Source organism: Kribbella hippodromi (assembly GCF_039531045.1).
Classification (GTDB): Bacteria; Actinomycetota; Actinomycetes; order Propionibacteriales; family Kribbellaceae; genus Kribbella; species Kribbella hippodromi.
This window is the reverse complement of record NZ_BAAAPH010000017.1, coordinates 1-112,723: the sequence shown is the minus strand read 5'-3', so window position 1 is coordinate 112,723 and position 112,723 is coordinate 1. Positions and strand designations below refer to the sequence as shown.

The 112,723-nt window shown below is 67.6% G+C and carries 113 protein-coding genes; 50 read left to right on the top strand and 63 right to left on the bottom strand.

Features of this window, described 5'->3' with window-relative positions; all coding sequences use genetic code 11:
- Window positions 1-560: 560 nt before the first annotated feature.
- Genes ABD260_RS25065 through ABD260_RS25055 form a run of 3 tightly spaced genes read right to left on the bottom strand, consistent with a single transcriptional unit; the run spans window position 561 to window position 3,143 of the window.
- Window positions 561-1,409, bottom strand: coding sequence for an LOG family protein (locus tag ABD260_RS25065; RefSeq protein WP_344236961.1), 849 nt, complete (start codon window positions 1,407-1,409; stop codon window positions 561-563).
- 37 nt (window positions 1,410-1,446) lie between these two features.
- On the bottom strand, window positions 1,447-2,514 hold the full coding sequence (gene dapE, locus ABD260_RS25060; RefSeq protein WP_344236959.1) for a succinyl-diaminopimelate desuccinylase: 1,068 nt from the start codon (window positions 2,512-2,514) through the stop codon (window positions 1,447-1,449).
- Complete coding sequence (locus ABD260_RS25055) at window positions 2,511-3,143, bottom strand: CGNR zinc finger domain-containing protein (RefSeq protein ID WP_344236957.1); 633 nt, start codon at window positions 3,141-3,143, stop codon at window positions 2,511-2,513. The genes dapE and ABD260_RS25055 overlap by 4 nt, the downstream gene beginning before the upstream one ends.
- A 77-nt stretch (window positions 3,144-3,220) precedes the next feature.
- Here ABD260_RS25055 and ABD260_RS25050 point away from each other — a divergent pair, with 77 nt between their 5' ends.
- Complete coding sequence (locus tag ABD260_RS25050) at window positions 3,221-3,910, top strand: pyridoxine/pyridoxamine 5'-phosphate oxidase (protein ID WP_344236955.1); 690 nt, start codon at window positions 3,221-3,223, stop codon at window positions 3,908-3,910.
- A complete protein-coding gene (locus ABD260_RS25045) occupies window positions 3,901-4,548 on the top strand; it encodes a maleylpyruvate isomerase family mycothiol-dependent enzyme (protein WP_344236953.1) in 648 nt (215 codons plus the stop codon). The genes ABD260_RS25050 and ABD260_RS25045 overlap by 10 nt, the downstream gene beginning before the upstream one ends.
- 1 nt (window position 4,549) lies before the next feature.
- Here the strand turns inward: ABD260_RS25045 and ABD260_RS25040 are convergent, their stop codons facing one another.
- Genes ABD260_RS25040 through ABD260_RS25020 form a run of 5 tightly spaced genes read right to left on the bottom strand, consistent with a single transcriptional unit; the run spans window position 4,550 to window position 10,749 of the window.
- On the bottom strand, window positions 4,550-6,586 hold the full coding sequence (locus ABD260_RS25040) for a DUF4185 domain-containing protein (RefSeq protein WP_344236951.1): 2,037 nt from the start codon (window positions 6,584-6,586) through the stop codon (window positions 4,550-4,552).
- Window positions 6,587-6,589: 3 nt separating this feature from the next.
- Window positions 6,590-7,615 (bottom strand): glycoside hydrolase family 172 protein, encoded by a 1,026-nt coding sequence (locus ABD260_RS25035; RefSeq protein WP_344236949.1) that lies wholly within the window; start codon window positions 7,613-7,615, stop codon window positions 6,590-6,592.
- A 14-nt stretch (window positions 7,616-7,629) separates the two neighbouring features.
- Window positions 7,630-8,430 carry a carbohydrate ABC transporter permease gene (locus ABD260_RS25030; protein WP_344236947.1) on the bottom strand — a complete coding sequence of 267 codons (801 nt, stop codon included), beginning with the start codon at window positions 8,428-8,430 and terminating at the stop codon, window positions 7,630-7,632.
- Window positions 8,417-9,370: a carbohydrate ABC transporter permease gene (locus tag ABD260_RS25025; protein ID WP_344236945.1), complete on the bottom strand. Its 954-nt coding sequence runs from the start codon at window positions 9,368-9,370 to the stop codon at window positions 8,417-8,419. The genes ABD260_RS25030 and ABD260_RS25025 overlap by 14 nt, the downstream gene beginning before the upstream one ends.
- Window positions 9,370-10,749, bottom strand: a complete 1,380-nt coding sequence (locus ABD260_RS25020; protein WP_344236943.1) for an ABC transporter substrate-binding protein — start codon at window positions 10,747-10,749, stop codon at window positions 9,370-9,372. Before ABD260_RS25020 ends, ABD260_RS25025 begins: the two co-directional genes overlap by 1 nt.
- Window positions 10,750-10,993: 244 nt before the next feature.
- On the opposite strand from ABD260_RS25020, the gene ABD260_RS25015 reads away from it, so the two are divergent.
- The 3 genes from ABD260_RS25015 (at window position 10,994) to ABD260_RS25005 (ending at window position 13,838) form a co-directional block, all read left to right on the top strand.
- Complete coding sequence (locus ABD260_RS25015) at window positions 10,994-11,674, top strand: KpsF/GutQ family sugar-phosphate isomerase (protein WP_344236941.1); 681 nt, start codon at window positions 10,994-10,996, stop codon at window positions 11,672-11,674.
- 76 nt (window positions 11,675-11,750) lie between these two features.
- Window positions 11,751-12,770, top strand: coding sequence for a ribokinase (locus tag ABD260_RS25010; protein ID WP_344236939.1), 1,020 nt, complete (start codon window positions 11,751-11,753; stop codon window positions 12,768-12,770).
- A 69-nt stretch (window positions 12,771-12,839) separates the two neighbouring features.
- Window positions 12,840-13,838, top strand: a complete 999-nt coding sequence (locus ABD260_RS25005) for a LacI family DNA-binding transcriptional regulator (protein ID WP_344236937.1) — start codon at window positions 12,840-12,842, stop codon at window positions 13,836-13,838.
- 60 nt (window positions 13,839-13,898) lie between these two features.
- Here ABD260_RS25005 and ABD260_RS25000 read toward each other — a convergent pair whose 3' ends face one another.
- From ABD260_RS25000 to ABD260_RS24985, 4 genes are read right to left on the bottom strand one after another with little or no spacing between them, the layout of a single operon-like run.
- On the bottom strand, window positions 13,899-14,342 hold the full coding sequence (locus tag ABD260_RS25000; protein WP_344236935.1) for a hypothetical protein: 444 nt from the start codon (window positions 14,340-14,342) through the stop codon (window positions 13,899-13,901).
- A complete protein-coding gene (locus tag ABD260_RS24995) occupies window positions 14,339-17,017 on the bottom strand; it encodes a GH92 family glycosyl hydrolase (protein ID WP_344236933.1) in 2,679 nt (892 codons plus the stop codon). The genes ABD260_RS25000 and ABD260_RS24995 overlap by 4 nt, the downstream gene beginning before the upstream one ends.
- 17 nt (window positions 17,018-17,034) lie before the next feature.
- Window positions 17,035-17,781 (bottom strand): Rossmann-fold NAD(P)-binding domain-containing protein, encoded by a 747-nt coding sequence (locus ABD260_RS24990; protein ID WP_344236931.1) that lies wholly within the window; start codon window positions 17,779-17,781, stop codon window positions 17,035-17,037.
- Complete coding sequence (locus ABD260_RS24985) at window positions 17,778-18,698, bottom strand: phosphotransferase (protein WP_344236929.1); 921 nt, start codon at window positions 18,696-18,698, stop codon at window positions 17,778-17,780. Before ABD260_RS24985 ends, ABD260_RS24990 begins: the two co-directional genes overlap by 4 nt.
- 101 nt (window positions 18,699-18,799) lie before the next feature.
- Between ABD260_RS24985 and dapD the strand changes: the two genes are divergently transcribed.
- The gene (dapD, locus tag ABD260_RS24980) at window positions 18,800-19,738 is read left to right on the top strand and encodes a 2,3,4,5-tetrahydropyridine-2,6-dicarboxylate N-succinyltransferase (protein WP_344236927.1); all 939 of its coding nucleotides are present in this window, start codon (window positions 18,800-18,802) and stop codon (window positions 19,736-19,738) included.
- A gap of 146 nt (window positions 19,739-19,884) precedes the next feature.
- On the top strand, window positions 19,885-20,862 hold the full coding sequence (locus ABD260_RS24975; protein ID WP_344236925.1) for a VldE C-terminal domain-containing protein: 978 nt from the start codon (window positions 19,885-19,887) through the stop codon (window positions 20,860-20,862).
- A gap of 748 nt (window positions 20,863-21,610) precedes the next feature.
- Here the strand turns inward: ABD260_RS24975 and fdxA are convergent.
- A complete protein-coding gene (gene fdxA, locus ABD260_RS24970) occupies window positions 21,611-21,937 on the bottom strand; it encodes a ferredoxin (protein WP_012923087.1) in 327 nt (108 codons plus the stop codon).
- Window positions 21,938-22,056: 119 nt separating this feature from the next.
- Here fdxA and ABD260_RS24965 point away from each other — a divergent pair, with 119 nt between their 5' ends.
- Window positions 22,057-22,983 (top strand): GNAT family N-acetyltransferase, encoded by a 927-nt coding sequence (locus ABD260_RS24965; protein WP_344236923.1) that lies wholly within the window; start codon window positions 22,057-22,059, stop codon window positions 22,981-22,983.
- Here ABD260_RS24965 and ABD260_RS24960 read toward each other — a convergent pair.
- Complete coding sequence (locus ABD260_RS24960) at window positions 22,965-24,347, bottom strand: MFS transporter (RefSeq protein ID WP_344236921.1); 1,383 nt, start codon at window positions 24,345-24,347, stop codon at window positions 22,965-22,967. The genes ABD260_RS24965 and ABD260_RS24960 overlap by 19 nt on opposite strands.
- A gap of 54 nt (window positions 24,348-24,401) precedes the next feature.
- Here ABD260_RS24960 and ABD260_RS24955 point away from each other — a divergent pair, with 54 nt between their 5' ends.
- On the top strand, window positions 24,402-24,839 hold the full coding sequence (locus ABD260_RS24955) for a type II toxin-antitoxin system PemK/MazF family toxin (protein ID WP_344236919.1): 438 nt from the start codon (window positions 24,402-24,404) through the stop codon (window positions 24,837-24,839).
- Window positions 24,840-24,871: 32 nt separating this feature from the next.
- On the opposite strand, the gene ABD260_RS24950 is transcribed toward ABD260_RS24955, so the two are convergent.
- From ABD260_RS24950 to ABD260_RS24930, 5 genes are all read right to left on the bottom strand, one after another.
- Window positions 24,872-26,620 (bottom strand): VanW family protein, encoded by a 1,749-nt coding sequence (locus tag ABD260_RS24950; RefSeq protein ID WP_344236917.1) that lies wholly within the window; start codon window positions 26,618-26,620, stop codon window positions 24,872-24,874.
- Between the two features lie 105 nt (window positions 26,621-26,725).
- Window positions 26,726-27,250: a flavin reductase family protein gene (locus tag ABD260_RS24945; protein WP_344236915.1), complete on the bottom strand. Its 525-nt coding sequence runs from the start codon at window positions 27,248-27,250 to the stop codon at window positions 26,726-26,728.
- Between the two features lie 226 nt (window positions 27,251-27,476).
- Window positions 27,477-28,391 (bottom strand): N-acetyl-1-D-myo-inositol-2-amino-2-deoxy-alpha-D-glucopyranoside deacetylase, encoded by a 915-nt coding sequence (gene mshB, locus ABD260_RS24940; RefSeq protein ID WP_344236913.1) that lies wholly within the window; start codon window positions 28,389-28,391, stop codon window positions 27,477-27,479.
- A 102-nt stretch (window positions 28,392-28,493) separates the two neighbouring features.
- The gene (locus tag ABD260_RS24935) at window positions 28,494-28,790 is read right to left on the bottom strand and encodes a response regulator transcription factor (protein WP_344236911.1); all 297 of its coding nucleotides are present in this window, start codon (window positions 28,788-28,790) and stop codon (window positions 28,494-28,496) included.
- A gap of 140 nt (window positions 28,791-28,930) precedes the next feature.
- On the bottom strand, window positions 28,931-29,299 hold the full coding sequence (locus ABD260_RS24930; protein ID WP_344236909.1) for a (deoxy)nucleoside triphosphate pyrophosphohydrolase: 369 nt from the start codon (window positions 29,297-29,299) through the stop codon (window positions 28,931-28,933).
- 84 nt (window positions 29,300-29,383) lie between these two features.
- On the opposite strand from ABD260_RS24930, the gene ABD260_RS24925 reads away from it, so the two are divergent.
- The 9 genes from ABD260_RS24925 (at window position 29,384) to ABD260_RS24885 (ending at window position 38,911) form a co-directional block, all read left to right on the top strand.
- Window positions 29,384-30,010 carry a hypothetical protein gene (locus ABD260_RS24925; RefSeq protein WP_344236907.1) on the top strand — a complete coding sequence of 209 codons (627 nt, stop codon included), beginning with the start codon at window positions 29,384-29,386 and terminating at the stop codon, window positions 30,008-30,010.
- A gap of 108 nt (window positions 30,011-30,118) precedes the next feature.
- Window positions 30,119-30,421 (top strand): hypothetical protein, encoded by a 303-nt coding sequence (locus tag ABD260_RS24920; RefSeq protein ID WP_319037765.1) that lies wholly within the window; start codon window positions 30,119-30,121, stop codon window positions 30,419-30,421.
- Window positions 30,421-31,221 (top strand): hypothetical protein, encoded by an 801-nt coding sequence (locus ABD260_RS24915; protein WP_344236903.1) that lies wholly within the window; start codon window positions 30,421-30,423, stop codon window positions 31,219-31,221. Before ABD260_RS24920 ends, ABD260_RS24915 begins: the two co-directional genes overlap by 1 nt.
- 16 nt (window positions 31,222-31,237) lie before the next feature.
- Window positions 31,238-33,118 (top strand): fumarate reductase/succinate dehydrogenase flavoprotein subunit, encoded by a 1,881-nt coding sequence (locus ABD260_RS24910; protein WP_344236901.1) that lies wholly within the window; start codon window positions 31,238-31,240, stop codon window positions 33,116-33,118.
- The gene (locus ABD260_RS24905; protein ID WP_344236899.1) at window positions 33,115-33,867 is read left to right on the top strand and encodes a succinate dehydrogenase/fumarate reductase iron-sulfur subunit; all 753 of its coding nucleotides are present in this window, start codon (window positions 33,115-33,117) and stop codon (window positions 33,865-33,867) included. The genes ABD260_RS24910 and ABD260_RS24905 overlap by 4 nt, the downstream gene beginning before the upstream one ends.
- Window positions 33,868-34,053: 186 nt before the next feature.
- Window positions 34,054-36,033, top strand: coding sequence for an ABC1 kinase family protein (locus ABD260_RS24900; protein ID WP_344236897.1), 1,980 nt, complete (start codon window positions 34,054-34,056; stop codon window positions 36,031-36,033).
- 34 nt (window positions 36,034-36,067) lie between these two features.
- Window positions 36,068-37,468 (top strand): MFS transporter, encoded by a 1,401-nt coding sequence (locus ABD260_RS24895; protein ID WP_344236895.1) that lies wholly within the window; start codon window positions 36,068-36,070, stop codon window positions 37,466-37,468.
- Between the two features lie 9 nt (window positions 37,469-37,477).
- Window positions 37,478-37,765, top strand: coding sequence for a 4a-hydroxytetrahydrobiopterin dehydratase (locus ABD260_RS24890; protein ID WP_344236893.1), 288 nt, complete (start codon window positions 37,478-37,480; stop codon window positions 37,763-37,765).
- A gap of 75 nt (window positions 37,766-37,840) precedes the next feature.
- The gene (locus ABD260_RS24885) at window positions 37,841-38,911 is read left to right on the top strand and encodes a WD40/YVTN/BNR-like repeat-containing protein (protein ID WP_344236891.1); all 1,071 of its coding nucleotides are present in this window, start codon (window positions 37,841-37,843) and stop codon (window positions 38,909-38,911) included.
- 89 nt (window positions 38,912-39,000) lie between these two features.
- Here the strand turns inward: ABD260_RS24885 and ABD260_RS24880 are convergent, their stop codons facing one another.
- Entirely contained in the window at window positions 39,001-39,363 is a 363-nt protein-coding gene (locus ABD260_RS24880; protein WP_344236889.1) for a VOC family protein, read from the bottom strand.
- 26 nt (window positions 39,364-39,389) lie between these two features.
- Entirely contained in the window at window positions 39,390-40,469 is a 1,080-nt protein-coding gene (locus tag ABD260_RS24875) for an AraC family transcriptional regulator (RefSeq protein WP_344237123.1), read from the bottom strand.
- Window positions 40,470-40,881: 412 nt separating this feature from the next.
- On the opposite strand from ABD260_RS24875, the gene ABD260_RS24870 reads away from it, so the two are divergent.
- Window positions 40,882-41,706 (top strand): acyltransferase domain-containing protein, encoded by an 825-nt coding sequence (locus tag ABD260_RS24870; protein WP_344236887.1) that lies wholly within the window; start codon window positions 40,882-40,884, stop codon window positions 41,704-41,706.
- Between the two features lie 70 nt (window positions 41,707-41,776).
- Here the strand turns inward: ABD260_RS24870 and ABD260_RS24865 are convergent, their stop codons facing one another.
- The 4 genes from ABD260_RS24865 to ABD260_RS24850 form a co-directional block, all read right to left on the bottom strand.
- Complete coding sequence (locus tag ABD260_RS24865) at window positions 41,777-43,024, bottom strand: polysaccharide deacetylase family protein (protein WP_344236885.1); 1,248 nt, start codon at window positions 43,022-43,024, stop codon at window positions 41,777-41,779.
- A gap of 95 nt (window positions 43,025-43,119) precedes the next feature.
- Window positions 43,120-43,749 (bottom strand): DedA family protein, encoded by a 630-nt coding sequence (locus tag ABD260_RS24860; RefSeq protein WP_344236883.1) that lies wholly within the window; start codon window positions 43,747-43,749, stop codon window positions 43,120-43,122.
- A gap of 147 nt (window positions 43,750-43,896) precedes the next feature.
- On the bottom strand, window positions 43,897-45,138 hold the full coding sequence (locus tag ABD260_RS24855) for a cytochrome P450 family protein (RefSeq protein WP_344236881.1): 1,242 nt from the start codon (window positions 45,136-45,138) through the stop codon (window positions 43,897-43,899).
- Window positions 45,139-45,147: 9 nt separating this feature from the next.
- The gene (locus tag ABD260_RS24850) at window positions 45,148-47,979 is read right to left on the bottom strand and encodes a helix-turn-helix transcriptional regulator (protein WP_344236879.1); all 2,832 of its coding nucleotides are present in this window, start codon (window positions 47,977-47,979) and stop codon (window positions 45,148-45,150) included.
- 92 nt (window positions 47,980-48,071) lie between these two features.
- On the opposite strand from ABD260_RS24850, the gene ABD260_RS24845 reads away from it, so the two are divergent.
- Window positions 48,072-49,136 carry a class I SAM-dependent methyltransferase gene (locus tag ABD260_RS24845; RefSeq protein ID WP_344236877.1) on the top strand — a complete coding sequence of 355 codons (1,065 nt, stop codon included), beginning with the start codon at window positions 48,072-48,074 and terminating at the stop codon, window positions 49,134-49,136.
- Here the strand turns inward: ABD260_RS24845 and ABD260_RS24840 are convergent.
- The 8 genes from ABD260_RS24840 to ABD260_RS24805 form a co-directional block, all read right to left on the bottom strand.
- Window positions 49,133-49,924 (bottom strand): ABC transporter permease, encoded by a 792-nt coding sequence (locus ABD260_RS24840; RefSeq protein ID WP_344236875.1) that lies wholly within the window; start codon window positions 49,922-49,924, stop codon window positions 49,133-49,135. The two genes, ABD260_RS24845 and ABD260_RS24840, sit on opposite strands and share 4 nt — an antisense overlap.
- Window positions 49,908-50,723, bottom strand: coding sequence for a 2-aminoethylphosphonate ABC transporter permease subunit (locus tag ABD260_RS24835; protein WP_344236873.1), 816 nt, complete (start codon window positions 50,721-50,723; stop codon window positions 49,908-49,910). Before ABD260_RS24835 ends, ABD260_RS24840 begins: the two co-directional genes overlap by 17 nt.
- Window positions 50,723-51,760 (bottom strand): ABC transporter ATP-binding protein, encoded by a 1,038-nt coding sequence (locus ABD260_RS24830; RefSeq protein WP_344236871.1) that lies wholly within the window; start codon window positions 51,758-51,760, stop codon window positions 50,723-50,725. Before ABD260_RS24830 ends, ABD260_RS24835 begins: the two co-directional genes overlap by 1 nt.
- Complete coding sequence (locus tag ABD260_RS24825; protein WP_344236869.1) at window positions 51,757-52,782, bottom strand: 2-aminoethylphosphonate ABC transporter substrate-binding protein; 1,026 nt, start codon at window positions 52,780-52,782, stop codon at window positions 51,757-51,759. Before ABD260_RS24825 ends, ABD260_RS24830 begins: the two co-directional genes overlap by 4 nt.
- On the bottom strand, window positions 52,779-53,459 hold the full coding sequence (locus ABD260_RS24820; protein ID WP_344236867.1) for a phosphonatase-like hydrolase: 681 nt from the start codon (window positions 53,457-53,459) through the stop codon (window positions 52,779-52,781). Before ABD260_RS24820 ends, ABD260_RS24825 begins: the two co-directional genes overlap by 4 nt.
- Window positions 53,456-54,547, bottom strand: coding sequence for a TIGR03364 family FAD-dependent oxidoreductase (locus ABD260_RS24815; RefSeq protein ID WP_344236865.1), 1,092 nt, complete (start codon window positions 54,545-54,547; stop codon window positions 53,456-53,458). Before ABD260_RS24815 ends, ABD260_RS24820 begins: the two co-directional genes overlap by 4 nt.
- A 114-nt stretch (window positions 54,548-54,661) precedes the next feature.
- Window positions 54,662-55,372 carry a GntR family transcriptional regulator gene (locus tag ABD260_RS24810; RefSeq protein WP_344236863.1) on the bottom strand — a complete coding sequence of 237 codons (711 nt, stop codon included), beginning with the start codon at window positions 55,370-55,372 and terminating at the stop codon, window positions 54,662-54,664.
- A gap of 90 nt (window positions 55,373-55,462) precedes the next feature.
- Window positions 55,463-55,639, bottom strand: coding sequence for a DUF5302 domain-containing protein (locus tag ABD260_RS24805; protein WP_184841532.1), 177 nt, complete (start codon window positions 55,637-55,639; stop codon window positions 55,463-55,465).
- 159 nt (window positions 55,640-55,798) lie between these two features.
- Between ABD260_RS24805 and ABD260_RS24800 the strand changes: the two genes are divergently transcribed.
- From ABD260_RS24800 to ABD260_RS24790, 3 genes are read left to right on the top strand one after another with little or no spacing between them, the layout of a single operon-like run.
- On the top strand, window positions 55,799-56,449 hold the full coding sequence (locus ABD260_RS24800) for a LysE family translocator (protein ID WP_344236860.1): 651 nt from the start codon (window positions 55,799-55,801) through the stop codon (window positions 56,447-56,449).
- Window positions 56,450-56,481: 32 nt separating this feature from the next.
- The gene (locus ABD260_RS24795) at window positions 56,482-57,156 is read left to right on the top strand and encodes a hypothetical protein (protein WP_344236858.1); all 675 of its coding nucleotides are present in this window, start codon (window positions 56,482-56,484) and stop codon (window positions 57,154-57,156) included.
- Window positions 57,157-57,176: 20 nt separating this feature from the next.
- Window positions 57,177-58,064 (top strand): aminoglycoside phosphotransferase family protein, encoded by an 888-nt coding sequence (locus ABD260_RS24790; protein ID WP_344236856.1) that lies wholly within the window; start codon window positions 57,177-57,179, stop codon window positions 58,062-58,064.
- A gap of 5 nt (window positions 58,065-58,069) precedes the next feature.
- On the opposite strand, the gene ABD260_RS24785 is transcribed toward ABD260_RS24790, so the two are convergent.
- The 4 genes from ABD260_RS24785 to ABD260_RS24770 all read right to left on the bottom strand — a co-directional run bounded on the left by ABD260_RS24785 (window position 58,070) and on the right by ABD260_RS24770 (window position 61,457).
- On the bottom strand, window positions 58,070-58,789 hold the full coding sequence (locus tag ABD260_RS24785; RefSeq protein ID WP_344236854.1) for a class I SAM-dependent methyltransferase: 720 nt from the start codon (window positions 58,787-58,789) through the stop codon (window positions 58,070-58,072).
- A gap of 159 nt (window positions 58,790-58,948) precedes the next feature.
- Window positions 58,949-59,734: an ABC-2 family transporter protein gene (locus ABD260_RS24780; protein ID WP_344236853.1), complete on the bottom strand. Its 786-nt coding sequence runs from the start codon at window positions 59,732-59,734 to the stop codon at window positions 58,949-58,951.
- On the bottom strand, window positions 59,731-60,486 hold the full coding sequence (locus ABD260_RS24775) for an ABC-2 family transporter protein (RefSeq protein WP_344236851.1): 756 nt from the start codon (window positions 60,484-60,486) through the stop codon (window positions 59,731-59,733). The genes ABD260_RS24780 and ABD260_RS24775 overlap by 4 nt, the downstream gene beginning before the upstream one ends.
- A complete protein-coding gene (locus tag ABD260_RS24770; protein ID WP_344236849.1) occupies window positions 60,483-61,457 on the bottom strand; it encodes an ABC transporter ATP-binding protein in 975 nt (324 codons plus the stop codon). The genes ABD260_RS24775 and ABD260_RS24770 overlap by 4 nt, the downstream gene beginning before the upstream one ends.
- Before the next feature lie 62 nt (window positions 61,458-61,519).
- Here ABD260_RS24770 and ABD260_RS24765 point away from each other — a divergent pair, with 62 nt between their 5' ends.
- The gene (locus ABD260_RS24765) at window positions 61,520-62,461 is read left to right on the top strand and encodes a helix-turn-helix transcriptional regulator (protein WP_344236847.1); all 942 of its coding nucleotides are present in this window, start codon (window positions 61,520-61,522) and stop codon (window positions 62,459-62,461) included.
- Between the two features lie 48 nt (window positions 62,462-62,509).
- Here the strand turns inward: ABD260_RS24765 and ABD260_RS24760 are convergent, their stop codons facing one another.
- Genes ABD260_RS24760 through ABD260_RS24750 form a run of 3 tightly spaced genes read right to left on the bottom strand, consistent with a single transcriptional unit; the run spans window position 62,510 to window position 63,658 of the window.
- Entirely contained in the window at window positions 62,510-62,965 is a 456-nt protein-coding gene (locus ABD260_RS24760) for a hypothetical protein (protein WP_344236846.1), read from the bottom strand.
- 1 nt (window position 62,966) lies between these two features.
- Window positions 62,967-63,242: a hypothetical protein gene (locus ABD260_RS24755; protein WP_344236845.1), complete on the bottom strand. Its 276-nt coding sequence runs from the start codon at window positions 63,240-63,242 to the stop codon at window positions 62,967-62,969.
- The gene (locus tag ABD260_RS24750; RefSeq protein WP_344236843.1) at window positions 63,239-63,658 is read right to left on the bottom strand and encodes a hypothetical protein; all 420 of its coding nucleotides are present in this window, start codon (window positions 63,656-63,658) and stop codon (window positions 63,239-63,241) included. The genes ABD260_RS24755 and ABD260_RS24750 overlap by 4 nt, the downstream gene beginning before the upstream one ends.
- Window positions 63,659-63,767: 109 nt before the next feature.
- Here ABD260_RS24750 and ABD260_RS24745 point away from each other — a divergent pair, with 109 nt between their 5' ends.
- From ABD260_RS24745 to ABD260_RS24735, 3 genes are read left to right on the top strand one after another with little or no spacing between them, the layout of a single operon-like run.
- Complete coding sequence (locus ABD260_RS24745; protein WP_344236841.1) at window positions 63,768-65,132, top strand: hypothetical protein; 1,365 nt, start codon at window positions 63,768-63,770, stop codon at window positions 65,130-65,132.
- Window positions 65,132-66,361 carry a hypothetical protein gene (locus tag ABD260_RS24740; protein WP_344236840.1) on the top strand — a complete coding sequence of 410 codons (1,230 nt, stop codon included), beginning with the start codon at window positions 65,132-65,134 and terminating at the stop codon, window positions 66,359-66,361. Before ABD260_RS24745 ends, ABD260_RS24740 begins: the two co-directional genes overlap by 1 nt.
- A gap of 3 nt (window positions 66,362-66,364) precedes the next feature.
- Window positions 66,365-69,223, top strand: coding sequence for a CHAT domain-containing protein (locus tag ABD260_RS24735; protein WP_344236839.1), 2,859 nt, complete (start codon window positions 66,365-66,367; stop codon window positions 69,221-69,223).
- Window positions 69,224-69,242: 19 nt separating this feature from the next.
- On the opposite strand, the gene ABD260_RS24730 is transcribed toward ABD260_RS24735, so the two are convergent.
- Together ABD260_RS24730 and ychF are read right to left on the bottom strand one after the other, a co-directional pair.
- Complete coding sequence (locus tag ABD260_RS24730; protein ID WP_344236837.1) at window positions 69,243-69,662, bottom strand: hypothetical protein; 420 nt, start codon at window positions 69,660-69,662, stop codon at window positions 69,243-69,245.
- Between the two features lie 99 nt (window positions 69,663-69,761).
- Entirely contained in the window at window positions 69,762-70,838 is a 1,077-nt protein-coding gene (gene ychF, locus ABD260_RS24725; protein ID WP_344236835.1) for a redox-regulated ATPase YchF, read from the bottom strand.
- On the opposite strand from ychF, the gene ABD260_RS24720 reads away from it, so the two are divergent.
- The 4 genes from ABD260_RS24720 (at window position 70,828) to ABD260_RS24705 (ending at window position 75,100) form a co-directional block, all read left to right on the top strand.
- Window positions 70,828-71,775, top strand: coding sequence for a DUF817 domain-containing protein (locus ABD260_RS24720; protein ID WP_344236833.1), 948 nt, complete (start codon window positions 70,828-70,830; stop codon window positions 71,773-71,775). The two genes, ychF and ABD260_RS24720, sit on opposite strands and share 11 nt — an antisense overlap.
- Window positions 71,776-71,847: 72 nt before the next feature.
- The gene (locus ABD260_RS24715; protein WP_344236831.1) at window positions 71,848-72,615 is read left to right on the top strand and encodes a polysaccharide deacetylase family protein; all 768 of its coding nucleotides are present in this window, start codon (window positions 71,848-71,850) and stop codon (window positions 72,613-72,615) included.
- A 46-nt stretch (window positions 72,616-72,661) separates the two neighbouring features.
- Complete coding sequence (locus tag ABD260_RS24710) at window positions 72,662-73,831, top strand: DNA recombination protein RmuC (protein WP_344236829.1); 1,170 nt, start codon at window positions 72,662-72,664, stop codon at window positions 73,829-73,831.
- Window positions 73,832-73,936: 105 nt separating this feature from the next.
- On the top strand, window positions 73,937-75,100 hold the full coding sequence (locus tag ABD260_RS24705) for a glycoside hydrolase family 64 protein (protein WP_344236827.1): 1,164 nt from the start codon (window positions 73,937-73,939) through the stop codon (window positions 75,098-75,100).
- Window positions 75,101-75,122: 22 nt separating this feature from the next.
- On the opposite strand, the gene ABD260_RS24700 is transcribed toward ABD260_RS24705, so the two are convergent.
- Window positions 75,123-75,737: an NAD(P)-dependent oxidoreductase gene (locus ABD260_RS24700; protein ID WP_344236826.1), complete on the bottom strand. Its 615-nt coding sequence runs from the start codon at window positions 75,735-75,737 to the stop codon at window positions 75,123-75,125.
- Window positions 75,738-75,834: 97 nt separating this feature from the next.
- Between ABD260_RS24700 and ABD260_RS24695 the strand changes: the two genes are divergently transcribed.
- The 3 genes from ABD260_RS24695 (at window position 75,835) to ABD260_RS24685 (ending at window position 77,459) form a co-directional block, all read left to right on the top strand.
- Complete coding sequence (locus ABD260_RS24695; protein ID WP_344236824.1) at window positions 75,835-76,197, top strand: winged helix-turn-helix transcriptional regulator; 363 nt, start codon at window positions 75,835-75,837, stop codon at window positions 76,195-76,197.
- Between the two features lie 101 nt (window positions 76,198-76,298).
- Window positions 76,299-76,817 carry a SigE family RNA polymerase sigma factor gene (locus ABD260_RS24690; RefSeq protein ID WP_344236822.1) on the top strand — a complete coding sequence of 173 codons (519 nt, stop codon included), beginning with the start codon at window positions 76,299-76,301 and terminating at the stop codon, window positions 76,815-76,817.
- 3 nt (window positions 76,818-76,820) lie between these two features.
- Entirely contained in the window at window positions 76,821-77,459 is a 639-nt protein-coding gene (locus tag ABD260_RS24685; protein WP_344236820.1) for a hypothetical protein, read from the top strand.
- Here ABD260_RS24685 and ABD260_RS24680 read toward each other — a convergent pair.
- On the bottom strand, window positions 77,452-78,540 hold the full coding sequence (locus tag ABD260_RS24680; protein ID WP_344236818.1) for a 4-hydroxy-3-methylbut-2-enyl diphosphate reductase: 1,089 nt from the start codon (window positions 78,538-78,540) through the stop codon (window positions 77,452-77,454). The two genes, ABD260_RS24685 and ABD260_RS24680, sit on opposite strands and share 8 nt — an antisense overlap.
- A gap of 200 nt (window positions 78,541-78,740) precedes the next feature.
- Between ABD260_RS24680 and xseA the strand changes: the two genes are divergently transcribed.
- Window positions 78,741-79,961 carry an exodeoxyribonuclease VII large subunit gene (gene xseA / locus ABD260_RS24675; RefSeq protein ID WP_344236816.1) on the top strand — a complete coding sequence of 407 codons (1,221 nt, stop codon included), beginning with the start codon at window positions 78,741-78,743 and terminating at the stop codon, window positions 79,959-79,961.
- Between the two features lie 17 nt (window positions 79,962-79,978).
- Window positions 79,979-80,173 (top strand): exodeoxyribonuclease VII small subunit, encoded by a 195-nt coding sequence (locus ABD260_RS24670; RefSeq protein WP_344237121.1) that lies wholly within the window; start codon window positions 79,979-79,981, stop codon window positions 80,171-80,173.
- Between the two features lie 77 nt (window positions 80,174-80,250).
- Here the strand turns inward: ABD260_RS24670 and ABD260_RS24665 are convergent, their stop codons facing one another.
- Entirely contained in the window at window positions 80,251-80,877 is a 627-nt protein-coding gene (locus ABD260_RS24665) for a TetR/AcrR family transcriptional regulator (RefSeq protein WP_344236814.1), read from the bottom strand.
- A gap of 42 nt (window positions 80,878-80,919) precedes the next feature.
- Here ABD260_RS24665 and ABD260_RS24660 point away from each other — a divergent pair, with 42 nt between their 5' ends.
- Window positions 80,920-81,519, top strand: coding sequence for a flavodoxin family protein (locus ABD260_RS24660; protein ID WP_344236812.1), 600 nt, complete (start codon window positions 80,920-80,922; stop codon window positions 81,517-81,519).
- On the top strand, window positions 81,519-81,839 hold the full coding sequence (locus ABD260_RS24655) for a DMT family transporter (RefSeq protein ID WP_344236810.1): 321 nt from the start codon (window positions 81,519-81,521) through the stop codon (window positions 81,837-81,839). The genes ABD260_RS24660 and ABD260_RS24655 overlap by 1 nt, the downstream gene beginning before the upstream one ends.
- Window positions 81,840-81,883: 44 nt before the next feature.
- Here ABD260_RS24655 and ABD260_RS24650 read toward each other — a convergent pair whose 3' ends face one another.
- Window positions 81,884-82,540: a nucleotidyltransferase family protein gene (locus ABD260_RS24650; protein ID WP_344236808.1), complete on the bottom strand. Its 657-nt coding sequence runs from the start codon at window positions 82,538-82,540 to the stop codon at window positions 81,884-81,886.
- A 225-nt stretch (window positions 82,541-82,765) separates the two neighbouring features.
- On the bottom strand, window positions 82,766-83,377 hold the full coding sequence (locus ABD260_RS24645) for a DUF4245 domain-containing protein (protein WP_344236806.1): 612 nt from the start codon (window positions 83,375-83,377) through the stop codon (window positions 82,766-82,768).
- 69 nt (window positions 83,378-83,446) lie between these two features.
- On the opposite strand from ABD260_RS24645, the gene glpX reads away from it, so the two are divergent.
- Genes glpX through ABD260_RS24630 form a run of 3 tightly spaced genes read left to right on the top strand, consistent with a single transcriptional unit; the run spans window position 83,447 to window position 85,888 of the window.
- Complete coding sequence (gene glpX, locus ABD260_RS24640) at window positions 83,447-84,478, top strand: class II fructose-bisphosphatase (protein WP_344236804.1); 1,032 nt, start codon at window positions 83,447-83,449, stop codon at window positions 84,476-84,478.
- A complete protein-coding gene (locus ABD260_RS24635) occupies window positions 84,475-85,416 on the top strand; it encodes a carbohydrate kinase family protein (RefSeq protein ID WP_344236802.1) in 942 nt (313 codons plus the stop codon). The genes glpX and ABD260_RS24635 overlap by 4 nt, the downstream gene beginning before the upstream one ends.
- A gap of 1 nt (window position 85,417) precedes the next feature.
- Window positions 85,418-85,888, top strand: a complete 471-nt coding sequence (locus ABD260_RS24630) for a hypothetical protein (RefSeq protein WP_344236800.1) — start codon at window positions 85,418-85,420, stop codon at window positions 85,886-85,888.
- Here ABD260_RS24630 and ABD260_RS24625 read toward each other — a convergent pair.
- Window positions 85,885-86,553, bottom strand: coding sequence for a FadR/GntR family transcriptional regulator (locus ABD260_RS24625; RefSeq protein ID WP_344236798.1), 669 nt, complete (start codon window positions 86,551-86,553; stop codon window positions 85,885-85,887). The genes ABD260_RS24630 and ABD260_RS24625 overlap by 4 nt on opposite strands.
- A 193-nt stretch (window positions 86,554-86,746) precedes the next feature.
- Here ABD260_RS24625 and ABD260_RS24620 point away from each other — a divergent pair, with 193 nt between their 5' ends.
- The 4 genes from ABD260_RS24620 to ABD260_RS24605 all read left to right on the top strand — a co-directional run bounded on the left by ABD260_RS24620 (window position 86,747) and on the right by ABD260_RS24605 (window position 90,319).
- On the top strand, window positions 86,747-88,075 hold the full coding sequence (locus tag ABD260_RS24620; protein WP_344236796.1) for a 2-isopropylmalate synthase: 1,329 nt from the start codon (window positions 86,747-86,749) through the stop codon (window positions 88,073-88,075).
- Complete coding sequence (locus ABD260_RS24615; RefSeq protein WP_344236794.1) at window positions 88,063-88,839, top strand: ABC transporter ATP-binding protein; 777 nt, start codon at window positions 88,063-88,065, stop codon at window positions 88,837-88,839. The genes ABD260_RS24620 and ABD260_RS24615 overlap by 13 nt, the downstream gene beginning before the upstream one ends.
- Window positions 88,840-89,330: 491 nt before the next feature.
- A complete protein-coding gene (locus tag ABD260_RS24610; RefSeq protein ID WP_344236792.1) occupies window positions 89,331-89,819 on the top strand; it encodes a hypothetical protein in 489 nt (162 codons plus the stop codon).
- Complete coding sequence (locus ABD260_RS24605) at window positions 89,819-90,319, top strand: hypothetical protein (RefSeq protein WP_344236790.1); 501 nt, start codon at window positions 89,819-89,821, stop codon at window positions 90,317-90,319. Before ABD260_RS24610 ends, ABD260_RS24605 begins: the two co-directional genes overlap by 1 nt.
- A 153-nt stretch (window positions 90,320-90,472) precedes the next feature.
- On the opposite strand, the gene ABD260_RS24600 is transcribed toward ABD260_RS24605, so the two are convergent.
- Window positions 90,473-91,192: a DUF1707 SHOCT-like domain-containing protein gene (locus tag ABD260_RS24600; RefSeq protein ID WP_344236788.1), complete on the bottom strand. Its 720-nt coding sequence runs from the start codon at window positions 91,190-91,192 to the stop codon at window positions 90,473-90,475.
- A gap of 125 nt (window positions 91,193-91,317) precedes the next feature.
- Between ABD260_RS24600 and ABD260_RS24595 the strand changes: the two genes are divergently transcribed.
- Entirely contained in the window at window positions 91,318-92,979 is a 1,662-nt protein-coding gene (locus ABD260_RS24595) for a fumarate hydratase (protein ID WP_344236786.1), read from the top strand.
- Between the two features lie 4 nt (window positions 92,980-92,983).
- Here the strand turns inward: ABD260_RS24595 and ABD260_RS24590 are convergent, their stop codons facing one another.
- From ABD260_RS24590 to ABD260_RS24555, 8 genes are all read right to left on the bottom strand, one after another.
- On the bottom strand, window positions 92,984-93,142 hold the full coding sequence (locus tag ABD260_RS24590; protein ID WP_184841447.1) for a hypothetical protein: 159 nt from the start codon (window positions 93,140-93,142) through the stop codon (window positions 92,984-92,986).
- 68 nt (window positions 93,143-93,210) lie between these two features.
- Entirely contained in the window at window positions 93,211-93,789 is a 579-nt protein-coding gene (locus tag ABD260_RS24585; RefSeq protein WP_344236781.1) for an adenylyl-sulfate kinase, read from the bottom strand.
- Window positions 93,789-94,457: a ribonuclease FAU-1 family protein gene (locus ABD260_RS24580; protein ID WP_344236780.1), complete on the bottom strand. Its 669-nt coding sequence runs from the start codon at window positions 94,455-94,457 to the stop codon at window positions 93,789-93,791. Before ABD260_RS24580 ends, ABD260_RS24585 begins: the two co-directional genes overlap by 1 nt.
- On the bottom strand, window positions 94,454-95,857 hold the full coding sequence (locus ABD260_RS24575; protein ID WP_344236778.1) for a class II fumarate hydratase: 1,404 nt from the start codon (window positions 95,855-95,857) through the stop codon (window positions 94,454-94,456). Before ABD260_RS24575 ends, ABD260_RS24580 begins: the two co-directional genes overlap by 4 nt.
- Window positions 95,858-95,962: 105 nt before the next feature.
- Window positions 95,963-96,604: a polyamine aminopropyltransferase gene (locus tag ABD260_RS24570; RefSeq protein WP_344236776.1), complete on the bottom strand. Its 642-nt coding sequence runs from the start codon at window positions 96,602-96,604 to the stop codon at window positions 95,963-95,965.
- Between the two features lie 7 nt (window positions 96,605-96,611).
- Window positions 96,612-97,313, bottom strand: coding sequence for an aggregation-promoting factor C-terminal-like domain-containing protein (locus tag ABD260_RS24565; RefSeq protein WP_344236774.1), 702 nt, complete (start codon window positions 97,311-97,313; stop codon window positions 96,612-96,614).
- Between the two features lie 172 nt (window positions 97,314-97,485).
- Window positions 97,486-98,820, bottom strand: coding sequence for an RNA 5'-3' helicase PhoH2 (phoH2, locus tag ABD260_RS24560; protein ID WP_344236772.1), 1,335 nt, complete (start codon window positions 98,818-98,820; stop codon window positions 97,486-97,488).
- A 1,433-nt stretch (window positions 98,821-100,253) separates the two neighbouring features.
- Window positions 100,254-101,033, bottom strand: coding sequence for an isoprenyl transferase (locus ABD260_RS24555; RefSeq protein WP_344236770.1), 780 nt, complete (start codon window positions 101,031-101,033; stop codon window positions 100,254-100,256).
- Between the two features lie 260 nt (window positions 101,034-101,293).
- Between ABD260_RS24555 and trhA the strand changes: the two genes are divergently transcribed.
- From trhA to ABD260_RS24540, 3 genes are all read left to right on the top strand, one after another.
- A complete protein-coding gene (trhA, locus tag ABD260_RS24550) occupies window positions 101,294-101,989 on the top strand; it encodes a PAQR family membrane homeostasis protein TrhA (protein WP_344236768.1) in 696 nt (231 codons plus the stop codon).
- A gap of 157 nt (window positions 101,990-102,146) precedes the next feature.
- Window positions 102,147-103,286 carry a phosphotransferase gene (locus tag ABD260_RS24545; RefSeq protein ID WP_344236766.1) on the top strand — a complete coding sequence of 380 codons (1,140 nt, stop codon included), beginning with the start codon at window positions 102,147-102,149 and terminating at the stop codon, window positions 103,284-103,286.
- A gap of 57 nt (window positions 103,287-103,343) precedes the next feature.
- A complete protein-coding gene (locus tag ABD260_RS24540; protein ID WP_344236764.1) occupies window positions 103,344-103,850 on the top strand; it encodes a hypothetical protein in 507 nt (168 codons plus the stop codon).
- Here ABD260_RS24540 and ABD260_RS24535 read toward each other — a convergent pair.
- The 6 genes from ABD260_RS24535 to mca form a co-directional block, all read right to left on the bottom strand.
- Window positions 103,847-105,253, bottom strand: a complete 1,407-nt coding sequence (locus ABD260_RS24535; protein ID WP_344236762.1) for a M28 family metallopeptidase — start codon at window positions 105,251-105,253, stop codon at window positions 103,847-103,849. The genes ABD260_RS24540 and ABD260_RS24535 overlap by 4 nt on opposite strands.
- Window positions 105,254-105,338: 85 nt before the next feature.
- Window positions 105,339-107,405, bottom strand: coding sequence for a M4 family metallopeptidase (locus ABD260_RS24530; protein WP_344236760.1), 2,067 nt, complete (start codon window positions 107,403-107,405; stop codon window positions 105,339-105,341).
- 225 nt (window positions 107,406-107,630) lie between these two features.
- A complete protein-coding gene (locus ABD260_RS24525; protein WP_344236758.1) occupies window positions 107,631-109,601 on the bottom strand; it encodes a thioredoxin domain-containing protein in 1,971 nt (656 codons plus the stop codon).
- Between the two features lie 16 nt (window positions 109,602-109,617).
- Complete coding sequence (locus ABD260_RS24520) at window positions 109,618-110,613, bottom strand: CopD family protein (protein ID WP_344236756.1); 996 nt, start codon at window positions 110,611-110,613, stop codon at window positions 109,618-109,620.
- Window positions 110,614-110,812: 199 nt separating this feature from the next.
- Entirely contained in the window at window positions 110,813-111,133 is a 321-nt protein-coding gene (locus ABD260_RS24515; RefSeq protein WP_344236754.1) for a hypothetical protein, read from the bottom strand.
- A 31-nt stretch (window positions 111,134-111,164) separates the two neighbouring features.
- The gene (gene mca / locus ABD260_RS24510; protein WP_344236752.1) at window positions 111,165-112,028 is read right to left on the bottom strand and encodes a mycothiol conjugate amidase Mca; all 864 of its coding nucleotides are present in this window, start codon (window positions 112,026-112,028) and stop codon (window positions 111,165-111,167) included.
- A gap of 59 nt (window positions 112,029-112,087) precedes the next feature.
- On the opposite strand from mca, the gene ABD260_RS24505 reads away from it, so the two are divergent.
- Window positions 112,088-112,537, top strand: coding sequence for a DUF4307 domain-containing protein (locus ABD260_RS24505; protein ID WP_344236750.1), 450 nt, complete (start codon window positions 112,088-112,090; stop codon window positions 112,535-112,537).
- Window positions 112,538-112,723 lie beyond the last annotated feature (186 nt).

Here is a 112,723-nt window from a genome sequence, read left to right as displayed (position 1 = left end):
CGACCACGATCAGCCCGAAGAACCACATCACGGGACCGATCGTGCCATGCCGCCCGAGTCACCCGCACCAACACCCGCACTTTGAGCCCCGGCCCGCAGGGTTTCAGTTCGCACGCCCCCGGGCTTCCACCACTCCCGCCCCTGAGACTCCGGCACCCGAAGCCGGTCTTCCCACCGCCCATCGCCGGGGTTCAGCCGACTTGGCGACAGTCCCCCCGAGGGTGCCCTGTGCTTTCGTCAACCGGTCACCGGGTGGCTGTTACCTGCCCCAAACCGGTTTGGGGCACGGGTGTGCGTGGACCGGGGAAGGTTGTACTCCTGGAATGAGCAGTCAGGCGCCCCAAACCGGTTTGGGGCGCAACGGCGGGTGCAGGTGACGAGCGTGGCGAGCGTGGCGATGGATGTGCCCCGCATCCCAGCATCTCGCCGGCTGACCGGTACCGAAGAACGGGTAGTGGTCCGGTCAGGGAGCGGTCGGGCGCGGGTTCCGTACGCTCGGCGTTCGGCGGAGGTGACCATGACTACCCGTCCTTCGGTACCCAAAGGCGCAGGTAGCTGGGTCAGCTGCCGTCGGAGCCCAGGGGGTGGGTGGGGGTGCTGGTGGAATCGATGGCGTCGGCGGCGGCTTCGGCGGCTTGTTCGGCGGCGGCGTCGGCCAGTTCGCCGGCCTTGACTATGTAGCTGATTGCCTCGTCGACGTCGTCGGTGACCACGAACATGTCCAGGTCGGCGGGTGAGATCTTCCCGTCGGCGAGCATGGTGGTCCGCAGCCAGTCGACCAGGCCGCCCCAGTACGCCGTCCCGAACAGCACCACCGGGAACGAGGTGACTTTGCGGGTCTGCGCCAGCGTGAGTGCCTCGAACAGCTCGTCGAGCGTGCCGAATCCGCCGGGCATCACCACGAAACCCTGGGCGTACTTGACGAACATCGTCTTCCGGGTGAAGAAGTACCGGAAGTTCATCCCGATGTCGACCCACTCGTTCATGCCGTTCTCGAACGGGAGCTCGATGCCGAGGCCGACCGAAACGCCACCGGCCTCCGAGGCGCCCTTGTTCGCCGCCTCCATCACGCCCGGTCCGCCGCCGGTGATCACCGCGTACCCGGCACCGACCAGTTTCCGGCCGAACTCCTCGGCGGCGGCGTACATCCGGTCGTCCAGCTTGGTCCGGGCCGAACCGAACACACTGATCGCGGCGCCGAGCTCGGCCAGCATGCCGAATCCCTCGATGAACTCCGACTGGATGCGCAGCACCCGCCACGGGTCGGTGTGCACCCAGTCCGACGGTCCGCGACTGTCCAGGAGCCGCTGCTCGGAGGTGGACTGCTGCACCTGCTTGCGCCGCATCAGGATGGGCCCGCGCTGCTGCTGGCCCACCGGACGGTCGGGGTGAATCGATGGTTCTGACATGCCCCCAGGTTATTCCGTGGGCCGAAGCAGAGCCCGCTCAGGCGCGGCTTGTCAACCAAGTCCTCAAGCGTTGTTCACACAGGGCTATCTCGGCTTCTGGGACGAACTCGTCTTGTTTGTGGGCGTACAACGGGTCGCCGGGGCCGTAGTTCACCGCGGGCACGCCGAGTAGCGTGAACCGGGCCACGTCGGTCCAGCCGAACTTCGGTTGGGGTTCGCCACCCACCACCCGCAGGAAGGCGGCCGCGGCCGGGCGCTCCAGGCCCGGCAGACCGCCCGGCGCGGAATCGGTAACCACCACATCGAATCCCTCGAACACAGACCGTAGGTGCGCCTCGGCCTCCGCCTCGGAGCGGTTCGGTGCGAAGCGGTAGTTGATCGTCACCGTGCACGCATCCGGTACGACGTTGCCGGCGATTCCGCCCGTGATCGCGACCGCGTTCAGCCCCTCGCGGTATTCGAGTCCGTCGATCGGTACGCGGCGCGGCTCGTACGCTCCGAGGCGGGCCAGTACTTCACCCGCGCCGTGGATCGCGTTCACACCCATCCAGGAGCGGGCCGAGTGTGCGCGCTCGCCGCGGGTGGTGACCTCGATCCGCATCGTGCCCTGGCAGCCGGCCTCGACCACCGCGTTCGACGGCTCCATCACGACCGCGAAGACGCCCTCGAGCAGTTCGGGGTTGGACCGGGTCAGCTTGAACAGACCGTTCCGCTCGGCCTCGATCTCCTCGCAGTCGTAGAAGACGTAGGTGATGTCCCGGTTCGGCTCGGCCAGCGTCGCGGCGAGCCGGAGCGCTACCGCGACACCGCCCTTCATGTCGCAGGCGCCGAGCCCGTGGATCAGGCCGTCGGCGCGGCGCGCGGGCAGGTTGTCGTTGAGCGGAACCGTGTCCAGGTGCCCGGCGAGCACGACCCGCTCGTCGCGGCCTAGATCGGTGCGCGCGACCACGGTGTTGCCGTGCCGGAAGACTTTCAGATGCGGGTACGCGGAGAGCGCCTTCTCGACCTTGTCCGCGAGCTTCTCCTCCGTACCGCTGACGGACGCGATGTTCACCAGCGCCTCGGTCAGATCGGGTCCGGATACGGTCAGGTCGAGCTTGGTCATGGCGCCAGGTTATCCGCGCCTTTATCCGCGCCTGTATCCGGCGGTTCGGTTGCGGTCGTGCGCTTGCGGTAGTGGCGGTTGACGCGTTCGCGGTTGCCGCAGGACGGGGAGCACCAGGTCTGCCGCGGGTCGTCCTGGACGAAGTACTTGACGCACCGCGCGGCCGGACAGGCGCGCAGTCGCTCACGGTCCGGACTGGTCAGGAAGTCGATTGTCGACCGGGCGATGGCACCGATCAGGAGCGCGGTCGGGTCGTCGGTACGCCCCGACCAGCGCAGCACCGGCGTACCGTCGGCCGGCCAGTCCAGGTGAGTGGTGCCCAGCCGGCCCGCTGCGCGGTTGAGCATCCGCAGCGCGTCGTCCGCGTCCATCAGCCGGTGCGCATCCGCCTTGCTGGGCGCTCCGGGCACCGCTCGCGCAAAGAGCGCCCGCACCGCGCGCCGTACCCGAAGCAGGTCGGCCTGGAAGAAGTCCGGCTCGACCGGTTCGGCACCAAGGACGTCGCGTACGAGGGGATCGTACGTCCGGAACCATGCACTTGCCTGCTCCGGTGTGGACAGGAGATCGGCCACGCCACCGTGCCCGTCGTGCTTGATCGTGGTGGCCAAGGCCAGGGCCAGCGTGGTCATCTGTCGATACTAATGGAGTATCCGACTAATGGGATATCCGCTTGCTGGCATGTGAACGGCTCGCTTAGGGTCGGCGCGTGACCGATCTTCGTACCCGGCTGCGCGCCGTACCGACCCTGACCGGGAAGCCGCCGGCCTGGGACCCTTCCGAGTCGCCCGACACCCCGCACCCGCTGTTCGTCGAGTGGCTGCTGACCGCCATCGACGCGCAGGTGCCCGAGCCGTGCGCCGTCACCTTGTCGACAATCCGCGCCGACGGCCGGCCGAACGGGCGGGTGCTGATCCTCAAGAACGTGTCGGACGACGGCTGGCAGTTCGCGTCGAACTCGACCAGCCGGAAGGGCGAGGAACTGGACGCGTCGCCGTACGCGGCGCTGACGTTCTACTGGGTGCCGCTCGGGCGCCAGGTGCGGATCGTCGGCACGGTCGAGCCTGCGCCGGCCGAGGACTCCGCGCGCGATTTCCTGGCCCGCCCGGTCGCGGCGCGCGCCGAGGCGCTGGTCGGCAAGCAGAGCGCCGTACTCGCGGATCGCTCCGACATCGACGTCGCGGTGAAAGAACAGGCCGAGCGCATCGCCGACAATCCCGAGCTGGTCGCGCCGAACTGGACGCTGTACACGCTGCGCGCCGAGGAAGTCGAGTTCTGGCAGGCCGACCAGGACCGCCGGCACGTACGCCTCCGCTACAACCTGACGGACGGGCTGACGGACGGGCTAGAGGACGGCCCGAAGGACGGTAGCTGGGCAAAGGAGATGCTGTGGCCCTGACCGACGTACACGCTGCCGCCGACCGCCTGCTCGCGGTGATCGCGGACCTCGACGACCCCACCGCCCGCGCCGCCTCGGCCCTGCCCGGCTGGTCGCGCGGTCACGTCATCACCCACCTCGCGAACTTCTCCGAAGCAATGACCCGCCAGGTCGACGAAGCTCTTCAGGGCCGGCTGATCGAGGTGTACGACGGCGGCCGCCCCGCCCGTGACAGCGCGATCGAAGCAGGCGCCGACCGCCCTGCCACCGAACTCAAAGCGCACGTAACCGAGGCCGTCACCACGCTCCTCACCTCATGGGACAAGGTCACCGACTGGGACCTCCCCATCCTCCACCGCAACAGCAACCTGGCCGCCGGACTGGAAGCCACCTGGCGTGAGCTGACCATCCACACCACCGACCTGGACCTAGCCGTCACACCGGCGTCCTGGCCAAACGACTTCTGCCTGCACTTGCTCGACTTCCTCCGCCCCCGCACCCCCGAGGGCACCCACCTGATCCTCCAGTCCCCCACCATCACCTGGGAGAACGGCACCGGCCAGGACCTCACCCTGACCGGCACCCTCCCCGACCTGACCGCCTGGTACGCGGGCCGCCCGTCCCCCGTCAGCGGCCCGCAGCTCCTCCCCTGGCCTTGAGTCAGCTCACCGTGAAGTCGTCCACCTGAATCCACGTGTCTTTGTTCGGCCCGGTGAAGCCGGCATAGACCGTTAGTTCGTGGGTGTTGGCAGGGACCTTCACGGTCACCTCGTGGTGTACGTAGCCGGTGCCCGCGCCGAAGGTGGTGCTGGCCAAGTCCTGGGCGCCGGCGCGTACGCCGAAACGTCCTTGATCAGCAGGCAAATTCGCGGACGCGTTGATCCAGGAACCAAAGGTGTACGTAGCGCCAGGCGTGACGGGCACGGTTTGGTAGAGATCGCTGAAACCCGTGCAAGTACAGCGAATCCAGCCGTTGTTCGCGCCGGAATGCGCGAAGCCCAAGCCACGGTCGACACCATTGGCGGCAGCACCTTCGAACTGCCACGCCGGCTTACCTCCACCGGTCCCTTCAAAACCACCATCAGCGAGTTGCGCGACGTACCGGACCGCCAATTCGGAGACAGTCGTGTACGAGCGCGTCCCGCCGGGCAGACCGATCACTCGAACGCCATCGGTCTCCTGGGTCGGGAACGTCAACGTGTACGTAGTGTTCGCGCCCGCCGTCGCATCACCGGGGTACGCCGGGGACACCGTCTGCGAACCAACCTCGACCCACTCGCCGTTCTGTTTCACCTGCACCCGCGGACGTCCCGTGAAGTATCCACCCTGCGCCGAAACCGCCCCGGAGGTGAATTCGACGTTGTTCACCTTGTGCCGCGCCGGCCATTCATAACCCCACCACGACGCGCCCTTCACTTCGTCGTCGAAGTCCGACTCGCTGCCGGTCCGCGCGCCGTCGTTCATCACCGCGAGACTGCCGGAATTTGTCGACTTGGAGATTGCGACCGCTCCGCTCGCGGGCGCCGCCAGATTGTCCGGTCCGGGCAAATTATCGGCCGGTGCATTGGACGACGGCGTGAGTACGAGTTTGCGCAGGTTGAAGTTGTAGACCGATGTACCGATCCCACCGCCGCCGCACGGGCACACGTTGGCCTGAAGGTACATCGTCTTCCCGTCCGGCTGGACGAACTTGGACGGGATGGTCACGCCGTACCCACCGTACTTCGACGTCGACCACGGGTACCCGCCGAAGTCCTTGCTCATGAAGTGCTTCCACGGACCCCAAGGCGTCGGCGACTCGTAGAACTCAAACGTGTACTCGGTCCATGACGTGTACACATAGCGCTTCTGCTTCGCCAGGTACGTGACACCGCCTTGGCTGATCACGCTCAAGTTCGACGCGTTCGTGCCGTACGTCTGCGCATACAACCGCCGCGTATCGGTCAGCACCGGCTTCTTGTCGGCGATCTTCGCCGACCAGCTCGAACCGGTGTAGAACTTCCACGCGCCGCGATCCTGGACCTTGTTCTTCGGGACGCGGGCGAGGAACACGCTCTGCGGGTCCGGCACCGTGTCGTCGAACGAGTCGCGCCAGTTGCCGTCCAGCCCGTACGCGTACACGTAACCGTCCGGCGCGAGCGCACCGCCCTTGCCGAAGTCCGCGAACCAGATCGTGGTGAACACGTGGTTGGCGAACATCGGCTTCTTCTTGTCCCACGTCCAGGTCTTGCCGTGGTCGGTGGACTTCAGGATGCTCGCCGCCGGCACGTCGTTGAAGTCGAGCGCGAGGTCCTGCACCGCCAGGTACATGGTGTCCCCGACGCACACCATGCCGGTCGGCTTCCGGTTGTACCCGGGACCGCTCCAGATCGACCCGACCTGGTCGCCCTTCGAGATCGTTGCCCCGGACAAGTTTCCGGGCGTGCCGTTGATCTCGCTGACGGCGATGTCGGCGAAATCACCACTGGTGCTGAAGCCCTTGCCGTCGCCGTTCGCGGCGTACAGCTTGTCGTTCCCGTTCCAGCAGGACGGCCACAGGTCGCCGTCGCTCGGGCTCGGGGTGCCCTTCGACTCCACTTGCGCCGTGCCGATGGCGGTCGACGTGGCGGGTGGCGGCTGGGAGTCGGAGGATTGGGTGAGGAGGGTCGCCGATCCGAAGACCAGCGGCAGGACAGCGAGCAAGGCCCCACGCTTCATGGGCTATCCCTTCAAGGTTTGATACCAGTACGCGACCGACGACCAGTCGTCGCTGCGCTTGTTGGCGTGACCGTGCTCGATGGTCACGCGGATGGACTTGAAGAAGGTGATCGGATCCTCGATGTGGAAGCGGTACAGCGAGATCTCGCCGCTCCAGTTCGATCCGCCGGGCAAGGTGATGCCGTGGTAGGGCGCTGAGTACGCCTCACTCGGGCACCACGCGGTGTTGAAGTAGTCCTCGGTCCCCGTGCCGTGCAGTGACGGCGGGAACGGTTCGCCGTCGATGAAGATCATGTCGTCGCCCTCGCCGTACCAGTTCCACTCGGCCGAGTCGCGCAGGTTCCGGATGCTCACCACGCAGCCGACATAGTGCCCTTTGCCGGCGGTGTCGAGGACGACGTAGTTGCCGTCGCCGGTGAGGTTCGTACCCTCGACCTGGTACTGCCGCAGCGTCTCCGTGCCCTGCTCGACCCCATCGGTGGGGTGCTGGCGGTTGTACGAGGCGTGGAAGTAGCCGAGACCGTCCTGTGCACCGTCGAACAGCTCGTAATCCACGTAGTAGTAGAAGAACACCGGTGCTTCGGACAGCTCCGAGATGATCTCCACCTTGGCCCGCGACGCGAACGGCATGTGGAACCAGCAGTTGAAACCCTTGCCGTCCTGCGGGCTCATCTGCAGCGGTGCACTGACGAAGTTGACCGTCTTGCCGTGGCCGACGCCGAAGAAGTCACCGAGCGGCACCAGCACGCTGGGCTCGGCGGAGTCCTCCCAGGTGATGCGGAGGATCAGCTTCCGCAGGTAGTCGCCGTCCACCTCGTCCGGTCCCCACGCGCTGTCACGCGCGACGGTGCACCAGATGTGGTTGATCGATCCAGGGCCTTCGATGTCCGCGAGTACTGCGGTCTCACCCGGACGGACTGTCAGTCTGTCGTCGTTGCCGCCGGTCCGGTCCCAGCTGGACGCCCTGCGCCGCTTGGAGTCCCGGAGCCGGGGCAGGTCGCGCAGACTGCTGCCGTAGTCGCCGTACATATCAGCCTTTCGGACTATTTGAGGCCGGTCGTCTTCATCGCGTCGACCAGCCGGCGCTGGCCCGCGACGAACACCACGACCGTCGGAATGGCCGCGATCACCGCGGCCGCGAGAATCAGGTTCCACGCGGAGGCGTACTGCCCTTGCATCCCGGAGACACCGAGCTGGATCACCCGCAGGTCCGGGTTCCGCGTGATCGTCAGCGGCCAGAGGAACGCGTTCCAGTTGGCCAGGAAGAACAGCACGGACAAGGAGGCCAGTACGGGCCGGCTGAGCGGCAGGATGACGCTCCAGTACCGGCGCCAGTACCCGCAGCCGTCCAGGTCGGCCGCTTCTTCCAGTTCACGCGGGATGTTCAGGTAGTACTGCCGGAGCAGGAAGATCCCGAACGCGTGGAAGATGCTCGGCACGATCAGACCGGCGTAGCTGTCCAGCAGACCTAGTTGCTTTGCAACTAGAAACAGTGGAACTAGTATCACCGGCAGCGACACGAGCAGCGTCGACATGATCCCGGAGAAGATGAGCCCGCGGCCGGGAAAGCGCAGTCGCGCCAGCGCGTACGCCGCCATCGAGTGGAAGAACAGCGCGATCACCGTGACGGTCACCGACACGATCGCGGAGTTGAGCATGAACCGCGGCATCGGGATCTTCAGCAGCACGTACTGCAGGTTGCTCAGCGTCCAGTGCTGCGGCCAGCCGAAGTTGAACACGTCCTCCGCGGGCCGCAGCGCGCTGATCAGAATCCACAGCAGCGGCGCCACCGCGATGATCGCCAGCACGTGGGCAAGGATCGGCAGCACTCTAATCCTCGTCAAAACGACCTCCTCGGGTGAAGCCGAACATCAGGCCGGTACACACGACGAGGATCGCGACGACCACGGTGGTCAGCGCGGCGGCGTACCCCATGTTGTTGAAGGTGAACGCCTGCTCGTAGATGTAGAGCACGACCGTGCTGGTCGCGCGGGCCGGACCGCCCTTGGTGAGCACGAAGACCAGGTCGAACGCCTGCAAGCCGGTGACCGCCCCGATCGTCGAGTTCACCACGACGAAGAAGCTGGTCGGCCGGAGCAGCGGCCAGATCACGTACCGGAAGCGTTGCCACGAGCCCGCGCCGTCGATCTCGGCGGCATCCTCGAGCTCCTTCGGCACATCCTTGAGACCGGCCAGGAAGACCAGCATCTGGTATCCCATCAGGAACCAGACGCTGATCACCACGTACGTCCCAAGCGCGAGCGACGGCGTACCGAGGAACGACACGTCACCGAGGCCGAGCGGGGCGAGCATCTTGGAGAGCGCGCCCTGCTTGTCGACCAGCAGGAACTGCCAGATCAGGCCGACCACGACCAGGCTGACCACGTTCGGCAGGAAGAACGCGGAGCGTACCCAGCCGATGCCCTTGAAGTGGTTGCGGACCAGCATCGCCAGCGCGAAGCTCACCACGAAGGCGATCGGCACGAAGGCGACCACGTACGTCGCGGTCACCTTCAGCGACGCCCACAGCTGCTCGTCGCCGGCCATCAACTTGTAGTTGGCCAGACCAACGTACTGATAGTTGCCGAAGCCATCGACCTTGAAGAACGCGACACCGAACGCGAGCACCATCGGAATCGCCACGAACAGCAGCAGGCCGATCGTGTCCGGCGCGAGGAAGGCGTAGGCCGCCAGCGCCTCGCGCCGTTTCCGCGTCATCCCGGCCTTCGGCTTCACGTGCGGCCTGGTCTTCGGTGCGGATGGAGGGGCTGTAGTCGTCACCATCAGCTGATCGGCGCGCCCTGGTAGGTCTTCAGGAAGGTGTCGATCTTCTGCGCCGCGTCAGCCGCCGCCTTGGCCGGGTCGGACCCGTTCAGCTGACAGGCCTGGATCGCGTCCGCGATCGGCTGGTACACCTCCGGCGGGAACCGCGGCTCCGGCTTCCCGGTCGGCGCGATCTCGGTGACGTACTTCTTCAGCGCGCCGTCGGCGAACGCACCCTTGGCGTCCGCGGCCTCCTGCACCGACTTGCGCGGCGGCAGGTTGGTCTTCACCACCGTGTTCCACTGCCGCTGCCGCTCGACGCCTGCCGCGTCGGTGGAGCCGAGCGCCCAGGCGATGAACTTCGCGGCCGCCTCCGGGTTCGCGCCCTTCGAGTTCGCCACAAAGGCCCAGCCGCCGAGGTCGGTGGCGGCCTGACCGCCGGCTGGCGTGGGCAGCGGGATGATGCCGTACTTGAAGTTCTTCGCCTTGGTGCGCAGGTCGGAGACCGCCCAGATCCCGCTCTGCTGCATCGCGGCCGCGCCGGAGCCGAGGTTCGACACGACGTCACCGCCGCCGTCGCCGAGCGCCTTCCGCGGCGCGACCTTGGTCTTGATCGTGTCGCCCCAGAACTTCAGCGCCTGTACGGCGGCCGGCGAGTCGAACGCGGACTTGCCGTCCTTGATCGCGTTCCCGTTGCCCTGCCACATGAACGGGTACCAGGTGAAGTTCTGGTAGTAGCCCGGTGCGGTCTCGAACATCACGCCGTACCGCTTGCTGTTGGTCAGCTTCTGCGCGACCGCGAGGGTCTGGTCCCAGGTCTTGGGCAGATCGCCCTCGGACAGGCCGGCACTCTCGAAGGCGGCCTCGCTGTAGTACATCGCGAGCGGCTCGATCTCCATCGGCAGGCCGTACACCTTGCCGTCGACGCTGCGTGCCTCGAGCAGGCCGGGCAGGTAGTCCTTCTTCGCGTCGTCGGACAAGGCGGAGCCGAGATCCTGCAGTACGCCACCGTTGTAGTAGCGGAGGAAGTCGCCGGGGCTGATCAGGAAGATGTCCGGACCCTGGCCGGACTGGAACGCGGTCTGCAGCGTGGTCCCGTTCAGGTAGTCCTTGCCGGGGATGTACCGCAGCTTGACCTTCACGTCGTTGTTCTTGTTCCACTCGTCGACGGTGTCGACGAACCACTTGCTCTGCGGACCTTGGTCGTCGGACGGGCCGTAGAAGTTCCAGAACGACAACTCCTTGGAGTTGCCACTGGAAGAGCTTCCGCCACAGGCGGACAGCAGCGGTACGCCCACCGCCGAGGCGGCGAGGGCACCGAGCCCGCCGCGCAGGACGGACCGGCGGCTGAACTGCCGGGCGAGGCCGGACTGGCTGGCAGAGGAGGGTGTTGCGGCCATCAGGTGCTCCAGGGGTGTGTTCACGAACGGCCGAACCGTGATTCAACGGCTCCGAGGGGGCAATCGATTTCTCGCAATCTACGATCGGCGACCTGGCCGGTCAAGAGCCGGTCCGGTGACGATGTGATCAACTCCGCCGATTCGCACCTGTGGGCAAGGGTTTCGACCTGGATGCAGACGTTGACACCGGCGGATCGAGCTGCCTAATCTTCGGAAATCGATTTCTGAGATGAGAGGCGCTGGAATGCCAGTTGTGCCGAACCGTGCGTCCGCCCACCGCACGGCCGACGAGCTGCCCAGGGACGGCGAGCTGCCCAGGGACCTGGTCGCACGGGGACTGCAGGCGGCGCGGGACGCCATCGAGACCGAGGCCGCGGCGGTGTCCGCGCTCGCCGGCCGGCTCGACGGGGTGTTCCTCGACGTACTGACCGCGGTCGCGCGCTGCGAGGGTCACCTGGTCGTGACCGGCCTCGGCAAGTCCGGTCTGGTCGGCCGGAAGATCGCCGCCACGCTGGCCAGCACCGGGACGCCGGCCACGTTCATCCACTCCGGCGACGCCCTGCACGGGGACTCCGGCGCGGTCACCACCCGGGACATCGTGCTGGCGCTGTCCGCGTCCGGTGAGACCGCCGAGGTGTGCGCGTTCGCGCGGATGCTGCGGGAGCGGGACATCCCGGTGATCGCGATGACCGGCCGGGAGCAGTCCACACTTGCGCAGTTGGCCACGTACACGCTGGACACGATGGTGCTGCGCGAGGCCGATCCGCTGAACCTGGCGCCGACCGCCTCGACTACCGCGTCATTGGCGATGGGTGACGCGCTCGCCTGCGCGCTGGTCGTACTGCGGGAATTCAGTCATCACGACTTCGCGCGGTTCCACCCGTCCGGTGCCTTGGGCAAGCGTCTGCAGGAGGACCAGGCATGAGCGAACGGAGTGAGCTCATCATTCAACACAGCGCGCTTGGTGCCTCATCGGCGCCCGGAGCGAAGCGAGGACGTCGATGAGTTCGTACGACGTTTGTGTGCTCGGCTCCTTCATGAAGGACCTGGTGGCGTCGGCGGAGCGGCGGCCGTTGCCGGGTGAGACGTTGCATGGCACCGGGTTCGCGGAGTTTCTCGGCGGGAAGGGCGTGAATCAGGCGGTCGCGGCGGCCCGGATGGGAGCGCGGACCGCGATTGTCGGCACGATCGGCGAGGACCGATACGGCGAGGAGTTCTTGGAGCTGCTTTCGGCGAACGGCGTCGACACTTCGTGGGTCGTACGGCATCCGTCGCTCGGGACGGGCGTCGGGCTGCCGCTCGTACTGCCTGATGGTGGGAACTCGATCATCATCGTGTCCCGTGCGAATGCGGCGATCACCACTGCCGAGGTGGAGGCTGCGACTGAGGCGCTGACTGCCAGCAAGGTGCTGAGTGTGCAGCTTGAGCTGCCGGTTGAAGCGAGCCATTCCGCCCTTCGGCTCGCCTCGGCTGCCGGCGTCACGACCATCCTCACGCCGGCGCCGGTCGGTCCGGTGGATGCGTCGCTGGCGGCGTACGTCGACATCCTCGTACCGAACGAGGTCGAGGCGGCGGCGCTGACCGGGCTCGATTGTGAGGACGAGTCGCAGGTGCCGGCGATCGCGCGGAAGCTCGCCGAGGACTGGGATCTGCGTGGTTGTGTGGTCACGCTCGGCTCGCGCGGGGCGTACGTGCTGGATCGGGACGGCGGGTACGAGGAACGGATCGCGGCGCATCAGGTCGCGACGATCGATACGGTCGGCGCGGGGGACGCGTTCTGCGGCTCGCTCGCCGCGTCGCTGGCCCACGACGCCCCGCTGATCGAGGCCGCCCGCCTCGCCAACGCCGCCGGCGCCCTCTCCACCACCACCAACGGCGCCGCCGCCTCAGCCCCCGACCGCGCGGCCGCGCAAACCCTCCTGTCCCGCAACGCCACTCCCCCACCCACCCCCACCTCACCCAGCACCCCAGCCGACACCACCCTGCCCGGCACTTCGCCGAGTGTGCCGCCCGCGCCATGAGATCCTTGGGTCTGGATCGGGGCTAGAGTGCGATCCAGACGACCATCGGATCTCCAGCGGGGAGCAGGTATGACGACGATCTACGACGTCGCGCGTAGGTCGGGGGTGTCGCCGGCGACGGTGTCGCGGGTGCTCAGCGGCCGGCGGAACGTCGACCCGGAGCTGTCCGAGAAGGTCCGCGCCGCGGTCGCCGAGCTCGGGTACCGCCCGAACGGCGTCGCCCGCAACCTGCGCAAGTCGTCGACGAACCTCTGGGCGGTCGTCATCTCGGACATCGAGAACCCGTTCTTCACCTCGCTGGTCCGCGGTCTCGAGGACGTCGCGCAGACCGAGGGCTACCACGTCGTGCTCTGCAACTCCGACGAGGATCCGGCGAAGGAGGCCGCGTACGCGTCGGCGGTGCTGACCGAGCAAATGGCCGGCGTGGTGATCTCCCCGACCAGTACGGCCGAGGGGGTCCAGCTGCTCGCGGACGCGAAGATCCCGCTGGTGATGATCGACCGCCGGGTCGAAGGCGTCGAGGCCGACACCGTACTGGTCGACAACGAGCACGGCGCTTTCGAGGGCGTGAAACATCTGATCGACGGCGGGTACCGGCGGATCGCCTGTATCACCGGACCGCGCAAGGTCTCCACCGCGATGGACCGGCTCGCCGGGTACCGCTCCGCGCTTCGGGGCGGCGGCATCCGGTACGACAAGGAGCTGGTCCGGCACGCCGACTTCCGCGAAGCCGGCGGGTATGCGGCGATGGAGAGCCTGCTGGAACTGGACGATCCGCCCGAGGCACTGTTCGTCACCAACAACCTGATGACCGTCGGCGCCCTCGAATGCCTGGCCAAGAAGGGCGTCCGCGCACCGCACGACATCGCGATCGTCGGTTTCGACGACATCCCGTGGGCGGACCTGGTCATCCCCAGCCTGACCACGGTGGCGCAGCCGACGTACGAGCTCGGCCGCACCGCCGGCCTCCTCCTGAAGGACCGCACCGCCGCCCCCGGCCGCCCACCCTCCACCGTCACCCTCCGCACCGAACTCCACATCCGAGCCACCTCAGCCCCCAAGCAGTAACCGCCCGCCGCCGAACACCGGCGCCCTCATCCGCGCACCGGCGCCGGCGCAACCTGCCGCCTAGTGGAGGAGTTCTAGTTGGGTGAGGGTGGCGGGGGTGGGGAGGGAGAGGCGGTAGTGCTGGTAGGGGGCGGGGGTTTGGATCTTGAAGGGGCGGGTTTGGTGGGGCCAGCGGAAGAGGGTGTTGGTGCGGTTGTCGAGGGTGGTCCAGGTGGTGCCGTCGGTCGAGCCCTCAAGGAGCCAGGCGGTGGGGGCGGTTTCGGCTTCGGCGGAGGTGAGGGTGTAGAGGGTGGCGGTTGCGGGGGCGGGGAGTGACCAGGTGGTGTGGGGGCCCAGCCGGGTTTGGGTGGTTGAGGTGTCGTCGAAGAGTGGGTTGGCCGGGTCGGTGGGGATCAGGTCGGTGAGTGGGGTGGGGATTTCGTCGGTCGTTGTGAGGGAGGGCGGGGAGTCTTGGGTCGCCCAGGTGGATGGGGTGGCGCCGAGGGTGAAGTGGAGGTGAGTCATCCCATCGCGCGGGGTTGCGTCGTCGGGCGGGGTTGCGGTGGTGAGGGCGGCATGCGGGATTGAAGGCGTTGGTACGTCTGGGTGTTGAGGGTGATGGCTTGTACGTACGGGTGTTCTGGGTTGTCGGCGGTGATTGTCAGAGGCGTGCCGCCTAGGGGATTGACCACGGTACGGCGGAACAGCGGCGAACCGATTGCGTATTCGGGGGCGCCGACGCGGAGCGGATACAAGCCGAGCGCGGCGAAGAGGTACCAGGCTGACATCTCGCCGTTGTCCTCGTCCCCCGGATAACCCTGGCCGATTTCTTCGCCGACGTACAAACGATCCAGGACCTCGCGTACGATCGCCTGCGTTTTCGCCGGAGCGCCGGCGTAGTTGTACATCCAGGCAATATGATGCGCGGGCTGGTTCGAGAAACCGAACTGTCCCATCCGGACCGCCTGTGCCTCCACCATTTCGTGGATGACAATCGAGTACGTGCCCTTCTTCACCGCCAATTCCGGGGTAGCGAAGAAGGCATCGAGTTTCGCCTCGAGACCAGCCGCGCCACCGTACAGATTGGCCAGACCACGCGGATCATGCGCGACGTGGAACGCGAAATTCCACCCGTCCGTCTCGGTGAAATCGCCACCCCATTCCTCGGGGTCGAAGTCGGCGGCCGGCTTCGCAAACGTACCGTCCGGCCGCCGCCCCTGGAAGAAACCGACCGCCTCGTCGAACAGCAGCACGTAGTTCAGCGAGCGCCGCCGCAAGTACTCCGCTTCCTCCAGCAACTCAGCGCGACGCGCGGCGGGCACCGCCGGATCCTCGGCCAGCCGCGCCGCCTGCTCCGCGAGCCCGAAGTCGTTCAGGTACGCCTCCAGCGACCACGAAACGCTCTCCTCGGTGTCGGTGCTCACATACCCGGCGAAGAACCCGGTCTCGGCGCCCTTCCGCCCGACCTCGGTCGCCTCGGGCGCGACGGTCGCGTTCCGGAGCCCGGCGTCGTACGTTGCCAATGCATCCGGCAGCGGCACGCCCTTCAAATAGGCATCCGCGAACGACACGTCCGAACTTGTCCCGGTCATACAGTCCGCGTACCCCGGTGACGACCAACGCGCAATCCACCCGCCGTCGCGGTACTGCTGCACAAATCCATCGATCAACTCACCGCTCAAATCCGGGTAGAAAAACGCATACGCGGGCCAGGCGGTCCGGTACGTGTCCCAGAACCCACTGTTCACGTACATCTTGCCCGACTTCACGACAGCGTTCGTTTCGCGCGCAGTCGCCGTACCTTCAACCGGAAGCACCGGGCTCGCATAACGGTATCTGGGCGCTTCCACAGTGCCCGAGTTCTCGAAATGCGAGTTCGGATAAAGGTTCAGGCGGTACAAGTTGCCGTACACCGTCCGCAGTTGCGGGAGCTTCGCGCCTTCCGGCCGCATCACCTGCAACCGCTCGTTCCAGACCGCATTCGCGGCGGCCTGAATCTCCTCGAAGGTACGCCCTTCCAGCTCCAGCGAAAGATTGTGCCGAGCCTGGTCGACGCCGATGAACGAAGTCGCGATCCGCAAAGTCACTTCGGGTACGTCGAAGGTGGCCGCTCTGGCATTGGCGCGACCACCGACCGTCGGACCGAAATTCGTTGGTGCGGCCGACAATATGCCGTAGCAGTACATCCGGGTCCGGCCGGTTTCCGAACCGTTCTCGACCCAGCCGGTCAGCGCCGTGCCATCGTACGTGAACTCGCCGTTCTCGTCGATCGTGTCGAAGACCAGGTGCCGGCCGGGCGCGCCGGCCGGGAAGGTGAAGCGGAAGATCGCTCCGTGGTCGGTCGGAGTGAGCTCGGCGCGGACGCCGTTCGCGAGCGTCACGGCGTACAGGTCCGGGCGCGCGATCTCGTCGTCGTGACTGAACGCGGCCGCGCGCTCGGCCGGGTCCCCGAGCGGATCGGCGGCGGCGACCGGCATGATCGTGAGCTGGTCACGGTCGCCCATCCACGGGCTCGGCTGGTGCGAGAACGTCAGGCCCTGCAGCTCCGGCCGGTTGTCGGCGTTGTTCGCACGGTGGTACTCGTACGGCCAGCGGTGCGTCGACGCGTTCGTCACCGGGGTGAGGAAGTTGAAGCCGTTCGGCCAAGCGGTGATCGGGAGGGTGTTGCCGCGGGAGAAGTCGTGACTGGCGTTCGTGCCACGGCGGGTGTCGACGTACGCGGCCAGGTCCGTGCCGTCGGGCGCGGGTGGCGCCGGCCCGATCTCGACGTCGTCGATCCAGCCCGCGAACTCGTGGCCCGGCTCCGGGGCATCCACTACCAGTACTGTGCGCGCGATCGTCTGACCTTTGGGCAGCTCTACTTGTACGTCGTTCCACTGGTTGGCGTAAAGGATCTTCGCCGCGCCCTGTCCGGCGGCATCGGCTGGGTTTCCGTACTGGTCCAGGCCGATGGAGCGCGTTCCGTCGGCAAAGATCAGCTCGACGGCCGCGTACGTTGCCGTGTACGTGAGCGCGGCGTCGAGCTCCGGGTAGATCTTGTAGCGGAGGCGGTCGCCGGGCTGGATCACCCGCTCGGCGGTGGGGAGGTCGATCTCTTGCCTGCCGCCGCTGGTGCCCGCGTAACGGGTCGCGTCGACACTGCTGAACCCGGCCCGCGGACTCGTCGGCCCGCCCGGGCCACCGCCTGTTTGGATGATCACGGGCATCATCTTACGAATCAGTGAGGCGGCTCCGGCGGGATGTTTCCGGCCCGAAGCCAGGCGATGTAATCGCGGGCGACCTCCACGCCGGGCCGAAGCCGCAGCCCGGCGGCCAGGGCCCGGCTGTTGTCAAGCTGGAAGGTGCCGTCGTTGGACCCGTCATGCGGCAGGAAGTTGGCGAGGTCTCGCGCGTCGATGTACTGCACCGGCTGCTCCGGGCGGGCCGCGCACTCCATCGAGCCACCATGCGCGAGCGCCCATCCCCAGTTGCCGAAATCGGGGTTGTACGACCCGACCACGAACCCGGATCGCACCGCCGCCGTACGGTCGCCGAAAGTGGCGCTGAGCAACGATTCGCACCGCACCTTCGACGGGCCGTACAGGTCCATCGTGAACTCGTCCTCCGGCGCACCGGCCGGCCAGGGCAGCAGCGGCGCGGATTCGGTCATGCCACGATGCGTCTTGCTCGCGTACACGGCGATCGAGGACATGTAGGTGTAGTGCGCGCAGCGATCCCGGAGTACGGCGGCGCTGAGTGAGACGTCGCGGACCAGGAAGCCGGACAGGTCGATGACGCCGTCCCATTCGCCCCCCGCTAGTACGTCCGGCGCGGCGCGGTCGCCGGTCAGCCGGTGTACGCCGGGGAACAGTTCGGGATTCGTACGGCCGCGGTTGAAGAGCGTGACGTCGTGACCGGCGGCGAGGGCGGTTTCGACGACGTGGCGGCCGAGGTTCTTCGTACCGCCGAGGACCAGGAGTTTCACGAGAGTTGTGCGATCAGGTCGGTGAGTTCGGCGTGCAGCGGGGCGATCCAGTCCTCAGAGCCCGGGATGGTGCGGATGCCTTCATCGACGACGAAGGTCAGTGCGAGGAGGCAGAAGCAGGCACCGCCGACGAGAAGTTGCCGGTCGACCAGGAACGGGTCCGCTCCGGACACCTCCACGTACCGGGCGATGATCGGGCCGCGCTCGTAGCCAAGGGCAACCGCTTCGCGGACCAGCGTGTACAGGTCACTGAGGTGCGGCGCGGCGTACGCCACCGGCCAATCGACGACGGACCACCGCGTCCCGTCCGACACCAGGTTCTTCGGCACGAAGTCCCCGTGCACCACGCCAACCGCCGCATCCCGATGCAACCGCTCCAACGCCCCCGCCAACCGCCCGACCTCAACCCCACCCAACCCAACCTCAGCCCCAGCCAAGCCAGCCGAACCGCTCCGCCCAACCAGCTCAGCCGACCCCGCCACACCCGACCCGTTCTGCCCGGCCTGTTCGATCCGGGTGGCCAAGTCCCCGACCCGCTCCGGTGGGAAGTCGCTCGGCTGGTCCAGCGTCTTCTCACGGATCCGCGCCACCAACTCAGCCGCCGCCACGAACCCCTCAGCCGTAGGTTCCTGTTCCAGCGTCACCCGGCCGACATCGGCAAGTACCAGCACGTCGTCCGAGCCGTACAGCACCTCCGGCGCCGGCAGCCCCAGCGGGACCACGAACCGCTCGTACGCCCCCAACTCCCCCGCCTGCGTGTCACTCCCCCGCTTCACCACCACACTCCGCAGCCCGTACGACAGGCGCCAGACCTCCGACGACCCCCACCGCCGCAGCAGCTCCGTGTGCACCTCATCCACCCCCGGCGCACCCAACGCCGCCACCACCACGTCACCCGGCACCCAGTCCGCAAGCATCCGGCCAGTACACCACGCCCTCCGCCACTCGTGAGAATGAATAGACGACCAGCAAGCGGGCGGTTGTCAGACCCAGTAGACGGGCGAATTAGGGTAGGGGCATGACGGAGAACGCCACGCGGGCCTGGGGATTCGGACTTGCGACTGTTACTGCTGCTGGGGACGTGCTTGACGTCTGGTACCCCGCACCCGAGCTAGGTGAGCGGGCGGCCGGCGCCAAGGCACCGGCCGAGCTGGTCGCGGCAGAGGGGAACGACGACCTCCGGCAGGTACGCCGTGAGGTAGTGGTGACCGAACTGGTCCTGGCGGATGCGCCGGCGGGCGTGGCGGACGCGTACCTGCGACTGCACCTCCTGTCGCACCGACTCGTGCAGCCGCATGGAGTGAATCTGGACGGCATCTTCGGTGCGCTGCCCAACAACGCGTGGACCTCGCTCGGCCCGGTTCCGGTCGAGCAGATCGAGCAGGTACGGCTCCGGGCGCGCGCCGCGGGCCAGCACCTTTCGGTGACGAGTGTGGACAAGTTCCCGCGGATGACCGACTACGTCGTACCGAGTGGTGTCCGGATCGGCGACGCGGACCGGGTCCGGCTGGGCGCACACCTGGCCGAAGGCACCACCGTCATGCACGAGGGCTTCGTGAACTTCAACGCCGGCACGCTCGGTACGTCGATGGTCGAGGGCCGGATCGTCGCCGGGGTCGTGGTGGACGACGGCAGTGACATCGGCGCGGGCGCGTCGATCATGGGCACACTGTCCGGCGGCGGCAAGCAGGTGATCTCCATCGGCAAGCGCTGCCTGCTCGGCGCCAACGGCGGCACCGGCATCTCGCTCGGTGACGACTGCGTGGTCGAGGCCGGACTGTACGTCACCGCCGGTACCAAGGTGACGCTCCCGGACGGCACCGTGGTGAAGGCCCGCGACCTGTCCGGGCAGCCGGGGCTGCTCTTCCTCCGGAACTCGGTCACGGGCGCGGTCGAGGCCCGGCCGCGGACCGGCGGCGGGATCACCCTCAACGAGGCCCTGCACGCCAACGCCTGAAACCCGGCGGTTACGGGCCAGTACAGGGCCCGTACTGGCCCTAGTACAGGCCAAGCTGAGGCCAACCAATGTGAGGCTGTGCACGTCAACCAGTTCGTGACCAGCGAACCGGAACCTGTGCCCCGCCTCCGAACGTTGGGAGCGGTATGCCGTTGAAGCGTGGTGCGCTGGTGGCCGTCGGAGCCATCGGCGCGCTCAGTATTGCCGTCGGGGCCGGGATCGCCTGGCTCGGCAGCAAGCATGTCGGCAACATCCTGCAGCCACGGGAGCAGTGCAGCGCGACCGTGAACGGGCAGCAGGTGGTGCTCGATTTCGAGCAGGCCGAGTCCGCGGCGATCATCGCCGGCGTCGCGGTCCGGCGCGGGCTGCCGGCCCGGGCGGCGACGATCGCGCTCGCCACCGCGTACCAGGAGTCCGGCTTGCGGAACCTGGCGCACGGCGACCGGGACTCCCTCGGGCTGTTCCAGCAGCGGCCGTCACAGGGGTGGGGTACGGCGGCGCAGGTGCGCGATCCGCACTATGCGGCCGGGAAGTTCTACGACGCGCTGGTGAAGATCAAGAACTACCAGAAGCTGTCGATCACGGTCGCGGCCGATCGGGTGCAGCGCAGTGCGTTCCCGAACGCGTACGCCGATCATGAGGCCGATGCGCGGGTGCTGGCGTCGGCGCTGACCGGGCAGTCGGAGAGCGTGTTCAGCTGCACCGTGAACACGAATGCGGTGCCGACGCAGGCCGCGGGGGCAGACGGGTTGACGCCGCGGGCGGATGCGGTGCGGACGGATCTGGCGCGTACGTTCGGGAAGTTGTCGACCGGTGGGTACCAGCCTGGTGGGGTGAGCACCGGGCACATGGAGGGGTCGGCGCACTACGAAGGGCGGGCGGTTGACGTGTTCGTACGGCCGATCTCGGCGGCGAACACGACCAAGGGGTGGGCGATCGCGCAGTACCTGGTCGCCCGGGCCGATCTGCTGAAGATCCAGACGGTGATCTTCAGCGACAAGATCTGGACGGCGGGCAGCAAGTCGGACAGCGGATGGCGGGACTACACGCCCCCCGAGCGCTCCGGCGACCCCAAAATCCTCCGCCACCTCGACCACGTACACGTAGACGTCCTCGACCAATAAGAAACGGAGCGCCCGGATAGGACGCCCCGGTCACTCTCTGCAACAAGCGCCCACGAAGAGCCGACGCCCTCCCAAACGGCGGCTCGTGGGGACAGCCGGCACTCTCCTGAACGACGGTTAGCGGGAGAGCCAGCGCCCTCCCAACCAGCCGCTTGTGGGAAGAGCCCACGCCCTCCAACCGACCGCTTGTGGAAGAGCTGCCGCTCTCACAAACGACTGGCAGGGGAGAGTCACCAGCCTCCCCACCAACTGCCTACGCGAGCGGCGGCGGGCCTCTCCAACAACTGTTAGAGGAGGGAGCCGGCACCCCTCCATGCGAGCGGATGCGGTACGCGCCGCGGCGCGGTCGCCGGGTGCCGCTCCCACCGACTGCTTGTGGGAGAGTCTGCGGCCTCCCTAAAACTGCTCGTGGGGAGAGCCGACCGGCCCTCCCCACGTTCCTGCCCTGCTTGGTGAGGGAGCGGCGGCGACCTCCCCGCTCCTGCGTTACTCGCCGTGCTCCTGCGCTAGCAGGACTGCGAGCGTCCTCACTGCTGCTTTTACTCGTCGTGCTCCTGCGGGGCGGGGCGGCGTTCTCCCTCACTCCCGCTTTACTCGTCGTGCTCGTGCGGGAGAGGGCGGCGCTCTCCCGCACTCCTGCTTTTACCCATCTTGTTCTTGCGGGGGCAGGGCGGCGAGCTTCCTCACTGCTGCTTTTACCCGTCGTGCTCCTGCGGGGGCAGGGCGGCGCTCTCCCTCACTGCTGCTTTTACTCGTCGTGCTCCTGCGGGGGTAGGGCGGCGATGAAGGGGTGGTCTTTGTCGATTTTGCCGAGTTTGGACGCGCCGCCTGGGGAGCCCAGGTCGTTGAAGAAGTCGACGTTTGCGGTGTAGTAGTCCTTCCACTGCTCCGGGGTGTCGTCTTCGTAGTAGATCGCCTCGACCGGGCAGACCGGCTCGCACGCCCCGCAGTCGACGCATTCGTCCGGGTGGATGTACAGCATCCGGTTGCCCTCGTAGATGCAGTCGACGGGGCACTCCTCGACACAAGCGAGGTCCTTCAGGTCAACACACGGCTGCGCGATGACGTAGGTCACTGCTACTCCTCCTATGGCAGGCAAGCGCAGCGTTCGAGTTCGGGGTGCTGCGATGCGGGTGATGCGAGTATCTCTAGTATCACGGTAGTACGTCGCCCACTTTGCCAGGAGTCCGGATCGTGTCAGGCCTTGGTACCCGTGATATCGGCCACCGTGTAGTCGTCCGGCACCGGATTCCGGGTGGTCTGACCGATCTGATCGGTGTCCTGGCGTCCTGCGACAGTCAGGCCCTGAGTGTCCGGCACGCCGACGGTACGGTGCACGGCATCCCGCTGCGCGACGTCACGGCGGCCAAGACCATCCCGGAGATGCCGCTCCGCCCGGTCGACGTCGAGCAGTTGTTCCTGACCACCGCACTGGGCCGTCCGGCGGTCGAAACGGCGTATGTGGGCCACTGGTTGCTGCGGGCATCCGCCGGCTGGACAGGTCGCGGCAACTCACTCCTCCCGGCCGGAGACCCCGGCGTACCGGTGGCTGATGCGCTGCGGCAGGCAGAAGACTTCTACGCCAAGCACGAGCTCCCCGCACAGGCACTGATCCGCGTCGGCAGTCCGTACGACGAGGCGATCCGCGCCTGCGGCTGGGTGGAGGCGCGCCCGGAGCAGTGCGACGTACTGGTCATGCACACCACGCTCGACCACGTAAACGCCCAGCCGGCGTACGACGTACACCTGACGGACCAACCGGACGACACCTGGTACGCAACCGCCTTCGAAGGCCCCGTACCAGCTGTAGCCCCGCAGGTACTGGAAGGGGCACCAAAGGCGACGTTCGCCTCCATCACCCTCGACGGACAGGTCGCAGCAGTGGCCCGCGGCGCCATGACCGGCCACTGGCTAGGTGTAGACGCAGTCCGGGTCGCTAGTGACTTCCGCCGCCGCGGACTGGGAACAGCCATCGTCCAGGGCCTAGCCCGCTGGGCAGGGGCTCTAGGAGGTCGCCGCACCTACCTGGAAGTGCTCCAGGACAACACGGCGGCCCTGACGACGTACAAGCGGCTGGGATACCAAGAGGCGTACCGCTACCGCTATCTGACCAGCCGATGAGCCGCCCGCGCACCGACCAGCGTCAGCACGAAGAACCCAGCTAGTACAACCGCCAGCGCCCGTCCGGGGTCCTGAGCAAGCGATGCGTACGTAGAGCCAGCCAACGCAACAGCCAGCGCACCGGCGAGCTGTGCGTTGGTAGCAACGACCCCAGAGAGGTCAGCCGCGTACTGCGGCGGCAGCGTCGACGTGACTGCACCAATGAGCGTGTTGGCACTGATCCCCAGCCCTAGCCCGCCAATACCAAGCAGAGCGAACAGCAACGGCCCAGTACGACCGCCCAGCAGTAGGTAGCCCAGTACTGACAGGTAGCCAACCGCCAAGATCAGACAGCCCACTACTGGCATCCACCGCACTCCCCTGCGCAGTCTGGGCAGCACTGGTCCGGCCAGACCGAAGGCAGCCACCCAAACCACCATGGCGAACCCCGAGTACGCAGGGCCCTTCTGGAGCCCGCTCTGCAGGTACATAGCGAGTACGAAGAGCAGCGCGAAGTACGTGCCACTGGTACACGCATGAGCGAGCAGACCAGCGCGTACGGACCGATGCCCTAGGACCTGGCGTGCAATCAGTGGACGGCCACCACGGGCAGCCGTACGACGCTCGCCGTACTCGAACAACGCCAGCGCCGGCAGACTGAGCAGAAGGCACAGCCACGACCAGACCGGCCAGCCGCGCTCCGAACCGAGCAGGAGCGGCACGATGACAAGCAGAACCGCTATAGACAGAACACCTACGCCAACCAGGTCCAACCGGTCACGATCACCTGGCTGATCGGCCGGTAGCAGGCGCCGCCCGGCAACAGCCAGTGCGATGCCGATCGGTACGTTGACCAGGAAGATCGGCCGCCAGTCCGTACCGAACAGGTTCGCAGCGATCAGTACGCCGCCAAGCAGTTGTCCGGCGACCGCACCACCCGACAGGGCGAGCGAGAAGTACCCAAGGGCCTTGAGCCGATCGCGCCCCTGGAAGTGCAGCTGGATGCCGCTGAGTACCTGCGGAACCATCAGAGCCGCGCCCGCGCCCTGGACGAAGCGAGCGATGATCAGCGTGGTGATGTCCGGCGCGACACCGCAGGCCAGCGATGCCGCTGTGAAGATGGTCAGGCCGAGCAGGAACGTCCGCCGGTACCCGAACGACGAACCGAGCCGGGCACCGGTGATGAGCAGTACGGCGAAGGCGACCACGTACCCCGAGATGACCAGACCGACCGCGCCTTCGGAGGCGTGCAGGTCCGTCGCGATGGACGGACCGGCGATGTTCGCGACCGCGGTATCGATGTTCGCCATGAACTGGCCGGTGAGCAGGACGGCGAGAATCGCGCCCCGGTTGCCGGTCTTCGCAGGCGTCTGAGTGATGTGCACACCGATGAAACGGTGTGAGCCCCTCGTCATGTGAGGGCGCTACTCTCGGGTGCCATGACGGATCACGTGGCCGAGCGGCCGGAGTACGCGGGCGACTTCGAGGGAACGGTGCACCTCGAGTACACGCCGCATCCGGACGACGGCGTAGCCGATCCGGGCGAGATCGTCTGGACCTGGGTGCCGTTCGAGGAGGACCACCACCGCGGCAAGGACCGGCCGGTACTGGTGGTGGGCTGGGACGCGCCGTACTTGCTGGCGCTCATCCTGACCAGCAAGGACCACGACCGGGACGCCGCCGACGAGGCGCGCTGGGGCCGGGTCTGGATGGACATCGGCAGCGGCGCCTGGGACAAGGAGCACCGGCCGAGCGAGATCCGGCTGGACCGGGTGCTCCGGATCGACCCGGCCCAGGTCCGCCGCGAGGGCGCGGTGATCGAGGAGAACCTCTTCCACCAGATCGCCGCCGGCCTGCACCAACTGAAACGCGGCTAGCGCCCGCTGCGAGAAACTGGTGCCGGCTGGACCTAGCGTCCCGGTGGTGGCGTGACCCCACCAGGTGGCGGGGTGACCGGTGTACCGGGCTTCGGACCGCACTTGATGTCGTCGGCCGCGTTGTACTTGGTGGTGAACGACTCGGTCTTCACCCGGGTGCCGTTCTTCGCGAAGTACCGGTACACGGTGATGTCGAAGCCCGCCGTCGGCGCCTGCGCGCGGCAGTCGGCGGCGGTGTTGTACACCACGCTCGGCGACCGGTAGTTGGTCCGCTCGGACTGCCCGGCGGTGATCTGCCAGGTCTTCGTGCCCCAGATGATCACCCGGATGCTGCCCTGCGTACCCGGCGTCGACGCCTTGAAAATCGTCTGCACCAGCACGCCGTGACCGGAGTCGTTGAGGAACTTCAGGTCCACCGACGGCCAGGCAACGGTCGCCTCGCGGCCGACCGGGTAGCGGTCGATGTAGACGCTGTGCGCCTTGTGCTCGAGGATCTTCAGCCCGGCGAAGAAGGCCGCGTTGAAGGTGGTGGTGGCGGACTGGGAGACGCCGCCGCCGAGGTCCAGGACGAACTTGCCGCCGCTGATGATGTTGCCCTCGGTGAACCCGTTCTCCTTGGTCCGCTCGCCGACGATCTTGTTCAGGCTGAACGTCTCGCCCGGCTTCAGCAGCGTCCCGTTGATCTTCCGCGCGGCGGTCCCGATGTTCACGTTCCGGTAGCCGGTGCCGTGCGGGAACTGGGTGGTGAAGTCGCCCATCCGCTGGGTGATCCCGAGCGCGGTCGCCTGCTCGGTGCTGAACTTCGCCTTGGTCGCGATCAGCGGTACGACGGCCCGGCGCTCGCCGCTCGGCTTCGGCAGCGCGGCCAGGATCGCGGCGCCGACCTTGGCCCGGTCGACCACCATCCCGTCCACCGCCGGAACCACCTTCGGCCCGGCGCCGGAGATCTGTACGGTCGCGTCCTTCGGCAGCGTCTCCAAGGACTTGAACCGCTGCACGAACAGCGGCTCCAGCGCCTTGGTGTTCAGCGACGGGATCACATCGCCCTCGCGCGCGGTCAGCGTCAGCGCGGGCGCGAGCTCGGCCGGGGTCAGATCGACCGACTTCGAGCCGACGCTCAGCCGGACCGGGCCGGACATGGCCGGCTCGGCGAAGTCCTTCATCGCCTTCGCGATCGCCTCGGACCCGGCCTTCGGCTTGGTCACACTGACCGGAAGGTCCTTCGGCTCACCGTTCGACGGGTACGCCGCCAGTACTGCCTCCGGCGCCTTCTCCTTGTCGAGTTGCAGCCCGTCGGCGGAGTCGTGCCGGACCGCCTTGGTGTTCTTGAACGTGATCGTGCCCTCGGTGGCCGGGCGGTTCACCTGTCCGGCCAGCTTGTCGACGGCCGCCTTCAGCTTCGCGTCGTCCTTGGTCACCACCGGCTCGACCGCGTCGCCACCACTCAGCGCCCGCAGGATCCGGCCCGGTGCCAGGCTGCGACCCGCGCCGGCGGCGGCGACGGTCGCGTCCAGGTCCACCGACAGCCCGGCGTCGGCCGGCGCCACCTGGAACTTCGACCCACTCGCCTGGAGCGCGATCGGCGCACCGATCCGGTCCTTCAGACCAGCTTCGAGCTTCGTCTTCGCGTCGTCCTTGGAGAGCCCACCGATCGGAATCCCGAGTACCGTCGTGTCGCCCGGGACCTTGTCACCGGCGAACGCGAACGCCGCGCCGTAGGCGACGACGACTACACCGAATCCAGCGGCGGCGATGATCCCCGCGAGCTGTTTTCTCCCCACCGGACAGTGTCCTCCTGCTCGAGCCTTGGTCAGGGCACAAGCGCACATCCTACGGGACGCGACGGGGCCTTCCGGCCGTCGGGGCGACCGCCGCCGACCCGCTCGTCACGCTCGGTCGCCGGGCAGTTCCCGGTAGCCACGGGAGTAGTAGATCAGCGCACCGGCGGCGGTCGATTCGCCGGTGCCGAGGCTCAGCACTTCGCCGACGACGATCGTGTGGTCACCACCGTCGTACGTGGCCCAGGTCCGGCATTCCAGCCAGGAGAGCGCGCCGTCGACGACCGGACAGCCGGTTTTCGGGCCCGCCGTCGTGGCGATGCCGTCGAACTGGCTGTAGAGATCCCGTCCCGACCGCGCGAACCGGTCGGCGATCGGCTGTTGCGCCGCGGACAGCACCGACACGGCCCAGTACCCACAGTCCAGTACGGCAGCGTGCATGCGTACGCCCTTGTCCACGCAGACCAGCACCAGCGGCGGATCGAGCGAGACCGACGTGAACGCGTTCGCGGTCATCGCGTGCGCGACGCCGTCCTGCAACGTGCTCATGATCGTGATCCCGGCCGCGAACTTCCCGAGCGCGACCCGGAAGTCGCCGGCGGGCACACTCCCACTCGACTCGGTTGAGGACACGTCAGCAGGCTAGGGCATGTCGCCCGATTCCACACCGTAGCGAGGAGGTGCCCGGTGCGGTGGCTCGGTGCGCGGGAGGGGACGCCTCGATGTGGTTCATCGTGGCCTTTCCTCCCGTGCGGCGAGACGCCGTGCCGGGTGCCCCGCAGTAGGTGTGGGGTCGGGCGACATGCCCTCGTTCCTGCTAGGAGGTTGATGCCTCAACCGAGCGTGTGGGAACAGTCACCTAATCGAGGCCGGCGAACAGGTCGTGTTCGAGGCCGTCGGGGCCGGGGGCGGCGGTGCCCTTGACCAGGCGGTAGGGCTCGGAGCCCCAGATCTGGTTGCCGACGTTGTTCGACAGGGCGAAGAACGGGCCGTCGACGGTGATCTGGGTGGCGTGCGCCTTCATCGCGTTCATCTTCTGGTCGATGAACTGCCCGCCGTCGATCACGCAGTCGATGAACCGGTCCGGCGTGATCATCGGCGGCAGCGGGCCGTCCGGGTCCATCCCCTCGAAGGTGGTGGTGTCACCGGCCTCGCGCAGCAACCGGAGCTGCTCCCGCATCCGCGACTCGGCCATCGCGGTCCAGTAGATCTTCGGCACGTCCCAGGCCGGACCGAGATCCTCCCGGTACGACCGGGCAGCGGCGAGATCGGCAGCGTACGTCGCCACGCGATGCGCCTTGATGTGATCGGGATGCCCGTAGTTCCCGTACTGGTCATACGTGACGAGGACCTGCGGGCGGAGCTCCCGGATCACCGGGACCAGATCGTTGGCCGCGTCCAGCAGATCGGCCTGCCAGAAGCTGTCCTTGCGGGTCTCCGGCGGGACATCGGCGTTGCCCTGCTCGTTGTAGATCATCCCGGTGTCGCGGTACTTGCCCGCGGCGCCGAGGAAGCGGTGGTCGGTGACCCCCAGCTCGGCCATCGCACTGGACAGCTCACCGATCCGGTGCCGGCCGAGGCCGTCCTCCTGATCTGAGGCCAGGTGGGCGAGCTCCGGGACCAGGACCTCACCCTCCTCACCGAGGGTGCAGGTGACCAGCGTGACGTGCGCCCCTTCGGCCACGTAGCGCGCCATCGTCGCGCCGTTGTTGATCGTTTCGTCGTCCGGGTGGGCGTGCACCAGCAGCAGCCGGCGCTCAGCAAGCTCAACCATGCCGAAAGCCTACGTCGGCCGCCAGACAGTTTCCGGCGAGTTCCCGCCGCCGAACGCCCAGCCGGCCGGCCGAAGCCACCCCGGCCCGGCAACCGCGGCGGCTCAGCCGAAGCGGCGGACCAGCAGGCAGCCGGCCTGGAACCGGGACTTCGCGCCGAGCCCCGCGATCAGCGCGCTGATCTCCGACCGCACCGTGCGCAGCGATACGCCCAGGTCGCGCGCGATCGCGGCGTCCTTGGCCCCGGTCGCCATCATCCGGCCGATCGTCACCTGCCGGCTGGTCAGTTCCTTGGCCGCCGTCACGCCTGGCCGGCGCGAGTCCAGGTCGTACACCTCGCAGACGATCTCCGGCGCGAAGTCCTCTCTTCGCACCGCCGCCACCGCCGGGTACACCGACATACGTCACTCCTCCCCAAAGAGTTGTCGGCAGGATTCTCGTCGGTGGAGGAGACCGGTCACCAGGTACAACCCATACAAACGACCCATACAAGTTTCGGTCGGTGATGTGTTGATGGCGCCGCGCAGTGTGACTTCTGCCACTACAGCCGGTTCCGGAGCAGCCGGACGAACGGCCGGTCCGGTGGCAGCCAGGCCGTCTCGTCGAGCTCGGCCGGCCCGAACCAGCGCAGTTCCGAGTGTTCCCGAAGCACCGGAGCCCCGGCCAGGATCTTCGCGTAATAGACGTGCAGCCGGTACGCGGCCGAGATGTCCACGCCCGGCCCGAGCGACGCCCCGACCTCGATCTCCAGGTCCAGTTCCTCCCGGAGCTCTCGCGCGGCGGCCTGTTCGTCGCTCTCCCCCGGCTCCACCTTCCCGCCCGGAAACTCCCATCCACCATCAGGCCCCGGCCGGTACGCAGCCAGCACCTGCCTGTCCTTTACTACCGCAACCCCTACAACAATCTGCACTGCATTGATTCCTTCCCCGCCCCGCCGCCCCGGTCAGGGCGACTCTGCCAGAAACTGTCCATCAGGTCCGGAATGATGCGAGGCATGACCTTGCAGAACAGGGTTCTGCCCACCCAGGAGATCGTCGCCGACCCCGGCCGCGGCCTGCTGCTGGGCAACCGTGGCAGCATCCACCGCCCGGACCGGACGCTCGGAACCACCCGCTGGCGGTCGAAGGCCTGGATCTGCTGCGCCCTTGAATGGAAGGGAATCCGGCGCGATCCGATGCCGCCCGGCCGCTGGACCGCACTGTTCTTCTTCGACGAGGCGGTCGCGCTCGCGGCCGGCCATCGCCCCTGCCACTACTGCCGGCGCAGGGATTTCCTGCTGTACGCCGGCGCCTGGGCCACCGCCAACGCCCTTGCCGAGCGTCCACGCGCGGCCGCGATGGATGCCGTGCTGCACCACCAGCGGGTCGACTCCCGCACCCGGCGGCAACGCACCACCATCCAGGACCTGTCCGGACTCCCCGACGGCGCGATGGTGCGCTTCGACGGCCGGCCGGCGCTGGTGATCGGCGGACTGGTGTTGCCGTGGTCCTGGGATGGGTACGGCATACCACAACGGCCGCCCGGGCTGGAGCAGGTCGAGACCCTCACCCCACCGGCGAATCTCGTTGTCCTACAGGGCGGATTCGCTCCATTACTCCACCCGTCGGCCGGTCGCAACTGAGGTAAGCCTAACTGGAAACACGCCGTACCGACGGGTCTTCCGTTGGGCGCTCCGCAGGGGCAAAGTGTGCCCATACTGACAGCTACATGACCATTACTGGAGTCGGCCATGGGTGAAGGCAACAGCAGCCGTGAAGCCACCGCTGCGGTCGTCCGCGCGCTCGAGGGGCTGCATGCGGCCGTCGGCAATCTCAGCCAGGAGTACGGTGACACCCTCGGCATCCGCCGCCTGGTGTCCGACGTGGCCCGGCTGAGCGACGACCTCGCAGAGCTCGGCCCGCCCGACCCCAGGCACAGGCCCGGACCCGTTCCGGAGGAACTCGAGGAGATTTCCGACGTGGAGTACGACGCGTCCATGTGGACAGACGCGGAACACGAAGGCTTCGGCGCGCCTGACAGGCACGCTCCCTGATGGCCACCGGAGTAAGTAGTCCCGGCCGCGCACAGGTAGGCCTGAAGACCGCGAGATCGGATCGATGGTGGCTGGCGCCGTTGCGGATCGGCGTGATTCTGCTGTTCTTCATCGTCTACGCGACGATCCGCATCTTCATGAACAAGTGGTACTGGGTCGACGCGCACCACTACCTCACGCCGCTGTACTCACCCTGCGTCACCAGCAGCTGCGTACCCGGCTCCAGCCACCTCGGCACCTGGTTCGGTGACTTCCCGCGGTTCGTGCCGTTCAGCCTGATCACCTTCGTGATCCTGGCCGGCTTCCGCGGCACCTGCTACTACTACCGCAAGGCCGGGTACCGTTCGCTGTTCTTCGCGCCGGCCGCCTGCGCCGTGCCGGAGCCGCACAAGGCGTACACCGGGGAGCGGAAGTTCCCGCTGATCGCGCTGAACCTGCACCGGTACTTCTTCTACGGCGCGCTGATCTTCGGCCTGCTGAACGTGTACGACGGCATCCTCGCCTTCCACGGCAAGGACGGCGGCTTCGGGATCGGCCTCGGCACCCTGATCATCTGGGTCAACCTGGTCTGCCTGTGGCTGTACACGCTGTCCTGCCATGCCTGCCGGCACATCGTCGGCGGCCGGCTGAAGAACTTCTCCAAGCACCCGCTGCGCTACCGGTACTGGACCTTCGTGTCCAAGCTGAACCCGAAGCACGGCACGTTCGCGATGACGTCGCTGTTCACCGTGATCCTGACCGACTTCTACATCATGGCGCTGTCCGCCGGATGGTTCTCCGACCTGCGCTTCATCAACTGACCGGGAATTTCTGGATATGACTGAGCTGGAACGACACTCCTACGACGTCGTCGTGATCGGGGCCGGCGGCGCCGGCCTGCGGGCGGCGATCGAGGCCCGCGAGCAGGGCAAGAAGACCGCGATCATCTGCAAGTCGCTGTTCGGCAAGGCGCACACGGTGATGGCCGAGGGCGGCTGCGCGGCCGCGATGGGCAACGCGAACTCGAACGACAACTGGCAGACGCACTACCGCGACACGATGCGCGGCGGAAAGTTCCTGAACAACTGGCGGATGGCCGAGCTGCACGCGCAGGAGGCCCCGGACCGGGTCTGGGAGCTGGAGACGTACGGCGCCCTGTTCGACCGCACTCCGGACGGCAAGATCAGCCAGCGGAACTTCGGCGGCCACACGTACCCGCGGCTCGCGCACGTCGGCGACCGCACCGGCCTGGAGCTGATCCGCACCCTGCAGCAGAAGATCGTCTCGCTGCAGCAGGAGGACTTCGAGGCCACCGGCGACTACGAGGCGAACCTCAAGGTGTACGCCGAGTGCACCATCACCGAGCTGCTCAAAGACGGTGACGCGATCTCCGGCGCCTTCGGGTACTGGCGTGAGTCCGGCCGGTTCGTGCTCTTCGAGGCACCGGCCGTCGTACTGGCGACCGGCGGGGTCGGCAAGTCCTTCAAGGTCACCTCGAACTCCTGGGAGTACACCGGTGACGGGCACGCGCTGGCGATGCGGGCCGGCGCGACGCTGATCAATATGGAGTTCATCCAGTTCCACCCGACCGGCATGGTCTGGCCGCCGTCGGTGAAGGGCATCCTGGTCACCGAGTCGGTCCGCGGTGACGGTGGCGTACTGAAGAACTCCGAGGGCAAGCGGTTCATGTTCGACTACGTACCGGACGTGTTCCGGGCGCAGTACGCGGACAACGAAGAAGAGGCCGACCGCTGGTACAAGGACGCCGACAACAACCGGCGCCCACCGGAGCTGCTGCCGCGGGACGAGGTCGCCCGGGCGATCAACTCCGAGGTGAAGGCCGGCCGGGGTACGCCGCACGGTGGCGTCTTCCTGGACGTGTCCTCGCGGCTGCCGGCCGAGGAGATCACCCGGCGGCTGCCGTCGATGCACCACCAGTTCAAGGAGCTGGCCGACGTCGACATCACCGCGGAGCCGATGGAGGTCGGTCCGACCTGTCACTACGTGATGGGTGGCGTCGAGGTCGACCCGGACACCGCGTCGTCGGTCGTACCGGGCCTGTTCGCGGCCGGTGAGGTCGCCGGCGGGATGCACGGGTCGAACCGGCTCGGCGGCAACTCGCTGTCCGACCTGCTCGTCTTCGGGCGGCGGGCCGGCCTGGGCGCGGCGACGTACGTCGACGAACTCGGCGCGAACCGGCCGAAGATCAACGAGGCCGACGTGGACGCGGCCGCGACCGAGGCGCTGGCGCCGTTCGAGCTCGAGGGCGGCGAGAACCCGTACTCGATCCACCAGGACCTGCAGCAGTCGATGAACGACCTGGTCGGCATCATCCGCAAGGAAGCCGAGATGGAGCAGGCGCTCGGCCGGCTGGCCGAGTTCCGCGGCCGGATCGCGAAGATGACCGTGGAGGGCCACCGCCAGTTCAACCCGGGCTGGCACCTGGCGCTCGACCTGCGGAACATGCTGACCGTGTCCGAGTGCGTGGCCGGCGCGGCGCTGCTGCGGCAGGAGTCGCGCGGCGGTCACACCCGGGACGACTTCCCGGGGATGAACCCCGAGTGGCGGAAGAAGCTGCTGGTCTGCGCGCTCGACCCGGACGGCTCGGTGAACGTGACCGAGGAGCAGCAGATTCCGATGCGCGAGGACCTGCTCGAGCTGTTCGAGGTCGACGAGCTTTCGAAGTACCTGACAGACGAGGAGCTGCCCTCCAAATGAGCTACAAAGGGAAATTCCGGGTCTGGCGGGGCGACGCCGACGGCGGCGAGCTGAAGGACTACGAGGTCGAGGTGAACGAGGGCGAGGTCGTCCTCGACGTGATCCACCGGCTGCAGGCCACCCAGACGCCGGACATGGCGGTCCGGTGGAACTGCAAGGCCGGCAAGTGCGGCTCCTGCAGCGCCGAGATCAACGGCATGCCGAAGCTGATGTGCATGTGCCGGATGAACACGTTCGCCGAGGACGAGGTCGTCACGGTCACCCCGATGCGTACCTTCCCGGTGATCCGGGACCTGGTCACGGACGTCTCGTACAACTATCAGAAGGCCCGCGAGGTGCCGGCCTTCAAGCCGCCGGCGGACCTGAAGCCGGGTGAGTACCGGATGCAGCAGCAGGACGTGGAGCGCTCGCAGGAGTTCCGCAAGTGCATCGAGTGCTTCCTCTGCCAGAACACCTGCCACGTGATCCGGGACCACGAGGAGAACAAGGAGAACTTCTCCGGTCCGCGGTTCCTGATGCGGATCGCCGAGCTGGACATGCACCCGCTCGACGCCGCCGACCGGCAGCACGCCGCCCAGGACGAGCACGGTCTGGGCTTCTGCAACATCACCAAGTGCTGCACCGAGGTCTGCCCCGAACACATCAAGATCACCGACAACGCGCTGATCCCGATGAAGGAACGGGTCGCCGACCGCAAGTACGACCCGCTGGTCTGGCTCGGCAACAAGATCCGCCGCCGCCCCGCCTGACCCTCGCACCACGTCATCCCCTCGCCATTTCAGGGGTTAACCACCAGAACGGCCCGTTCACCACCCGCCTGCGGATGGTGAACGGGCCATTTCAGGGGTTGACCCCTGAAATGGACGGCGAGCTCAGGGGCCGGTCACTCGCGTGGGTGAGCCGGGCGGTGGGCGGGAGCGCCTAGGGTGCGGGGCATGGGTGTACTGGTGGGAGCCTTGTTCAGCATCGGCGTGTTCGCGGTGATCTTCGTACCGGTGGCGCAGCGGCTGCTCGGCGTACGCTTCGGGCTGATCCGGATGGGGCTCGGCGCCGCACTGACCTTGGCGGTGTTCAGCCCGATCGCGAACGCCCTGGTCGGCTCCGGCGAATTCACCGGCTCCAACGCGGTAGCGGTCGCGCTACTGGGGCTGACGACCCTGTGCTCCATGCTCACCGGCCTGGTGTTCTTGGTCCTCTCGGAAGCCCTCGTTCCGACCGGTTCGTTGCCCCGGGCCCGGGATCTGCGCCGGGACCTGAACGGCCGGATCGCCCGCACCGGGCGGTACTTGCAGATCATGCGGATCGCCATCAAGCACGGCCTCGGCCCGTACCTGCGCGGCCGCCGGCGCCCCGGCCGGGAGAATGCCGCCGGCCAGGCCGACCTCGCCCGTTCACTCCGGCTCGCGCTGGACGAAGCCGGTGTCACCTTCGTGAAGCTCGGTCAGGTGCTGTCGACGCGCAGCGATATCATCCCGGCCACGGTCGCCGCCGAGCTCAGCCATCTCCAGGACCAGGTCTCGCCGGTCCCCTGGCCGCAGATCGAGCGCGTACTCACCGAAGAACTCGGCGCCCCGCCGCACCAGCTGTACGCCGAGCTCGACCAAGCACCACTCGCCGCCGCCTCGATCGCCCAGGTGTACTCCGCCCGGCTGTCGTCCAGCGCCGACGCGGTAGTGATCAAAGTGCAGCGCCCCGGCATCGCCGGCCTGGTCGAGCGCGATCTCGACATCGTCCGGCGGCTGGCCCGGCTGCTCGAGCGGAACACCGACTGGGGCCGCGCGATGGGCGTCCGTGCCCTCGCCGACGGTTTCGCCGACGCGATGCGCGAGGAACTCGACTTCACCGTCGAGGCCGGCAACATGACCGCCGTCGCCGCCGGGCGTTCCGTTGCCGGTAGCAATGACCTGGTGGTGCCCCGGCTCTATCCGGAGCGGTCCACCCGACGGGTACTGACCATGCAACGCCTGGACGGGATCGGCCTCGGCAATGCACAGCAGGCGATCGCGGACCGCGGTCTCGATCCGGTACGACTCGGCCGGACCTTGTTCGACTGCTTGCTCGGTCAGGTAGCGATCGACGGTGTCTTCCACGCCGACCCGCACCCGGGAAACTTCCTGCTGCTGACCGACGGCCGGATCGGCATGCTCGACCTCGGCTCCGTCGGCCGGCTGGACCCGGCCACCCGGGAAGCGCTGCAGCGGTTCCTGCTCGCCATCGACCACGGCGATCCGGTCTCCGCGACCGACGCCTTGCTGGAGATCGTGTACCGGCCGGACGTGATCGACGAGCGCGCGCTGGAGCGGGCCGTCGGGCAGTTCATGACGAAGCACCTGAGCGCCGGAGTCGCGCTCGGTCCGGCGATGTTCAACGACCTGTTCAAGATCATTACGTCGCACGACCTCGGCGTACCCCCTGAGGTTGCCGCGGTGTTCCGAGCGCTCGCGACGATCGAGGGCACGATCTCGCGGATCTCGCCCGGATTCGACCTGGTCGAGGCGTCGCGGCAGTTCGCCGGCGCGCATGTCACGGACCGGCTGGCACCGGACGCGATTCGCCGTACGGCAACCGAGGAACTCGCCACCTTGCTGCCGATGTTGCGGCGGCTGCCGCGCCGGATCGACCGGATCGCGGCCGCGGCCGAGAGCGGCCGGCTCGGCGTGAACGTCCGCCTGCTCGCCGACGAGCGCGACCGCCGGCACTTCACCGGGCTGCTGCATCAGGCGCTGCTGGCGATCATCGGCGCGACCGCGGGCATCATGGCCGTGCTGCTGCTCGGTACGCCGGGCGGTCCGAAGATCACCGACTCGATCACGCTGTTCCAGTTCTTCGGGTACAACCTGCTGGTGATCTGCGCGGTGCTCGTCCTCCGGGTCCTCGTGCTGATCTTCCGGTTACCCGGGAATCGCGTCTCTTGACTTCAACCTCACTTGAACTTCGACGATAGCGGTCATGACCTCGACCGCTGAGACCGCTGCGACCCGCCCCCGCCTTTTTACCGGCCAGCATCTCCCGCTGGTGCTCGGCGTGATCGGCCTGGTCACCCTCGGCGCCTTCGAGAACCGCGCGGTCGGCACAGCACTGCCGACCATGGTCCGCGAGTTCCACGCCCTCGGCAGCTTCGGCCTCGCCAACGCGGCGCCGAACGCCAGCTACCTGATCTCCCTCGCGATCGCCGGCCTGTGGTCCGACCGCCGCGGCCCGATCCCGACGCTGCGGGCCGGCGCGGTCTCGTTCGCACTCGCCCAGTTGCTCGTCGGTACCGCGACCGCGATGCCGATCGTGATCACCGGCCGGCTGCTCAGCGGTCTGGCCGAAGGACTGCTCGACGTATCGTTGATGGTCCTGGTCGCACGGGCCTTGCCTGCCGTACTGCGGCCGCGGATGTTCTCGCTCTTCGCCGCGATGTGGATTCTGCCGTCCGTACTCGGGCCGGTCGTGACGGGTGTGGTGACCGAGCAGTTCGGCTGGCGGTGGGTGTTCCTCGGCGCGGTGGTGCTGCTCGTACCGAGCTGGCTGCTCCTCCGCCCCGCGATGCGCCAGTCGGCTACCGCGCCCGTCCCTGAGCGCAGCGCCGACGACGCGGCCGAGCTCGCAGCCTGGCGCGCCGCCCTTCCTTGGGCGCTCGCCGCATCCGTCGCACTGTTCTCGATGACCGTCGCGGGTGATCATCTCGAGGCGCATCCGATCATCGGCGGTACGGCGATCGCGGTGGCGCTCCTCGTCCTAGGACGGTCCGCCGTACGCATCATGCCCGCGGGTACTTTCGTGGCGCGACGTGGTTTCCCGGCCGTGGTCGCGGTCCGTGCACTTGGTGGCGCCGCGTTCGCCGGCGTCGGAGCGTACCTTCCGCTGTTGCTGACGTTGGAGCACAGCTTCAGCCCGTCGCGGGCCGGGGTGACGTTGTCGATCACCGGCGTGTGCTGGGCGTTCGGATCCTGGTTGCAGGGGCGGGAGCACGGGATCGAACGGGTCACCGTGCTGCGTACAGGCCTGGCCTTGATGACCGCCGGACTGCTGGTCACGTCGTTGCTGGCGTGGACTGAGGCGACTACCTGGTTCGGTCTGATCGGCTGGGGATTCGCGGGGATCGGGATGGGTCTCAGCTCCTCCAGCCTGTCGGTGCTGACGCTCGATCTGTCCGACCACGGCAACGCCGGACGGAACAGCAGCGCCGGTCAGATGGCCGGCACGATGAGCATCGCGACCGCGCTGGCGATCAGCGGAACGCTGCTGGCGTTCAACTCCGACAGCCCGCGGCCGTGGGTGTTCGGCGTCATCATCGTCGCGGGCGCGGTGCTGGCCGGTGCGGGGCTGTCGGCCGCGGCGCGGGTCCGGCCGGCAGAGGTCTAGAGTGACTGCATGGCTGACCTTTTGACCGATGACCAGATCGACCTCGCGCTGCGCGACCACCTGCCGGAGTGGAAGGTCGTCGACAACGAGCTGGTCCGCAGCGTCAAGAGCGAGACCTTCCTGGACGGCATCCGGCTGGTCGCGACCGTCGCGCAGCTGGCCGAGTCGATGAACCACCACCCGGACATGGACATCCGCTGGACCACCGTCACGTTCCGGGTCAGCAGCCACGACGCCGGCGGCATCACCGACGACGACCTGATCCTGGCCCGGCACATCGACAGCGCGGCCGGCTGACCGCTTCCCGTCATGGCGCCTGTTGGCCATCGTGAACGCTGTTCGGAGCGGCGGGAAAACCCTTACATCTAAGGGATGACCTCACACCGCCTCGCCCTGGGTAGTGCTCTGACCGTTCTCCTCGCGCTGATTCCCGGTACGGCCGGTGCCGCCGGACCCGGCTGGTTCTGGAACCGGCCGCACTGCGACACCGTGTACGGCGACGGCTCGGTGACCATCACCGAGTCGGACGGCGAAACCCTCGCCCCGACCACCGGCCGGCTGCGCGCCGTCACGTACGCGAAGGTCGCCGCGCTGCAAGCACCGAACACCCTGATCAGCATCGGCCAGCGGGAGATCCAGCGCTCCACCGACGCCGGATGCAGCTGGCAACTCCTGGACAAGTTCACCGACGACTTGAGCACGTACGACGTCCAAGCCGGGCCGGACGACTCGGCGTACATCTACAGCGTCAACGACCAGCCCATCCTCCGCGTCCACGGCGCCCGCGTCAGCACGGTGGCCGGCCCGGTCGACGGCGGCGGGCTCGCCGCGCTCAACGCCCGCCCCGGCCGGCTGCGCGTGGTCGCAGGCGACGGACAGCTGTACGACTCCACCGACGACGGCATCAGCTGGCAGCGCGCCGGCGTACTCCCGGCTCGTGATCTGTACGCGTACGACGCGGTGATCGATCCGCGCAACCCGGATCACGTTGTCATCGGGGTGATGTCCGACGGCGTGTACGTCACCTTCAACGGCGGCCGTACCTGGACCCGCTCACGCCCGGTCGAGCGGGTGAACGCCTTCAGCCTGACCATCTCGCCGGCCGACCCGTCCAAGGTGTGGATGGAGGGGTACGACCGGGACCGGTCGACGCGCTTCATCTGGGAATCCACCGACGGCGGGCTGAAGTTCCGCGAGGTGCTGGACCAGACCCAGGCCGACCTGATCAACGGCAACCAGATGTGGGCCTCACCGGCCGACCCGGACCTCATCTACTTCAGCTACGGCACGTCCTTCGCCAACTTCGGCGCCGACCTGTACCGCTTCCGCCCGTCCACCGGTGAGCTGACCAAACACCACAACCGCAACGACGGCATCCCGTCCCTCGCCTTCAACCCCTCCAACCCCAAAATCCTCTACCTCGGTCTGGCTGAAGAACGGTGATTGGGGCACCTAAGGACAGGTAGTGGTGGTGCGCCCCCTAGTGCACCTGAGCGTGGCGGCGCTGTTGCGTACACCGTCTCGCCGGTGTACTACCTGTCGTTCGGTACCGCTTGGCGCAGGCCGATCAGTACGCCCTCGGTGTCGCGGACGTAGCTGAGGCGGCCGACGCCGGGTAGTTCCTGGATCTCGCCGACCTGCTCGCCGCCCGCGTCCCGGGCGGCGGCCAGCGTCTGGTCAAGGTCGTCGACCCCGATCCAGGCGATCGCCGGCTGCGACTGGTACCGGTTGCTCATGATCGCGGCGTCGATGCCCTCGCCTGGGCCGGTGCGCGCCAGTAGGTATCGCTCCGGTACCGGCGCCGGTGTTACTTCCCAGCCGAACACCGAGCGGTAGAACCCGGCCGCCCGATCGTGGTCCTCGGCAACTATCTCGACATGAATGATGCGTCCCATGTACACGATCCTGCTGGTTTCGGGGGCTATTCGTCTTGGACGGATCTTCCATGCATCAGCGCGGCGATCCCGTCCCGTACCGCGACGAAGTCCGACGCGGACACCCCTGTGTAGCGTTTGAAGTCGCGGGCCGCGTGGGCCTGGTCGTAGTAGCCGTGCAAGGCCGCGAGGATCGCTGCCGCATCGGCTGGCCCGCCGAGCAGTCCGCCGACGAAGTCGTAGAACCGGATGATCTCGGCGTACTGCTTCGGCCCGATCCCGACGCACTTCTTGAACACCCGATACAACGTGCTGTACGAGGTCCCACACGCCGCGACGACTTCGGCCACCGCGACCCGCCCCCGCAACTCATCAACCACCCGCACCGCCTCACCAACCACCTCCGGCACAAACCCACCCAACCCGCCCCTACCAACCGAACCGATCGTCGCACCAGCCGTCGCACCGATCGTCGTGCCGGATGCCGAACCGGCCGTCGCACCGGCCGTCGCACCGGTTGCCGCACCGATCGTCGTGCCGGTCGTCGTGCCGGTTGTCGTGCCGGTTGTCGTGCCGGTTGCCGTGCCGGTTGTCGTGCCGATTGTCGTGCCGGTTGTCGTGCCGGTTGCCGCACCGGTTGCCGAACCGGTTGCCGTGCCGGTTGCCGTGCCGGTTGCCGAACCGGTTGCCGGACCGGTTGTCTTCAGGTGGTTTGTGAGGAAGTTGGTCAGTCGGCCGGCTCTCGCCTCGCCGAAGGCCTCCGCTCGCAACTCCCCCACGAGCTCGGCCAGAGCCTCCGCGCCAACCCACTCTGCGATCGGCAGCACCTCATCCACCAACGCGGGCAAACCGCACGCCCCCAGCCCCCACGGCGTGAACTCCACGCCCGCATAGCTGGACCTCCCCACCTGCCCGATCACCTGCGGCCGCGTCATCACCCCGAACACCGACGCCGTGTTCACCCACTCGATCCCCCGCACCGGATCATGCCGCGTACCCGCATCCCCCAACGCCACCGCCAGCCCCGGCCGCCCATTCGGAATCAGGATCTCCCGCCGCTCCTCGACAAGCACCCCCGACTCCACCAACCACACATGCTCAACCACCCCCCGCAACCGCCCCGCCACCGGAAACCGCTGATAACCCACAGCCCGCTCAACCACCTTCCGGCACCGGGAACGCCTGACAGCTCACAGCCCGCTCACCCCCAAACCGGTTTGGGGCACCCAGTAGCCCATTCCAGGAGTACAACGCACCCCGCTCCACACACCCACCCTCCCCAAACCGGTTTGGGACACTCAACACCCCGCCCCAGCAGCCGCTTGACGAATCCCATCGAGACACCCCCGCAGTCGTTCCGGCACGTGGAACAGCTGATAGCTCACGGCGTGCTCAACCACCTTCCGGTACCGGGAACGGCTGATGGCTCGCGGTCTGCTCAACCACCCTCCGCGTTCCTTTCGGCACTGGGAAAGTGGTGATGGTTCACAGGACGAATCGTAAGTCTCTGGCGTCGGGGGAATCGGTTACCGTTGATGAGTGACGAGTGTTGAGGTGTATCGCCTGTTGGGGTTTGCCGACGAGGACCGGGAGGATGCGGAGGCGTACCGGGCGGATCCGGTGGCGGTGCGGGGGCTGGTCGAGCAGATCCGGGCGTCGGTGGGGAAGCTCGGAAGCGAGCCGCAGTTCCAGATGCCGGAAGACCCGCGGGACTCGATCCAGGCGTTCCTGGAGACCGTGCCGGACATCCGGCGGTTCCACGCCGAGCGCGGGATTCCGGACGACATCAGCTGGGCGACGCTGGCCGACCTCGGCCAGCAGATCAAGGTCAATCGGCGTACGCACGGGAGCTACGGCCTGGAGACGCACTGGTGGATGACCATCCACTGGGTCGGCCAGATCTACGCGCTCGGCCGCCTGCAGTACCTGCTGCACCAGGTGACCGAGGAGCGTCCGGTGCCTGGTACGGAGACCGGCGAGTGGATCATCGGCGTACACATCCCGGAGACCGGTCCGCTGACCGACGAGCTGGTCGACGACAGCTTGGCGCAGGCTCGTGAGTTCTTCCCGCGGTACTTCCCGGAGTTCCCGGTGCGGACGGCGAACCTGTGGTCGTGGCTGCTCGACCCGTACCTGCTGGACAACTTGCCGCAGGACTCGAACATGGTGCGCTTCGGCCGCCGGTTCACGCCGTACGGGACGCCGAACGACAGCCAGGACAGCGCGATCTTCTTCACCTTCCGGACGCACGGTCTGGACCGGCTCGACGAGCTTCCGCAGGACACCCGGCTGCAGCGCCTGGTCGTCGGCCGGATCAAGGACGGCGGCACCTGGCAGAGCGCGTACGGCTACCTGAAGCTCTGACGAGCGGCCGCGACCTGGACCGCCGGCTGAGGCTAGGGCGGTGGGGGCTAGAACGGTTGGGGCCGGGCAGTTAGGACGGGCGGTTGTGACCGCTCGGCACGCCGTTCTTCGCCAGCCAGCTCGCCAGCTCCATGTTGGACACGCAGCGCACATCCGGCTGCGTACACGTCTGCTTGACGAAGTCGGTCAGCGCATCCGAGTAGACGCTGTTGTTCCAGCGGTTGAAGTGGTTGCCGAGGAACAGCGGCGGGTTCCCACCGGCCCGCGACTGGGCCAGTGCGGCGCGGTACGTCGCGAGGACCTGTGCCCGCAGCGCCGGCGCCTGGGCGATCGGTGCTTTGCGGGCCTGGGTCTGGGCGTACCAGAGGTTGTAGTCCATCGTCAGCGTCTTCTTGCTGGTGCCGGCCAGCGTCACCGACTCGAGCGGGAAGTTCCACAGGCCGTTGACCTTCTTCGGCCAGGCGATGTACCCGGGCGCGGACGCGTCGTACAGCATCCCGCGCTTCGCCATCGCCAGCCGGTACGCGGCGCGGTTGCCCTCCAGGCACGGCGTACGCATGCCCTTGACGGTCGACGGGTCGAACGGCGGCGCGACGGTCTTCCCGGCGGCCAAGGTCGGGCCGGTACGGACCATGTGGTCGAACGCGTTCAGCTCGGCGGTCCATTGCGCGGTCGTCCACTTCCCGATCCCGCTGGCGCCGCAGAAGTGGCCGTTGGCGTGCGTACCGATCTCCTGTCCTTCGGCGATCGCCTCGCGCAGCACGGTGGTCCGGGCCAGGACGTTCGCGGTGTCGCCCCAGCCGATCTCGGAGGCGCCGGGTTTGTGGAACGGCGGTTTGTAGTCGGTGCGGTGGTCCTCCGGGTACAGGTACGGACCGGAGAGGAAGAACGTCATCCGCGCGTTGACCTGCTTCGCGACGGCCCGCCAGCGAGCCCAGAGCGCGAGGTCGCCGGCGCCGTCGAAGGAGACGACGACGAAGAGCGGCGGTTTCCCGTTCGGCAACCGGCTCGGGAAGCTCCTGGTCACCGGCGCGGCGGCCGGCAAACCCGTACCCGGCGCTGTGGGTGCGGGCGTTGTCGGCGATGGGATTGTCGACGATGTCGTTGGCGAGGGGATTGTCGACGATGGGGTTGTCGACGATGGACCGGAGGGCGTGGGTTTCGCGGGCGGGGTGCTCGGCTTCGAGTCACTGGGTTTGCCCGCTGAGGTGCCGGATTTGCCCGGAGTGGGAGCGCCGGACGGCGCTACGTCGGCACATCCGGCCAGCACCGCCGCGCCGACCAACGCGGCGGCCGCGAGGTTCACCCCTGGCCTCACCACCTACCTACTGACGCACGGAATCACCCGAAGGTTGGTCCGGAACACGCCCGCGCGGGCAAACCGAGGCGGCGATCGTTAAACGGCTGTGATATTCAGGCGGCTGGGAGTTTTGCGGTGCGGCGCTTGACCGCGATCCGGCGGGTGGTCTCGATCACCAGGCCGATCACCGCCGCCAGCCCCAAACTGAACGCGAGCCCCAGCAACTGATCGTGCGCGAAGGCGTCCCCACCCAGATACCCGAGCAAAGCCACGTACGTGTACGCGATCGTCACGCCGAAGAACGTGAACACCAGGAACTTCTTGAACGAGTAACGGGTAGCGCCCGCCGTCAGCGTCGCCACCATCCGGGCGCCGGGGATGTACCGCACCGTCATCAGAATCAGCCCGCCGCGCGCATGCAGCGCCGTCGCGACCTTGTCGTACAGCTGCTGACGGCGCTCCTGCCGCTTCATCCACCGATGCAGCACCGGCCCGGACCCGCGGCCGAGGAAGTAGCAGGCCGACTCACCGATCACCGATCCGGCCATCGCGACCGCGATCACCAGCAGCAGATTCTGATGCCCGGCGGCAGCCGCCATCCCGGCGGTAATCACCATGCCCTCGCTCGGCACCACCGGAAACACCGCGTCAACCGCCGCGGCCACAAACAAGATCAGCAGCAGCCAATGCGAAGCCATCGCGACGCCCAACAGATGCCGCGCAACCTCCATCAACTCCGCCACGCAGAAAGAATGCCATCCCGGACCAACCAGGCTGTAATCCCACCGCCGTGATTCACCCCCGCTTCACCACTCGTTCACACCGCACGTCCACCGGCAGCGGGCGTAGCTGCAGCACCAGTCATGGCCCAAGCGGAGCGTTTGCTTTGGTTAGAGGTGGACTGGGAGTTCGCGGATGGCGTTCATCAGGAGGCTGGGGGTTCGGGGTGGGTCCTGGGTGGGGTCGGCCAGGCGGATGTTCGGGAAGCGCTCGAACAGCAGCTCGAGCGCGATTCGGCCCTCGAGGCGGGCCAGTGGCGCGCCGAGGCAGTGGTGGATTCCGTGCCCGAACGCGAGGTGCGCGGCATCGTCCCGGGTGATGTCCAGTTCGTCCGGCCGTTCGACCTTCCGGATGTCCCGGTTCGCCGGGAGCAGCGCGAACACGATCACCTCACCGGCGGCGATCCGTTGCCCGGCGATGTCGATCGGTGCCTGGGTCAGGTACGGGATGGCGGCCTGCAGCGGACCGTCGTACCTGAGCAACTCCTCCACCGCGGCCGGCAACCGCTCCGGCTCCGCCTTCAGCAACTCGAGCTGCTCGGGATGCCGGAGCAGCGCGTGGACGCCGTTGGTGATCAGGCTGACCGTGGTTTCATGGCCGGCCGCGAGCAGCAGGAAGACCATCGAGGTGAGTTCGTCCTCGCTGAGCCGGTCGCCGCCGTCACGGGCCTGGATCAGGCCGGAGAGCAGATCGTCGCTCGGCGATTGTTGTTTGTCGACAATCAGATCGTGGACACAGTCGAGCATCAACGTGGCCGCTTCCACGTACTCCTCCGCGGTGTGCACGGCCGCGTTCACGATCACCGACGACCACCGCCGGAACTCCGCCCGCCGAATCGCCGGAATCCCGATCAACTCGCAGATCACGGTGATCGGCAGCGGATAGCTGTACGCATCCACAAGATCGACCGCCCCGGCCCGGCCGCCCGCCTGGTCCCCCGCCCCGGACGCCCCGCCTGCCTCGACCGCCGTCCCGGACGCCCCGCTCAGCTGGTCGAGCAGTTCGGTGGCTATCTCGCGGATGCGTGGTTCCATCGCGTCGATCCGGCGGCGAGTGAAGGCCGCCGTGACCAGCTTGCGGAGCCGCGTGTGGTCCGGCGGGTTGGCACCGAGCATGTGCTGTTCGGTGCGGGCGATCAGGTCATCCATCACGGTGTCCCGGTGCGGCCCTTCCAGTGGCGACCGCACTACGTCCGGGTGGGCCAGCAACTCACGGGTCTCCGCGTACCCAGTGATCAAGCAAACCGGAACACCTGTGAACAGCGTGAGCCGCTGAACAGGCCCGTTGGCTGCAAGGTCCTCGAAGCCCCAGTGCCGGGCGATCCCACTCGTTTCCGTGAACGGCTGCCTCATCCAGCCAGCCTACGTTCGAGTAGTGCCTAGATGGCCGGCCAACTCAGTACGCGAGTGGATCCCCAGCTTCGCGTAGACCTTGCGCAGGTGGTACTCCACGGTCTTGGGACTCAGGAACAGCCGTGCCGCGGTCTCCCGGATGCTCCGCCCGTCCACGAGCAGCAAGGCGATCTGTCGCTCCTGCGGCGTCAGTTCATCCGCTGTACTCGGTACGCGGCGCCGCGCTGTCTCTCCAGTGGCTTTGAGCTCAGCCGCGGCCTGGTCAGCCCAACCAGGTGCACCTAGCGCATCGAATCCTTCCACTGCGAGCCGGAGCTGCGTACGGGCATCCACACGTCGCCGTACACGTCGCAGCCACGCCCCGTACGCCAGCCTGGTCCGGGCCAGTTCGAAAACGTCCAGTGTTTCTTCATGGTGGTGCAGTGCCAGCAGGAAGTCCTGTTCGCTGTCACCGGCTACCCCACGTGCCCGCGCTGCCCGTGCCAGCGACCACGGCTGCCCTTTCGCTGCCGCCAGCTCGAAGTGCTGCTGCGCTACGCGCTGGGCGTCGTCCACGCGACCCATCCGTACGTAGACCTCAACCAGCTCAGGCACTGGTGACAGGTCCGGGTCCCTGATGCCGTACTCGGCCAGTACGTCGACCAGGTGCTCGTACTGTGGCAGCGCCGATACTGGATCGCCCCGTCCGAGTTCCAGGTCTCCCAGGGCGAACAGCGACCACACTGTGCCGAGGCGGATCTCGCGATCAGTGCAGATGCGCAGACACTCCGCCGCGAGCTCCTGACACTCGGCTCTCCCCTGGTGGGACCACAGCCATGCCATTCCCGCCAGGTTCATTGCCAGTACGGCGGTTTGCCCGGTCTCCCGTGCTAAGTGGATCGCTTCGTCGTAGGACGCCTCCGCGTCAGCCCACCGATCGGTTGTCGCGTCGTCACGGCCTACTACGAACAGCAGCTCCGGCAAGGACGCCATCGCAACCTGCCCAGGCCGATCAAGCATCGCCTGCTGCCGCAACGTCCGCCGGGGCCCGGCCTCCCGCAAACACAACGCCCCCAGCAGTACCCACAGCTCCCACCGACTGTCCCGCCCAAGCTGAGCGGAGAGGGCGGCACCACCAGACTGGTCAAGTGAGGCGCGGGCGACCGCCCCGCTCAACTGGTCGGGTGTGGCGAGGGCGCCCCCGCTCAACTGGTCGGATGTGGCGCGGGCGACCGCCCCGTTCGGCTGGTCGGGAGTAGCGAGGGCGATTGCTTCGTGTAGCTGGGTGGGGCCGCCGTGGCCGGCGAGGATCTTGGCTACTCCGCCGGCCAGCAGGCCGACCACGCGCAGACCGGGGCGCTGGACGTCCGGGAGCAGACGGTCCAGCTCGTACGCGGCCTCCAGCCCGGCGGCCGTGTCACACATCCGGAAGCACGCTCCGACCGCGTCGGCGAGCAGCCCCGTGGCGACATCCGGATCGTCGCAGTCAGCCGCGGCAGCGACCAGGAGGTCGCGCGCACGACGCGGCGAACCGCACTTGACCTCGATGTCACCCCGGATCTCCTGCGCCCACAGACCAACCTCTACGGGCGGCTGCAACGCCAGTGCGTCGTCCAGGAGCGCCTGCGCCCGCTCGGGCAGCCCAGCTGACCAGGCAGCAGCACCAGCGGCAACCAGCCGGCGAGCACGATCCTGCGGCCCTTGACTCAGCCGCCCAGCCCGCTCGTACGCCGTCGCCGCCACCGCATGCGCACCCCGTGCCGCCGCATGCTCAGCCGCAACAACCAGTCCGGCCGCCACCTCGTCATCAGCTCCCAGAACAGCCTCGGACAGGTGCCAGGCACGCCTGTCCGGGTCCGGCGTCGTCCGGGCCACAGCAGCATGTGCAGTACGCCGCTCTGCAGGCGCAGCCGTCGTGTAGATCGCGGACCGGACCAGCGGATGCCGGAACAGCACTTCACCGTCGCGAACCGCGATCAGCCCAACCGCCTCGGCCTCCGCCAACGCGGCAACGTCGACACCGAGCTCCTCGCACACCCTGGTCACCGCACCGAGCTCACACTCGTCAATGGCAGCCACCAGCAGTGCGGCACGCGCATCCGGGGTCAGCTGGCTTGCCCGGGCAGCGAACCCCTCGGCGAGCATCGTCGGGACAGGAAGCGGTACACCAGGAGGCACCCGCTGCAGGCGGTCCGGGTCGTCTGCCAGCTCCAGAAGCGCCAGCGGGTTACCTGCGACGCTCCGGTGCAGCTGCTCGACCAGCTCACCCGGCAACTGCCACATCAGCTGCCGCGCCGCCTCCAGCGGTATCCCTCCCAGCTGCAGTTGCGGCAGGTCCGCCTCGAACGGATGCGGTTCGTTGGCGCGTACGGAGATCAGCATGACGATCGGATCAGCCACCAACCGTCGCGCCGCGAAGAGCAGTGCTTCGGCGGAAGGCCGGTCCAGCTGGTGCGCGTCGTCGATGATCAGTACGAGCGGCGCATCCTCGGCGTACCGGCACAACAAACTCAGCGTCGCCGCACCGACACCAAACCGATCAGCACCTCCCGCACCAGTTGCGGAGCCGAGAGCTAGAGCGGACGACAGGGCGGATTGCTGAGCCGAGGGGATGCGGCTGAGGTGCGGCAGTGCTGGCCGTAGTAGCTGGAGCAGGGCACCGAACGGGAGTTCTCGTTCGGCTTCGGTGCCACGGGCCCGGAGGACATGCAGTCCGGTTGCCAGCGCGGCGGCCTCGTCTAGCAGGGTGGTCTTGCCGATGCCGGGTTCGCCGGTGACGAGCAGTACGCCGGCGGCTCCGACGCGTGCCCCCGCGATCAGTTGCTCGATCACCCGGCGCTCCGCGGCCCGCCCGATCAGCATGTCTCGCAGTGTGCACCAGGTGACCCACCTGATGCGATGGCCAACCACCCGTACCTAGGTTCGGCCGTAAGAGACCACTAGGGGAGGAAATCATGACTGTTGCCATCGACAGCGACAAGCTGATGGGTCTGGTGTACCGGGCGGTGGACGAGGTCGGAGCGACACTCAACGCCGCGCTGGTCGTGATGGGCGACCGGCTCGGCTACTACCAGGCGCTGGCCGACCACGGTCCGGCCACAGCACCCGAGCTGGCAGAACGCACTGGTACCGACGAGCACTACACCCGCGAGTGGCTGAACGCCCAGGCAGCAGGTGGTTTCGTCGAGTACGACGCTGATACTGGCCGCTACACGTTGCCGCCAGAGCAGACTGTGGCTCTGACCGATCCGAGCAGCCCGGCGTACTTGCCAGGGTTCTTCCAGATCGCCCTGGGTACGGTGCAGCACACCACCCAGACGATCGAGGCAGCTCGTAGTGGTGCGGGCATCGGGTGGCACGAGCACACGTCGGACGTGCACATCGGGTGTGAGCGGTTCTTCCGCCCGTCGTACAACGCCAATCTCCTGTCCAGCTGGCTGCCCGCGCTGGATGGCGTGGTTGCGCGGCTGGAGCGCGGTGGGACGGTGGCCGACATCGGCTGCGGGCACGGCGCCTCCACGATCCTGATGGCCGAAGCGTTCCCGCGGTCGACCTTCATCGGCTCGGACTACCACCAGCCGTCGATCGAAACGGCGCGGCTCCGTGCCGCGGACGCGGGTCTGGGCGGACGGGTGACCTTCGAGGTCGCGCCGGCCGACGAGTTCAGTGGAGCCGGGTACGACCTGGTGACCACCTTCGACGCGCTGCACGACATGGGCGACCCGGTCGGCGCGGCCCGGCACGTACGCGATGCGCTGGCGTCCGACGGCACTTGGATGCTGGTCGAGCCGATGGCCGGCGACCACGTCGAGGACAACCTGAACCCGGTCGGCCGGGCGTACTACGGGTTCTCGACCCTGCTGTGCACCCCGGCGTCGCTGTCCCAGCCGGTAGGCCTCGCGCTCGGAACCCAAGCCGGCCCGGCCCGCATCCGCGCCGTCACCGAGGCCGCCGGCTTCACGCGCTTCCGCACCGTCGCCCAGACCCCGTTCAACCTGGTCTTCGAGGTCCGTCCTTAACGCTCTACTGCTCGGCCGCGGAGGCGGTCGAGGACGAGGACCAGCACGACCGTGGCCGTGAGCAGCACGACTGCTTCGGCCGCGGCCGTGAAGGTCTGGCCGCGGTCGGTGAGGGCGAAGATGCTGACCGGCAACGTCCGCCACGACGCCGGGTAGACCATGATCGTCGCGCCGACCTCGCCCATCGACAAGGCCACCGACAGCGCGGCCGCGGAGGCGATCGCCGGCAGCAGCATCGGCAGGCGTACGCGCCAGAGCACCCGGGCGGGCGATGCACCGAGCGACGCGGCCACGTCGGCGTACGCGGGATCGACCCGCTGGATCGCGGCCGCCACCGTTCCGTAGCTGAAGGCAACCATCAGGACGAGGTGCGCGATCACCACGATCCACCGGGTGCCGTTCAGCAGGATCGGCGGCCGGGAGAACGCGACCAGCAGACCGAGCCCGACCACCACGGACGGTACGGCGATCGGCAAGTGGTGCATCGCGTCCGCGACCCGCGCGAACCGGGTGCCCGCGGCCGACAGCGCGCCCCAGGTGCCGAACCCGACCGCGAGCAAACCACCGAGGAACGCTGTCTGCAGACTCACCGACAAGGACGCCAGCTCGTCGCCGGACAGTGCCTGCCGGAAATGATCGGTGGTCGGTGCTGACGGCAACATTCCGTTCCAGGAGCCGGCGAACGCGGCCGCGATCACCACCAGAAACGGCATCAGCACCAGCAAGCCGAAGACCACCGCGAAGGCGATCCAGACAATTGTCTTCCCGGACTTAGTCCAGACGAGCACGACGACCTCCGAGTGCGGTTCGCAGTACGGCGTACAGCCCGAGCGACAGAGCGATCTGGACGACGGCGATCACGCACGCACCCGGGTAGTCGAACATGACGATGCCTTTGGTGTGTACGAGCATCGGCAAGGTGGTCGTGCCTTTCGCGCCGAGAAACAGCACGATGCCGAACTCGTTCAGGGTCAGCAGCAAGGTCAGACTGCCACCGGCGACCAGAGCGGGGCGTACTTCAGGTAGAACAACTTGCCGCAGTACGCGCCAGGGGCCGGCACCGAGACTTGCGGCGACATCCAGTTGTGCTCGCGGCATCCTGCTCATCGCGGCGAGAAGCGGGCGCATCACGAACGGGGTGTAGAAGGTGATTTCGGCGAGTATGACCGCCCAGGGCGAGGTGAGAAATCCACCCGCACGGAGGATGCCGGCCGCGCCGTAGATGAAGGTGAACGACAAGGCGACCAGGAACGACGGCAAGGCAAGCATCGTGTCGACAAGTCCGGCGACCAGGCGAGCGCCTGGGAACGGTACAAAGCTGATCACGACGGCAAGGAACGTACCGACAAGCAGACATCCGATCGTGGAGCTGACGGCGATCTGCACGGTCCGGAGAAGCGCGTCCTGGAACTCGGACGACCCGATCACGTCGCCCCAGGCCGGCACGGATTCGATTGCCACCAGCACCAATGGGTACACGACGAGCACGGCGATCAGCACCAACGGTGGGAGCACCCACAACCATCTGGCGTCCCGCCGCTTGTCGTTGCTCATCACAACGGTCGATCCCAGCGCTTCAACGGCCATCAGTTCTGCTCCGCCGGAACCAGGCTGCAAGCTTCCACCGGAAACTCCATCAACACCTGTGTCCCAAGCGCAGGCACCGCACGATCCGCAGCGACATCAACCCGAACCGACACGTCCGCCAACCCGTCAACCGTGCACATCAGCTGATTAGTTGCCCCACGCCACTGCATCCCCACAACCCGCCCCGGCACACCAGTTGGCCGGTCCAGCCGAATCGCGTGTGGCCGGATGCAAAGGAGGTTGTTGCCTGGTGCTGCTTGCAATCCCGGAAGCGCCTGTCCTGCGAGGCGTACGCCGCCCTCGAAAGGCTCCACCGGAAGGAGATTGGCTCCGCCAAGAAAGGCCGCGGTGAAGGCCGACGGCGGCTTTTCGTACAGCTCGGCGGACGGTGCCACATCCACCAGCCGCGCGTCCCGCATCACCGCGATCCGGTCCGCAAGGGCGAGCGCCTCCGATTGATCATGCGTCACGTACACAATCGCGATGTCCGGCACCTCGCGGCGCAGCTTCTGCAATTCGCCGAGCATGTCGGCCCGCAATTGTGCATCCAGCGCGGCGAGCGGCTCGTCCAGCAAAAGTACCGGCGGCTGGATCGCCAGCGCCCGCGCAATCGCCACCCGTTGCTGCTGCCCGCCGGAAAGCTCCCGCGGAAACCGCCGCGCGTACGCCGTCATACCAACCATCTCGAGCATCTCAGCCACTCGCTTGGCCACCTCGGCCTTGGGCCGCCGCGCCGCCTTCAGCCCAAAGCCGACGTTCTCGGCGACCCGCAGATGCGGAAACAATGCGTACTGCTGGACCACCACCCCGATCCCCCGCTTCGCCGGCGGAAGGTCCGTGACGTCCCGGCCGGCCAGCCGGATCCGGCCCCTCGACGGCCGGACGAACCCGGCCACCGCCTTCAGCGCGGTCGACTTCCCGGACCCGGACGGCCCGAGCAGCGCGACCGTCTCACCGGCCGCGACGCTCAGGTCGAACCCTTCCAGCGCGCACGTACGGCCGAAGTTGACCGTCACGTCCTCGAGCTGAACGGTCATCCCACAGCCTTCGTGTACGCCGCGACGTCCGCGTCCAGCTCGGTCAGCACCGCGGACCAATCGGGCTGCCAGACCTCCACACCCTGGGTCGCCTTCTCGACGGTCTGGAAGTTCGCGTCGGCCGGCTTGACGTCGTCCCGCGCCGGAAGCCCGAACGCGTCCTTCGAAACGGTCTGCTGCGCGTCGGTCGAGAGCAGGTACTCCATCAGCTTCTTGCCGCCATCGGCGTTCGGCGCACCGGCGCCAAGACCCATCACGTACGGCAGCGCCAGCGTGGTCTGCTTACCGTCCTTTGTCGCCGGGAAGAAGATGCTGAACGCCGACTTGTCGTTGGCGATCGACGCGGCATTCATCTGCACATCACCGTTCGCGACCAGCAATTCGCCCTTACTGACCTTCGGCTGCAGTTTGCCGGTCGACGCCGACGGGCCGACGTTGTTCGCCTCGAGTTTCTTCAGGTAGTCGAGAGCACCGTCTTTTCCGAGCAGATGCTGAAGGAGCAGCAGCACCGCCGTACCGTCACCGGCCTGACCGGGCGTGGAGTACTGCAGTTTGCCCTTGAACTTCGGGTCGAGCAGGTCGTCGAACGTTTTCGGCGTACCGGCCTGCTGATTCGCGATGAAGCACAAGTAGTTGTCGACGACGGCGACATAATCGTCAGCCTTGACGCCCTTGACCCGATCACTGCCGGGTACGGAGTACTTCTGCAGCAAACCGTCCTTCGATGCCTTCTGAATGAACGGCGGCAACGTCACGACGACATCGGCCTGCGAGTTCGACTTCTCCTTTTGCAGCCGGGAAACCACTTCGCCCGAACCGGCCTCGACTGTCTGTACCTTGATCCCGGTCTGCTGGGTGAACGCGTCGAACCGGGTCTTGTACCAGTCCGCCAGGCCGTCCGCGGTGTAGACGGTCACGGTTTTGTTGCCGCCGTCAACGGTCGACGCGGCGCCGGTGCCACCACAGGCTGTGGCAGCGGTGAGTAATAGGGCGGCGCTGAGCAGAGTCTTGAGTGCCTTCACTTCTCCAGCCTTCGATCGAGGAGCAGGCCGGGCAGCTCCCGGACCGACTCGAGGACGTGCGTAGCTCCCGCGGCAGTCAGCTGTTGCTTGCCGTGGGCACCGGTCAGGACGCCGGCCACGATCCCGGCACCGGCCCGAATCCCGGTCGTCATGTCATAGGCGGTGTCCCCGGCCACGGCCACGTTCCGTACGCCGTCGGCGCGCAGCTCGATCAGCGCCTTCAGCACCATGTCCGGGTACGGTCTGCCGCGGCCCGCCTGCGCCGGACAGAGAGTGAGATCGGCCAGCCGCTGCCAGCCGAGAGCGGTCAGAATCCGGTGCTGCGTGGTCTCGGAGAACCCGGTCGTGAGACAGACCTTGATGCCTTCACGTTGCAGTTGCCGGATCGCGTCCTCGGCACCGTCGATCGGGCGCAAACCATCGTCGACGAGCTCACCGTACGCCGCCTCGAACGCCGCGTTGGCCTGCTGGGCAGCGGTTTCAGCGCCGAGCAGTGCGCGGAAGACAGTGATCTTCGATTCGCCCATGGTGGCGCGTACGTGGGCGATCATCTCCTCGTACTGCTGCGTCCCGGGATTGATGCCCTGGGCACCGATCGCGGCGGTGAAGGCCCGCTCGACCAGCCCGTCGTCGGCGACCGTCGTCCCCGCCATGTCCAGCACAGCCAGCTGAATCATGAAACACCCCCGAAGCTCTCCTCGGCGATTGCCGGCGCCATCGTCATACCGCGGCCGCCCGGACCCGTGATCAGGTGTACGCCGTCGGCGACCTGTCGGCGGACGATCACCTCATCACTGGTTGCCTGTGAATAGACACCCGCCCAGCGCCGCGTGATCGCGGGCAGTTCGCGGCCGAGGATGCTCTCGACGGTGGCGCGCAGGTAGTCGTACGGATCGCTGTGGACGTCGAACGTGAACGGTTCTTCGTACTCGTGGGTGTCGCCAATGGTCAGCCCACCGTGCGTACGCTGCACCATCAGCAGTTGCATCTTGTGCGCTTCCGCGATCGGGGCCTGCTTGCCGAGACCGTTCAGCGCCGGGCCGTCGTACGCCGGGTAGTACCGGAAACTGTCCGCGTCGGCGACCGCTGTGGTGAGGGTGTCGCCGAGTGGTGCGGTCTGCATCATCTGCAGGCGGACGCGGCGGACCGGAAGATCATCGGTGAGCTCGCGGATCAGGCCGGCGTGCCACGCGCCCGTACACAGGAATACGAGGTCGCCCGCGTGGGTGTCGCCGTGGTCGTCGATGACGCGACCGGTGGCGACGTTGCGCACTTCCCGTCCTCCGACGAACTGGTAGCGGCCGGACTTCAGCAGCTCGGCCCGGAGCGCCGGCAGTACCTCGCGGGGCTCGACGATCGCGTCTCGCGCACACCACAGCGCGCCCAGTAGCTCACCCCGCAACGCTGGGTTGCGAGCCCGGGTCTGCTCCGCGTCGAGCACCTGAAACCCGCGCTCCTTCGCATCCGGCCGGGCGGGGGCTTCCTTCGCGATGCTCAGCTCGGCCTCGGTGCGGCAGATTGTCAACGATCCTGCCGTGCGGACGCCGATCCCCGGCACGTCGGCCCACAGATCCCGGGCCCGCTGCGCGAGCTCGATCTCGGCGCCGTCGGCGCGACCGCTGACCCAGACCAGCCCGAAGTTCCGCACACTCGCCCCACGGGCCTCCGGCTCACGCTCAAGCTGCAGTACCTCGTACCCACGCTGCACCGCTTCCCAGGCGTGGAACGTACCCAGTACGCCACCGCCCACCACAACCACCCGCACAACCGCTCCTCTCGTCCGCACCAAGATTGGTCCGGACCAATGAAGCGCGCAGGCGAACGAGCCGTCCACCAAGTGAACCCCCGGCAAACACTCAACTCACCGGGGGCAGGTGGGTTAGGGGGTTTGAGGGTGGAGGGTGGCGCGGAAGCCGACTCGGTCGCCTCGGTAGAGGGAGCGGACTACCTCTATGGGTTCGCCACTGGTGTCGCGGCTGTTGCGGTGGAGGAGGAGCATGGGGAGGGATTGGGTGGCTTTGAGCAGTTCGGCCTCGCGGGGCGTCGCGATGACTGTTTCGACAAGTTCCTCGCCCGCGCCGAAACGTACGCCCAGCTGATCGGTCAGGCAGCGGTACAGCGAACCGGTCGGATCGAGCTCGTCCTTCAGGGTCGGGAAGCGCGCGACGGTGAGGTACGTGGTTTCGAGGCCGATCGGCTGGCCGTCCGCGAACAGGACGCGTTCGAGCAGGTGGACGGGATCTCCGGCCGCGATGTTCAGCTGCTCGGCGAGCTCCGCGTCGGCGGCGATCTGCTCGAAGGCGACCACCTCACGCCCGGGCGTGTGCCCCTGCGCGCGCAGCGCCTCGGTGTAGCTGACCAGCGCCAGCGGCTGGACGAGCTTCGGCGTCGCCACGAACGTGCCCTGCCCTTGCCGCGCCCGCAGCCGGCCGTCCGCGATCAGCTCGCGGATCGCCTGCCGCATCGTCCAGCGCGACACCCCGAAGTCCTTCGCCAGCACCCGCTCGGGCGGCAGCGCCGCGCCCTCCCCGAGCCGCTCGACGACCTCGACCAACCGCGTCTTCACGACGAAATGCAACGGCTCGCTCACGTGCCGACAATAGTCGAGCCCCGGGCGGGAAAAGGTCGAGCCCCGGGCGGCGACCCGGGGCTCAGGTGGATGGATGGACAGTGGCGGTTCTCAGCTGCCGGACTTGCGCCGGAACTGGCGCTTCTGCTTGTCGTTGTGCGCTTCGCCGACGCCCTGGCCACGGACCCCGCGGCCCGGGTGCGCGTGATTGCCGGCGTTCTTCTTCTCCAGCGCTTCCCGAAACTTCTTCTGCAGATCGTCCGCCGGCTCGCTGGACTTGTCGCTCATACCGTCTCCTTCACAAACCGTCAGGCGTACGCACCCACGCTAACCGAGAGTCAGCACCGCCGCGACCGAAATCTCCCTCCGTGAAAACCTCCGCGGGCGTCCACGGCGCGCTGTTAGGTTCGGCGTACGCCTGCAGAGGCACCGAGAAAGGAACCCGAAATGCTGGTCAGCGGTGAGGCAATGCTCGCGATCGCACTGGTCGAGCTCGGCCTGGTGATCACCCCCGGGCCGAACATGATCTACCTGGTCTCCCGCTCGATCGCCCAGGGCCGCCGCGCCGGGCTGATCTCGCTGGCGGGCGTCGGCCTCGGCTTCTTCGTGTACTTGCTCGCGGCAAGCGCTGGCCTGGCGACCCTGTTCGCGCTGGTCCCGGAGATCTACCTGACGCTGAAGCTGGTCGGCGCCGCGTACCTGCTCTGGCTCGCCTGGAACGCGTTCCGCCCCGGTGGCAGTTCGGTGTTCGCGACCCAGGAGCTGGAGCCCGATCGGCCACGCAAGCTGTTCGGCATGGGCCTGCTCACCTGCCTGCTGAACCCGAAGATCGCGATTCTCTACATCTCGCTGCTGCCCCAGTTCCTGGACCCGTCCCGCGGCCACCTCGGCACCCAGAGCCTGATCCTCGGCTTCGTCCAGCTCGCCGTCGGCGTCGCGATGAACGCGGTCTTCGTGATCACCGCGGGCTCGATCGCCGGTTTCCTCTCCCGCCGCCCGACCTGGCTCCGCATCCACCGCTACCTGACCGGCACCGCGCTGGCCGTCTTCGCCATCCGCCTGGCGACCGAACGCGCCCGCCCACTCGCAACGCACTGAACTGTCGGCCCCGGGCACTAGCGTGACTCGGGATGGACACCGTCGACCGATTGATCGCATCCTGGGCGTACGAGCCGGTGGCCGCCCTTGCCCGCGAGCACGGCCTCCCGGCGATCACCCGCGAGTACCTGCTCGACACCTTCCCGGCGGCGGATTGGGCGTACGCCGAGAAGGCCGCGCGGGCGCTGACCGATCACTTCGCGGGCGCACGGTTCGCGGACGAGGTCGAGTACGGCGTGCTGCTCGTCCCCGACCCGAACCTCCTCGACACCGGCCGCCCGATCCCGCGACCATCCGGGGTTCCGGACGTCTTCGACGAGCGACTGCCCGCGGGTGTGCGGTTGCCCGGTGGACGGCCGTGGCAGCTCGTGGTGAGTGTGATCGGGGCGTACGGGCCGTCGCTCGGCAGTTACAACGATGTCGTCGCCGGTGACGACTTCACCGTCCTCGGTCAGGACACCCGGACGTGGATGACGCGGCAGCTGTGGGGCGCCCGGTTGCTGCAATGCGGCGCGCATCCGCCGGACTGTGAGGACAACGAGCGCTGGACCTTCACCCTGTTTCCCGGCGAGGACCTGGTCGACGGACAGGCCGAGTCCGGCACGGTGCTGAAAGGAAAGGTGCGCTTCCGCCTCGGCAAACCCGACCGTGGCATCGGCTCCGCGCGCGTCGCGCCGGCGCTGGTAATTGATGTGCGGGCGGGTTAGGGGTCGCGGATACTCTTCGGATGATGCATGCGGGGCAGTTGGATGTGAGCGTTGCGCTGGTCTCGGAGTTGGTGCGGGAGCAGTTCCCGGCGTGGGATGGACTCGCGGTCCGGGCGGTGCCTTCGCATGGGACGGTGAATGCGATGTTCCGGATCGGCGACGAGCTGGTGGCGCGGTTCCCGATGCTGCCTGGCGATCCGGCGGAAGGGCGCGCGGAGCTCGAGGCTGAGGCAGACGCGGCCCGCCGGTTGCGCGCGATCTCGCCGTACCCGACGCCGGAGCCTGTTGCGATCGGTGCGCCAGGCGCCGGGTATCCGATGCCTTGGGCGGTGTACAGCTGGCTGCCGGGCACGATCGCGTACGACGCGGATGTCTCCGGGTCGACCGTTTTCGCCGAGGACCTGGCGCGCTTCGTACGCGCATTGCGGGCTGAACCGACCGAAGGGCGGATGTTCACCGGGTCGTGGCGTGGCGGCGCGCTGACTTCACAGGACGCGTGGGTCGCCGAGTGTCTGGAGAAGAGCCGCGGCATGATCGACGTCGATGGGCTGACGCGGTTGTGGGCCGATCTGCGTACGACGCCGCGGACCGAACCGGACGTGTGGACGCACCGCGACCTGATGCCCGGCAACCTGCTTGTCGCGGACGGGCGGCTGGCGGCGGTGATCGATGTCGGCGGGTTCGCTGTCGCCGATCCGGCGATGGATCTTCAGCCTGCTTGGAACCTGCTTGACCGGACGGCGCGGGAGGCGTTCCGGGCAGCGGTTGGCAGCGATGACGCGGAGTGGCGGCGCGGGATGGCCTGGTCCTTCGCTCAGGCGATCGGCTGCCTCTGGTACTACGTGGACACCAACCCCGTGATGTCCCGCACCGCCCACCACACCCTCACCGCACTCCTCGACGCCTAGCCGGCTCACCGGCCGGCGACGAAGACGAACTCTTTGCCGGGGCGGTCCGGGGCCTCGCGGACGTCCTCCACCGTGAACCCGGTCGCCACCAGCGACTCCTCCACCTCGACCCGCTCCCGGAAACGCAAGGTCGACACCGACGTCAGCTCCGCCCCATCCGACGCGAACACATACCGGGACCGGAACGTCACCAGCGGCAGCTTCACCTCGGCCGGCTCCACCCACTGCTCGACCGTCTCGCCGCCAATCGTCACCTGCTGGTACGTACGCTCCCGCGTCCACTCCTCCCACGCACGCCGCGCCGGATCCCGGGTCTCGAATACGAACCGCCCACCAGGCACCAACGCCGCCCGTACGCCGGCCAGCGTCGCCAACCACTCGTCATCGCCCAGAAACACCTGCGCCACGTTGCCGGTCATCACCGCAAGCTCCACCTGCAACGGCGGCAGCGTCGTCGCATCCCCGTGCACCCAGGTCACCCGATCGGCGAACTCCTTGCCCCGAGCAACCTCCAGCGAGGCGCCCGCCGGATCGACCCCGACGACCTCGACCCCGTCCTTCGCCAGCAAGCACGCCAACTCACCCGTACCGCACCCGACATCGAGCACCTTCCGCGCCGAGAACTCCCCCACCATCGCCACGTAGTGCACCAAGTCACCGCGCCCCGCCTCCAGCGCATCATAAATCGCAGCCAACCGCGGTTCGCCGAACAACGCATCAACCATCCCGCGACATTAGCCATCCCACCGCCAGCCCGCGATCCCATTTCACGGGCTGGAGTTCGGCGGAACGACAGGACGTAGAGGTGTACGTACATCGCCGCGCCCGCCTGGCTGGCCCTGCCGGGGCGCTGAAAACGGCGACACCTCCTGTCGATCTGGCGTTCATGACGTGGCGCCGGTGTAGCGCTTGAGGCCGGCTCGCCAGGCCAGGGCAGCCAGCGCGGCCGCTCCGCCGGCGGCTGCTACGCCGGCCAGGACGGGCAGCAGTTGTGGACCGCGGAGTAGGGCGGCGGAGGGGATGGAGGCGATGAGGGCCATGGGGAAGACATAGGTGAGTAGCAGCCGGATCGGGCGGGTGAAGACGTCTGTCGGGTAGCGGCCGAGTTGCCACGCGGAGTGGTAGAAGACGTCGAGCTGCAACTTCGGCGCCCAGAAGGCCAGGCAAGCCAGCAGCACGCTCAACGCCCACGTCACCACGAGCCCGGCAACGACCAGCACCAACCAGCTCAGCACGCCGGCCAGGCTCGGCGGCCGGTCCGCGGCCGCGATCCCCCAACCCAAGACGACCCCGCCGAGCACGGACTGGATCAGCGCCAACGGCGACGACAGCGACAGACTCGCCAGGAACAGACTCGAGGCCGGCTGCAGCAAGTACCCGTCGAGCTTCCCATTGCGGATCCCGGTTTCGGGGAACCACGCCAAGTTCGGATCGATGAAGGTCGCGCGCAATCCCGTGATCAACTGATAGGTCCCGATCAGCACCAGGAACTCCGCTTTCGACCACCCGGCCAGACTGTCCGCGCGGGTGAACACGATCAGCACCGCGGCAATCGCCGTACCAAGACCGGTGAACGCCAGCAACACGTCGAAGAACAGGTTGATCCGGAACGCCACACTCCGGCGCAGCGCCAGCGAGAAACCCACCCCCACCAGGCGAAGCAGCTTCATGATCCCACCGCCGTGTACCTGCGTACGCCAACTCGCCAACTGATCGTGACGGCTGAAATCAGCACCGCGATCCAGGCGAGTTGATAGCCGAGCGCCCCGGTCGAACGAGTACCCGCGGCCAGGTCAGCGGGAAGACCGATCATGCCGTAGAACGGGAGAACTTCCGCGACGCGCCGCCAGGTGTCCGGCAAGAGTGCGATCGGCGCCGCCGTACCACCGAGCAGGAAGATCAGCTGCCCGCCGAACCCGACAACCGAATGCACCTTGTCGGTCCAGAACGCGGTCAGCGACAGCAGAAATGTCCACAAAAACACCAGAATCCCGGCCAGCACGATGTACGGCGTACTCCGCAACACCGCCGCCCAATCAAAACCGGCCCGCAACAAAATCCCGGTCAGTACGACGACCGGCGCACCGAGAAAGGTCAGCCACATCCGCGTCGCCAGATTCATTCCGACCACGCCGATCACGACCGGCTGCGGGCGGAGCAGTTCGTGGCTGAGCGTACCGTCGTAGATCTGGTTGGAGAACGTGTGCTGCTCGAAGGATTCGGTCATCAAGGTGACCAGGATGACCGCGATGTAGTACCGCGCGATCGCCGGGTCATCCGGGTACACGGCGGACCAGACGAACAACCCGATCAACGGCCCCAGCACTGCCTGCACGGTGAGGGTCGCCAGGAACCACCACGCCCCCGACCACGCCAGCACCTCCTGCCGGAGACGAAAGCCCAGTAAGACAAAGGTTCTCATCGCAGACCTTCCCGGTACGCCTGGTCGATGACCTTCTCCAGCGGCGGTTCCTCGACCGCGAGATCCACGACTTCAAGCGCCTGCAGCAACCGCGCCGTCGTACCGGCCACCTCGTCACGCGGTACGCGAAGAACCCACTGCCCGTTGGATTTCTCCACCACCTCGCCGAACTGCTCCGGGTTCGCCGCACCGCGCGCCGAGATCCGGATCAGCTTGTACGGCGACAAGCGCGCGGACAGTTCCGCCAGCGGCCCGTCGTACGCGACCCGGCCGTGATCGATCAGGATCAGCCGCGGACACAGCGACGCGACATCGGCCATGTAATGGCTGGTCAGCAGTACGGTCGCGCCGGTCTGCTCCACGTACTCCGCGACGAACTCGCGGATCTGGCTCGCCGCGCTGACATCGAGCCCGATCGTCGGTTCGTCCAGGAACAGCACTTCCGGGCGGTAGATCAGCGCCATCGCGAGACCGACCCGCATCCGTTCGCCGAGGCTGAGGGCGCGGAGTTGGCGCTCCAGCAGGGGTTGCAGGTCGAGCAGGGCCTCGAGTTCGGCGAGCGTCTGGCGGAAGGCGGGGCGCGGTACGTCGTACAGGAGACGTTGGTACTCGAGCGAATCCATCACGGTCAGCTCCTGCGAACCGCCCACCGGCTGACTACCGCGGACGAACGCGATCCGCTTCAGGAACGCCGCGCGACGGTGCCACGGGGTCGCGGCGAGAACCTCGACCTCGCCGCCGGTGGGATGCAGGATGCCGGACAAGATCTTCATCGTCGTGGTCTTGCCGGCCCCGTTCGGCCCGATGAAACCGGCCACTTCACCGGGTGCGATCGCGAAGGACACTTGGTCGAGGGCCTGCACAGTCTTGTATTCACGGCGTACGAGCGAACCGAGCGCGGCCCGCAATCCGCCTTTGCGGACGGGCGCCTGATAGGACATCGAGAGGTTCCGCACCTGGACTGCAGTCATGCGATCGACCGTAGAGACAAAAGACGCCAGCTGATGGCTTGTTTTTCTGCGATAGTCGGAGGATGCGCGCCGAACGGCTCCTCCGCTTGCTGTTGCATCTGCAGACCCGTGGTCAGTCCACGGTCACGCAGCTCGCGGCCGCGCTGGAGGTGTCGCCGCGGACGATTCAGCGGGACCTCGAATCGCTGAGTCTGGCCGGTGTCCCGGTGTATTCGATTCGCGGGCGGGGCGGTGGGTGGGCACTGCTGCCCGACTATCGCAGCCGGTTGACCGGGCTCACGCCGTCCGAGGTGATGTCGGTGTTCGTCGGAGCGACAGCTCATGTACTGGCTGATCTTGGGCTGGATGCTTCGAGCGAACTCGCTGTCACGAAGCTGATCGCGTCCTTGCCGGAGGGGGTGCGCCGCGAGGCCGAGTACGCCCGGCAACGGCTGCTGATCGACCACGCCGGCTGGGACGACCACCGGGAGACCCCGCGCTGGCTGTCCTTGTGCCGCGAGGCCGTCTGGCAAGAACACCAACTGGAAATCACCTACGGCGACACCCCATCTGGTTCTGGGCGTGGGCCGTTCGCCGTCTCCCCGTTGGGCCTGGTCGCCAAGAGCCGTACCTGGTATCTCGTCGCCGCCCGTACCGACGGCCGCCTGCGTACCTATCGCCTCTCCCGCCTCACCTCGGCCGCTCCCACCGACCGCCCCTTCACCCGCCCACCAGACTTCGACCTCGCCACCTACTGGCTGCAGTCTCAGCGCGAGTTCCAGGCGTCCCGCCCGTCCTACCCGATCATCCTCAAGGTCCGCGACGACGCCCTCCGCCGCTTCCGTCCCACCCACCCGATCATCCCCACCGAAGACGGCTGCTGGCTCGTACACGCCGATCTGGAGAACCCCCACGAAGCCTGCGCCGCCGTCCTGGCCCAGTCCGGCGCCGCCAAGGTCATCTCCCCACCAGAACTGATCGCGATGGTCCACAACGCCGCCGAACACATCGCCAACTCCCACTGACCGCGCGGGCATCACCACCACGACGTACTTTCAGTGCACAGCGGCCGGTCACAGCTCCACGCGGAACAGCCCGATCGCCGGATCGACCACAGCACCAACCCGCGTACCCACCCGCAAACTCAGGGACGACGACCGCTTCCAAGTCGCCTCGAACGCCGCGAACCCCGCCCCACTCACCCGCAACTCGAGCTCGACGCCGGCCGATTCCCCGTCGTCCCACCGGCCCAGCTCGATCACCTCCGCGACCGCCGGCACCCCGAACGCGTCGAGCTGCCGGTTCTGCTCCCGTTCGACGGACGTGCTCGCCCAGAGCGCGAGCCCGAGCGGAAGCAACAGCACCGTGAAGACGATCCCCATCACCAGCACATCCGCCCCGGCCAGCAACCGCGCCCCCAGCATCACCGGTCCGGACAAGATCATCACGCCCGCGATCCCGTACACACTGACCGCGCCCACCCCAGTGACTCGCGACACCAGTGTCCAGTGGATCTCGTCCGCCACCATGTCAGTTCTTGCCGTCCTCGGCCCGCACCCACCGCGCCAACTCGTCCGCCAGTGCCTGGAGTCCCGGAAGCAGCTCCGCGTCGTACGGGAGGTTGTGGCGCCGACCGTGCCTGGTGATGATCTGCAGTATCGGCCGCCGTCCGGGCTTGATCTCGAGCCGCGGTTGCTCACGAAGGTGATAGCGCGCGGCGTCGACGTAGCCGAATACCTCCAGTACGCGACCGTCGAAGGAGAGCAGGACGCGGTCGTTGACCGGCGCCTCGTGCGGCGCGGTCACGGGTTCAGGCCGTCGCCGGCGTAGAGGTACGCACCCGGTGTGCTGGGGTCGGCGATCAGGTACACCTGGTCGCCGGTGCGGGGGATTCGGAGCTTCGAGACGATCGTCCGGAGCGTCACGGCGGCATCAGAACCGGACAGCTGCAGTACGAGGTCGACCACCGGGTCGTAGTTGATCAGCCGACCGGTGTCGGCGACCGACACCACGACAGCCGGTACGGTCGGTGCGCCCGCTGCGAGCAACTGGCGTACGTCCTGACCGGAGTGGTACGCGCCGATCGACTGCTGGACCTTGGCGAAGTCCTCCTGCCCGAGGAAGGCGCGAGTGGTGCGACCGTACAGCCCCTTGCCGCTCGCGACCTTGTCGATGATCTCAGCGGCCTTCTGCTCGCGGCTCTTGCGTCCGAAGAGTCCCATGTCTTCTCCTAGTGCTCCTACTCGGTGTATGTGCAGGACACTAGGAGGGGCGGGACGTCTACCGATCCCAGGTTCGCCCGCGCGTACGGGGACCACGTACGCTCCCGGTATGCCGAACCAGGCGACCGGTGAACGGCGCCCGCGTGCCATGGTCATCGACCACACCTGGCGTGCCCTCGGGCCTGGACTGGAGTCACTCAGTGGCCCGGGCGGTGCTCCACTGACGCGTACGGTGAAGCTGATCGTCCTGCCGCTGATCGTCCGGCCCGCACTGCACCCTGAGCTCGCGACTGACTTCCTCGCACCGGAGCAGGCTGCGCAGCTCGAGGCGCTGATCCAGGAGTCGGCGGGGTGTCTTGCTGCGACGGCGCGCTGGTTCACGCTGTTGAAGAAGGCACGCCGGGCACTGGGTGTGGTGGCTGGTAACCCGCAGGACTTGTACTTCCAGCGCTGCTACGAGCTGGCGACCGAGCACGGCGCACCGCAGTCCGATGCGGAGGTGATCGCTCGTACGGTCGTTCAGGAGATCGCCGACTCCGCGGACCGCACTGTGGAGGCTCTGCGCAACCACCTCACGAGCCCCGAGCGGCGCGCTCAACTGGACGCGGCACTGGTCGAGGCCTGGGCTGCTCGATCCCTCTTCCACGAAGCTGATGCTGCTGCGGCTGCTGCATTGGCAGGGGAGGCGCTGGACTCGTGTGGTGCACCAGACTCCCCGGCGTACGGGGCGATGGTCGCCGCTGGGCACGGTGAGCTGTTCGGCCAACTGGTGTGGACACAGGCGAGCTCGGGGGATCTACCGACGCACTTGGGCCTGACCGTGCATCCGGTACCCGTACGCCCCGAGGTCGGTCACAGTAGTTCGACCGCTGCACTGCCCGCGCCGCTGGACCGCACTCTGTACGACCGCCTGTTCGTTGTACTCCAATCGTCGAGCCGCCGCGATGAATTGCCACCGGTGCCGACCCTCGTCAGCCGGGAGGTCAACCGCAGCTGCTCTCCGCTCGGCCTGTTCGACGAAACCCTCCGAGTCACCGCCGCCCTCGGCGCCCACCTCGCTGTCGGCCTCGACCCACTGGGCGTCGGCGGCGGACCAGGTGCCAGCGGCGGAGCGGGCGTCGGCGGTGGGGTGGGGTTGACTGCGGCGCACCGGGTCGTCAACAGCCGCTGGCGGCGAGAGGCCTCCGTACTCCGTGCACGCCGGATGACTGTCTCCCCAGACCCCGACGGCGGCGTACTGAACTCCCTCGCCCAGGACCTCCGTACTCCCTGGGCCGCGTACATGCGCCGCCTCTGGGTACGTCTCCACGGCCGCGACGTCCGCGACGCACCCCTCCCTGACTTTCCAGCAGCGTGGACAGTGCTCGACGGAGTAGCCCGCTCAGTGATGATGGACCACCGCGCCCGCGTCCGCTCGGCGCTCCGCACCCTGGCGACCACTACAGCGGACCCGGCCGAGCCGAGGAGCGCCTGATGCCCGCGACTACCGTCCGGATCACCCAGTCCCCCGACGGCACCATCACAGTGCTCCCGGACTACCCCGCAAGCACTACCGACTTCACTCGCGCAGTACTGGACGTGGCCGGCGCCGTGCTCACCTGGCCCATCCTCGACGGCGCCACGCTGCCTACCGCGCACATCCACGACCCAGTACGCGCCCAGCAGTGGCTATGGGCCTTGTACAACGAGCAGGTAGCCACTGCGGTAGATGACGTTGCCACTGCCGTTGTGGTGGAGCAGTCGGCTCTTGGGCGTACGGCGGGGCAGCTGGCCTTTGCGCATTGGGCTGCCCGCTGGTGGCCGGTGTCGTACTTGGACGGCATCCCTGACCTGAATCCAGCCGTACTCGCACTAGAGACCGCCGCACTCACTCACCGCTGCCAGCAACTGTTCGACGACCAGGACGACCAGCCCGACAACTGTGCCGCTGACCTGATCGGAGAGCACCAGTCCACGCTGATCCCCCTGCTCCACTGGCTGCACACTCCCTCGATCACACCAGTAGTGGCGCAGCAGCTCACTGACGTCCTGCAGCTGATCGACGACGCGGCGGACAGCTCCGGCTTGGACAGTCCAGCGTTGCGTACGCTGCGCGCTGCCCTGAGCCAGGAACCAAGCCCCACAACCGCGCCGGCTGAGCTGTTCGCACCGCAGAACGGTTATGCCCTCGCAGCCGGCGATCAGCACGCCGCCACCGGCCGATTGATTGCTAGAGGCAATGGAACGAACGATTGGCGCCGGTACCCGCCCGGCTTTGTCGACGCCTCCGAGGATGCAATCTCCTGGACCGTGCGCGCCCAGGGCGCCCGCCGTCAGCTGGACATCGAGGTCGTCGCACATCCGTCGGCTCCGACAGGTGCGCCGCTCGCCGCAGACGTACACGTACGCGACCGATCCGCACCCGGAACACGTTCCAGCAGCGAGGCCCGGATGCTCCTCACCAGGCGGGACGACAGCTGGACCGGCAGTGCAGAGCTCCCCGTACCACTAACTTCAGCGCCGGAAGAGCAGCTGTTGATCGGTGTGGAGGTGCTGCTGCCCGGGTTCGACCCAGGCGCCGGGCCCGACGCCCGCGCCGACCGGACCGCAGTCCGCGCCCTCGCCCGCCAACGAATGCTCCACGCAACAAGCACCACCGAACCAGCCATCCAGCCGTTGCTGGCAGAGGTTCTTGCCGGGGTTTCCGATGGTGGGGACTACTGACGAATGACTGACAGCTCGAACCTACTCCAGTTGTACGGCGACCCGTTCGACGCGGGGTTCGCCCGCGCGCAGGAGCATCACCTGGCCGCCGAGTTCACCGCCGCGTACGACCTGTACGCCGAACTGCTCACCTTGGCCGAAACCCTCGACGACACCCCTGACGTACGGTTCCTCCGAGCACACCTGCTGGCCGACCTCACCAGCGTCCACCTCTCGGCCTCCGATCTGCCCAGCGCGGACGACACCAGTACGCGATCGCATGCCCTTCTCGACAGCGTCGCCCAAGCTCCAATGGGTCCGCACGGCCGGCAACTCTGGCTGGAGCTGCAGCTCCGCACGATGATGGCGAGATCCGCAGTACTCAGCAACACCGGTCACCTGGACGAGGCGCTCAGCTGGCTCGACAAGGCAGCCACCGTGCTGCCCGAGTTCATCGACCACGACGGACTGCGCGCAGCCGAGCTAGGCCTCAACCGCGTCCTCCTCCTGATCGACCGTAGTGAATGGGGCAAGGCGGAGGAACACGCCACCCTCCTGCTCGCCACTACCCCGTCCACCGCCGCGGAGGTGATCCCCCGCCTGCAGACAGCGCTCGGCTCGATCTGCTCCACTACCGGGCGGTACGAGCTTGCTGAGGACTACTTTGCCCAAGCAGAGCAGGGCTTCCAGGCACTGGGCGACACCGGTGAAGTACAGACGCTGCTTGCACACCGGGCGTACCTCGCGATGGAACGCGGTGAGCTCGACCAAGCCGAGCAGCTCTTCGTACAGGCCTCAACCTACTTCGAGGAGCAGCACCGGTACGGCGATCTGGCGGCATGCGAGCAGGCACGGAGCTATCTGGCTGATCTACGCGGTGACAGCGCGAACGCCCGCGAACTGATCACTACAAGCATGGACCGGTTCGCGCGGCTCGGTGCATCGATCGCGGCCGCGGACAGCAAGCTGCTGGGCGCTCAGCACGCGTACGAGCGCGGTGACCTCGAGGAGCTGAAGCGCCTGGCGCAGGAGGCGCGCGATGTGTACCAGGAGCAGGAGCTCTATGAGCGGTGCGCACAAGTCGACCTGATGCTGGCGCGGACCCTCGAAGACAACCTGAACCAGACAGACCACGGCGATCACACTCGTGCCTCTGTTGACACTGCGCTCTCACTGGCTCTGCCGGCTGCCCTGACTCTTGCTGCGGCCCGCCACGACTTCGTCACTGCGCACGCCCGCAACCAGTGGCTCGCGCTGGCTAATGAAGCCATGCGGCTGGTCTTCCGCCTGGCTGTGCGCCGCCAGGACCAGGGCCTCCTGTTCGAACTGGTAGAACACCAGTGCGCCGGCGCTGCACTCGCCCTAGCCGCTCCACCCGCTCCCACAACGCCAGTCTTCCCAGAGCCTGCGATGAAGACGTACGGCCCGCCGCTGACGCTCGGAGGGGTTGCTGCAGACGCCGCTGCGTCAGTTGGGCTGCGTGTCGCACCACCACCGAAGGTACGGATGTCGGCGGAACGGGTGGCGCTTCAGGAGTACATAGCAGCGGCTGAGTTCCGCTACCGGCGGCCGATCGTGGACCAGGAGGAGGTGCCGTTCTGGGACACCTCTGAGCTCACGAGCCGGCCGGTCGTCCAGGTCCGGCTAGCTGACTCGGGTGACCTGTTCATGACGTGGACGTGGGCTGGTGGTGCGACGGGGTTCGGTACTGGGCGCGGGCCGGCTGATGAAGTCGATGCGGCAGTACGTGAGTTGGCGGCTGCATTACCCGGTACGGGCGAGGGCGCTGCTGGAGTACGCCGCGCTTTCGCTGGTGCACTGGCGGATCAGCGTGCGGAAGCACAGTTGGCGCGTACGCTCGGCAAGGCACTGTGGCCGGACGGGCTGACTGCACAAGTACGCCAGGTACTAGAACGTGCGGGCCGGCCACTCGTACGCATCCAGCCGTCGCCGCGGGTCGCCCAGGTCCCGTGGGAGCTACTGGCACTGGACGACAACAACACCCGGCTCCTGGACCTGGCAGACGTAGTAACCACCGCCCCCACCTCCCTACGCCGCCAACAAACCCAGCCCCCGTCCGCTGCGCAGGCCCCGCCCGCTGCGGACTCGCCGGTCGTGTTGGTACTTGATCCCCGCGTGCCCGGCTTCCGGGCTGACTCCGCGCTCGGCTCAGTGCTAGGACCACCCGGCTCCGACCCGGAGCTACTAGCCCTGGTCGAGCGCCACTTGGCAACCGGAGCCATGCATCCGACCGCAACCACCCCACCAGACGCATTCCGCCGCTCCGACCTGAACCGCGACTGGCTAAGCGACGTACTCCGCAACGGCGCCCGCAGACTCCTGTACGTCGGCCACGTCACCGGCGCACCAGTAGAAGGCGGCCAAAGCGAAGACGGCGCCCTGCACCTCTCCTGCGGCCCCGAAACCACCGGCCTGACCGCCCTGACCCGCACCCACCGCCCGCTATCCGCCAAGGACCTACTCCTAGGCACCCTCCCACTGCACAGCGACGGTCAGCCAGGTACGCGCGTCTGGCCCGCCCCACCCCGAGTAGCCCTACTCGGCTGCGAATCCGGCGGCGACCTGCGCTTCACCGAGTCCTTCGGCCTAGCCACAGCCATGCTCCACAACGGCGCCCACCTGGTCACCGCCACCCGCTGGCCCCTACCAACCAACCACGCCTTCCACACCCTGGCCGGCGTCCCCACCTCAGTACGCCCGCTCTCCACAGCCATAACCGCCGTAGACACCGCCCACGACCACCCCGACCCGATCCGCCACCTAACCCACTACCAACAAACCCAACTAACCCACTGGCGAACCACCCCCACCCCCGCCCACTCCCCCTTACTCTGGTCATCCCTAACCACCATCGTGATCTGACCGGCGCACTACGCAGGAGTCAGCTGTCGAGATGCGCGACGACAACCGCGTCATGCTCGACGATGTGATCGACCACCGCCCAGAACTCGGGCAGCGCGGGGTGTACAAGCGCCTCGTCCCTGGTCAACTTATGCCCGAACGTTTTGCTCGTGCTGAAGGCCGCGGCCGCCGGCACCAGCGACGCCGCCGGCGACACCGGTCCGTCAACCGCCCCAATCCGGCACCCAAACGTGTACCGCCCGGCCGCGTCATCCTCCCAGTTCGGCGAGAACACCACGTCGATCCACACCTCAGGTCCGTCGTGGTCGTAACAGGACGCGTAGTAGACAACGTACGCGTCACCGTCGCGATACATGAAGCCGGTGACAACGGTCTTCGACCTGCCGCAGTGCTGACAGACCGACTCCCGAACCTGCGCCCCCACCTCAATCTCAAGCACGCCGCCGTCCCGCCCCCACACCCCTGCTTCCTGTTCCTACAAGCTGAAGCGGAAGTCCACCACGTCGACGTCCGCCCCCACCAGCCCGCATTTTCTTTCCTAGACGTTGAATCTGAATTCGACTACGTCGCCGTCTTGCATCAGGTAGTCCTTGCCTTCCATGCGGACCTTGCCGGCGGAGCGGGCGGCGGTCATGGAGCCGGCTTCGATGAGGTCGGTGAAGGAGACTATTTCGGCCTTGATGAAGCCGCGCTGGAAGTCGGTGTGGATGACGCCGGCGGCTTCGGGGGCGGTGGCGCCGCGGGGGATGGTCCAGGCGCGGGATTCCTTCGGGCCGGCGGTCAGGTACGTCTGCAGGCCGAGGGTGTCGAAGCCGACGCGGGCCAGCACGTCCAGGCCGGGCTCGTCGATGCCCATCTCGGTGAGCATCTCGCGGGCCTCGTCCTCGTCGCCGAGTTCGACCAGCTCGGCCTCGAACTTGGCGTCCAGGAAGATCGCCTCGGCCGGCGCGACCAGGTCCCGCATCTTCTGCTTCAGGTCTTCGTCCGCGAGCTCGTCGGCGTCGCAGTTGAACACGTACAGATACGGCTTCGCGGTCATCAGCATCAGCTCGCGGAGCGCGTCGCGGTCGACGTTCGTCGCGATGATCGGCGTCCCGGCCTCGAGGTGCTTCTGCGCCTCCCGGACCGCGTCCAGGACGGCCACGCTCTCCTTCTTCAGCCGGGCTTCCTTCTCCAGCCGCGGGATCGCCTTCTCGACGGTCTGCAGGTCGGCCAGGATCAGCTCGGTCTGGATGGTGGAGATGTCGTCGGCCGGCGAGACCTTGCCGTCGACGTGGGTGACGTCGTCGTCGCGGAACACCCGGGTGACCTGGCAGATCGCGTCCGACTCGCGGATGTGGCTGAGGAACTTGTTGCCCAGCCCCTCGCCCTCGGACGCGCCGCGGACGATGCCGGCGATGTCGACGAACTGGACGGTGGCCGGGATCACCTTCGCCGATCCGAACACTTCGGCCAGCTGGTGCAGCCGCGGGTCGGGTACGCCGACCACCCCGACGTTCGGCTCGATGGTCGCGAACGGATAATTCGCGGCGAGCACGTCGTTCTTGGTCAGCGCGTTGAACAGGGTGGACTTGCCCGCGTTCGGGAGCCCGACGATTCCGATGGTGAGTGCCACGGGAGGCAAGGGTACGCGGCCGGGGCGCCGAACCCCCAACCAGCCGCCCGGATCCAGCGTCTTCTCCACCGTGACCACCTGGACCGATCGTACCGGCCTGTCCTCACGCTTCGTGTTCGGCTGCCTGCAACTGCTCCGTTTCGGCTGGCTCGAAATGGTGTCGTGCCTGTTCCCGGCGTTCCTGTTCGCGGGCCTCGCGGTGTCCAAGTACGTCGACCTGCCGATCGCCCGGTACGACGCGTTGCTGCTGTACTGCCTCGTACTGACCCTGCTCTTCTGGCTGGTCCGTCTGGAGACGTGGCGCGAAGTGGCGGTGATCTTCGGTTTCCACCTGGTGGGACTCGGACTCGAGTTGTTCAAGGTGCACGTCGGCTCCTGGCAGTACCCGGGCGACGCGGTGACGAAATTCGCCGGCGTACCGCTGTTCGCCGGATTCATGTACGCCGCGGTGGGCAGCTACATCTGTCAAGCGTGGCGCCGTTTCGAGCTCCGCGTGAGTGGATACCGCCCGATTCAGACCACGGTGCTCGCCGTACTGATCTATCTGAACTTCTTCACCCATCACTGGCTTCCCGACCTGCGGATCCCGATCGCGATCGGCCTGCTGGTCGTACTGCGCCGCGCCTGGGTCTTCTACACCGTCGGCGTACGGCGCTATCGCATGCCGCTGGCGGTGTCCTTCGCGTTGATCGGGTTCTTTCTCTGGATCGCGGAGAACGCCGGCACCTTTCTGGACGCGTGGAACTATCCCGATCAGGTCAGCGTGTGGCGAATCGTACATCCGCAGAAATTCGGTGCCTGGTCGTTGCTGGTCAGCATGAGCTTTGTGCTGGTCGCGAGCGTGAAGTCGCTGGAAGGCAGGCTCTATCACCGCGGCACGTCCGCGACAGTCGAGATCTCTCCGCAACACGACCACGCCAACCAAGCTGACAGGTAAGGCGTCTTCCACTGGTGTGAGGGGCTCCTGAGGGGGAGCTGGGAAACCGCCTGATCTGCAAGGGGAGATTTGATGTCCGGTAAGTTTGCCGCGCTCGTCGCGACCGGAGTGGCGCTCGCCGTCGTCGCGGGTTCGCTGCTCGTCCTGGCGCTCGGGCACGAACGGCAACCGAAACCGGCCGCCGCGTCCGCGCAGAGTCCGGCGACACCGGGTCCGCAGCCGACCGAGACACCGACGCTGAACGCCCCGCCGTCGACCCCGCGCCGCCCGGCCCCGAACCCGACCGCGGCATTTGCCTCTGGCAACAAAAAGGTGCTCTTCCTGAGCTTCGACGACGGGCCGGACCCGCTCTGGACCCCGAAGATCCTGCAGATCCTGGCCAAGTACGGAGCGCACGCCACGTTCTTCGAGCTGGGCGAGATGCAGGCCGCGCACCCGGGCCTCCGCGAGCAGGTGATTGCCGCCGGCAACACCATCGGCAGTCACTCGATCACGCATCCGCAGCTGACCGCGGTGTCATCGGCGAAGCGGCACCACGAGATCTTCGACGGACCGCAGTCGACCTGTTTCCGGCCGCCGTACGGCGCGTCGAACCCGAAGGTCCGGGCCGACATCCGCGCCGCCGGCAAGGTCCAGGTGCTCTGGAACGTCGACCCGCGCGACTGGGCCCGGCCGGGGACGAACGCGATCGTGCACAACATCCTCACCCGCTCGCACAACCGCGACGTCATCCTGATGCACGACGGCGGCGGGAACCGCGCGCAGACGGTGGCGGCGCTGGACAAGGTGCTTCCGTTGCTGAAGGCGCAGGGTTACAGCTTCCCCGCGATGGATTGCTGAGCGTCGGTCCCGAAAACTGTCGGTGGCCTTCGGCACCATCGGTGCCATGACCGGTACGACGCTGCTGCTGATCCTGCTGTTCGGTTTCATCGGACTGCTGCTGGGTGCCGCGTTCGGTGTGCTCTGGGCGCGCGGGCGCGACGGTTCGCGGCTGGCCCGGATCACCGCCGAGCGGGACGCGGCCGAGGACCGGGTCGTCGAGCTGACCCAGGAGCGGACCTCCGTCGGTCAGCAAATGGGCGGCCAGGCGGTGGTCAAGGAGGCGCTGGACCGCCTGCACGCGCAGCTGGGCGAGCTCGAGAAGGGCCGCGCGGCCTGGCAGAGCCAGCTGCACCAGCAGGTCAACGAGGTGCGGATGAGCGGCGAGGCGTTGCGCCGTGAGACCGCGTCGCTGTCGACCGCGCTGCGAAAACCGCAGGTCCGCGGGCGCTGGGGCGAGCTGCACCTGCGCCGGACCGTCGAGCTGGCCGGCATGGTCGCGCACTGCGATTTCACCGAGCAGGCGACGACGTTCGGCGAGGACGGCATTCTGCGTCCTGACCTGGTGGTTCGTCTTGCCGAGGGCAAGAATCTCGTCGTCGACTCGAAGGTGCCGCTGGCCGCGTTCCTGGATGCGAGCGAGTCCGATGACGCCGAGTTCCGCGAAGACCGGTTGCGCGCACACGCCCGGCATCTGCGTACGCATGTCGATCAGCTGGCCGCGAAGGCGTACTGGACGCGCTTGTCGCCGTCACCGGAGTTCGTGATCCTGTTCGTACCGGGCGAGTCGTTCCTGTCGGCGGCGCTCGATGTGGAGCCTTCCCTGCTCGAGTACGCGGCCGAGCGGCGGGTGATCCTGGCGACACCGACCACCTTGATCGCAACGTTGCGCGCGGCGGCGTACGCCTGGAATCAGTCGGCGCTGACCGAGTCGGCGCAGCAGGTGTTCGAGCTCGGGCGGGAGTTGTACGAGCGGCTGGGCACTATGGGCGATCACCTTGGCCGGGTCGGGCGCTCGCTGACGTCGGCGGTCGAGGCGTACAACGGGACCGTCGGGTCGTTCGAGCGGCGGGTCTTCATCACTGCTCGCAAGCTCCGCGATCTGCATGTCACCGAGTCGGAGCTGACCGCGATGGAGTCGATCGAGGCGTCCGTACGACCGCTGACGGCGCCGGAATTCCTCGCCCTGGAAGATCCTCAGCCGACCCGACACTGGCCGCCCACCCAAGCGGGCTGACGCTCTGCCCTGTCGGAAAGCCGACAGTGACGAGCTGTTGACACTTCGTGGTCACCTCACGACACGATGAGAGCGCTCTCTCAAAGCACTGTGAGGAGGACCAACATGTGGTTCAGAACCCGCCTATCAGCCCTCGCCGGCGCTCTGCTATCTGCGTCGGTTTCCGTTCTACCGGCCAACGCGCAGCAGCCGGCCGCGGTCCCGGCGACCATTCCGTTGACGATCACCAACAACTCGGGCCGTACCGGCGCCGTCTACATCTACAACCTGGGCACGAACCTGGCGACCGGGCAGCAGGGCTGGGCCGACGCCGCCGGTACGTTCCACGCCTGGCCGGCCGGTGGGAACCCGCCGACCCCAGCCCCGGACGCATCCATTCAAGGACCCGCAAGCGGCCAATCGACCACGATCCGGCTGCCGAAGTTCTCCGGCCGGGTGTACTTCTCGTACGGCCAGAAGCTCGTCTTCAAACTGACCACCGGCGGCCTGGTGCAACCCGCCGTCCAGAACCCGAGTGATCCGAACCGGAACATCCTGTTCAACTGGTCGGAGTACACGCTGAACGACGGCGGGTTGTGGATCAACAGCACCCAGGTGGACACGTTCTCCGCGCCGTACGCGGTCAGCGTCAACGGAAACACCACCGGCCATCTCAAACCCGGTGGGTACAACGCGGTCTACAACTCGCTCCGCAACACCGGTTGGGGCGGGCTGATCCAAACCGCACCCGATGGTTCCGTACTGCGCGCGCTTTCTCCTTTGTACGGTGTGGAAACCGGCGCACTTCCCGCGAATGCGATGGACGACTACATCAATCGGGTCTGGTCGAAGTACACCTCGGAAACGCTGACCGTGACACCGTTCGGCGACGGTACGAAGTACTTCGGCCGCGTCGCGGGCAATGTCATGAACTTCACGAACAGTTCCGGGGCAATCGTCACGTCGTTCCAGAAACCCGATTCGGCCAGCGTATTCGGCTGTTTCAAATTGCTCGATGCACCGAATGATCAGGTCCGCGGCCCGATTTCCCGTACGCTCTGCGCTGCATACAACCGCTCCACCCTGCTGACAAACCCCAACCAGCCGGACCCGAACAGCACGAACTTCTACCAGGACGCGGTCACCAACCAGTACGCCAAAACCATCCACACCCAAATGATCGACGGCCGCGCCTACGCCTTCGCGTTCGACGACGTAGGCAACCACGAATCCCTCGTCCACGACGCCAACCCCCAACAATCCGCCCTAACCCTCGACCCCCTCAGCTAGGACTTGAGGTGCGCCCAGTAGTTCAGTAGCCCAGGGTGAAGCGGCGGCGGTTGTGGGCGGGCTTCTCCAGCTCGTCGACGAGGGCGACGGCGTAGTCCTCGGCGGAGATGTGTTCGCCGATCGGCTCGTCCTGGCCGAGCCGGAAGGTGCCGGTGCGCTCGCCCGGGGCGATCGTCAGCGCCGGGGACAGCATCGTCCAGTTGACCTCGTCGCCGGTGGCGCGCAGGTTGTCCAGCGCCTGGGAGACGGTCAGCGACTCGTTCTTGTACGCCGCCGGGAAGTCCGGCGCATCCACCACTCGGTTGCCGTCGACAACCAAACTGCCCGCGCCACCGACCACGATCAGCCGGGTCGCGGTGCCGCTGACCGCGGTGACCAGGGCGTCGATCGCGTCCAGGTACTCCTGGTGGGCGGCACCGGACCGGCTCGGGCCGATCGCCGCGACCAGGGCGTCGGCGTCCGCGGCCAGTTCCTTCGCCGCCGCGACGTCGTTCGCGCTCGCCCGGACCGCGCGGACGCCGGCCGGAAGTTCACCACCGGTTCGAGTGACGCCGGTCACCTCGTGCCCACGGCTGATCGCCTCGGCGGCCACCCGGCTGCCGACCATCCCACTCGCGCCGTACACCGCGATCTTCATTCCCAGTTCCTTTCGCTTGACCTGAACTCGGCTCGATTGCTCTGACCTCGACAGTATCGATTGGTAACTGGCTACTTCAACGTGCTATAAGTACCTTGTGGTAACCAGAGGCAACGTCTTCGACCCGAACTGCCCGACCCGGGTGATCCTGGACCGGATCGGCGACAAGTGGACCGTGCTCGCCGTCCTGCTGCTTCGCGACGGCCCGCTGCGCTTCACCGAGCTCCGCGACGGCATCGGCCGGGTCGCGCCGAAGGTCCTCACCCAGACACTGCGCCGGATGGAACGCGACGGCCTGGTCACCCGCGAGGTGTTCGCCGAGATCCCGCCGCGCGTCGTCTACACGCTCACTCCGCTCGGTTCCTCCTTGATCGCCCCGATCAGTGTCCTGTCCGACTGGGCCGAGATCCACATGCCGGCCATCACCACCGCCCAATCGCAGTACGACGCCGCCCTCTGAACATCACAACCTGAAGTCCGCCGGATCACAGCTCAACCTTTCGGAGCCTTCGGCTCATCACACTCCTGACCGGGTGAGAGCAGGCTGGCGAGGGGTGTGGGATGGATCCAGGACGGGATCTCGAGTTCGCCGAGTTCGTGGACGGACGGTTCACGGCGTTGCAGCGGTTCGGGTACCTGCTGACCGGGGAGTGGCATCTGGCCGAGGACCTCGTCCAGACGAGCCTGACCAAGGTGTGGTTCCACCGGAACTCGTTGCGCAGCGGCAACGCGCTGGAGAGCTATACGCGAACGGTGATGGTGAACACCAGTACGCAGTGGTGGCGCCGGAAATGGAAGGGCGAGACGCCGACGGAGCACCTTCCGGAGCCGGCCGCCCCGTCCGAGTACGGGGTGGTGGACGATCGTGACCTGCTGCTCAGGGCGCTGGCCACCCTCCCCCGGCGTACTCGCGCGACGCTGGTGCTGCGGTACTTCGAGGATCTCCCCGAAGCCGAGATCGCCCAGATCATGGGCTGCTCGATCGGCACCGTGAAGAGCAACGTGTCCCGCGGACTCGCGAAGCTCCGCGAACATCACCTGGTCGCCGCCGTCTCCTCCCCTGCCCAGAAGGAGGGCTGAGCCATGACCGACGAGCTGAAAAGCCGGTTCGAACAACTGGTGGCCGATCCGCCGCCGCCGACCGCCGTACCGAGCGAAGCGGTGTTCAACCGGGTCCGGACGGTCCGCCGGCGACGCGCGACCGGTGTCGTACTGGTGGCAGCCGCCGGCGCGGCCGCGATCGCCCTTGCCCTGGGCAACGTCACGAACATCGGCAGCGCCCCACCCGTGACCAACACCCCAGGCGCCCCGAAATCGGTCATCACCGGCCCACCCACAACCACCCCGAAACCCCCGCCCCCGATCCAGGTAGTCCTCAAACCAACGATCAAGGGCCGCACCGTCACCATGAACATCACGGTCTCCGGCAAGGCATTCATCCCGAAGGTGCAGCCCGAGAACACGGTGCTGCCGGCAACCACGACATTCCTGAATCTGTCGGCCGGCACCGTCTACGGTTTCGGCGACGGCTACAACACCGGATCGGACGGTGGCGCGGTCGACTGCGTCCGGAGCCAGCTCAAGACAGGCTCCGAGAGCTATCAGTCGGAGACGCACACGTTCAAACGCGCGGGCACCTACAAGTTCACCTACACGGTGCGGTACTGCGGAACGAAAGGCTGGTTTCCTACCACCGTGACCACCAAGGTGACGGTCAAATAGTCCAGGCGTGGTCGGAGGTGCCGGTGGTGGGGAGGCCGGCGGCTTTCAGGTCGGTGCGGAGGTCGCGGGGGAGGGCGAAGGTGAGGCTCTCCTCCGCGGTGGTGACCTCCTGGACGTCGGCGTAGCCGCGTTCGGCCAGCCAGCGCAGGACGTCGCGGACCAGCACCTCGGGTACGCTCGCGCCGCTGCTGACCCCGACCGCCTCGACGCCGTCCAGCCAGGCCTCGTCGATCTCGTCGGCGAAGTCGACCAGGTAGCCGGCCTTCGCGCCGTGCTCGACCGCCACCTCGACCAGCCGGACCGAGTTGGACGAGTTGCGGGAGCCGACCACGATCATCAGGTCGGCCTCGGGCGCGAGCTTCTTCACCGCTGCCTGCCGGTTCTGCGTCGCGTAGCAGATGTCGTCGCTCGGCGGGTCCTGCAAGTGCGGGAACCGTTCGCGCAGCCGGCGTACCGTCTCCATCGTCTCGTCGACGGACAGCGTGGTCTGGGACAGCCAGACGACCTTCTCCGGGTCGCGGACGGTCACGTTGGGTACGTCGTCCGGGCCGTCGACCAGGTGTACGTGATCGGGCGCCTCGCCGGACGTACCGATGACTTCCTCATGCCCTTCGTGGCCGATCAGCAGGATGTCGTAGTCGGTGGCCGCGAACCGCTTCGCCTCGTGATGCACCTTCGTCACCAGCGGGCAGGTCGCGTCGATCGTCTTCAACTGCCGCGCGGCCGCCTCCTCGTGCACGACCGGGGCGACCCCGTGCGCGGAGAAGATCACCGTCTCGCCCTCAGGCACCTCGTCGGTCTCGTCGACGAAAATCGCACCGCGCTTCTGCAGGGTCTGCACGACATACTTGTTGTGCACGATCTCCTTGCGCACGTAGACCGGCGGCCCGTACAGGTCGAGCGCCTTCTCCACCGCGACAACAGCCCGGTCCACGCCGGCGCAGTACCCCCGCGGCGCCGCCAGCAGCACCCGCTTGGTCTGCACGGCGGTCGTAGTACCAGGGTCGTCAGGCTGGGCAGTCACGTTCCCAATGGTACGGGCCGCACCCCACCCACTCGACCCACGCCCTGTGACCACCATCACCCCAAGGAGCCGCCCGCCCTGTCCGAACGACTCCCCACGGGAGGTGAACCAGCCCCTCAAGAATCCCCCGAAAACCCCAGCCCCGCAAAGGATTTTCGCCGGTACGGAGGTCAGCTGCCGGCCGTCGGCGCGGGGACACGGTGCGGACGCATTACTCAACGTTAGGGATTGTCGGTGGGGGGTCGTAGGGTCTGGGGGTGGCTTTGGAGACGTCGCCGGATGCGCCCGCGGCCGTTCGCACGATTGCGAACGGGATTGCGAGCTGGATCAATCAGCTCGGGGCGGTGTGGGTCGAGGGGCAGCTGACGGACGTCTCGATCGGGCGCGGGACGACCACCGTTTTCGGTACGCTCCGGGACACCGACGCGGACATCTCGCTGCGCTTCACCTGCAACCGCCGGGTGTTCGAGGCGGTCGACCCGCCGGTCACGGACGGTTCGCGGGTGCTGGTGAACGCCAAACCGAACTTCTTCGCCCGCCGCGGCACGCTCGCGCTCGCGGTGAACGAGATCCGCCACGTCGGCATCGGCGAGCTACTTGCGCGGATCGAGCGCCTCAAGCAGTTGCTGGCCGCGGAGGACCTCTTCGCCGCGTACCGGAAGAAGAAACTGCCCTTCCTCCCGCACACGATCGGCCTGATCTGCGGACGCGACTCGGCCGCCGAGCGGGACGTCCTCGAAAACGCGAAACGCCGCTGGCCCGCGGTCGCGTTCCGGATCGAGTACGCGTCGGTGCAGGGACCGTCCGCGGCCGGCGAGGTGATGAATGCGCTGCGGAAACTCGACGCGGACGAGGCGGTCGAAGTGATCGTGATCGCCCGCGGCGGTGGTTCGCTGGAGGACCTGCTGCCGTTCTCCGACGAGGGCCTGATCCGCGCGGTCGCCAAGACGGGTACGCCGGTGGTGAGCGCGATCGGCCACGAGCCGGACTCCCCTTTGCTCGACCTGGTCGCGGACCTGCGCGCTTCGACGCCGACCGACGCGGCGAAGCGGATCGTGCCGGACGTCCGCGAGGAGCTGGACGGCGTACGCCAGCTGCGGGAGCGCGGGGTGCGAGCGATCAACTCCTGGCTGGACCGGGAGACGCATGCGCTGGCGGCGGTGCGCAGCCGACCGGCTCTGGCCGCTCCGGTGACCGACCTGCAGCGGCGCGGTGACGAGATCCTGGCACTGGTCGAGCGGAACCGGCGCACCCTGACGCACCGGCTGGACCGTGCGAGTGACGACATCACGCACCGGCTGGCGAGTGTCCGGGCGTTGTCCCCGAAGGCGACGCTCGAGCGCGGATACTCGGTGCTGCAACTGGCCGACGGCACCGCCGTCCGGGAAATGGCGCAGGTGGCGCCCGGGGACCTGCTGCAAGCGCGGGTCACCGACGGCCGCTTCGCGGTGGAAGTCAAGTCCGAGGAGACGAAGTGAGCGGCGACCGACCAGAAATGTCCTACGAGCAGGCCCGCGAGGAGCTGGTCGAGGTGGTCCGCAAGCTGGAGGCCGGCGGCACCTCGCTGGAGGAGTCGCTGGCGCTGTGGGAGCGCGGCGAGGAGCTCGCCACCACCTGCCAGCGCTGGCTCGACGGCGCCCGCGAACGCCTCGCCAAAGCCCAGGCCGCCCACGAACAGAAGCCCAACTGACCCCGGCACCCATCCGATCTCCGTCGCCCTGATCTCCGCCGCCGGCTGACCGTCGGCTCAGCTCACCATGCGGCCGGTCAGGCCGATAGCAGGGCGCTGGCGACAGCGGTCAGTCCGGCTTTGAGCCGGTCCAGGTCGAACCCCTGGCCGCGCAGCGCGTTGTGCAGATCGGCCGCGAGCGGAGCCAGCAGTACATGCGCCGTGTAATCAGCGTCCAGCTCCGGCCGCGCCGCCTCGATCAGGAGCGCCAGATGCCGGTGCCAGAGGTGGTACGAGCCGATCCGGTACCGCGCGCCGTCCGACGCGTTCTCGCTGTCCATGAACAGCTCGACATGCCGATCGAGCAACTCCAGGTACGCCTCCAGGAACGCCATCACCCGGACCACCGGCGGCGCTCCGGGCCCGAGCGGCGACGGGCCGTTGATCATCTTGGCCTGCAGTTCCTGCTCACGCTCGTCCAGTAGCGCGACCGCCAGCCCAGCACGGTCCCCGAACCGGCGGAACACGGTCCCCTTCCCCACTCCCGCCTCGGCGGCGATCGCGTCGAGCGACACGTTCTTCACGCCGTGCTCGGTGAACAGCCGGTCGGCCGCCTCCAGGACGCGGAGCCGGTTCCGCCGCGCATCCGCGCGTTCCGGGCGCGGTTCACCGACGACCGGCAAACCCCGTTGTGAAGCGGACCGTGGTCCGGTACTGTCTTCCATGAGACGGACTGTAGTCCGCTAAAGCCTCAGGAGGAAGCAGCCATGACCACCACTCCCGCCCGGATCGCGATCGCGTACCACTCCGGGGCAGGGCACACCGCGCGGCAGGCCGAGGCCGTCGCCACGGGCGCCGCGTCGGTGCCCGGCACCACCACCGATCTGGTCCCGCTGGACGAACTGACCGACGACGCCTGGGCCCGGTTGAACGCCGCGGACGCGATCATCTTCGGCACCCCGACGTACATGGGCAGTCCGAGCTGGGTGTTCAAGAAGTTCGCCGAGGAGAGCGTCAAGATCTGGGCCGCCGACCTCGGCTGGCGGGACAAGATCGCGGCCGGATTCACCAACTCGAAGGCGATGAACGGCGACAAGCTGAACAGCCTCGTCGACCTGGCCGTGTTCGCGGCGCAGCACGGGATGATCTGGGTCGGCCTGGACCTCTATCCGGGCTGGGCGGAGAGCACCGCGAGCATCGAGGACCTGAACCGGCTCGGCAGCTGGCTGGGCGCGATGGCGCAGTCCGACGGCGACCTGTCCGCCGAGAAGGCGCCGCCGGCCACCGACCTGCGGACGGCAGCAGCGCTCGGTGCTCGCGTCGCGACGATCACCCATCGGCACCTACGCGGAGTACAGGCAGCCTGATGGCGTGGCTCATCCTGCTGGTCGCGGCGGCGTTCGAGATCGCGTTCGCACTCAGCCTGAAACCGAGCGAGGGGTTCAGCCGGCTCTGGCCGACGCTCGGGGTGCTGGTGTTCGGCGTGATCTCGGTCGCCCTGCTGGCCAAGACCCTGGACCGGCTCCCGGTCGGCACCGCGTACGCGATCTGGACCGGCCTCGGCTCGGTCGGCGTGGTGACGCTCGGGATCATCCTGTTCGGCGAACCGCTCACACCCGCCCGGCTGGCCTGCATCGCGCTGATCGTCACCGGCGTCGTCGGCCTCCGCCTGGCCGGCGCCGACTGACCACGTCGCCGGCGCGCACTGCTACCTGTTCTGCTCCCAGCCAGTCAGGTGCTGGTGCGGCGCCGGCGGCGAGGCTTTGTGGGCAACGCGTCCGGGTACGCGCCGAGTGCCGGTTCGACCGCCGGCCCGGGCGCCCCGGAGATGACCCGCTGGTACGTCGCCCAGGTACTGATCCGCGGTGGAATGTTGCCGAAGGCATCGACTCTGGTGACCGGATGCTCGCCACTCCCGATCACCTTCCACAGGTCGGCGTCGGCCCGCAGGCCGCGCAGCTCGCCGAACAGCTCCCGGCCGAACCAGCAGGGCTGACTCTCGCCATCGTCATACCGGCAGACACCGATCGGTGTCGCGGCCTCGGCGACGAGGGACCACACCGTCGCGGAGGTGATTCCGGGCTGGTCACCGAGCAGTACGACGATCCCGTCCGCGCGCCGGTCGACCGCGTCCAGTGCCGGCACGATCGATGCGCTGCCGGTGTCGAAGTGCGGCGAGTCCACCACCCGTACGCCATCGAAGTCGATCCGGTCGCGTACCTGACCCGATGCGCTGCCCAAAGTCACGACCAACTGGTCGAAACCGCATTCGCGCGCCACCTGCACCGTCCAGCCGAGGAGCGTGTCGCCTCGATAGGCCAGCAGCTGCCACGGCGTACCCAAATGCGGCGAACTGCCGGCGCCCAGCAGCAACCCCGTGACGAACATCGGCGGGTCAACTCCCCGCCCGGGCAGGCGCAGCCATCAGAGGCCCTCTCGCTAATCCCCGAGCGTGCACGAGCCGATCCTCGATGGAACCGCGCGCCCATCCGACCTGTCAACGCCCGTCCGAAAACCGGTCGCCCCACGCTTGCCCCCTCAGCTGGAGGGTTGGCCCCTGAAAATACGCGGGGCCAACCCTGCACCTGAGGGGCTGACCCCTCAGACGCAGAGTTAGCGCAGGACTGAGGCGAAGGCTTCGAGGTCGGGGTAGCCGGCGTTGCCGGTGACGATTGTGGTGACGCCGGAACCGACCAGGACCAGGGCGTTCTCGCCCTTTCGGTCCAAAAGCACCTTGCGTTGCCAGGTGACCCCGTTCACCGCCGCGGTGCCGTCGTCGGACGTACGCCCGAGCTTGTCGCCGAGGAACTTGCCGGTGGTGACGTTCGACTGCTCCAGGCCGACGTACTTGCGCGCCGACGTCACCACGCCGAGGTGCCAGGTGATCGGCTCCTGCTGCGGCGTACGGAACTCGACGCTGGTCGCACTCCAGCCGGACGGCATCGGCTCCGGCCCGCGGACCCAGGCGGCTGCCTTCTTCGCGTCCTCGAGCTGCGCGGTGTACTCGATCGCCTTGACTTCCTCCTTGTGCGGCCGCCAAGTGACCAGGACCAGGAACGCGACCACCGCCAGGCAGATCGCCAGCGCGAACACCATGTTGCCGACGGTCTGCGACTTCGCCTTGTCCCGCCGGTACGCCTGCCGGTACTCGTTCCGCTCCGCCAGCACCTGGGCGCGTTCGCGCGCCTTGGTGTCGTCGGAAGGACCCTGACCCGTGGAACTCATACCGACAGTGTCTCGTGCCGCCCAATCCGCCCGAACACCGGCCGGAGGCGTTGGCTACGATCCGTGGACATGGACCCGACCACGCCACCTGCCCATCTGGAGGTCGAGGCGCACGCGCCTGACCGGAACCTCGCGCTCGAACTGGTGCGGGTCACCGAGGCCGCCGCGATGGCGGCCGGGCGCTGGGTCGGCCGCGGCGACAAGAACGGCGCCGACGGCGCGGCGGTGAACGCGATGCGTACGCTGATCGGCACCGTCGGGATGGACGGCGTCGTGGTGATCGGCGAGGGCGAGAAGGACAACGCCCCGATGCTCTACAACGGCGAGCAGGTCGGCTCCGGCGAAGGCCCCGCGTGCGACGTCGCGGTCGACCCGGTGGACGGTACGACGCTGGTCGCGAAGGGGATGAACAACGGCATCGCGGTGATGGCGGTGTCGGCGCGGAACTCGATGTACGACCCGTCCGCGGTGTTCTACATGGAGAAACTCGTGGTCGGGCCGGAAGCGGCCGAGGTGGTCGACATCCGGCTGCCGGTCGCGGAGAACATCCGCCGGGTCGCGAAGGCGAAGGGTTCGTCGGTCGACGATGTGACGGTGGTGCTGCTCGACCGGCCGCGGCACGAAGAGCTGGCGACCCAGATCCGGGCCACCGGCGCGCGGATCAAGTTCATCTCCGACGGCGACGTGGCCGGTGCGGTGGAGGCAGCCCGGCCGGACACCGGTCTGGACATGCTGCTCGGCATCGGCGGTACGCCGGAGGGCATCATCGCCGCCTGTGCGATGAAGTGCCTGGGCGGCAAGATCCAGGGCAAGCTCTGGCCGCGCGACGAGGCCGAACGGCAGAAGGCGCTGGACGCCGGGCACGATCTGGACCGGGTGCTCGACACGGATGACCTGGTCAGCGGCGACGACTGCTTCTTCGTGGCCACCGGCATCACCGACGGCGAGCTCCTCCGCGGCGTCCGCTACGGCCGGTCCACAGCGCGTACGCACTCGCTGGTGATGCGCTCGCGCAGCGGCACCATCCGCAGCATCGAGAGCGTCCATCAGCTGACCAAGCTTCGTGCCTACTCGTCCATCGACTTCGAGCACGCCCGATGACCGCGCCTGTGCTGGTAGTCGGGGAAGCCCTCGTAGACATCGTCGGGCAGCCTGGGAAGAACGGCCGGAACGGGAAAGCGCAGGCGACTCCGGGTGGGTCCCCGGCGAATGTGGCGGTGGGGCTGGCCCGGCTGGGGGTGCCCACCGAGTTGGTGACCCGGTTCGGCACCGACGCGTACGGGGATCAGCTTGGCGCGCACCTGTTCGGTAACGGGGTGCAGCTCGCTCCCGGCTCGGTTGACGCCAAGTTCCGGACCAGCACTGCCACGGCGACGCTGGACGCGGCGGGCGTCGCGACGTACCAGTTCGACATCTCCTGGGAGCCGCCGACGCTCTCCCTGTCCCGCGGCTGCCCAGCGGTACACACCGGCTCGATCGCGACCGTACTCGAGCCCGGCGCGGCAGCCATCCACGACTTCCTCAAGTCACTCATCGACCAGCCGGTCACCGTCACTCTCGACCCGAACGCGCGCCCCAGCATCACACCGGACCCGGTGTCGACCTGGTCCGTCGTACGGGAGCTTGCGGCGCTGAGCGACCTGGTCAAGCTGAGTGACGAGGACTGTGAGTTCCTCCGGCCCGGACAGTCACCCGAAGCCATCGCCGAGGAGTTGCTGACGGCGGAGCGTACGCAGTGTGTGGTGATCACCCGCGGCGGCGACGGCGCACTTGGTGTCAGCCGGGACGCACAGGTCGACGTACCAGCGCCGGCGATCAGCGTGGTCGACACAGTAGGCGCAGGCGACTCGTTCATGTCCGCACTGATCGCCGGGCTCAACGCACGTGGACTGCTCGGTGCGAAGCGCCTGGCCGGGCTGGGAGCCTCGGACTTGCACGACGTGGTCGACTACGCGGTGAAGGCGGCTGCGATCACCTGTACGCGCCACGGCGCCGACCCGCCGACCGCGGCCGACCACACGGACAGGTGGGGCGCCTGACATGTCGGCAGACGCATGGGCGGCCGAACTCGAGTCGGAAGGCAGCGTGGTCTTTCCACCTCGCCGCGTACGGGTGTACGCCCGCCTGGCCGGATTCGGCTTGCTGACAGTGGTGTCCGCGCTGACGAACCTCCAGCACCTGCAGAACGACAGCATCTCGGGAACACTCGGCGTACTGCGGCTGACCGCACTGGCCGCGTTCATGTACGGCACCGGGCACGCGATCTGGCAGTTGATCACGAACCGTCCGGTAGTCACTGTGGACAGCGCCGGCATCACCCGCGGCCGCACGCTGCCGTGGAGTGCTATCAGTCGCATTGATGCGCCGGTAGGGCTTCCACTGGCACGCAGCGTCCGCGTCCAGCCGACGGACCGGCGTACGCGCCCACTGACGATCACCCCGGACAACGTCGAGGACCTGGACGCCCTCACCCCGTGGCTGCGCTCCCTGCTGGCCCAGCACCGCAACTAGCTGATGGAGTTTCGGACCGCGCTCAGGTGTTCGCGGGCGAGGGACGCGGCGAGGTCTGCGTCCTTCACCCGGATCGCCTCGGCGATCGCCGCATGGGCCGCCTGGTCGTTCCGGTGCCGGTGCTCCTCGTCCATTTTCAGCATGTCGACCATCGCCCGCCGGATGCGCGGGACGAAGGTGTCGAAGAGCTCGGTCAGCACCGCGTTGTGCGCGGCCGTCACCACCGCACGATGGAACGCCATGTCGGCCTCGATGTACCAGTCGTCCGGCGCGCTGACCGCTGCCCGCCTCCGGTCGGCGAGCGTGTAGCGGAAGTTCTTCAGATCGTCCGGCGTCCGCCGCGCCGCGGCCAGCCGGGCGCCCTCGGTCTCGATCGCCAGCCGTCCCTCGAGTACATCGGTGATGTCGGCCTTCCGGAGCACCTTGTCCCAGTCCTCTGAGGCCTCCAGCGCGAGCACGAACACCCCGGCGCCCTGGCGGCTCTCCAGCACCCGCCGACCGGCCAGCTCACGGACCGCCTCGCGGATCGTCGACCGGCCGACGCCCAGCTGCGCGGCCAGCGTGGTCTCTCCGGGCAGCTTCGCGCCGACCTCCCATTCACCGCTGCCGATCCGGCGCAGCAACTCCTCGGCCGCCTGCTCGGCCAGCGGGTGTCGGCGAATCATGGGGCAAGTGTAGAGGTTCTCAGGTTGTCAGCTTGTCTGAGGAGTTGATACGGTACTCGGCATGTCGACCCTCCGGCTCGCGGGCCTCCTCCTTCTTGGCCGCCACGGCGGGAGCTGATTCGACCGGCGCTCCCTCCGTGGAGTGCCGTCGTCCGCCGGTCCACCGCTTTGGACCCTGGAAGGACCCCCGATCGTGAACCGTCAGCAACCCTCCCCCATGCCCAGCAACCGCTACCGCGACGTCTTCGCCAAGGTCCCGGTCGCGCCGGTCGATCGCACCTGGCCGGACAACCGCATCACCAGCGCTCCGCTGTGGGTACCGGTCGACCTCCGGGACGGCAACCAGGCGCTGGCCGACCCGATGGACCCCGAGCGGAAGCGGAAGTTCTTCGAGCTGATGGTTGCCATCGGCTACAAAGAGATCGAGGTCGGCTACCCGTCCGCGTCCCAGACCGACTTCGACTTCGTCCGGCTGCTCGCCACGTCGGACCTGGTCCCGCCGGACGTCACCATCGTGGTCTTCACCCCGGCCCGCAAGGACCTGATCGAGCGTACGGTCGAATCGGTCGCCGGCCTCCGCGGCGACGTGGTGATCCACATGTACGCGGCAACCGCGCCGGTGTGGCGGGACGTCGTACTGCGCCGTACGCGGGACGAACTGGCCGCGATGATCCACGCCGGATCGGCGGAGATCCAGCGGCTGGCCGGCGACAACGTACGCTTCCAGTTCTCACCCGAGGTGTACAACCTGACCGAGCCGGACTTCATCCTCGAACTCGCGGACCACCTGACCAAACAATGGGACGCGACCGCGGAACGCCCGGTGATCCTGAACCTGCCGGCCACCGTCGAGGTCGCGACTCCGAACGTGTACGCCGACCAGATCGAGTACATGCACCAGAACCTGCCACGGCGCGACGGCGTCATCTTGTCGGTCCACCCGCACAACGACCGCGGCACCGGGATCGCCTGCGCCGAGCTCGCCGTTCTGGCCGGTGCGCAACGCGTCGAGGGCTGCGTCTTCGGCAACGGCGAACGCACCGGCAACGTCGACATCGCCACCCTCGCGCTGAACCTGCACGCACAGGGCGTGGACCCGATGATCGACTTCTCGGACATCGACCGGATCAAGGACGTGGTCGAGTACTGCACCCGGATGCCGATTCATCCGCGGCATCCGTACGTCGGCGAACTCGTGTACACCGCGTTCTCCGGTACGCATCAGGATGCGATCCGGAAGGGGTTCGCGGTCCAAGGACCTGGATTCTGGGAGGTGCCGTACCTCCCGATCGATCCGGCCGATGTCGGACGCGGGTACGAGGCGGTGGTCCGGGTGAACAGTCAGTCCGGTAAAGGTGGGATCGCGCACGTACTGGAATCCGTGTACGGCGTACGGTTGCCGGCTGAGCAGGAAGCGGTGTTCGCGCGGCACGTCCAGGAGTACACGGACCGGACCGGGCGGGAAGCGACGGCGGAAGAGCTGAAGGCGTTGTACGAGGAGGTTTACGGGTGCTCGAACTGAAGGACGTCGACTTCGTCCGGGACGGCAAACCGCTGCTCACCGGGGTGTCGCTGACCGCGGCCGAGGGTGAACGCTGGGCGCTGCTCGGGCCGAACGGCGCCGGGAAGAGCACGATGCTCGGGTTGTGCGGCGCGGTCACGCACCCGACCCGCGGCACGGTCGAGATCCTCGGCAAACGGCTGGGTACGGTCGACATCCGTACGCTCCGCGAGTCCATCGGCCACGTGAACCCGCGCCACCCGCTGCGCTCGCCGCTCACCATCCACGACGTGGTCCTGACCGGCCTCACCGGCACCATCGAACGCATGCCCCGCTGGGAACCGACGGCTGAGCAGGCCGCTCGCGCCTATGAGCTGATCGACCTCCTCGGCGTCGGCGCCCACGCCAAGTCGCCCTGGACCACCATCTCCCAAGGCGAACGCGGCCGCGCGCTGATCGCCCGCGCCCTCATCTCCGACCCCAAACTCCTGCTCCTGGACGAGCCCTCCACCGGACTCGACGTCGCCGCCCGCGAACAACTCCTCGAAACCCTCGACCAGATCCACACCTCACATCCCCACCTCACCTGGCTCCTGGTCACCCATCACCTCGAAGAACTCCCCACCTGCACCACCCACGCCGCCCTCCTCCGCGACGGCCGCCTACTCGCCACCGGCCCGGTGGACGACGTCCTCACCACACCCCTGATCACCCAAACCTTCGCCCACCCCATCCAAATAACCCACCACGCCGGCCGCTGGACAGCCACCACCCACCGCAACTAACCAGCCCCAGCCCGGCACAGATCCCGGCAATCCAGAAGCACACCCTGGCGTCCGACCGCGCAGAATCCACTGCCCACACCGCACGAGCAGTGGCCGGCGCAGCGACGACGTACTCGATCGGTGTGACGTCACCGATGCGGAGGAAGTAGTCGCCCGGGGCCTGGCGCGTTTTGATCTGGTAGTCGGTCCCGCCAACGGCGTACTGGACGTTGGCCGCGCCGGCACCTTTGGAGTACCACGCTGGGCCGTGCGTGCTGACGACCGTCCCGCTGACCGTCGCGGTCGGCTGATCGAGCGGCCGCGACGTGTACCACGAGTACAGCCCGATGCCTCCGAAGGCTGCCACCAGGAATGCGAAGAACTGCACCAGAGCCAGAAGCCGTCTGTCGCCACGTGGTTTTGTCCTGGAGCGCTTCATAGGGCAAGTGTTGTGCATTACAGTGAGCCTGCTCCGGGGGGGAGGTGGGAGGCTGGGGGACTTGGTGCGGGTTATGGGTGAGCGGCTGCCTGAAGCGTGGATGGTGGAGTGGCACCGGAATCGGCGGGTGGAGTTCGCGCTGCGTCGGTCGGCGTTCCTGTGGCCGTCGACGATTCCGTTCGCGCTGATCGGACTCGGGGCGCTGCCGCGATTGTTCTTCGGCGAGTGGCATGTCATCAGCTATGTGGTGATCGCGTTGTACGCGGTGGCCGTCTGCGGGATCAGTTGGCAGCTCATCACCCAGCGGCCGGTTGTCGTTGTCGATCATCGCGGCATCCACTACGGGCGCCGGCGGTTCATGGCCTGGGACGACATCAGTTCGATCGACCTGCCGTACGGCTCGAAGCTGATGCGCCAGCTACCCATCAGCCCGAAGGACATCTGGGCCAAGCGGCTCGTACTGACGCAGCACCACGTCAGCGACCTGGAAACCTTCCGCACCTGGCTCAACGAACTCCTGATCGAGCACCGCCAAGCACCTTCCCCCGAGCGTACGAGCTGATGCCCGACCTAGGCGATCAGCCCCCGACAAGCTGGACCGTCCAACGGGACCGCGCCGGCCAAGTTGTCTTCCCGCTCCGCCGGCGGTTCATCCTCTGGCAGACCGCATTCCAGCTCTTCATGTTCCTGCCGAGCATGCTGCTCCTCGTCGCCGGCACGGAACACGCGGACGGCTACAGATTCGTCCTGATCGCCGTGTACGCGTCGGTGCTCGGCGTTTCCGCCTGGAGATTCATCGCCCAACGCCCGCGCGTGATCATCAACCACGAGGGCATCCGCCGCGGCCGCAAGTTCCTCCCCTGGACCGACATCCGCACGATCGGCCCCGTCACCGGCCCACCCTGGGAGCGCTCCCTCCCCATCACCCCAAGAACCCCCACCCGGAAGCGCCTCCACCTCCCCCGCGAAAACATCCGCAACCTCCCCGCCCTCCACACCTGGCTGGAGAAGTCCCACCCAGCCCACCGCGAACCAACCACGACACTGACCGAGCACAGCTGATGCGCGCGTCCCAACCCACCCGCTCAGCCACCTCAGTTCTAGTCACCCGTCGACTACAGCATGTGACAAACTGAAGGGCCAACTCACGAAGTGTGCTGCTTCAGGTAGGGCTCGTCCGGCGGCGGAGCAGGTGTTGCCGGGTGGGGTGGCGGGTCAGGTCAGGCCGAGGCGTTTGGTGAGGCGGGGGCCTCGTTTGATTTTGATTTCGCCGAGGATGGCGGTGCCGCGGATGTGGAAGCGTTTGGGGGTGGTGGGGTTGGCGTTGGGGTCGGGGACCGCCTTCAGGCCGGCTTCCTGTTCGGTGACCGAGCCGAGGATGGGGTTGCTGTCCAGGACGACGATCGCGTTCTGGGGTACGCGGATCTTCACGTCGGCGAGGATGGACTTCACGTCGACCACGATCTCGTCGTACGGGATGTTCGCCTCGGTGTAGTCGAGGGTGACGTCGCCGAGCACCGCGTGCACTTCCTGGCGCTGCGGCACCAGCCAGTTGCCCATCCGCTTGGTCTCGGACATGAACACGTTGATCACCGGACCGGACTCGACCATCGCGCCGCCGCTGTACTGCGGGTGCACGGCCGGTACGCCCTGCGCCGCACCGGGCGCGCGCGGCCCGTTCGGAAGGTCGGCGGTCAGCTCGACCAGTTCGCCGTACGTCTTGGAGCTGTACAGCGACTCGAGCCGCTCCTCGAGCTCACCGTACGAGAGCCGGCCCTCGCCCGCGGCCTCGCGGAGCACGTCGGCGACCTCCTCCCGTTCGAGGTCGGACACCCGCCGCCGCAGCGCCAACTCGTCGCCACTCGGCATCGGCGCGACATCCTGCGGTCGCTGCTGCTGGGGAACGCCATCCCGGGGAACGTCATCCTGAGCCACGGCAAAACCATACGCGTGCCCACCCCCACTCGGAGACCCGTTTCCTCCCCCATTCACCCCTGATCCGGCCCCTGATCGGAGCAGATTAGGCTTTGGTCAGTCCACTTCATCTGGAGGTATGCCCGGTGTCTGCCGACTTCAACTACTCCGACTTGTTGCCGCTGGGTGCCGATGAGACGGAGTACCGGCTGCTGACGACCGAGGGTGTCAGCACATTCACCGTGGGCGACCGGACCTTCCTGCAGGTACAGCCCGAGGTACTGCAGGCGCTGACCGCGGAGGCGATGCACGACATCTCGCACTACCTGCGGACCGCGCACCTCGAGCAGCTCCGGCGGATCATCGACGACCCGGAGGCGTCCGGCAACGACCGGTTCGTCGCGCTCGACCTGCTGAAGAACGCGAACATCTCGGCCGGCGGCGTACTCCCGATGTGCCAGGACACCGGTACCGCGATCGTGATGGGCAAGAAGTCCGAGGGCGTACTGACCGGTGCCGCCGACGAGGAGTGGATCAGCCGCGGCGTGTACGACGCGTACACGAAACTGAACCTGCGCTACAGCCAGATGGCGCCGTTGACCATGTGGGACGAGAAGAACACCGGCTCGAACCTGCCGGCCCAGATCGAGCTCTACTCCACTCCGGGTACCGGCGACCCGGCGTACAAGTTCCTGTTCATGGCCAAGGGCGGCGGCTCCGCGAACAAGTCGTTCCTGTACCAGGAGACCAAGGCGGTTCTGAACCCGAACCGGATGATGGAGTTCCTGGACGAGAAGATCCGTTCGCTCGGTACGGCGGCCTGCCCTCCGTACCATCTCGCGATCGTCGTCGGCGGTACTTCGGCCGAGTACGCGCTGAAGACCGCGAAGTACGCCTCGGCGCACTACCTGGACACGCTGCCGACGACGGGATCGCCGATCGGGCACGGCTTCCGGGATGTGGAGCTGGAGGAAGAGGTCTTCAAGCTGACGCAGCAGTTCGGGATCGGCGCGCAGTTCGGCGGGAAGTACTTCTGCCACGACGTGCGCGTGATCCGGCTGCCGCGGCACGGCGCGTCCTGCCCGGTCGCGATCGCGGTGTCCTGCTCGGCGGACCGGCAGGCGCTGGCGAAGATCACGTCGGAGGGTGTGTTCCTGGAGCAGCTCGAGCGTGAACCGGCGCGGTTCCTGCCGGACACCACCGACGAGCACCTGGACGACTCCGAGGTCGTGCGCGTCGACCTGAACCGGCCGATGAGCGAGATCCGCGCGGAGCTGTCCAAGCTGCCGGTGAAGACGCGGCTGTCACTGTCCGGTCCGCTCGTGGTCGCGCGGGACATCGCGCACGCGAAGATCAAGGAGCGGCTGGACGCGGGCGAGCCGATGCCCTCGTACTTGCGGGATCACGCGGTGTACTACGCGGGGCCGGCGAAGACGCCCGAGGGGTACGCGTCCGGTTCGTTCGGCCCGACGACGGCGGGCCGGATGGATGCGTACGTGGACCAGTTCCAGGCGGCCGGCGGGTCCTTCGTGATGCTTGCCAAGGGCAACCGGTCGGCGAAGGTGACGGCGGCGTGCAAGGAGCACGGCGGCTTCTACCTCGGCTCGATCGGCGGTCCGGCGGCGCGGCTGGCGCAGGACTGCATCAAGTCGGTCGACGTGATCGAGTACGCGGAACTCGGGATGGAAGCGATCTGGAAGATCCAGGTCGAGGACTTCCCCGCGTTCATCGTGGTCGACGACAAGGGCAACGACTTCTTCACGTCCACCGCCAAACCGGTCCCCCTCACCGTCCGCCCCCGCAGCTGACCCCTCAGCCGGCTTTGGTTTCGAGCTCCTCGGGGAGCTTGGCCAGCAGAGCTCTGGTGGCCTTCACGAGATCGGCTTCGTTGTGCCCGAACGCCTGAAGATAACTGCCGAGGGCCGAGCGCAGCAGCTGAAGCTCCTCGGTCTGCAACTCGATGGTGTACATGTTTCCAAGTTAAGGCCGTACGCGGCGGTTGCAACCCCTCGTGACGCACCTGTTGCCGACCGGCGTACTCAGCCGGTCGGCCAGCCGGTCAGGGTGAGGATCTCCGCCGCGGTGTCCGCGACCGGCCGATTGTTGGTGACAAGGAAGTCCTCGATCGGCGCGTGGGATTCGGCGTCGGCGAGAGCGGCTGCCAGGTCCCAGTCTGGTCCCCGGGTGGCGCTGGTGCGGTTGGCGATCAGCTCGGGATCGGTCACGAGCCGGACGACCTGGACGGTGCAGTCCGGCAGCGCCGCGGTGTAGCGCGCCCGGAGCTCAGCCGACGTGACCGGACCGCTGGCGATCAGGTACTCGGCACCGGCTGCACGGTACGTCCGCCAGACAGCCGCCAGGTTGTCGATCCGAAGCTGATCACTGAACCGCAACCCACTCCCCTCCACAGACGCGCCAACCGCCGCATCCGCGGCAACTGCCTCCGGGGCGGGCGCAGCACCACGTGAGACAGGTGGTTGGGGGCCGAACTGCGCAACGGCGTCCAGATCCAGCAGTCCGGTGGTGTGGCCCGCGTTTGTCAGTAAGCCCGCGACTGCCTGCGCGGTCGTGGTCTTCCCGGCTCCGCTGCCGCCGGTCAGGAGGATGGCTTGCGGCATCAGCTGTGTAACTCCTCCGCGATCAGGCTCGGGTTGTGGGTGCTGGGCGCGGCCGGCACCTTCCAAGCAGGCGGAGGCGTCCAGTCCTGCCAGCCGTCGGAGAACGGCGAGACCCACGCCTGGATATCGCGGATAGCCGCGTGCGCGTCGTCGGTGATGGCCGCGGCCTCAGCGGCTGTATACCGGCCGGCAACCACCGCGCCTTCCAGCTCGTCCTCGTCCTTCCATTCGATACTGCGGTCAGGATTGATCCACAGATCCAGCACATGATCGCTCGTACTCGTCCGACGTGCTGCCCAATCCCGCACGTGCTCACGCTCAAGGTTCACGTACCACCCGCGGAACGTCCCGTCGGCGGCCCAGAAGTGCCAAACCGACCACGGTTTCCCCGGCGGCGACACTTTGAGAATCCCGGTCCCCCGCCAGATGTCGAGTTTCAGCACCCGCTCCGCGGTGAACATCGCGACCGGACCGGCATGCCGCGTCTCCCGCCCGTCGGTCAGCACCGGTTTCAGCACCGGTGTACCAGGCGCAAGCCAAGCGACCAGTCCGTCCGCATCGTCCCGCACGACAGTCATCGGGCGTACGTTCGGCAGGTGGGCGTGCTGCCCCGACCCCTCGTACACCCATTCGATCGTCGTACCCGGCTCCCAGTACTGCGCCGTCACGAGCTGGCCGGGCGGGTCATGGACAGTACGTCGAGGGCGGCGTCCAGCTGTTCTTCGGTCAGGTCTCCCCTCTCCACGTGACCGTTCTCGATCACTACTTCACGGATCGTTTTCCCTTGTTTCAAAGCACTTTTCGCGACCGCGGCGGCATTCTCGTACCCGATGTACCGATTCAGCGGCGTGACGATCGAGGGTGACGACTCGGCCAGCGCGCGGGCGTGCTCGACGTTCGCGGTGATGCCGTCGACGCAGCGATCGGCCAGCAGGCGGGAGCTGTTCGCCAGCAGCGTGATGGACTCCAGCAGGTTGCGCGCGATCACCGGCAGCATCACGTTCAGCTCGAAGTTGCCGCCGGCACCGGCCACGGTGATGGTGGTGTCGTTGCCGATCACCTGCGCGGCAACCATCAGCGTCGCCTCGCAGATCACCGGGTTCACCTTGCCGGGCATGATGCTCGACCCCGGTTGCAGATCCGGCAGCGCGATCTCGCCGAGGCCGGCGCGCGGCCCGGAGCCCATCCAGCGCAGGTCGTTGCAGATCTTGGTCAGGCTGACCGCGACCGTCTTCAGCTGCCCGGACAGCTCGACCAGACCGTCCCGCGCGCCCTGCGCCTCGAAGTGGTCCTCCGCCTCGGTCAGCTCCAGGCCGGTCCGCTTGTTCAGCTCGGTGATCACCGCGGCGGCGAACCCGGGCGGCGTGTTGATGCCGGTGCCGACCGCGGTCCCGCCCAGCGGCAGCTCGGCGACCCGCGGCAGCGTCGCCCGCACCCGCGCCGCACCACGCCGGATCTGCTGCGCATACCCATTGAACTCCTGGCCGAGCGTCACCGGCGTGGCGTCCATCAGGTGCGTCCGCCCGGACTTCACCACCTCGGCGAACTCAGATCCCTTCCGGGTAAGGGAATGTGCGAGGTGCTCCAGCGCCGGCAGCAGCTCCTGGACGACACCGGCCGTCGCCGCGACATGGATCGCGGACGGGAAGGTGTCGTTGCTGGACTGGGAGGCGTTCACATGATCGTTCGGATGCACGTCCGCACCGAGCTCGCGGGTCGCGAGCGTCGCCAGCACCTCGTTCACGTTCATGTTCGTCGACGTGCCCGATCCGGTCTGGAAGACGTCGATCGGGAACTCGGCGTCGAACTCGCCGCCGGCCACCTGATCCGCCGCCGCCACGATCGCGGCCGACCGGTCTGCGTCGAGAACGCCGAGGGACGCGTTCACCACCGCGGCCGAGGCCTTGATCTGGGCAAGCGCGTGCACGAGCTCCGGTGCCAGTGGCCGCCCGGAGATCGGAAAGTTCTCCACCGCACGTTGTGTCTGCGCCCGCCACAACGCGTCCCGAGGCACTTTGACCTCGCCCATCGTGTCGTGCTCGATCCGGAACTCCGCGTCATCTCCCATACCTGCAGAGTACGTGTTTGCACAGGACCGAAACGCCCCGATCCGCAACCTGTGGACAACCCCACAGACCTACGCCACGGACCTACGCCACAGACGTACGCGGACCTACGCGCCGCCTTGGTACACGTAGTAAGTCTCGGCCCGATTCTGCAGCGCGACCGGCACCGGCTTCACCTCGCAGCCACCGAAGACCGAGGACACGGCCGCCTCCAGCGAAGGCGACAACGACGAGGACCAGACCGTCAGCACCCCACCGGCCCGCAGTTTCGCCCGGCACACGGCGAGGAAGCCGGACGTATAGATGGCCGAGTTCTCGTTGTACACCAGGAAATCCGGACCGTTGTCCACATCCAGCAAAATAGCGTCGACCGATGCATCGACCAGGTCCGCGACCACCGACCGTACATCTCCCACAACCACGCCGACCCGCGGATCATCCAGGATCGACGGGACCAGCCCGGAGCGCATCCAGCCGACCAGGTCGGGCTCGATCTCCGCGACGAGCACCTGCCCGAGCCGTTCGTCGTCGAGCAGCGCGCGGACCGTGTACCCGAGCCCGAGCCCACCGACCACCACGCGGTCCGGGTGCCGTACGGCGGCCAGCGCGGCCGACGCGAGCAGTTCCTCGCTCGACGTCTCTTGGTCGTCCATGACGAACACACCGTTGACCCGCAGCTCCAGCGCTCCGCCGTCGCGTCGGCGCAGCACCAGCTCACCGCGGGCGCTCACCGCCCGTGCCAGCTCCACAGCCGGGTCAGTACCAGTTCTTGGCCACCGAGTGCGACCACGCGGAGCACGGTGAGCCGTACGTGGCCTCGATGTAGTCCAGGCCCCATTTGATCTGGGTCACCGGGTTGGTGCGCCAGTCGGAGCCGTACGCCGCCATCCGCTTACCGGGCAGTGCCTGCGGGATGCCGTACGCGGAGGAGGTCGGGTTGGCCGCGCTGACCTTCCAGCGGGACTCCTTGTTCCAGAGCTTCTCCAGGCAGCTGAACTGGCTCTGGCCCCAGCCGTGGTCGGGGAGGAGGTTCATCGCCACTTCCTTCGGCGTGCCCTCGTACTTCTTCCGCTCGGCGTCGCGGCTGGCCCGCTCCTCCCGGACCGACCGGTCGGCCTCCTGGAGCGCCTGGTACCGCTTCATGGCAGCGTTCTTGGCATCCATCTTCTGATCGGCAGCGTTCTGCAACGCGATGCGCTGCTGCTCGATGGCCTCGACCTGGTTCCGCATCCGGACCGCGTCGGCGGCCGCGGCGAGGTCGCCGGACTTCGGGGTGGCGGCCGGCGTGGTGCTGGTCAGGACCTTGCCACTGTTGATGACGGCCAGTTCGGCCCGGCCGGACACGTTCTCTGACGCATTGCTGCTCCCGGGGGAGCTGAAGAGATCGATACCGGCGACGACGGAGACCACGGCGATCCCAGTCACTGAGAGAGCCGCGACGGAGCGCTTCGCTTTCATCTGTCCTTCCGAGAAAACCCGACCCCCGTCGGCTGCAACGAGAACATACTCTGGCGTAAACCGAGCGTGATCACAAGCAGGTCACGGGCGAACGGTGCGGCCGCCGCGTGGCGACCGCACCGTTCTTACTTTCGCTTAACAGAATTCAAGGACCGAACAGCCAGAACACTGCTTACAACTGGAGATCATCCAGCATTTCGGTGACCAGCGCGGCGATCGGCGACCGCTCCGAGCGGGTCAGCGTGACATGCGCGAACAGCGGGTGCCCCTTGAGCTGCTCGACCACCGCGACCACGCCGTCGTGCCGTCCGACCCGCAGGTTGTCCCGCTGAGCCACGTCGTGAGTCAGGACGACCCGCGAGTTGGCACCGACCCGGGAGAGCACGGTGAGCAGTACGTTGCGCTCCAGCGACTGTGCTTCGTCAACAATCACGAACGCGTCGTGCAGCGACCGGCCGCGGATGTGGGTCAGCGGCAGGACCTCCAGCATCCCCCGGTCGAACACCTCGTCGATCACATCACTGCTCGTCAGCGCGCCGAGCGTGTCGTACACCGCCTGTGCCCAGGGCTGCATCTTCTCGGACTCGCTGCCCGGCAGGTACCCGAGCTCCTGCCCGCCGACGGCGAACAGCGGCCGGAAGACCACCACCTTCTTGTGCTGCCGCCGCTCCATCACCGACTCCAGGCCGGCGCACAGGGCCAGCGCGGACTTACCGGTACCGGCCCGGCCGCCCAGCGAGACGATGCCGACGTCCGGGTCCAGCAGCAGGTCCAGCGCGACCCGCTGCTCGGCTGACCGGCCGCGAATGCCGAACGCCTCCCGGTCGCCGCGTACGAGGCGCACGCGCTTGTCCGGCATCACCCGGCCGAGCGCACTGCCCCGGTCGGACAGCAGCACCAGCCCGGTGTGGGTCGGGAACTCACCGGCCTGAGCCAGCTCGACCGCACCGTCCTCGTACAGGTCGTCCACCACGTGGGTCTCGACCTCGAGCTCGGCCATCCCGGTCCAGCCGGACTCCAGGGTCAGCTCCGCCCGGTACTCCTCCGCCTGCAGCCCGCACGCCGACGCCTTGACCCGCATCGGCAGGTCCTTCGAGACCAGCGTGACGTCCTTGCCCTCGGCCTTGAAGTTGCAGGCCACGGCCAGAATCCGGCTGTCGTTGTCACCGAGCCGGAACCCGGCCGGCAGCGTCTCCGGGTCGGTGTGATTCAGCTCGACCCGAAGGGTTCCACCCTTCTCCCCCACTGGCAGGGGCGCGTCCAGACGTCCGTGCAGAATCCGGAGCTCGTCGAGCAGTCGCAGCGCGGTGCGGGCGAAGTAGCCGAGTTCCGGGTGATGCCGTTTGGCCTCCAATTCAGTGACGACGACCACCGGGACGACCACCTCGTGCTCGTCGAACCGCAGCATCGCGTGCGGGTCCGAGAGGAGCACCGAGGTGTCCAGCACGAAGGTGCGCTGGGCCGGTGTGGATGAGGTACTTGACGCCTTGGCGTGGGTGGCAGCCATGTCGCACGTCCTCTTCTGGGCCGCGACGTTGCACCTCGCCCGGCCCACCAGTGGTTAGGTGATGGACCGGGAGCTGGCCCGGGGACCGGATGCAGATCCCCTCCGGACCGCCGTACCGGCGAATCCGGGAATCAGTGAGGTCGAGACCACAGGTCTCGGGTACTCCGTTCGGCCCCTCATGGGGCAACCGGCTGGCAAACGATTCTCAAGCTGATCGGGCCTCCCGGACAGCCGGCTTCCCCTCCGACCGTCATTGTCAGAGTAGGAGGCTCCGACAAACTGCGCAGCCCGACACGCCCGGCCACGGGGTTAACGCGGCGTTACACCTTCCACTCACCCGGGGGAGGCCGCTCACTCCGCTGGGTGATCCCCCGCGCGGGCAGCCGCGTGAAGCTCGGTGCATGCGAAAGAACTGGCCGATCTGGACCGGGTACGCCACTGCGCTCTGGTCCCTCGTTTACGGCGTACTGGGCATGTACTGGACCTTCGGAGGCGCCGGGTACCCGTTCGCGCCCGTACCGGACGACCGCGCTACCGGCTCGCTCCTGGAGGGTACGCCGGTGCAGGTGGTCGCACCGGTGATGGCGGCTGTCGGACTGGGCGGCGCCGTACTGGCTGTCGTGATGACCCGCACCCGGCCGCGCGGCTCAGTACTCCAAGCAGTCGCCGCAGTACTCGCGGTGTGCCTCGCACTGGTGATACCTGACTACACACTGATCGCGATGCTCGTACTGGCTCCGCTACTGGTGGTGTTCACCTTTACCGGCGTACCGGGATCGCAGGGCATGGGCGACATCCTGTACTGGCATCGGGTGAACCTGATCGTCGTCTTCGTCGGCGGACTGCTCTGGGCGGCGACCGCGATCGCGTACCACCGCCGCAGCCGGCAGCTCTGCGTGTCGTGCGGCCGGGGCCACGTCCAGCCCGCCTGGACCCGCCCGGACGCGGCGCTGCGGTGGGGCCGCCGGGCGGTCGCCGTCGCGGTGCTGGCGAACGTTCCCTACGAGTTCACCCGCGTCGCCTGGTTCTTCGGCTGGCCGTTGGGCATCAGCGAGGATTTCCACCAGATGATGGCCGATACGCCCGGGATGCTCGAGATGGGCCTCGGCATGGCGGTGCTGGGCCTCGGCGGCGGCGTCCTCACCCACGGCCTGGTCCGCCGGTGGGGCGAGGTGTACCCGCGGTGGATCTGGTTCAAAGCCGGTCGGCGCGTACCGCCCCTGCTGGCGATCATCCCGGCGTCGATCGTTGCGGTCGTACTGATCCCGGCCGGGCTGATGAACGCCCAGATGCCGCTGCACGGCGACAACTGGGCAGTCACCGGTCCGGGCATCCTGTGGACCGTTTGGGGCGCCGCACTCGGCACGGCGACGTACGCCTACTACCTACGCCGCCGTACGACCTGCCGCCGCTGCGGCCGTCACTCAGCTCGCTTAGGTGCCGAAGCGGCGCTCGCGCTGGGCGTAGCTGCGGATCGCGCGGAGGAAGTCGACGTGCCGGAAGTCCGGCCAGAGCGCCTCACAGAAGTAGAACTCGCTGAGCGCGCTCTGCCAGAGCAGGAAGCCGCCGAGCCGCTGCTCCCCTGACGTCCGGATGACGAGATCGGGGTCCGGCTGGCCCTTGGTGTACAGGTGCCGGGCGATGTGCTCCACGTCGACCCGGTCGGCCAGCTCCTCGATCGAGATGCCCTTGGCGGCTTCCTCCAAGAGCAGTGACCGGACCGCGTCGGCCAGCTCGCGGCGCCCGCCGTACCCGACTGCGACGTTGACCAGCAGGCCGTCGACGTCCTGGGTGTCGGTCTCGGCCGCCTTCAGCGCCTCCGCGGTACTGCCCGGCAGCAGGTCGAGCGCACCGACCGGGTGGATCCGCCAGCGGCCGATCGCGGTCAGCTCCTCGACGGTCTGCTCGATGATCCGGAGCAGCGGCTCCAGCTCGTCGGCCGGGCGGGTCAGGTTGTCGGTGGACAGCATCCAGACCGTGACCACCTTGACACCGACGTCGTCACACCAGTGCAGGAACTCGGTGATCTTGGTCGCTCCGGCCTCGTGACCGCGCGACACCGGGTCGCCGACCTGCCGGGCCCAGCGGCGGTTGCCGTCGATGATGACGCCGATGTGCCGCGGGATCCGGTCCGGCGACAGCGATCGGGTCAGCCGGCGCTCGTACAGGCCGTAGACCACGTCGCGCAGCTTCTGTTTGCCAGGTGTCGGCATGGGCAGGATGCTCTCCTCAAAGGGTCTCGATCACGAGGCTAGCCCACATTCGCCCAGGTCGGAGAGGCCTTGGAGTGGCTCACAAAAAGCTGCCGGCCGAGCCGAACTTTTCCGGAACTCTGGGCATCGAAAACGCGGGAGCGCTGCGGGCTCGCGGTGACTTCGCCTACATTCATCCTTCCGGCCGATGAAACCTACGGTTCCGTAGGTTACGGTTGCGTAGGTACACCACCGCCCGGCTACCCCTCGAAAGGACGGCGATGTCCGCTACCAGTGCGCGGCCTCAGGAACTCGGCAACCCGCTCTCCGGGCGGATCGGTCCGCTCAAGCCCAAGCTCCGCGGCTGGCTGCACGCCGGCACCTTTCCGCTCGCGACCGCGGCCGGCATCGTCCTGGTCTGCCTGGCACCGCACGCGAACGCCCGCTGGGCCGCGGCCGTGTACACGATCGGCGCGATGCTGCTGTTCGGCATCTCCGCGCTGTACCACCGGTTCTACTGGGGCCCGACCGGCGAGGCGATCCTGCGCCGGCTCGACCACAGCAACATCTTCCTGCTGATCGCCGGCACCTACACCCCGCTCGGGATGGTGCTGCTGCACGGCGCGAACCGGGTGCTGATGCTCGGCCTGGTCTGGGGCGGCGCGGCCCTCGGCATCCTGTTCCGCATCTTCTGGCTCAGCGCACCCCGCTGGATCTACACGCCGATCTACCTGGCCCTCGGCTGGGTCGCGATCTTCTGGATGGGCGACATCTACCACACCGGCGGCACCGCCGTCGTCACCCTGATCGCCGTCGGCGGCGGCCTGTACTCCATCGGCGCCGTCGTCTACGGCACCAAACGCCCGAACCCCTCCCCCCGCTGGTTCGGCTTCCACGAAATCTTCCACGCCTTCACCGTCGCCGCCTTCGCCTGCCACTACATAGCCGTCAGCATCGCCACGTACACCGTCGGGTGAGCACAACGCTTGACCGCCGGCCCCCACTCGGAGCCGCGTGTGGAGCGGGGAGCGGGGGCGGCTGAGGTGGGCGGGGAGACGCCCCGGACGGGTTCCGGTGCGGGGCTTCGGTGGGTGATGATGGCACGGTTGTGGTTCTGGTCTGCCGGGGGGCGACATGAGCGCTGCGTTGGAAGTGTTGGGGCCGGGTGGGTTGGGGGATGCGGAGCTGGTTGGGTTGGTGCGGGCGGTGACGGGGGATCCGCGGGCCGTGCCGGGGGTGGTGCGGGTGGAGGCGGTTGACTACCCGATTGGTACGCCGAGTACGGAGTCGCTGCATCGGGTGTTTGGTACGACGACCAGCGGTGCGGACTGGTCGTGCTTTGTGAAGAAGCTGCAGTCGGTGCGGTACTCGCCGGTGCTGGAGCAGATGCCGATGGAGTTCCGGCAGAGCTTCATCGAGTACATGCCCTGGCAGTTGGAGATCGCCGTACATCGCAGCGGCATCAGCGACCTCTTGCCGGATGGGATGCGTCTTGCCAAGGCGTACCGCATAGATGTGTACGACGATGAGCGCGGGACGATCTGGATGGAGAACATCGTCCAGGCGCCGGGGCCCTGGCCGATGGACCGGTTCGAGCGCGCGGCGTACCTGCTTGGGCGACTGTCAGCCCGTCGGCAGCCGCACCTGGTCGAGCCGCTGCTCCCCCGGCCCCACTTCAGTACGCCCGGGTACGCACTGCGCTACTACGCCAACGGCCGCGTAATGCAGGCCGCACTGCCCGCACTGGGCGATCCGGCGACCTGGCGGCACCCACCACTTGCTGCGGCAGTGGACAACCTCGGGGAGTACGGACTGCGCAACGACCTGCTCGCACTGGGCCAACAGGTCCCAACCGTGCTCGACGCACTGGATGCACTGCCGCAGTGCTACCAGCACGGTGACGCGAGCCCACAGAACCTCCTGGTACCACAGGACAAACCAGATGAGTTCGTACTGATCGACTGGGGCTTCGACTGTCCGCAAGCAGTTGGGTTCGACCTGGGCCAGCTACTGATCGGTCTGGCGCACGCGGGCGAGCTGGCACCGGAGGCACTCCCAGCAGTGCACAACGTGATCCTCAGCGCCTTCCAGGAGGGCCTGGCGGCCGAGGGGATGCAGGTGTCGCACGACGACGTCCTCTACGGCTATCTGGGCTCGCTGCTCGTACGGGCAGCTTTCACCGCTCTACCTGACGGCGGCGCACCGCCGGAGCTGTTCGAGCACCGTGTACTGCTGACCCGTGCGATCGTCGACCTGGTCTCACAGGTGATTTGAATATTTCAGTCGCGTCACAGCTGCAACGGATCGTGCAGCTGCTGATATCCATAGTGAGTGAGGAACCTGAGCAGGTACGTAGCGGTGGTCGTCGTGGCCGGGTTTGCGCTGAGTGGATGTGGCAGCGAGTCCGGTGGCGGTAGCGGCCAAGGTAGTAGCACGCCGTCGCCCAGTGCACCCACGCTGCCGACGGCTACACCGATCGGAGCCGGACTGCCGTTGACGGTCAGCCGGACCGGTGGGTTCGCCGGCTTTGACGATCAGGTGCTGGTCGGGACCGACGGGGTCGCGACGGTGAGCTCGCGGGGCAAGGCGCCGGTCCGTTGCAAGCTGGCACCAAGTCTGCTGACCACCATCACCGCGGCGGCCCAGCAGGTCGACTGGGCGGGCCTCGTGGCGACCAAACCGTCGACGCGGCATCCCGACGACATGATCGTCGCGGTCTCGGCGAACGGAAAGACGGCCCGGCTCGAGGACCCGAAGCTGAAGCCGTTGGCGGCCCCGGTGAGCAAACTCCTCACCGAAGCCGCCAACCCGCCAGGCAAGCTCTGCACAAAGATCTAGCCGGCGGTCACCGCGACATCGTCGATCACGAAGCTGGTCTGCGCCGACGAATCCTCCTGGCCGACGAACTTCACCGTGACCGTCTTCCCCTTGTACGCCGACACATCGAGCGTCTTCTGTACGTACGCCGCGCTCTTGTTCAGATTCGAGTACGTGGCCAAGGTGCTGGTGACCGTACCGTCAACCACCTGCACCTTCACCGTGTCGTACGCAGTTGACGACGTGGTCTCCGCGGTATCGATCCGAATCCACAACGACAACGCGGCCGAGGCAGCCGTCGCCGGGATCGTCACCGCCTGACTGAGGTTCTCGGTACTGCTCCGGCCGTTCCCCTGCAGCCACGCCTTGTACGACCCACTGTGCGCGGGCCGCGACGTGCTACTGGTGATCACCCCGGTCGTACCGGTCCAGCCAGTCGCACCGGACTCGAAACCGGGGTTCTGCAACAGATTCCCACCACCCGGCGGCGGACCACCGGTGTAATCCTTCTGCGCGTACGTCCAGATCATGTGGCCGATGGCATCGATCTGGCGATCCAGCGAGGTGAGATCCAAGTTGCTGATCGTGTCGCAGGACCGGTGATAGCACGGGTCGAACGCGCGGCCCGCCGTACCACCCCACTTCGTTGCCTGCGCCGACGACTTGATCTCCTCGGCGCCGGAGAATGTCCCAGCCGTAGGGATACCCAACGACCTGAACGCGGCATGGTCGGACCTGCCTTGTACGTCGATGAACTCCGTCTGCACGTTCTTGCCGGCGAAATACCCGACCAGATCGTCACGTGCACCATTACCGGCCGGGTTGTCGTCGTACACGAAATACCCCGGGTTCGGCGACGCGATCATGTCGAAATTAAGATAGAGCTCGATCTTGGCCCGATCGGCCGCGGGCAGATTGTTCATGTAGTACTTCGAGCCGAGCAGACCGAGCTCCTCGGCACCCCAGAACCCGAAACGCAAGCGGTTCTTGGGCGTTTGGCCGCCGGCAGCGTAAGCGAGGGCGGTTTCGAGTACGCCGGCGCTGCCTGAGCCGTTGTCGTTGATCCCGGGACCGGCACTGACACTGTCCAGATGCGAGCCGGCCATCACCACATGGTTCGCATCACCGTGCGGCCATTCGGCGATCACGTTGTACGAAGTACCGGCCGACGTACTGAACGACTGCAATGTGGTCGTATAACCGGCCGCGTCCAGCTTGGCCTTCACGTAATCGGCCGAAGCCTTGTACCCGGACCGGCCGGTGTACCGATTCCCACCGTTGCTGGTGGCAATCGACTGAAATTGATCCAGATGAGCCTTGGTGTTGGTCACCGAGATGTCCGGCGAATCGGCCGCGAACGCACCGTTGGCTGGGGCAACCAACGCGAGCATCACACCGAGCGCGGGGACGAGCGCTTTACGCATGAACCGATCTCCTCGGAGCAGAAGAGGATCCGGGGCGCGGGCCTGGGCGGTGGCTCCGCGCCCCGGACGACTCGGAGTGAGCCGATCAGCTCACGGTCAGGGACGTGTCGTCGATGACGAAGCTGGTCTGCGCGGAGGAGTCCTCCTGGCCGACGAACTTCACCGTGACGGTCTTCCCCTTGTACGCCGACAGGTTCACCGTCTTCTGCACGTACGACGTGTTCTTGTTCAGGTTCGAGTACGTCGCCAGCGTGCTGGTCGTCGATCCGTCCACGACCTGCACCTTCGCGGTGTCGTACGCCGTCGTGGTCGTGGTCTCGGCGGTGTCGATCCGGATCCAGAACGTCAACGTGGCCGAAGTGGCCGAGGCCGGGATCGCGACCGACTGGCCGACGCTCTCGGTGGTGGCGCGGCCGTTGCCCTGCAGCCAGAGCTTCCAGGTGCCGGTCCGGGCCGGGCGGGCGGTGTTGTTCGTGACCGGGCCGGCGGTACCGGTCCAGTCGACGGCGCCGGACTCGAAGCCCGGGTTCTTCAGCAGGTTGTCACCGGTCGGCGGCGTGGTGCCACCGCCGCAAGCGGCCGAACCAGCCGGGACCGAGATCCCGCCGAACGCGGCCTCGATGCCCTTGCACTGCGCGGAATCGGCGCCGTACAGCTCCTTCGCGGAGTTGATCGCCCCTTCGCGGGCGTCCTTGTAGGTGCTGCCCGAGCTCAGCTTGGTGGTCAGCGTGCGGTACCAGACCTTGGCGGCGATGTCCCGGCCGACGCCGGCGAACGTGGTGCCGTTGCAGGCGGTGCTGTTGTACGTGACACCGTTGATGGTCTTGCTGCCCGTACCCTCCGACGCCAGGTAGAACCAGTGGTTCAGCGGACCGGACGAGTAGTGCGGGTCCAGACCGCCGGTGCTGGTCGTCCAGCAGTCCTTGCTGGCACCGTCCTTCGACGGCTTGTCCATGTAGCGCAGCGGCGTGCCGTTGCCGTTGATGTTGATCTTCTCGCCGATCAGGTAGTCACCCGGGTCGGCGGAGTTGTTCGCGGACCACTCGACCATGGTGCCGAAGATGTCGCTGGTCGCCTCGTTCAGGCCGCCCGCGTCACCCGAGTAGTTCAGGTTGGCGGTCGCCTCGGTGACACCGTGGCTCATCTCGTGGCCGGCCACGTCGATCGCGGTCAACGGGTGCGTGTTGCCCGATCCGTCGCCGTACGTCATCTGCGTACCGTCCCAGAACGCGTTCACGTACGCGTTGCCGTAATGCACACGCGAACGAGCGCCCTGACCGTTGTTGAAGATGCCGTTCCGGCCGTGGACGTTCTTGTAGTAGTCCCACGTCAGCTGAGCGCCGTAGTGCGCGTCGACAGCAGCAGTCTGGCGGTTCGACGCGGTGCCATCGCCCCACGTGTCGGTGGTGTTGGTGAACGTGGTGCCGTTGCCGCTGGTCGCGCCCTTGAGGTCGGTCGTGTAGTTACCACCGCGGGACGGGTCCGTCATCGTGTAGCTGCCGGACGTACCGATCGAGACGGTGCCGGCGTACATCGAGTTGCCGGTACCGGCCTTGATCTCGTCGTCCTGCGCCAGCAGTGCGCCGGTCTTGGCGTCGATGAACGAGTGCAGCACCGACGGGGTCTGGTCGGGCTTCACACCGGTGGTGACCACCTCGTACGCGAGCACCGGCTTGGCCGGCGTCACGTACACGACCAACTGGCCTTTGTTGCCGGAGGCCTTGAACTTCGCGGCCTGTGCGCCCTTCGCCAGTGCGGCCGACTGGGACAGAGTCGGCTTGGTCGCGACCTCGACAGCCTTCGCGCCACGGTTGTACGTGACCTGGCCGATCGACTCGCCCTTGCGCTTGACGATCAGGTCACCACCGACGACCTTCAGGCCGTTGAACGTACGGTCGTAGCGGACGTACTCGGTGCCGTCGGCGTCCTTGACCACGTCGCGGACCTTGAGTTGCTCGCCCTTGCCGAGCCCGAGTGCGGTGGCCGTCTGCGCGGTCAGCGCCTGTTCGGCCTGGACGGCGGCCGGCTGGTTGAAGCCGGATGCCGGGAGCGGAACCGATCGGTCGGCGGCACCCGCTGTCGAGGCGGTGATCGTGACGGCAAGACCCGCTGCCGCGACAATCGCCACCCCTGCTGATGTCAGTCGTTTCAAGACAACATCTCCTCACGGTGTGGTCGCTGTTTGGGCGCAGCGACCAATTCAGTTGGGGACGCGCCGGATGCTGACGCAACAGTGCCACTGCCTCAGTTGTGACACTTTGTGTCGGTGCATGCGAGTTCTGTTACATCCGACTTGGGGACTGACTGTTGCCGCCCGGTCGCCGTGAGTCAAGGGATTCGACCGAAACGGCAGGGAAAACCCGCACCCGGCGCAGGTTCAGCGCGCCGGCCGCAGGGCGTCCCGAAGGTGTTCCGGCAACGTGACAGGCAGCCGGCAGGTGAATTTCTGACATACGTACGCGGCCGGCGCCCCGTCGACGAGTGCCCGGCCGTCGAAGAGCGGTACGGCCAGACCGGGGGCGCCCGCGACGATCGCCGTACCCCACTGCGCCTGGGTGAACGCGACCCGCCGGAGCTCGGGCGACGTACCGACGATCGCGATTTCCAACGGGCCGCCGGCGATGGTGTCCGCCACCGCGAGCGCGCGGCCGGCGAAGCGCGGGGCGCGCTCCGCGATCGCGGCGGAGGCCTGCAGCGCTTGCTCGGCCGCTTCCTCGTACCGGACCGATCCGGTCAGGCTGGCGAGCGTGGTGAACGCGTCGGCGGCCAGGCTGACCCCGGACGGCGTGGCGTTGTCGGTCGCGTCCTGCGGCCGCCAGATCAGTTCTTCGGCGTCCGCGGCGGTGTCGAAGTAGGAGCCGTCGGCAACGAACTGCTCCAGAGTCCTGTCCAGCAAGGCTTTAGCGGTCTCGAACCACGTGATATCACCGGTTGCTCCGAGCAACGTCAGGCAGCCCTGCGCGAAGGCGGCGTAGTCCTCGAGGACGCCGTGCGCGGTACCTCGCTTGCCGTCCCGCGAGGTGCGGTGCAGCCGGCCGGTCTCGGGGTCGAGGTGGATGGTGCGGATCAATTCGGCAGCGGACTGGGCGGCGTCGACGTACTCCGGCCGGTCGAATACGACGCCGGCGCGGGTGAGGGCGGTGATCGCGAGCCCGTTCCACCCGGCGACCACCTTGTCGTCACGGCCTGGATAAGTACGCCGATTGCGCGCCTCCAGGAGCTTTTCGCGGAGCAGGGCCCAGCGCTGCGGATCATCCGGCTCGCGCCGTAGTTGCAGGACGGACGATCCGTGCTCGAAGGTGCCGGTGACGTCGCAAAGGTCGATCACCCAGTCGGCGTCCGCGCCTAGTACGTCGCGGATTTCGTCCGGCGTCCAGGCGTAGTACTTGCCCTCCGTACCGTCCGTGTCGGCGTCGAGCGCGGACGCGAAACCACCTTCCGGCGTACGCAGCTCGGCCAGCAGGAAGTCCGCGGTTTCGGTCGCGATCCGCTGCGCCAACGGGTCGCCGGAGATCGCCCACCACTGCGTGTAGACGTCCAGCAGGAGCGCGTTGTCGTACAGCATCTTCTCGAAATGCGGCACGATCCACTGGCCGTCCACGGAGTACCGCGCGAAGCCGCCGGCCAGCTGGTCGTACATGCCGCCGCGGGCCATCCGCTCGCAGGTCTGTGCCACCATCGCGAGCGCATCGCTGTCACCCGTACGCCGGTGATGCCGAAGCAGGAAGTCGAGCACCATCGACGGCGGAAACTTCGGCGCCCGCCCGAACCCGGCATCCACCGGGTCGAACTCGGTCCGCAACAACTGCACCGCCCGCGCGGTATCCAGCGACCCACGGCCCGGCTGCTGCTGCGCGCCGAGCTGATCGACCACCCGCTTGCCGATCCCGTCGAGCTGCTCACGCCGGTTTCGCCACGCGTCCGTGATCGCCTCCAGCACCTGCCGGAACGAACCCATCCCACCGCGCGGCTCCTTCGGGAAATACGTCCCGCAGAAGAACGGCTCCCCCGCCGGCGTCAGAAACACCGACATCGGCCACCCACCCTGCCCCGTCATCGCCACCGTCGCCGCCATATAAATCGCGTCGACGTCCGGCCGCTCCTCCCGATCCACCTTCACACTGACAAAGTGCGCACTCAGATACCCCGCCGTCCCCACATCCTCAAACGACTCATGCGCCATCACATGACACCAATGACAAGCCGAGTACCCCACCGACAGAAACACCGGCACGTCCCGCTCCCGAGCCTCCGCGAACGCCGCGGCCCCCCACTCCCGCCACTCCACCGGATTCCCCGCATGCTGCCGCAAATACGGACTAGCCGAAGCCCCAAGCTCGTTCGCCATACCCCCAACCGTAGTTCTACGCGGTTTGGGAGAGGGCTACGGATAGGCCGAGGGTCAGGGCCATGGTGGCCAGTTCGGTGGCTACTACTTTCCAGAAGGGGCGGCCGGCGTGGAGGAGGTCGCCGTGGTCTCGGGTGCGGTGGAGGGTGGCCAGGGCGATGAGGATGGCGAAGGCGGCGACCTTGGCGATCAGGAGGGCGCCGTACGGGTCTGAGGTGAGGGTGCTGAAGATGGAGCCCCAGCCGTTGCCCATTGCGGCGAGGCGGCCGGCGGCGGTGATCAGGCCGCTGGCGACGACGGCGATCGACGAGACGTACGCGACCTGGCGGTACCGTTCGAGCACGATCGGGAGGCCGCTGCGGCTGGCGCGGCCGTAGCGGACCAGGCCGGCCAGACCGCCGATCCAGGTGGTTGCCGCGATCACATGGATGACCAGGGCGATTCCGGCCAGTACGACATACGACTCGTTCCGCGGATAGGTCGTGACGGCTGTTGGTACGAGGGCGCCGATCGCGACGAGTACGCCGAGGCTCGCGGCCGATGAGGTTTGTACGCGCCGGATGCCGATCGCCAGCGCGAGGACGAGGATGCCCGTGATGAGCAACGACTTGACCTCGGGTACGCCGAGCGCGTCGTCGAGGCGGAGCCGGAGCAGCCGGACGGGTGTGTTGAGCATGACCGCCGCGGTCACGACCGCGCCGGCGAACGCGCACACCGCCCAGATGATGGCCGAGTTGCTAGCGTCCCGGACCGCGCGCCGGCCCTGTACGCCGAGCGGGCCGCCGTCGATCCGGAGCAGCACCACCGCGGCCAGCAGCGCGCCCGCGCAACCGACCGTCGCGAGCGTGGAGATCAGCCGGAAGAACGGCACCAGCCAGGACACGAACAGGTCCGGACCACCGAGCCCACCGGCGTTCTGCGGCTGACTGCCGGCCGCGAACAGCGCGATCACCAGCGCCACCGTCGCGACCGCGACAGCGGCCACCCCACCCGCGACCAGGCGTCCGGGCATGCGATGCCGGGCCACCCGTTGACCGCGGGCCGCGGTCACGAAACGGACCGAACGTGGGCTCCTGTCAGCACGCGGCTCACTATAGGGTCACGTGGAGGTGGGCAGCCCAGTCCGAAACCATGTCGTGATCAGGGTGTTCCAACCGGTACCGCACCGAGACCCAGCCGAGTCAGCCCAGTCACAGCCCAGCGCGACGGCGTCAGTGCGCGGAGTGTTCCTTGTCAGCCGCAGGCGCGTCGGCCTCAGTCGAACTCGTCGGGGTCCCCGAAGTCTCCGTAGTCTTCGGCGCTGCATCGCCAGCCGGGGACTGCGAGCTGTCCGGACTCGCTGGGTCGCCGGACCGTGCTGGGCCGTCCGCACCAGCGCCGTCCACGTCGATCCGCCTCAGCTGTTTGCGCATGCTCAGCCACAGCAGCACCGTGACGGCACCGAGAGCGAGCACGATGAGCAGCGCGATCCAACCCGGCTTCACCACGTTCGGGTCGATCTCGGCCGTCTGAAGGGAGATCATCGCTGTCACGCCACCATTCTCTCATTGTCCGTGCCGCCCGTCAGCGGAGCCCCGCGAACAGGTCGTTCTCAGGCAGCTCCGACTCGACCAGACTCCGCGCCAGCTCGTAGTCCTCGGTCGGCCAGGCCGCCTGGTGTACGGCCAGTGGCACCGCGAACCAGGATCCGTCCGGGTCGATCTGCGTCGCATGCGCGAGCAGGGCCTGGTCGCGGACCCCGAAGTACTCGGCGCACTCCACCCGGGTGGTGATCCGGCGCTCGTTCTCCGGGTCCGGCTTCCAGTCCTTCAGCCGCTCCGCGTACGGCGACTCGAGCCCGGCCGCGACCATCGCGTCGTGCAGCGCCTTCATCCGCTCGTAGTGGAACGTGTGGTGGTAGTACAGCTTCAGCGGCTGCCACGGCTCGCCCAGCTCCGGGTACGCGTCCTTGTCCCCGGCCGCCTCGAACGCCGCCACCGTGATCTGGTGGCACATCACGTGGTCGGGATGCGGGTACCCGCCGTTCTCGTCGTACGTCGTGACCACCTGCGGCCGGAACTCGCGGATCAGCTTCACCAGCGGCGCGGCGGCGTCCTCCACCTTCTGCCCCGCGAAGCAGCCCTCGGGCAACGGCGGCAGCGGGTCGCCCTCCGGGAAACCGGAGTCCACCCAGCCGAGCCACTCCTGCCGGATGCCGAGGATCTCGCGCGCGCTGTCCATCTCCTTGCGGCGGATCTCGGTGATGTTCGCCAGCACTTCCGGCCGGTCCATTTTCGGGTTCAGGATCGATCCGCGTTCGCCGCCCGTACACGTGGCGACCAGCACTTCCACGCCTTCGGCCACGTACCTGGCGGTGGACGCGGCGCCCTTGCTCGACTCGTCGTCCGGGTGGGCGTGCACATGCAACAACCGAAGATCTCCACTCACAAGACACAATGGTCCTACGACACCCGGCAAAACCCACGACCGACCCCCTGGACTGACCTGTGATCGACTCCCCGACGTCCCCCGGCACCGGCCCCACCACGGGCTCCAGCACCGACCTGAACGCGCGGTACGGGAAGCCCGGCCGCTCCCGCCGGCCGCTGGTGATCGGCGGTCTGGGCGTACTGGCGCTGGTCGCCCTGGTCTGGCTGGTGTGGGTCGCCTGGATTCAGTCGAACCCGGCGGTGACGTCGCAATTGCAGGGATTCGAGGTCGTTTCGCCGACGAGCGCGAAGGCGACGATCACCGTGGACCGGAGCAAGTCCGAGGAGGCCAGCTGCCGGGTGCAGGCGAAGGCGGCGGACTTCTCGATCGTCGGCGAGGTGACGGTCACCGTCCCGGCGGACTCCGCCCGGCACCAGACCCTCCCGGTCACCCTGACCACCCAGCGCTCAGCCACCTCGGTCGTCCTGGTCGGCTGCACCACCCCCACCCAGCACCGCCCCCGCTGACCCCCACTCCACTCACCCGCCCGCTGACCCGCACCCCACTCACCCGCCCCCCTCAGCCGCCCGCTGACCGGTCACCCACACACCCACCATCGCGCCCGCCACGCACCCAAACCGGTTTGGGGCACCTAGCACCCGGCGGGTTCAGGGGGTGATTGCAACACCTGTCGGTTGAAGGGGTGTTGTGAT

Excerpts from the sequence above, each read along its gene's own strand:
- ABD260_RS25005 (WP_344236937.1), top strand. The coding sequence starts at position 12,840 with ATGACGACGATCTACGACGTCGCGCGTAGGTCGGGGGTGTCGCCGGCG.
- ABD260_RS24770 (WP_344236849.1), bottom strand. The coding sequence starts at position 61,457 with ATGACTGCAGTCCAGGTGCGGAACCTCTCGATGTCCTATCAGGCGCCC.
- ABD260_RS24935 (WP_344236911.1), bottom strand. The coding sequence starts at position 28,790 with ATGTCGGTGTACCCGGCGGTGGCGGCGGTGCGAAGAGAGGACTTCGCG.
- ABD260_RS24700 (WP_344236826.1), bottom strand. The coding sequence starts at position 75,737 with ATGAAGATCGCGGTGTACGGCGCGAGTGGGATGGTCGGCAGCCGGGTG.
- ABD260_RS24520 (WP_344236756.1), bottom strand. The coding sequence starts at position 110,613 with ATGCCCGGACGCCTGGTCGCGGGTGGGGTGGCCGCTGTCGCGGTCGCG.
- ABD260_RS24795 (WP_344236858.1), top strand. The coding sequence starts at position 56,482 with ATGGACACCGTCGACCGATTGATCGCATCCTGGGCGTACGAGCCGGTG.
- ABD260_RS24835 (WP_344236873.1), bottom strand. The coding sequence starts at position 50,723 with ATGGCCGTTGAAGCGCTGGGATCGACCGTTGTGATGAGCAACGACAAG.
- ABD260_RS24780 (WP_344236853.1), bottom strand. The coding sequence starts at position 59,734 with ATGAAGCTGCTTCGCCTGGTGGGGGTGGGTTTCTCGCTGGCGCTGCGC.
- ABD260_RS24535 (WP_344236762.1), bottom strand. The coding sequence starts at position 105,253 with ATGCGTAAAGCGCTCGTCCCCGCGCTCGGTGTGATGCTCGCGTTGGTT.
- ABD260_RS24635 (WP_344236802.1), top strand. The coding sequence starts at position 84,475 with ATGACCGCGCCTGTGCTGGTAGTCGGGGAAGCCCTCGTAGACATCGTC.
- ABD260_RS24645 (WP_344236806.1), bottom strand. The coding sequence starts at position 83,377 with ATGAGTTCCACGGGTCAGGGTCCTTCCGACGACACCAAGGCGCGCGAA.
- ABD260_RS24650 (WP_344236808.1), bottom strand. The coding sequence starts at position 82,540 with ATGTTCGTCACGGGGTTGCTGCTGGGCGCCGGCAGTTCGCCGCATTTG.
- ABD260_RS24525 (WP_344236758.1), bottom strand. The coding sequence starts at position 109,601 with ATGGCGAACGAGCTTGGGGCTTCGGCTAGTCCGTATTTGCGGCAGCAT.
- ABD260_RS24820 (WP_344236867.1), bottom strand. The coding sequence starts at position 53,459 with ATGATTCAGCTGGCTGTGCTGGACATGGCGGGGACGACGGTCGCCGAC.
- ABD260_RS24715 (WP_344236831.1), top strand. The coding sequence starts at position 71,848 with ATGTCCGGTAAGTTTGCCGCGCTCGTCGCGACCGGAGTGGCGCTCGCC.
- ABD260_RS24660 (WP_344236812.1), top strand. The coding sequence starts at position 80,920 with ATGACCACCACTCCCGCCCGGATCGCGATCGCGTACCACTCCGGGGCA.
- ABD260_RS24680 (WP_344236818.1), bottom strand. The coding sequence starts at position 78,540 with ATGGTGGTCACAGGGCGTGGGTCGAGTGGGTGGGGTGCGGCCCGTACC.
- ABD260_RS24900 (WP_344236897.1), top strand. The coding sequence starts at position 34,054 with ATGGGTGTACTGGTGGGAGCCTTGTTCAGCATCGGCGTGTTCGCGGTG.
- ABD260_RS24710 (WP_344236829.1), top strand. The coding sequence starts at position 72,662 with ATGACCGGTACGACGCTGCTGCTGATCCTGCTGTTCGGTTTCATCGGA.
- ABD260_RS24735 (WP_344236839.1), top strand. The coding sequence starts at position 66,365 with ATGACTGACAGCTCGAACCTACTCCAGTTGTACGGCGACCCGTTCGAC.
- ABD260_RS24705 (WP_344236827.1), top strand. The coding sequence starts at position 73,937 with ATGTGGTTCAGAACCCGCCTATCAGCCCTCGCCGGCGCTCTGCTATCT.
- ABD260_RS24910 (WP_344236901.1), top strand. The coding sequence starts at position 31,238 with ATGACTGAGCTGGAACGACACTCCTACGACGTCGTCGTGATCGGGGCC.
- trhA (WP_344236768.1), top strand. The coding sequence starts at position 101,294 with ATGTCCGCTACCAGTGCGCGGCCTCAGGAACTCGGCAACCCGCTCTCC.
- ABD260_RS25035 (WP_344236949.1), bottom strand. The coding sequence starts at position 7,615 with ATGTACGGCGACTACGGCAGCAGTCTGCGCGACCTGCCCCGGCTCCGG.
- ABD260_RS24800 (WP_344236860.1), top strand. The coding sequence starts at position 55,799 with ATGCTGGTCAGCGGTGAGGCAATGCTCGCGATCGCACTGGTCGAGCTC.
- ABD260_RS24630 (WP_344236800.1), top strand. The coding sequence starts at position 85,418 with ATGTCGGCAGACGCATGGGCGGCCGAACTCGAGTCGGAAGGCAGCGTG.
- ABD260_RS24605 (WP_344236790.1), top strand. The coding sequence starts at position 89,819 with ATGCCCGACCTAGGCGATCAGCCCCCGACAAGCTGGACCGTCCAACGG.
- ABD260_RS25010 (WP_344236939.1), top strand. The coding sequence starts at position 11,751 with ATGAGTTCGTACGACGTTTGTGTGCTCGGCTCCTTCATGAAGGACCTG.
- ABD260_RS24625 (WP_344236798.1), bottom strand. The coding sequence starts at position 86,553 with ATGATTCGCCGACACCCGCTGGCCGAGCAGGCGGCCGAGGAGTTGCTG.
- ABD260_RS24895 (WP_344236895.1), top strand. The coding sequence starts at position 36,068 with ATGACCTCGACCGCTGAGACCGCTGCGACCCGCCCCCGCCTTTTTACC.
- ABD260_RS24690 (WP_344236822.1), top strand. The coding sequence starts at position 76,299 with ATGGATCCAGGACGGGATCTCGAGTTCGCCGAGTTCGTGGACGGACGG.
- ABD260_RS24885 (WP_344236891.1), top strand. The coding sequence starts at position 37,841 with ATGACCTCACACCGCCTCGCCCTGGGTAGTGCTCTGACCGTTCTCCTC.
- ABD260_RS24590 (WP_184841447.1), bottom strand. The coding sequence starts at position 93,142 with ATGTACACCATCGAGTTGCAGACCGAGGAGCTTCAGCTGCTGCGCTCG.
- ABD260_RS25055 (WP_344236957.1), bottom strand. The coding sequence starts at position 3,143 with ATGACCACGCTGGCCCTGGCCTTGGCCACCACGATCAAGCACGACGGG.
- ABD260_RS24955 (WP_344236919.1), top strand. The coding sequence starts at position 24,402 with ATGACGGATCACGTGGCCGAGCGGCCGGAGTACGCGGGCGACTTCGAG.
- ABD260_RS25040 (WP_344236951.1), bottom strand. The coding sequence starts at position 6,586 with ATGAAGCGTGGGGCCTTGCTCGCTGTCCTGCCGCTGGTCTTCGGATCG.
- ABD260_RS25000 (WP_344236935.1), bottom strand. The coding sequence starts at position 14,342 with ATGACTCACCTCCACTTCACCCTCGGCGCCACCCCATCCACCTGGGCG.
- ABD260_RS24805 (WP_184841532.1), bottom strand. The coding sequence starts at position 55,639 with ATGAGCGACAAGTCCAGCGAGCCGGCGGACGATCTGCAGAAGAAGTTT.
- ABD260_RS24610 (WP_344236792.1), top strand. The coding sequence starts at position 89,331 with ATGGGTGAGCGGCTGCCTGAAGCGTGGATGGTGGAGTGGCACCGGAAT.
- dapD (WP_344236927.1), top strand. The coding sequence starts at position 18,800 with ATGACGGAGAACGCCACGCGGGCCTGGGGATTCGGACTTGCGACTGTT.
- ABD260_RS24920 (WP_319037765.1), top strand. The coding sequence starts at position 30,119 with ATGGGTGAAGGCAACAGCAGCCGTGAAGCCACCGCTGCGGTCGTCCGC.
- ABD260_RS25020 (WP_344236943.1), bottom strand. The coding sequence starts at position 10,749 with ATGGCCGCAACACCCTCCTCTGCCAGCCAGTCCGGCCTCGCCCGGCAG.
- ABD260_RS24785 (WP_344236854.1), bottom strand. The coding sequence starts at position 58,789 with ATGGTTGATGCGTTGTTCGGCGAACCGCGGTTGGCTGCGATTTATGAT.
- ABD260_RS24915 (WP_344236903.1), top strand. The coding sequence starts at position 30,421 with ATGGCCACCGGAGTAAGTAGTCCCGGCCGCGCACAGGTAGGCCTGAAG.
- ABD260_RS25025 (WP_344236945.1), bottom strand. The coding sequence starts at position 9,370 with ATGGTGACGACTACAGCCCCTCCATCCGCACCGAAGACCAGGCCGCAC.
- ABD260_RS24685 (WP_344236820.1), top strand. The coding sequence starts at position 76,821 with ATGACCGACGAGCTGAAAAGCCGGTTCGAACAACTGGTGGCCGATCCG.
- ABD260_RS24850 (WP_344236879.1), bottom strand. The coding sequence starts at position 47,979 with ATGCTGATCGGGCGGGCCGCGGAGCGCCGGGTGATCGAGCAACTGATC.
- ABD260_RS24665 (WP_344236814.1), bottom strand. The coding sequence starts at position 80,877 with ATGGAAGACAGTACCGGACCACGGTCCGCTTCACAACGGGGTTTGCCG.
- ABD260_RS24880 (WP_344236889.1), bottom strand. The coding sequence starts at position 39,363 with ATGGGACGCATCATTCATGTCGAGATAGTTGCCGAGGACCACGATCGG.
- ABD260_RS24585 (WP_344236781.1), bottom strand. The coding sequence starts at position 93,789 with ATGCCGCAAGCCATCCTCCTGACCGGCGGCAGCGGAGCCGGGAAGACC.
- ABD260_RS24905 (WP_344236899.1), top strand. The coding sequence starts at position 33,115 with ATGAGCTACAAAGGGAAATTCCGGGTCTGGCGGGGCGACGCCGACGGC.
- phoH2 (WP_344236772.1), bottom strand. The coding sequence starts at position 98,820 with ATGGCTGCCACCCACGCCAAGGCGTCAAGTACCTCATCCACACCGGCC.
- ABD260_RS24775 (WP_344236851.1), bottom strand. The coding sequence starts at position 60,486 with ATGAGAACCTTTGTCTTACTGGGCTTTCGTCTCCGGCAGGAGGTGCTG.
- ABD260_RS24565 (WP_344236774.1), bottom strand. The coding sequence starts at position 97,313 with ATGAAAGCGAAGCGCTCCGTCGCGGCTCTCTCAGTGACTGGGATCGCC.
- ABD260_RS24555 (WP_344236770.1), bottom strand. The coding sequence starts at position 101,033 with ATGCCGACACCTGGCAAACAGAAGCTGCGCGACGTGGTCTACGGCCTG.
- ABD260_RS24790 (WP_344236856.1), top strand. The coding sequence starts at position 57,177 with ATGATGCATGCGGGGCAGTTGGATGTGAGCGTTGCGCTGGTCTCGGAG.
- ABD260_RS24765 (WP_344236847.1), top strand. The coding sequence starts at position 61,520 with ATGCGCGCCGAACGGCTCCTCCGCTTGCTGTTGCATCTGCAGACCCGT.
- glpX (WP_344236804.1), top strand. The coding sequence starts at position 83,447 with ATGGACCCGACCACGCCACCTGCCCATCTGGAGGTCGAGGCGCACGCG.
- mshB (WP_344236913.1), bottom strand. The coding sequence starts at position 28,391 with ATGGTTGAGCTTGCTGAGCGCCGGCTGCTGCTGGTGCACGCCCACCCG.
- dapE (WP_344236959.1), bottom strand. The coding sequence starts at position 2,514 with ATGACCAAGCTCGACCTGACCGTATCCGGACCCGATCTGACCGAGGCG.
- ABD260_RS24655 (WP_344236810.1), top strand. The coding sequence starts at position 81,519 with ATGGCGTGGCTCATCCTGCTGGTCGCGGCGGCGTTCGAGATCGCGTTC.
- ABD260_RS24830 (WP_344236871.1), bottom strand. The coding sequence starts at position 51,760 with ATGACCGTTCAGCTCGAGGACGTGACGGTCAACTTCGGCCGTACGTGC.
- ABD260_RS24975 (WP_344236925.1), top strand. The coding sequence starts at position 19,885 with ATGCCGTTGAAGCGTGGTGCGCTGGTGGCCGTCGGAGCCATCGGCGCG.
- ABD260_RS24760 (WP_344236846.1), bottom strand. The coding sequence starts at position 62,965 with ATGGTGGCGGACGAGATCCACTGGACACTGGTGTCGCGAGTCACTGGG.
- ABD260_RS24925 (WP_344236907.1), top strand. The coding sequence starts at position 29,384 with ATGACCTTGCAGAACAGGGTTCTGCCCACCCAGGAGATCGTCGCCGAC.
- ABD260_RS24855 (WP_344236881.1), bottom strand. The coding sequence starts at position 45,138 with ATGAGGCAGCCGTTCACGGAAACGAGTGGGATCGCCCGGCACTGGGGC.
- ABD260_RS24890 (WP_344236893.1), top strand. The coding sequence starts at position 37,478 with ATGGCTGACCTTTTGACCGATGACCAGATCGACCTCGCGCTGCGCGAC.
- ABD260_RS24985 (WP_344236929.1), bottom strand. The coding sequence starts at position 18,698 with ATGCTTGCGGACTGGGTGCCGGGTGACGTGGTGGTGGCGGCGTTGGGT.
- ABD260_RS25065 (WP_344236961.1), bottom strand. The coding sequence starts at position 1,409 with ATGTCAGAACCATCGATTCACCCCGACCGTCCGGTGGGCCAGCAGCAG.
- ABD260_RS24845 (WP_344236877.1), top strand. The coding sequence starts at position 48,072 with ATGACTGTTGCCATCGACAGCGACAAGCTGATGGGTCTGGTGTACCGG.
- ABD260_RS24750 (WP_344236843.1), bottom strand. The coding sequence starts at position 63,658 with ATGGGACTCTTCGGACGCAAGAGCCGCGAGCAGAAGGCCGCTGAGATC.
- ABD260_RS24670 (WP_344237121.1), top strand. The coding sequence starts at position 79,979 with ATGTCCTACGAGCAGGCCCGCGAGGAGCTGGTCGAGGTGGTCCGCAAG.
- ABD260_RS24740 (WP_344236840.1), top strand. The coding sequence starts at position 65,132 with ATGCCCGCGACTACCGTCCGGATCACCCAGTCCCCCGACGGCACCATC.
- ABD260_RS24575 (WP_344236778.1), bottom strand. The coding sequence starts at position 95,857 with ATGGGAGATGACGCGGAGTTCCGGATCGAGCACGACACGATGGGCGAG.
- ABD260_RS24545 (WP_344236766.1), top strand. The coding sequence starts at position 102,147 with ATGAGCGCTGCGTTGGAAGTGTTGGGGCCGGGTGGGTTGGGGGATGCG.
- ABD260_RS25015 (WP_344236941.1), top strand. The coding sequence starts at position 10,994 with ATGCCAGTTGTGCCGAACCGTGCGTCCGCCCACCGCACGGCCGACGAG.
- ABD260_RS24745 (WP_344236841.1), top strand. The coding sequence starts at position 63,768 with ATGCCGAACCAGGCGACCGGTGAACGGCGCCCGCGTGCCATGGTCATC.